100 protein-coding genes and 1 riboswitch (2 of these 101 running past the window's edge) are annotated in these 115,343 nt (G+C 64.3%); of the genes, 50 read left to right on the plus strand and 50 right to left on the minus strand.

The features are described from left to right. The 4 genes from KM031_RS19320 to KM031_RS19335 form a co-directional block, all read left to right on the plus strand. Positions 1 to 319: the 3' portion of a MarR family winged helix-turn-helix transcriptional regulator gene (locus tag KM031_RS19320; protein WP_246567100.1), read on the plus strand. Its footprint begins 128 nt before the window's first position; the window shows 319 of its 447 coding nt (coding positions 129-447); the start codon falls outside the window, past its left edge; it ends in the stop codon at positions 317 to 319. A gap of 172 nt (positions 320 to 491) precedes the next feature. Further along, positions 492 to 1,766, plus strand: coding sequence for an ATP citrate lyase citrate-binding domain-containing protein (locus tag KM031_RS19325; RefSeq protein WP_215505510.1), 1,275 nt, complete (start codon positions 492 to 494; stop codon positions 1,764 to 1,766). 13 nt (positions 1,767 to 1,779) lie between these two features. Beyond that, positions 1,780 to 4,491, plus strand: coding sequence for a hypothetical protein (locus KM031_RS19330; protein ID WP_215505511.1), 2,712 nt, complete (start codon positions 1,780 to 1,782; stop codon positions 4,489 to 4,491). Continuing rightward, entirely contained in the window at positions 4,481 to 4,867 is a 387-nt protein-coding gene (locus tag KM031_RS19335; protein ID WP_215505512.1) for an acyl-CoA thioesterase, read from the plus strand. Before KM031_RS19330 ends, KM031_RS19335 begins: the two co-directional genes overlap by 11 nt. A 7-nt stretch (positions 4,868 to 4,874) precedes the next feature. Here the strand turns inward: KM031_RS19335 and tcuB are convergent, their stop codons facing one another. From tcuB to KM031_RS19365, 6 genes are all read right to left on the minus strand, one after another. Next, complete coding sequence (gene tcuB, locus KM031_RS19340) at positions 4,875 to 5,975, minus strand: tricarballylate utilization 4Fe-4S protein TcuB (protein ID WP_215505513.1); 1,101 nt, start codon at positions 5,973 to 5,975, stop codon at positions 4,875 to 4,877. Next, positions 5,965 to 7,356 carry an FAD-dependent tricarballylate dehydrogenase TcuA gene (gene tcuA / locus KM031_RS19345; protein WP_246567101.1) on the minus strand — a complete coding sequence of 464 codons (1,392 nt, stop codon included), beginning with the start codon at positions 7,354 to 7,356 and terminating at the stop codon, positions 5,965 to 5,967. Before tcuA ends, tcuB begins: the two co-directional genes overlap by 11 nt. After that, positions 7,353 to 8,021 (minus strand): GntR family transcriptional regulator, encoded by a 669-nt coding sequence (locus KM031_RS19350; RefSeq protein WP_215505514.1) that lies wholly within the window; start codon positions 8,019 to 8,021, stop codon positions 7,353 to 7,355. The genes tcuA and KM031_RS19350 overlap by 4 nt, the downstream gene beginning before the upstream one ends. Positions 8,022 to 8,152: 131 nt before the next feature. After that, positions 8,153 to 9,268 carry a 4-oxalomesaconate tautomerase gene (locus KM031_RS19355; RefSeq protein ID WP_215505515.1) on the minus strand — a complete coding sequence of 372 codons (1,116 nt, stop codon included), beginning with the start codon at positions 9,266 to 9,268 and terminating at the stop codon, positions 8,153 to 8,155. Positions 9,269 to 9,331: 63 nt separating this feature from the next. Continuing rightward, positions 9,332 to 11,326: a tripartite tricarboxylate transporter permease gene (locus KM031_RS19360; RefSeq protein ID WP_369694663.1), complete on the minus strand. Its 1,995-nt coding sequence runs from the start codon at positions 11,324 to 11,326 to the stop codon at positions 9,332 to 9,334. 103 nt (positions 11,327 to 11,429) lie between these two features. Next, positions 11,430 to 12,536 (minus strand): Bug family tripartite tricarboxylate transporter substrate binding protein, encoded by a 1,107-nt coding sequence (locus tag KM031_RS19365; protein WP_215505516.1) that lies wholly within the window; start codon positions 12,534 to 12,536, stop codon positions 11,430 to 11,432. 153 nt (positions 12,537 to 12,689) lie between these two features. Between KM031_RS19365 and KM031_RS19370 the strand changes: the two genes are divergently transcribed. The 3 genes from KM031_RS19370 (at position 12,690) to KM031_RS19380 (ending at position 15,874) form a co-directional block, all read left to right on the plus strand. Then, positions 12,690 to 13,355 (plus strand): response regulator transcription factor, encoded by a 666-nt coding sequence (locus KM031_RS19370; RefSeq protein WP_215505517.1) that lies wholly within the window; start codon positions 12,690 to 12,692, stop codon positions 13,353 to 13,355. Beyond that, positions 13,355 to 14,722, plus strand: coding sequence for a sensor histidine kinase (locus tag KM031_RS19375; RefSeq protein ID WP_246567102.1), 1,368 nt, complete (start codon positions 13,355 to 13,357; stop codon positions 14,720 to 14,722). The genes KM031_RS19370 and KM031_RS19375 overlap by 1 nt, the downstream gene beginning before the upstream one ends. 273 nt (positions 14,723 to 14,995) lie before the next feature. Beyond that, positions 14,996 to 15,874: a GNAT family N-acetyltransferase gene (locus tag KM031_RS19380; RefSeq protein WP_260692187.1), complete on the plus strand. Its 879-nt coding sequence runs from the start codon at positions 14,996 to 14,998 to the stop codon at positions 15,872 to 15,874. A 65-nt stretch (positions 15,875 to 15,939) separates the two neighbouring features. Here KM031_RS19380 and KM031_RS19385 read toward each other — a convergent pair whose 3' ends face one another. The 8 genes from KM031_RS19385 to KM031_RS19420 all read right to left on the minus strand — a co-directional run bounded on the left by KM031_RS19385 (position 15,940) and on the right by KM031_RS19420 (position 26,838). After that, positions 15,940 to 17,391 (minus strand): aldehyde dehydrogenase family protein, encoded by a 1,452-nt coding sequence (locus KM031_RS19385; protein WP_215505519.1) that lies wholly within the window; start codon positions 17,389 to 17,391, stop codon positions 15,940 to 15,942. Positions 17,392 to 17,425: 34 nt separating this feature from the next. Next, complete coding sequence (locus tag KM031_RS19390) at positions 17,426 to 18,604, minus strand: alanine racemase (RefSeq protein ID WP_215505520.1); 1,179 nt, start codon at positions 18,602 to 18,604, stop codon at positions 17,426 to 17,428. A 67-nt stretch (positions 18,605 to 18,671) separates the two neighbouring features. Then, positions 18,672 to 19,550: an ABC transporter permease gene (locus KM031_RS19395; protein ID WP_215505521.1), complete on the minus strand. Its 879-nt coding sequence runs from the start codon at positions 19,548 to 19,550 to the stop codon at positions 18,672 to 18,674. Positions 19,551 to 19,582: 32 nt separating this feature from the next. Further along, positions 19,583 to 20,533, minus strand: coding sequence for an ABC transporter permease (locus KM031_RS19400; protein ID WP_215505522.1), 951 nt, complete (start codon positions 20,531 to 20,533; stop codon positions 19,583 to 19,585). 81 nt (positions 20,534 to 20,614) lie between these two features. Further along, entirely contained in the window at positions 20,615 to 22,282 is a 1,668-nt protein-coding gene (locus KM031_RS19405; RefSeq protein ID WP_215505523.1) for a peptide ABC transporter substrate-binding protein, read from the minus strand. 36 nt (positions 22,283 to 22,318) lie between these two features. Then, positions 22,319 to 23,983 (minus strand): ABC transporter ATP-binding protein, encoded by a 1,665-nt coding sequence (locus tag KM031_RS19410; protein WP_215505524.1) that lies wholly within the window; start codon positions 23,981 to 23,983, stop codon positions 22,319 to 22,321. 648 nt (positions 23,984 to 24,631) lie between these two features. Continuing rightward, the gene (locus tag KM031_RS19415) at positions 24,632 to 25,906 is read right to left on the minus strand and encodes an NAD(P)/FAD-dependent oxidoreductase (RefSeq protein ID WP_215505525.1); all 1,275 of its coding nucleotides are present in this window, start codon (positions 25,904 to 25,906) and stop codon (positions 24,632 to 24,634) included. A 65-nt stretch (positions 25,907 to 25,971) separates the two neighbouring features. After that, positions 25,972 to 26,838: a GNAT family N-acetyltransferase gene (locus tag KM031_RS19420; protein ID WP_215505526.1), complete on the minus strand. Its 867-nt coding sequence runs from the start codon at positions 26,836 to 26,838 to the stop codon at positions 25,972 to 25,974. Between the two features lie 256 nt (positions 26,839 to 27,094). Between KM031_RS19420 and KM031_RS19425 the strand changes: the two genes are divergently transcribed. Next, positions 27,095 to 28,033: an ornithine cyclodeaminase family protein gene (locus tag KM031_RS19425; protein WP_215505527.1), complete on the plus strand. Its 939-nt coding sequence runs from the start codon at positions 27,095 to 27,097 to the stop codon at positions 28,031 to 28,033. Between the two features lie 207 nt (positions 28,034 to 28,240). On the opposite strand, the gene KM031_RS19430 is transcribed toward KM031_RS19425, so the two are convergent. Then, the gene (locus KM031_RS19430) at positions 28,241 to 29,551 is read right to left on the minus strand and encodes an NAD(P)/FAD-dependent oxidoreductase (protein ID WP_260692190.1); all 1,311 of its coding nucleotides are present in this window, start codon (positions 29,549 to 29,551) and stop codon (positions 28,241 to 28,243) included. A gap of 246 nt (positions 29,552 to 29,797) precedes the next feature. Continuing rightward, entirely contained in the window at positions 29,798 to 30,463 is a 666-nt protein-coding gene (locus KM031_RS19435) for a haloacid dehalogenase type II (protein ID WP_215505529.1), read from the minus strand. A 204-nt stretch (positions 30,464 to 30,667) separates the two neighbouring features. Between KM031_RS19435 and KM031_RS19440 the strand changes: the two genes are divergently transcribed. Continuing rightward, a complete protein-coding gene (locus tag KM031_RS19440; protein WP_215505530.1) occupies positions 30,668 to 31,039 on the plus strand; it encodes a cupin domain-containing protein in 372 nt (123 codons plus the stop codon). 164 nt (positions 31,040 to 31,203) lie between these two features. On the opposite strand, the gene KM031_RS19445 is transcribed toward KM031_RS19440, so the two are convergent. Continuing rightward, on the minus strand, positions 31,204 to 31,698 hold the full coding sequence (locus KM031_RS19445; RefSeq protein WP_215505531.1) for an Lrp/AsnC family transcriptional regulator: 495 nt from the start codon (positions 31,696 to 31,698) through the stop codon (positions 31,204 to 31,206). Between the two features lie 177 nt (positions 31,699 to 31,875). Between KM031_RS19445 and KM031_RS19450 the strand changes: the two genes are divergently transcribed. Together KM031_RS19450 and KM031_RS19455 are read left to right on the plus strand one after the other, a co-directional pair. After that, positions 31,876 to 33,201 carry an NAD(P)/FAD-dependent oxidoreductase gene (locus tag KM031_RS19450; RefSeq protein WP_215505532.1) on the plus strand — a complete coding sequence of 442 codons (1,326 nt, stop codon included), beginning with the start codon at positions 31,876 to 31,878 and terminating at the stop codon, positions 33,199 to 33,201. Positions 33,202 to 33,279: 78 nt separating this feature from the next. Next, positions 33,280 to 34,716: an NAD-dependent succinate-semialdehyde dehydrogenase gene (locus KM031_RS19455; protein ID WP_215505533.1), complete on the plus strand. Its 1,437-nt coding sequence runs from the start codon at positions 33,280 to 33,282 to the stop codon at positions 34,714 to 34,716. Positions 34,717 to 34,766: 50 nt separating this feature from the next. Here the strand turns inward: KM031_RS19455 and KM031_RS19460 are convergent, their stop codons facing one another. Then, positions 34,767 to 35,657: a LysR family transcriptional regulator gene (locus KM031_RS19460; RefSeq protein ID WP_215505534.1), complete on the minus strand. Its 891-nt coding sequence runs from the start codon at positions 35,655 to 35,657 to the stop codon at positions 34,767 to 34,769. Positions 35,658 to 35,753: 96 nt separating this feature from the next. Here KM031_RS19460 and KM031_RS19465 point away from each other — a divergent pair, with 96 nt between their 5' ends. The 3 genes from KM031_RS19465 to KM031_RS19475 are packed head-to-tail and all read left to right on the plus strand — an operon-like array spanning position 35,754 to position 38,533. Further along, positions 35,754 to 36,866: a four-carbon acid sugar kinase family protein gene (locus KM031_RS19465; RefSeq protein WP_215505535.1), complete on the plus strand. Its 1,113-nt coding sequence runs from the start codon at positions 35,754 to 35,756 to the stop codon at positions 36,864 to 36,866. Beyond that, positions 36,859 to 37,860: a 4-hydroxythreonine-4-phosphate dehydrogenase PdxA gene (gene pdxA, locus KM031_RS19470; RefSeq protein ID WP_215505536.1), complete on the plus strand. Its 1,002-nt coding sequence runs from the start codon at positions 36,859 to 36,861 to the stop codon at positions 37,858 to 37,860. Before KM031_RS19465 ends, pdxA begins: the two co-directional genes overlap by 8 nt. Next, a complete protein-coding gene (locus tag KM031_RS19475; protein ID WP_215505537.1) occupies positions 37,853 to 38,533 on the plus strand; it encodes a beta/alpha barrel domain-containing protein in 681 nt (226 codons plus the stop codon). The genes pdxA and KM031_RS19475 overlap by 8 nt, the downstream gene beginning before the upstream one ends. An 84-nt stretch (positions 38,534 to 38,617) precedes the next feature. Here the strand turns inward: KM031_RS19475 and purU are convergent, their stop codons facing one another. The 5 genes from purU to KM031_RS19500 all read right to left on the minus strand — a co-directional run bounded on the left by purU (position 38,618) and on the right by KM031_RS19500 (position 44,548). After that, positions 38,618 to 39,502: a formyltetrahydrofolate deformylase gene (gene purU / locus KM031_RS19480; RefSeq protein WP_215505538.1), complete on the minus strand. Its 885-nt coding sequence runs from the start codon at positions 39,500 to 39,502 to the stop codon at positions 38,618 to 38,620. A gap of 254 nt (positions 39,503 to 39,756) precedes the next feature. After that, complete coding sequence (locus tag KM031_RS19485; protein WP_215505539.1) at positions 39,757 to 40,863, minus strand: aminomethyl transferase family protein; 1,107 nt, start codon at positions 40,861 to 40,863, stop codon at positions 39,757 to 39,759. A 2-nt stretch (positions 40,864 to 40,865) separates the two neighbouring features. Further along, entirely contained in the window at positions 40,866 to 43,025 is a 2,160-nt protein-coding gene (locus KM031_RS19490) for an oxidoreductase (protein WP_215505540.1), read from the minus strand. Positions 43,026 to 43,105: 80 nt separating this feature from the next. After that, complete coding sequence (locus KM031_RS19495; protein ID WP_215505541.1) at positions 43,106 to 44,044, minus strand: APC family permease; 939 nt, start codon at positions 44,042 to 44,044, stop codon at positions 43,106 to 43,108. Further along, on the minus strand, positions 44,045 to 44,548 hold the full coding sequence (locus KM031_RS19500; protein WP_215505542.1) for an APC family permease: 504 nt from the start codon (positions 44,546 to 44,548) through the stop codon (positions 44,045 to 44,047). 380 nt (positions 44,549 to 44,928) lie between these two features. Here KM031_RS19500 and KM031_RS19505 point away from each other — a divergent pair, with 380 nt between their 5' ends. After that, on the plus strand, positions 44,929 to 45,552 hold the full coding sequence (locus KM031_RS19505) for a TetR/AcrR family transcriptional regulator (protein WP_215505543.1): 624 nt from the start codon (positions 44,929 to 44,931) through the stop codon (positions 45,550 to 45,552). 48 nt (positions 45,553 to 45,600) lie between these two features. Here KM031_RS19505 and KM031_RS19510 read toward each other — a convergent pair whose 3' ends face one another. The 7 genes from KM031_RS19510 to KM031_RS19540 all read right to left on the minus strand — a co-directional run bounded on the left by KM031_RS19510 (position 45,601) and on the right by KM031_RS19540 (position 54,501). Beyond that, a complete protein-coding gene (locus KM031_RS19510) occupies positions 45,601 to 46,017 on the minus strand; it encodes a GNAT family N-acetyltransferase (RefSeq protein WP_215505544.1) in 417 nt (138 codons plus the stop codon). Between the two features lie 108 nt (positions 46,018 to 46,125). Continuing rightward, a complete protein-coding gene (locus tag KM031_RS19515) occupies positions 46,126 to 47,430 on the minus strand; it encodes a sigma-54-dependent transcriptional regulator (RefSeq protein ID WP_215505545.1) in 1,305 nt (434 codons plus the stop codon). A 2-nt stretch (positions 47,431 to 47,432) separates the two neighbouring features. Further along, positions 47,433 to 49,181, minus strand: a complete 1,749-nt coding sequence (locus KM031_RS19520; protein WP_215505546.1) for a sensor histidine kinase — start codon at positions 49,179 to 49,181, stop codon at positions 47,433 to 47,435. Positions 49,182 to 49,201: 20 nt separating this feature from the next. After that, positions 49,202 to 49,573, minus strand: a complete 372-nt coding sequence (locus KM031_RS19525; RefSeq protein WP_215505547.1) for a DUF1850 domain-containing protein — start codon at positions 49,571 to 49,573, stop codon at positions 49,202 to 49,204. Beyond that, entirely contained in the window at positions 49,570 to 51,651 is a 2,082-nt protein-coding gene (locus KM031_RS19530; RefSeq protein WP_215505548.1) for a TRAP transporter permease, read from the minus strand. Before KM031_RS19530 ends, KM031_RS19525 begins: the two co-directional genes overlap by 4 nt. Positions 51,652 to 51,731: 80 nt before the next feature. Continuing rightward, positions 51,732 to 52,679, minus strand: coding sequence for a TAXI family TRAP transporter solute-binding subunit (locus KM031_RS19535; protein ID WP_215505549.1), 948 nt, complete (start codon positions 52,677 to 52,679; stop codon positions 51,732 to 51,734). A 280-nt stretch (positions 52,680 to 52,959) separates the two neighbouring features. Further along, a complete protein-coding gene (locus tag KM031_RS19540) occupies positions 52,960 to 54,501 on the minus strand; it encodes an ATP-binding cassette domain-containing protein (protein ID WP_215505550.1) in 1,542 nt (513 codons plus the stop codon). Positions 54,502 to 54,866: 365 nt separating this feature from the next. Here KM031_RS19540 and KM031_RS19545 point away from each other — a divergent pair, with 365 nt between their 5' ends. From KM031_RS19545 to KM031_RS19560, 4 genes are read left to right on the plus strand one after another with little or no spacing between them, the layout of a single operon-like run. Continuing rightward, positions 54,867 to 56,390 (plus strand): ABC transporter substrate-binding protein, encoded by a 1,524-nt coding sequence (locus KM031_RS19545; RefSeq protein WP_215505551.1) that lies wholly within the window; start codon positions 54,867 to 54,869, stop codon positions 56,388 to 56,390. Between the two features lie 11 nt (positions 56,391 to 56,401). Continuing rightward, positions 56,402 to 57,310, plus strand: coding sequence for an ABC transporter permease (locus KM031_RS19550; RefSeq protein ID WP_215505552.1), 909 nt, complete (start codon positions 56,402 to 56,404; stop codon positions 57,308 to 57,310). Then, complete coding sequence (locus KM031_RS19555; protein ID WP_215505553.1) at positions 57,307 to 58,080, plus strand: ABC transporter permease; 774 nt, start codon at positions 57,307 to 57,309, stop codon at positions 58,078 to 58,080. The genes KM031_RS19550 and KM031_RS19555 overlap by 4 nt, the downstream gene beginning before the upstream one ends. Continuing rightward, a complete protein-coding gene (locus KM031_RS19560) occupies positions 58,077 to 59,474 on the plus strand; it encodes an ABC transporter ATP-binding protein (RefSeq protein ID WP_215505554.1) in 1,398 nt (465 codons plus the stop codon). The genes KM031_RS19555 and KM031_RS19560 overlap by 4 nt, the downstream gene beginning before the upstream one ends. Before the next feature lie 21 nt (positions 59,475 to 59,495). Here the strand turns inward: KM031_RS19560 and argE are convergent, their stop codons facing one another. After that, complete coding sequence (gene argE, locus KM031_RS19565; RefSeq protein ID WP_215505555.1) at positions 59,496 to 60,617, minus strand: acetylornithine deacetylase; 1,122 nt, start codon at positions 60,615 to 60,617, stop codon at positions 59,496 to 59,498. A gap of 277 nt (positions 60,618 to 60,894) precedes the next feature. Here argE and KM031_RS19570 point away from each other — a divergent pair, with 277 nt between their 5' ends. The 4 genes from KM031_RS19570 (at position 60,895) to KM031_RS19585 (ending at position 65,335) form a co-directional block, all read left to right on the plus strand. Further along, on the plus strand, positions 60,895 to 61,926 hold the full coding sequence (locus KM031_RS19570) for a tartrate dehydrogenase (RefSeq protein ID WP_215505556.1): 1,032 nt from the start codon (positions 60,895 to 60,897) through the stop codon (positions 61,924 to 61,926). Between the two features lie 265 nt (positions 61,927 to 62,191). Continuing rightward, positions 62,192 to 63,019 (plus strand): GNAT family N-acetyltransferase, encoded by an 828-nt coding sequence (locus KM031_RS19575; protein ID WP_215505557.1) that lies wholly within the window; start codon positions 62,192 to 62,194, stop codon positions 63,017 to 63,019. A gap of 25 nt (positions 63,020 to 63,044) precedes the next feature. Then, the gene (locus KM031_RS19580; RefSeq protein WP_215505558.1) at positions 63,045 to 64,421 is read left to right on the plus strand and encodes an aspartate aminotransferase family protein; all 1,377 of its coding nucleotides are present in this window, start codon (positions 63,045 to 63,047) and stop codon (positions 64,419 to 64,421) included. Then, positions 64,421 to 65,335, plus strand: coding sequence for a 2-hydroxyacid dehydrogenase (locus KM031_RS19585; RefSeq protein WP_215505559.1), 915 nt, complete (start codon positions 64,421 to 64,423; stop codon positions 65,333 to 65,335). Before KM031_RS19580 ends, KM031_RS19585 begins: the two co-directional genes overlap by 1 nt. 85 nt (positions 65,336 to 65,420) lie before the next feature. Here KM031_RS19585 and KM031_RS19590 read toward each other — a convergent pair whose 3' ends face one another. Continuing rightward, positions 65,421 to 66,995 (minus strand): cryptochrome/photolyase family protein, encoded by a 1,575-nt coding sequence (locus tag KM031_RS19590; RefSeq protein ID WP_215505729.1) that lies wholly within the window; start codon positions 66,993 to 66,995, stop codon positions 65,421 to 65,423. A 79-nt stretch (positions 66,996 to 67,074) separates the two neighbouring features. Beyond that, positions 67,075 to 67,941 (minus strand): LysR family transcriptional regulator, encoded by an 867-nt coding sequence (locus tag KM031_RS19595; RefSeq protein ID WP_215505560.1) that lies wholly within the window; start codon positions 67,939 to 67,941, stop codon positions 67,075 to 67,077. Between the two features lie 192 nt (positions 67,942 to 68,133). Here KM031_RS19595 and bla point away from each other — a divergent pair, with 192 nt between their 5' ends. Further along, positions 68,134 to 68,991 carry a class A beta-lactamase gene (gene bla / locus KM031_RS19600; protein WP_215505561.1) on the plus strand — a complete coding sequence of 286 codons (858 nt, stop codon included), beginning with the start codon at positions 68,134 to 68,136 and terminating at the stop codon, positions 68,989 to 68,991. A 38-nt stretch (positions 68,992 to 69,029) separates the two neighbouring features. Here bla and KM031_RS19605 read toward each other — a convergent pair whose 3' ends face one another. After that, entirely contained in the window at positions 69,030 to 69,959 is a 930-nt protein-coding gene (locus KM031_RS19605) for a LysR family transcriptional regulator (protein WP_215505562.1), read from the minus strand. A gap of 118 nt (positions 69,960 to 70,077) precedes the next feature. Here KM031_RS19605 and KM031_RS19610 point away from each other — a divergent pair, with 118 nt between their 5' ends. From KM031_RS19610 to KM031_RS19640, 7 genes are all read left to right on the plus strand, one after another. Then, positions 70,078 to 71,097, plus strand: coding sequence for a uroporphyrinogen decarboxylase family protein (locus KM031_RS19610; RefSeq protein ID WP_215505563.1), 1,020 nt, complete (start codon positions 70,078 to 70,080; stop codon positions 71,095 to 71,097). 121 nt (positions 71,098 to 71,218) lie between these two features. After that, positions 71,219 to 72,178 (plus strand): tripartite tricarboxylate transporter substrate binding protein, encoded by a 960-nt coding sequence (locus KM031_RS19615; RefSeq protein WP_215505564.1) that lies wholly within the window; start codon positions 71,219 to 71,221, stop codon positions 72,176 to 72,178. Further along, positions 72,169 to 72,642, plus strand: a complete 474-nt coding sequence (locus tag KM031_RS19620) for a tripartite tricarboxylate transporter TctB family protein (RefSeq protein WP_215505565.1) — start codon at positions 72,169 to 72,171, stop codon at positions 72,640 to 72,642. The genes KM031_RS19615 and KM031_RS19620 overlap by 10 nt, the downstream gene beginning before the upstream one ends. After that, a complete protein-coding gene (locus KM031_RS19625) occupies positions 72,639 to 74,135 on the plus strand; it encodes a tripartite tricarboxylate transporter permease (protein WP_215505566.1) in 1,497 nt (498 codons plus the stop codon). The genes KM031_RS19620 and KM031_RS19625 overlap by 4 nt, the downstream gene beginning before the upstream one ends. Before the next feature lie 58 nt (positions 74,136 to 74,193). After that, positions 74,194 to 74,577 carry a Rid family detoxifying hydrolase gene (locus tag KM031_RS19630; RefSeq protein ID WP_215505567.1) on the plus strand — a complete coding sequence of 128 codons (384 nt, stop codon included), beginning with the start codon at positions 74,194 to 74,196 and terminating at the stop codon, positions 74,575 to 74,577. 1 nt (position 74,578) lies between these two features. Then, complete coding sequence (locus tag KM031_RS19635) at positions 74,579 to 75,691, plus strand: PLP-dependent cysteine synthase family protein (RefSeq protein ID WP_281417276.1); 1,113 nt, start codon at positions 74,579 to 74,581, stop codon at positions 75,689 to 75,691. A gap of 10 nt (positions 75,692 to 75,701) precedes the next feature. Then, positions 75,702 to 76,748: an NAD/NADP octopine/nopaline dehydrogenase family protein gene (locus KM031_RS19640; RefSeq protein ID WP_215505568.1), complete on the plus strand. Its 1,047-nt coding sequence runs from the start codon at positions 75,702 to 75,704 to the stop codon at positions 76,746 to 76,748. Here the strand turns inward: KM031_RS19640 and KM031_RS19645 are convergent. Then, on the minus strand, positions 76,745 to 78,001 hold the full coding sequence (locus KM031_RS19645) for a type II toxin-antitoxin system HipA family toxin (protein ID WP_215505569.1): 1,257 nt from the start codon (positions 77,999 to 78,001) through the stop codon (positions 76,745 to 76,747). The genes KM031_RS19640 and KM031_RS19645 overlap by 4 nt on opposite strands. Continuing rightward, positions 77,976 to 78,302 (minus strand): helix-turn-helix domain-containing protein, encoded by a 327-nt coding sequence (locus KM031_RS19650; protein WP_215505570.1) that lies wholly within the window; start codon positions 78,300 to 78,302, stop codon positions 77,976 to 77,978. The genes KM031_RS19645 and KM031_RS19650 overlap by 26 nt, the downstream gene beginning before the upstream one ends. Positions 78,303 to 78,575: 273 nt before the next feature. On the opposite strand from KM031_RS19650, the gene KM031_RS19655 reads away from it, so the two are divergent. From KM031_RS19655 to KM031_RS19670, 4 genes are all read left to right on the plus strand, one after another. Then, a complete protein-coding gene (locus KM031_RS19655; RefSeq protein WP_215505571.1) occupies positions 78,576 to 78,866 on the plus strand; it encodes a ribbon-helix-helix domain-containing protein in 291 nt (96 codons plus the stop codon). Between the two features lie 229 nt (positions 78,867 to 79,095). Beyond that, complete coding sequence (locus tag KM031_RS19660; RefSeq protein WP_215505572.1) at positions 79,096 to 79,587, plus strand: hypothetical protein; 492 nt, start codon at positions 79,096 to 79,098, stop codon at positions 79,585 to 79,587. Between the two features lie 81 nt (positions 79,588 to 79,668). Beyond that, on the plus strand, positions 79,669 to 81,687 hold the full coding sequence (locus tag KM031_RS19665; RefSeq protein WP_215505573.1) for a sigma-54-dependent Fis family transcriptional regulator: 2,019 nt from the start codon (positions 79,669 to 79,671) through the stop codon (positions 81,685 to 81,687). Positions 81,688 to 81,767: 80 nt separating this feature from the next. Then, positions 81,768 to 83,357: an FAD-NAD(P)-binding protein gene (locus tag KM031_RS19670; protein WP_215505574.1), complete on the plus strand. Its 1,590-nt coding sequence runs from the start codon at positions 81,768 to 81,770 to the stop codon at positions 83,355 to 83,357. 6 nt (positions 83,358 to 83,363) lie between these two features. Here the strand turns inward: KM031_RS19670 and KM031_RS19675 are convergent, their stop codons facing one another. Together KM031_RS19675 and KM031_RS19680 are read right to left on the minus strand one after the other, a co-directional pair. After that, entirely contained in the window at positions 83,364 to 84,584 is a 1,221-nt protein-coding gene (locus KM031_RS19675) for a pyridoxal phosphate-dependent aminotransferase (protein WP_215505731.1), read from the minus strand. Between the two features lie 139 nt (positions 84,585 to 84,723). After that, the gene (locus KM031_RS19680; protein ID WP_215505575.1) at positions 84,724 to 85,620 is read right to left on the minus strand and encodes a LysR family transcriptional regulator; all 897 of its coding nucleotides are present in this window, start codon (positions 85,618 to 85,620) and stop codon (positions 84,724 to 84,726) included. A gap of 120 nt (positions 85,621 to 85,740) precedes the next feature. On the opposite strand from KM031_RS19680, the gene KM031_RS19685 reads away from it, so the two are divergent. Then, a complete protein-coding gene (locus tag KM031_RS19685) occupies positions 85,741 to 87,024 on the plus strand; it encodes an NAD(P)/FAD-dependent oxidoreductase (RefSeq protein ID WP_215505576.1) in 1,284 nt (427 codons plus the stop codon). Positions 87,025 to 87,036: 12 nt separating this feature from the next. On the opposite strand, the gene KM031_RS19690 is transcribed toward KM031_RS19685, so the two are convergent. The 7 genes from KM031_RS19690 to KM031_RS19720 form a co-directional block, all read right to left on the minus strand. Further along, entirely contained in the window at positions 87,037 to 87,918 is an 882-nt protein-coding gene (locus KM031_RS19690; RefSeq protein ID WP_215505577.1) for a LysR family transcriptional regulator, read from the minus strand. Between the two features lie 146 nt (positions 87,919 to 88,064). After that, complete coding sequence (locus KM031_RS19695; RefSeq protein WP_215505578.1) at positions 88,065 to 88,676, minus strand: alpha/beta hydrolase; 612 nt, start codon at positions 88,674 to 88,676, stop codon at positions 88,065 to 88,067. A 52-nt stretch (positions 88,677 to 88,728) separates the two neighbouring features. Beyond that, positions 88,729 to 89,661: a VOC family protein gene (locus KM031_RS19700; RefSeq protein WP_215505579.1), complete on the minus strand. Its 933-nt coding sequence runs from the start codon at positions 89,659 to 89,661 to the stop codon at positions 88,729 to 88,731. 197 nt (positions 89,662 to 89,858) lie between these two features. Next, the gene (locus tag KM031_RS19705) at positions 89,859 to 90,122 is read right to left on the minus strand and encodes a hypothetical protein (RefSeq protein ID WP_215505580.1); all 264 of its coding nucleotides are present in this window, start codon (positions 90,120 to 90,122) and stop codon (positions 89,859 to 89,861) included. Positions 90,123 to 90,321: 199 nt separating this feature from the next. Then, positions 90,322 to 91,365, minus strand: coding sequence for a tyrosine-type recombinase/integrase (locus KM031_RS19710; protein ID WP_215505581.1), 1,044 nt, complete (start codon positions 91,363 to 91,365; stop codon positions 90,322 to 90,324). A 66-nt stretch (positions 91,366 to 91,431) separates the two neighbouring features. Next, entirely contained in the window at positions 91,432 to 92,430 is a 999-nt protein-coding gene (locus KM031_RS19715; RefSeq protein ID WP_215505582.1) for a ParB/RepB/Spo0J family partition protein, read from the minus strand. Continuing rightward, complete coding sequence (locus KM031_RS19720) at positions 92,427 to 93,629, minus strand: AAA family ATPase (protein WP_215505583.1); 1,203 nt, start codon at positions 93,627 to 93,629, stop codon at positions 92,427 to 92,429. The genes KM031_RS19715 and KM031_RS19720 overlap by 4 nt, the downstream gene beginning before the upstream one ends. Positions 93,630 to 94,262: 633 nt before the next feature. Here KM031_RS19720 and KM031_RS19725 point away from each other — a divergent pair. Continuing rightward, positions 94,263 to 95,294, plus strand: coding sequence for a replication initiation protein (locus KM031_RS19725; protein WP_215505584.1), 1,032 nt, complete (start codon positions 94,263 to 94,265; stop codon positions 95,292 to 95,294). 112 nt (positions 95,295 to 95,406) lie between these two features. Here KM031_RS19725 and KM031_RS19730 read toward each other — a convergent pair whose 3' ends face one another. Then, positions 95,407 to 97,293: a calcium-binding protein gene (locus tag KM031_RS19730; protein ID WP_215505585.1), complete on the minus strand. Its 1,887-nt coding sequence runs from the start codon at positions 97,291 to 97,293 to the stop codon at positions 95,407 to 95,409. 159 nt (positions 97,294 to 97,452) lie between these two features. Here KM031_RS19730 and KM031_RS19735 point away from each other — a divergent pair, with 159 nt between their 5' ends. Then, complete coding sequence (locus tag KM031_RS19735) at positions 97,453 to 98,148, plus strand: Crp/Fnr family transcriptional regulator (RefSeq protein WP_215505586.1); 696 nt, start codon at positions 97,453 to 97,455, stop codon at positions 98,146 to 98,148. Between the two features lies 1 nt (position 98,149). Beyond that, positions 98,150 to 99,931 carry a CHASE2 domain-containing protein gene (locus KM031_RS19740; protein WP_215505587.1) on the plus strand — a complete coding sequence of 594 codons (1,782 nt, stop codon included), beginning with the start codon at positions 98,150 to 98,152 and terminating at the stop codon, positions 99,929 to 99,931. Here the strand turns inward: KM031_RS19740 and KM031_RS19745 are convergent. The 3 genes from KM031_RS19745 to KM031_RS19755 form a co-directional block, all read right to left on the minus strand. Further along, positions 99,928 to 101,004, minus strand: coding sequence for an FAD-binding oxidoreductase (locus KM031_RS19745; protein WP_215505588.1), 1,077 nt, complete (start codon positions 101,002 to 101,004; stop codon positions 99,928 to 99,930). The genes KM031_RS19740 and KM031_RS19745 overlap by 4 nt on opposite strands. Positions 101,005 to 101,008: 4 nt before the next feature. After that, entirely contained in the window at positions 101,009 to 102,247 is a 1,239-nt protein-coding gene (locus KM031_RS19750; protein WP_215505589.1) for an aromatic ring-hydroxylating oxygenase subunit alpha, read from the minus strand. Positions 102,248 to 102,363: 116 nt separating this feature from the next. After that, a riboswitch (cobalamin riboswitch) is annotated at positions 102,364 to 102,555 on the minus strand. Between the two features lie 92 nt (positions 102,556 to 102,647). Beyond that, positions 102,648 to 103,124, minus strand: a complete 477-nt coding sequence (locus KM031_RS19755; protein WP_215505590.1) for a hypothetical protein — start codon at positions 103,122 to 103,124, stop codon at positions 102,648 to 102,650. 269 nt (positions 103,125 to 103,393) lie between these two features. Between KM031_RS19755 and KM031_RS19760 the strand changes: the two genes are divergently transcribed. From KM031_RS19760 to KM031_RS19775, 4 genes are read left to right on the plus strand one after another with little or no spacing between them, the layout of a single operon-like run. Continuing rightward, the gene (locus tag KM031_RS19760; RefSeq protein ID WP_215505591.1) at positions 103,394 to 104,200 is read left to right on the plus strand and encodes a UDP-2,3-diacylglucosamine diphosphatase; all 807 of its coding nucleotides are present in this window, start codon (positions 103,394 to 103,396) and stop codon (positions 104,198 to 104,200) included. Next, a complete protein-coding gene (locus KM031_RS19765) occupies positions 104,200 to 105,315 on the plus strand; it encodes a ceramide glucosyltransferase (RefSeq protein WP_215505592.1) in 1,116 nt (371 codons plus the stop codon). Before KM031_RS19760 ends, KM031_RS19765 begins: the two co-directional genes overlap by 1 nt. A gap of 9 nt (positions 105,316 to 105,324) precedes the next feature. Then, entirely contained in the window at positions 105,325 to 105,897 is a 573-nt protein-coding gene (locus KM031_RS19770) for a DedA family protein (RefSeq protein WP_215505593.1), read from the plus strand. Further along, complete coding sequence (locus KM031_RS19775; protein WP_215505594.1) at positions 105,894 to 106,571, plus strand: glycosyltransferase family 2 protein; 678 nt, start codon at positions 105,894 to 105,896, stop codon at positions 106,569 to 106,571. Before KM031_RS19770 ends, KM031_RS19775 begins: the two co-directional genes overlap by 4 nt. On the opposite strand, the gene KM031_RS19780 is transcribed toward KM031_RS19775, so the two are convergent. Further along, positions 106,561 to 107,169 carry a FecR family protein gene (locus KM031_RS19780; RefSeq protein ID WP_215505595.1) on the minus strand — a complete coding sequence of 203 codons (609 nt, stop codon included), beginning with the start codon at positions 107,167 to 107,169 and terminating at the stop codon, positions 106,561 to 106,563. The two genes, KM031_RS19775 and KM031_RS19780, sit on opposite strands and share 11 nt — an antisense overlap. A gap of 170 nt (positions 107,170 to 107,339) precedes the next feature. Here KM031_RS19780 and KM031_RS19785 point away from each other — a divergent pair, with 170 nt between their 5' ends. The 7 genes from KM031_RS19785 to KM031_RS19815 all read left to right on the plus strand — a co-directional run. Further along, positions 107,340 to 108,092 (plus strand): sulfite exporter TauE/SafE family protein, encoded by a 753-nt coding sequence (locus KM031_RS19785; RefSeq protein WP_215505596.1) that lies wholly within the window; start codon positions 107,340 to 107,342, stop codon positions 108,090 to 108,092. 287 nt (positions 108,093 to 108,379) lie between these two features. Next, positions 108,380 to 109,942 carry an ABC transporter substrate-binding protein gene (locus KM031_RS19790; RefSeq protein WP_215505597.1) on the plus strand — a complete coding sequence of 521 codons (1,563 nt, stop codon included), beginning with the start codon at positions 108,380 to 108,382 and terminating at the stop codon, positions 109,940 to 109,942. A gap of 70 nt (positions 109,943 to 110,012) precedes the next feature. Continuing rightward, positions 110,013 to 110,984, plus strand: coding sequence for an ABC transporter permease (locus KM031_RS19795; RefSeq protein ID WP_215505598.1), 972 nt, complete (start codon positions 110,013 to 110,015; stop codon positions 110,982 to 110,984). 3 nt (positions 110,985 to 110,987) lie between these two features. Then, positions 110,988 to 111,920: an ABC transporter permease gene (locus tag KM031_RS19800; protein WP_215505599.1), complete on the plus strand. Its 933-nt coding sequence runs from the start codon at positions 110,988 to 110,990 to the stop codon at positions 111,918 to 111,920. Positions 111,921 to 111,923: 3 nt separating this feature from the next. Beyond that, positions 111,924 to 113,126, plus strand: coding sequence for an amidohydrolase family protein (locus tag KM031_RS19805; RefSeq protein WP_246567104.1), 1,203 nt, complete (start codon positions 111,924 to 111,926; stop codon positions 113,124 to 113,126). Then, positions 113,123 to 114,613 carry an amidohydrolase family protein gene (locus KM031_RS19810; protein WP_215505601.1) on the plus strand — a complete coding sequence of 497 codons (1,491 nt, stop codon included), beginning with the start codon at positions 113,123 to 113,125 and terminating at the stop codon, positions 114,611 to 114,613. Before KM031_RS19805 ends, KM031_RS19810 begins: the two co-directional genes overlap by 4 nt. After that, positions 114,610 to 115,343, plus strand: the 5' portion of a protein-coding gene (locus tag KM031_RS19815; RefSeq protein ID WP_215505602.1) for an ABC transporter ATP-binding protein. The gene runs 253 nt beyond the window's last position; 734 of the gene's 987 nt are visible here — the first part of the coding sequence; its start codon is at positions 114,610 to 114,612; its stop codon lies off the right edge, out of view. Before KM031_RS19810 ends, KM031_RS19815 begins: the two co-directional genes overlap by 4 nt.

A 115,343-nucleotide genomic window follows, 5' to 3' on the forward strand; every position in this document is an offset into this window, starting at 1 on the left:
GCGTGTACTGATTTCGCTGTATGAAAGCCAGTATCTGTCGATTTCGGAAATTGCCGAAATGTCGACCATGCGGTTGAACACCACAACCAAGGTGGTGCAGCGCATGATCGGCGACGGCTTGGTGACGACCCGCGTGCGCCCCACCGATGGCCGCGTGACCGAAGCCTGCCTGACCGAAAAGGGCGACCGCCTGCGCGCATTGGCGCTGGTGGAGGCACGCGAGGTCTTTGCGCTCAGCTTCCCCACCGTGTCGGCCAGCGAAAGCGCCGCCCTCAACAGCATTCTGGCCAAGGTTTTCACGCAGATCGACAAGCTGTGACGCCCGGCAGGACGGCTGCCCCCACATAACGATCCCCCGCATCTGATCCTTCGCCAGATGCCGCCGCCTCGGGCGGCTTTCGGCACATGCCCATATTTCCTTGCCCGGTGACAGGTCTCCGACAGGTTCACGCCTTACGTTGCGGCAGCGCAAAGGACAGGGAGGGTATCCGATGCAAGTGACCGGCATGCTGACAGGCGCACGCCTTTTAGCCCATGTGGGCTTTCCAACGTCCGAGGTTCTGGGCCCGGATGCCACCGAAGACCAGATTCAGGCCCTGATTGATCGGCACAAGCTGATCTTCATCAAACCGCTGTTCCGAGGCGGCGTGGGCAAGAAGGGCAAGGCGGGGCTGATTGGCCGCGCGCGCGACCTCAAGACCGCACTGGCCGAGAAGGAACGGCTCTATTTCGCCGAACATCGGCACGGCAATGCGGTTGCCAAGGCCAATGGTGTGACCTTCGAGGCCGGGGTTCCGGCAGAGCATGAGGTCTATTTCGCCATCACTGACAACACCCGCTTTCGGGCGCCGACCATGACGATCACCCATCGCGGCGGCGTGGATATCGAGGAGCTGGACAAGACCGAAATCATCTCGGTGCCCTTTGATGCGCTGACCGGCCTCAAGGCCTTTGTCGTGGCCAATGCCCTGACCGAGATTGGCGCGCCGAAAGAGATCATCTCGCCGCTGGTCCAGCACCTGCCGAAACTGTGGGAGCTGATGCACCATTACGGCATGACGACGCTGGAACTGAACCCGATCCGCATGATGCCGGGCAAGGATGGCCGCCTGACCCCCATAGCCTGCGATTTCAAATGCGGGTTTGACCGCGACGACCCGCGCGTGGGCCGCCTTGGCCTACCCGACTACCTGTTTGCCGCCGACATCTCGGATTTCGAGCAGGAGGTGAACCAGCTGCGCACCCATCAGGGGCAATCGGATGTGTTTGTCATCAATGACAAGGGCACGATCCTCGCGCCGACCTTTGGCGGCGGCGCAAACAGCCTGGTAACCGAGGTTCTGGGCGATGCGGCCATCATCAGTTCCGATTTTGGCGGCAACCCGCCCTATGAAAAGATGAAATCCGTCGCCGCGATCTGCTATCGCCACTTCCTGAAACAGACGAATGTCCTGTTCATCATCGGCGGCAAGTCGAACAACACCGATATTCTGGAGACCTTCCGGGGAATGGGCGACGCGCTGCGCGAGCATTTCGCCAAGCACGGGCCGGTGCCGCTGTATGTGGTGGTGGGGCGCGGCGGCCCGAACCTTGTGCGCGGCATGGGCAATCTGGCCGATACGCTGGACAGCCTTGGCGTGCCCTACCGCTTCTTCGGCTTTGACAGCGCAATTTCCGAAGTCGTCACCCATGCCAAGCGGGTGGACGAATGGATGCGCAGCGGCGGGCGGGACGAGATTGCCCGCACCATGAACATCAGCGCCTGAGGGGGAACGCATCATGTATCGTCAAGGAATTGCGGGCTTCCCGTATTATCTGGGTATCGACAGTCTGGATCAGATCGCCACGCGCGACGACCGGGTTTGCGTGCTGAACATTCTGGGCGGCGAAAGCCGCACCGTGACCCCGGTCAGCCATGCCTTTTCGGGCGGCAGCGTGGTGTTCGGCACCTCGCCGGGCCGGTCGGGGCAAGTGCTGAAAACCGCCATCGGGGACATCCCAGTTTTCAATACCGTGCTGGAGGGGTTGAAGGCGGGCCACCGCTTCAACACCGGCGTGGTCTATCTGCCGCCATCCGGCGTGCGCGATGGTGTGGCCGAACTGATCCGGGTGAACCCCGAGCTGCGCAAGATCGTCATCATCACCGAAAAGATCGCCGTGCATGACGCGCGCGAAATCCGGGCGATGGCGCAGGCGAATGGCATCGACATCGTGGGCGGCAACTGCCTTGGCGTGGCGGATTCCTGGTCGCGTGTCCGCATCGGCGGCGCGCTTGGCGGGGATCACCCCGAGGAATCGCTGCTGAAAGGCTCGATTGCTGTCTTTTCCAACTCGGGCGGTTTCACCACCACCATTGCGCAATATATGGCGACTGCGGGCTGGGGAACCACGACGCTCATCTCCTCGGGCAAGGATGTGTATATCCAATATGCGGCCCGTGACTTTGCACATGGCCTGTCGAATGACCCTCGCTCGCAGGCGGCAGTGCTTTATGTGGAGCCGGGCGGCTATTACGAAAAGGACATCGACTGGACAAAGCCGGTGGTTGCCTGCGTGGTGGGGCGGTGGAAATCCAAGCTGACCCGCGCTGTGGGCCATGCCGGGGCGATGGCCGGATCGGGTGACAGCGCCGAGGACAAGGAACGCTGGTTCATCGAGGCCTTCAGCACGGAGGGTATCTTCACCCCGGCCACGCCTCACGCCTCGGCCAAGGGCGCGCTGGTAACCAACATCGCCGATATTCCTGCCGCGCTGACGGCGGTGATGGCGCTGAACGGGGTGGATACCGATTTCGCGCCGCGTGGCTCGCTGGCGCTGAAGCCGTGGATCGCCAACGATCAGGGCCTGCGCCTGCCGCCCGACATTGCGCTGCCGCTGGTGACGGCACCTGCGCCCTATGCGGGGCAGATCGCGGCCCTGTCCGACCAGATCGGGGCTGTCATCGCGCGGCAGGGCATGAAAGACAAATCCGGTGCCAGCGTCATGGATGGCAAGACGCAGGTGAGCAGCGTGCATGGCCACACGGTGCTGGATCTTGCGCTGCTGCCGCTGAACGCGATGTTCGCCCTGCCACTGGTGCATGAGATCGCCGATGCCCATGACCGTGCCCTGCTGGATATCGCGGTGGCCGCCGAGGTGAATCTGGTGGGCGACCCGATCCTGGTGGCAACGGATGCGGCGCGCGAGGCGGGCAATGCCCCGAACGCCATCATGGCCGTGGCCGCCGGCATCACCGGACCACGCCGGGTGGAACGCGCGCTGGCCTGCGCGCAGGCGTTGATAGAGCTGTTCGCGAAATCGGGCCTGCGCGACGGGCGGGATGTGGGCTTCGACACCTCGGCCATCACGGTTGATGACGACACCCGCCGCCTGTTCCTTGCCACCGAGGACGAGGCGAACGACCCCCGGCCCGAAGCGATGCTGGCCGCAATTGCCGCGCGCGGCGGTCGGTCGGTGTTTCTGACCTTTCTTCAAGGGCTGGGCGGGCGGTTGTCGCGCGATGCAATCCTGGCCGCGATCACCACCACCATCGCCTGGGGTCCGCTGGTGCGCAAAAGGATCAGCCGGCTGACGGCGGAAACCCTGCCCTGGTATCTGCGGCTTTACGGCGTGATGGTGGGGGCCACGATCCCCGGCGAACACCACCAGTCGGGCAGCCTCTGGGGCATTGCGCGGGCCGAACGCTTTCAGAACTGGACGATGGCCGATCTGTGCTGCCTTGCCATGACCGGCAAGAAACCGGGGCCGACCGAGGCGCTCTATATCCAGATCCTGATCGGGTTGCTGATCTCCAACGGGCCGGGCGCGATTTCGGCGCAGGGGGCCAAGGGGGCGGTGGCGGCGGATGGGCCGCAGACGCCGGAACGGGTGCAGATCAACAAGGCGATGATGGGGTTTCTGACCCATTCGGGCTATAGCCACGGCGGCAATGGCTTTGAAGGCATGGCCTTCCTGCTGGACCAGTTCCGCGACAGCGGGCTGACCGACCCGACCAACCCCGCGCATGGCCTTGACCTCAAGGCGATGGCCCGCAAATTCGCGCTGGCCTACAAGGCCGAAAAGCGCAACGCCAAGGATTTGGGGCAAGAGGTGCGGGCGCTGCCAGGCGTTCATCACCCTGTTTTCAAGGGAAAACCCGAAAACTTCGACCCGCGCGAACGATTCATCGCAGGGTTCATGGAGGAACGCGGCGAATACAACGTCTTCCACGAGTTCTACCGCCATCTGGTGCGCGAGATGTTCGACGTGGGTGCCTCGCCCTATGTGTTCTGCGTGAATGTCGATGCCATCATTGCGGCGCTGCTGCTGGCGGTTCTGTGGAAGGACTATCAATCGGGCGCGCTGACCTCGCGCAATCTGGAGACGGCGGCGTTTACGGTGTTCCTGTTCGGGCGCATGATCGGTGCGGCAGCAGAAATCGACGATCACCTGAACCGCGGCCGCAACATGGACACCAGAACCCCCGCCTCGGCCTGTGGCCATGTGCTCTGACCGGCCCGACGGCGAACCCGTCATCCGCACCATCGCCATGCCCGCCGATACGAATCCCTCGGGGGACATCTTTGGCGGTTGGCTGATGGCGCAGATGGACCTTGCGGCAGGCAATCTTGCCGCAAGGATCGAACGGGGCCGCGCCGCTACCATCGCGGTGGAGGGGATGACCTTCCTCAAACCCGTGAAGGTGGGCGACGAGGTCTCGCTTTACGCGGATCTGGTTGCGACCGGGCGCAGCTCGATGCGCATCCATGTCGAGGCCTGGCGACGCAACCGTTATGCCGAGGACAGTGTGAAGGTGACTGACGCCACCTTCACCTTCGTGGCCCTGGATGGCGACGGCAGGCCAAGACCCTTGGCCGCAAGCGCCTGACAGCGCCTCACTCGCCCCCGCTTGCGGGGGCGGGTTTGCCCGCCTCGGCCACCAGTGCGGCCAGCCGGAAGAACCCATGCACCATCTTGGAAAATGGCATCAGCAGAAACAGCACCATCACAGCCGCCAGATGGATCGCTAGCAAGGGGCCGACAAATCCGGTTCCGGTGACGAGGTAAAGCCCAAGGCCGGTCAGCGCCACCGCGCCCAGCAACAGGACAAAAGCCATCTCGCCGCCCCAGACCCGCGCCGCGCCAAGGGCAGGATCGGCCTTCAGCTTCAGCCACCCCAGACCGGCAGCCCCCGCCACCATCATCAGCCCACCCGGCACCCCCAGCAATTTGGGCAGAGACAGCAGGGGATAGGGCGCTTCCCAGCCAAGGATGTAGTGCATCAGTGTGCCGCTGGCGGTAGAGGCAAAGCACAGCAGGAACCCATACATCATCAGCTGATGGAACACCCGGCGGCGGTCGCTGAAACGGTCGCCCTTCTCGAAATTGCACCCCTCGCCATGGCCGCCCGACAGGTTCTTCATCCGTGCAGCAGAACCAAAGGCGTGCAGGACATGCGACAGCCGCACCCGGCCACCGCCCACCTCGCGCCAATAGTCGCGCAGCGACAGCGCAATCAGCGCCAGCGGCAGCACAAAGGCCGGAACAAAGACTGCGACCAGCGTATTGTGCGCCAGATAGGCGTAGAAGCCCGCACCCGTTTCGGGCCGCAGCGCCGTGATCGCCCAGAAGAACCAGGCAAGGATCACCACCAGCAGGCCCACCATCGCCACTCCATGCGACTGGAACAGCCGCGCCAGCGCCTGCGGCCGGGCCAGCCGCTCCCAACTGTCCACCCGCACCTCGGCCAGCACCGCTGGGATATTCAGCGCGAATTCATGCGGTTCGGTATATTGGCAGGCGTAGTAGCAGCCACGGCAATTGTGGCACAGGTTCGCGAGCTGCGTCAGGTCTCCATCGGCAAAGGCCTTTTGCCGGGTCATCGCCGGAAAGACGGAACAGAACCCTTCGCAATAGCGGCAGGCATTGCAGATCTCGATCTGGCGGCGGGCCTCGTCCATAGCGGACAGGGTCGGGAGAGTAAGGTCAAGCGACATGGGCGGCGGCCTCCTTGCCTGCGATGCGTCCGAAGACGGTGCCGATGGTCATGCCAAACCCGGCAAGATAGCCCTGCCCCAGAATCGAGCCGGCCATGATCTCGCCCGCAGCCCAAAGGTTGCGGATCGGGCCTTCGGCGGTGTGAACCTGCGCGCGGGCGTCCACCTTCAACCCCAGATAGGTGAAGGTCACACCGGGGCGCAGCTGGTAGCCATAGAAGGGCGGCGTATCCAGTGGCCGCGCCCAGTTGGTTTTCGGCACCTCCAGCCCTTCGGTGCGCAGCCCGTCCAGCTCGGTCGGGTGGAACGGGCCGGGGCGGCAGGCGGCGTTGAACGTGGTCACGGTGCGGCGCACGGCGGCGGGATCAAGGCCCATCGCAACTGCCACGCCCTCGATGGTGTCGGCCTTCACGGCGGGAAAGACCGAGGGCATGAACAGGTCGATTGATTTCGCGTCGATCAGCGCATAACCCACCTGATCGGGCTGGGCTGCAACCAGACGGCCCCAGATGGCATACCGCTTGGGCCAGACATCCTCGCCCTCGTCATAGAAGCGGTCGCCATCACGGTTCACCACGATGGAAAACGGCACGCAATCCAGCCGGGTGACGATGCCGCCATCATATTTCGGCGCGCGGCCATCAATGGCAACCGCATGGCACTGGGTCGGATCCCCGACACTTTCGGCGCCCTGATCCAACAGATCGCGCAAGACCACGCCACGGTTATAAGGCGTGCCGCGGATCAGGAAGTTGCGCGCCGCAGGCCCCCAGGCCCGGGCCAGCCAGTCAAGATCGGCCTGAAACCCGCCCGAGGCCAGCACAAAGCTGCGCGCCTTTACCGTGACGGGGCGGCCCGCAATCTCGGCCTCCAGATGCGAGATCAGATCGCCATCGCGATGCACATGGGTCACCTGCGCCTCGTAGGCAATCTTCACGCCAAGGTCGGTGGCCGTGTTGTAATAGGCATTCACCAAAGCCTTGCCACCCCCAAGGAAGAACGCATTGGTGCGCGACAGGGACAGCGTGCCCGACAGCGACGGCTGGAACCGCACCCCCTGCGCCATCATCCAGGGCAGGCACTTTTCCGAGGACCGGATCGCCAGCCGTGCCAGCGCCTCGTCGGTCTTGCCCTTGGTGACCAGCATGAGGTCGTGGATGTATTCCTCTTCCTCATAGGCATCGGTCAGCGGGAACATCGGCCCCTTGTGCATACAGCGGAAGTTGCGGGTGTGGCGGCTGTTGCCGCCGCGATAGGCAACCGGCGCGCCCTCAAGGATCAGCACGCTTGCGCCCTGCTGGGCAGCCGTGATGGCGGCGCACAGGGCCGCATTGCCCCCGCCCACAACGGCCAGATCGAAGATCTCGGGCCAGTCTTTCATGGTTCATCCTCCATCGGCAGTTCCCGTCCGCGCATCCCCCGGATGCGGGCCGACAACGCCGCCTCGACGTGGAAACGCATCGCCGCCTCGGCCCCGGCCCCGTCGCGCGCCACAAGCGCCTTCAGCACTGCGGCATGTTCGTCCACGGCGGTTCCGGCCCGGCCCGGATCGGAGAGCGTTGTCGGACCAAGGATCAGCAGCGTCTTTTGCAGCGCGCTCATCGCCTTGATCAGAAAGCGGTTGCGCGCCGCCTCGATCAGGGTGCGGTGGAACACTCGGTTGGCCTCACGCGCATGGGGACCGGCGGGGGCCGCGGCCAGTTCGGCGTTCAGCGCGGCGAGTTCCGCCAGTTCGATGTCAGAGGCCGCCCGCGCTGCCAACCGCGCCGCCGTGCCTTCCAGCACGGCGCGCATCTCATAAAGCTCCACCACCTCGGCATGGTCGAGGCTGCGGATCGTGGCCCCCTGCCGGGGCAGGTGAACCACCAGACCATCCGCCTCAAGCTGGCGGATCGCCTCGCGCACCGGAGTGCGGCTGATGCCCAGCCGTTCGGCCAGATCCGTCTCGCGCAGCCGCGCTCCGGGGGACAGCGTGCCGCTGCGGATGTCTTCCAGCAGGCGGCGATACGCCCCCTGCCCCTGTGGAATTTCGCTCTCGTCAGCCATGAAACGACTCGCCTCCTGTTTTCGTATCCTGACGTATACATTTGGATACAATTTTTGCAACCCGCAATCCGCACTCTGATGGCACCGCGAACGGGTGGGAAAATGGATTGGCTGCCCGGCCCCAAAGCCCGTCACCGGATCGGAGACATCGGCCTTACGTGCCCGCCCCAGACCGCGCCGGGCACCATCACCTCGCCCCGCGCCAGAAGCCGCGCCGTGCGCAAAAGACCCGCCGATTTCAGAGCAAAGCCGTCGGGACCCATCTCATATTCCACCGTCACGTCGATGACGCCGCCGGGATGTTCGATCAGCACCAGCGCAGGCGCGCCTTGCGGCGGATCAAACAACCCCTCGGCCACGGTGCCGGGCGTCAGAACGCAGGAGGCAAGACATTGCGCGCCCGTCACAGCCATGCTCGGATGGCAATTCCACGGCATGAAATAACGCGCGGTGATCGTGCCGCCCGCACGTGGTGGGGCCAACAGGGCGAATTTCGGCGTGACCGATTTCGACACATCCCCCAGACCCATGCGCTGCCCGGCCTCCTGCCGGATCGGCTCCATCCGCGCATAGAAGGCGCGATTGGCGTCCAGCTCTTCGACCGTTTCAAAGCCGGTCAGGCCGAAATCGGCGGCGCGGGCGATGCAGATCGGCATGGCCACATCCATGCAGGTGACCGCGATCCCGTCGATCTCATCGCGCAGATTGCCTGTGGGCAGCAGCGCTCCGGTCACCGATCCCACGACATCCATGAAGTTCAGATAGATCGGCGCGGCGGTGCCCGGCACGCCGTCAATCGCGGCCTCTCCGGCATAATCCACCTGCCCACCCGAGGTGCGCACCACCGCCTCGACCTTGGCACCGGTGTTGACCGACCGGATGCGGACGCGGGTCTGCGCGCCTTGCACGGGGATCAGCCCCATTTCCAGCGCCGCCGGACCGACACCCGACAGGATATTGCCGCAGGTCGGTTTGAAATCCACCAGCCCGTCTGCGACACTGACCTGCGCAAAGAAATAGTCGATGTCGCAATCCGCGCTGTCCGAGCGCGACAGCATGGCCACCTTGGTGGTGACCGCCGCCCCACCGCCGATGCCGTCGATGTTCAGCTGATGCCCCGATCCGACAGCGGCGACCAGAACCCGGGCAAGCGTTGCACGGTCTTCCGGCAGGTCTTCGCGGCGAAAATACGGCCCACGCGAGGTGCCGCCCCGGAAGAAATAAAAGGGAATGGCGGTCTGGGCCATCGTGTTCCTCCTGCATGCAAACAAAAAGGCCTGCGCAGCGATGCGCAGGCCCAAAGGCGCGGTTCAGCGCAGGGGCCAGGGCAGATCGACCACCGATTGCAACAGGCCCGAGGGGAAGTTCAGCGTCAGCAGCCAGGCGGCGGTGATGATGCCCCCCACCGCCCAGGCCGTCAGATGCAGGCTGCGCAACCATGTGGCACCTGCCCGCAACCGCATGAAGGCGAGGAAGAAAACCGCCACGGCCAGCACAAATCCCAGCAGCACGGCCAGCAGGATCAGCGCGGCCATCCAGCCCAGCCCAGCCCAGAGACCGCGCGGCGGCGCAGACCCGGATTGGGTATCAATCAGTTCGGCATCAAAATGGGAATGATGCCCCGGCTTGCCGTGCCACAGCTCCCACAGCAACACCCCCAGCATCACGATGCCCACAACGGTCACCGACAGCGGGAATACCTTGCCGAGGAAATCGTGCTGCAACGAGTCATACAGCGCGATGACCATCACCCCGAAGATCGCAGCCGCAAAACCGATCTGCGGCAGATGGGCGCGGAACTGCGGCACATCGGGCACGTCATCCGTAACCGGCACGACATTGCCATGTTCGTCCACCCGGTTGCGCAGGCCAAAGAACACCGAGGCCAGCGTCATCAAACCGATGATGATCACCCCGGTGCGGGTCAGGAACTCCCACCCATTGAACTGCACCGCCTGATACAGGAAGGTTTCGGCCTGCGGGGCCAGCACATAGCCGATCAGAAGGGCCGGGCGCGACCAGCCGAAGCGCTTCATCAGCACGCCCACCACCCCCAGCGCCAGCAGCGCCAGCAGATCGTTGACCGACCGGGTGGACTGGAAGGCCGCGAAGGCGATCATCACCATCAGGAACGGGGCCATGTATTGGAACGGCACCTTGGTCAGCCCGGAAATCGGACGGGCCAGCGCCACACAGGCCAGCGCGCCGAAGATATTGGCCAGAGCCAGCGACCAGATCATCGTATAGGTCAGGTGCAGATCGGTGGTGACCATCGAGGGGCCGGGTTCGATCCCGATCAGCACCATGCAGCCCAGAAACACCGCCATGGCTCCCGAGCCGGGAATACCGAATAGGATGGTCGGCAGCATCGCCCCGCCGGTCATGGCGTTATTGGCGCTTTCCGGCGCGATCACACCGCGGATATCCCCCTTGCCGAAGTTCGAGGTGTCCTTGGTGGTTTGCACGGCATGGCCATAGGCGATCCAGTCCACCACCGATCCGCCCAGGCCGGGAATGACCCCGACGATGCAGCCGACAGCCGCGCAGCGCAGCGACAGGAACCAGTTGTTGGCCCAGTCACGGATGCCGCGCGTCCAGCCCTTGCCCAGCGGCATTTCGCCCGCAATCGCGCTGTTGGAGCGCATCAGGTCGACGATCTCAGGAATGGCAAAAACGCCCATCCCGACGACGACCAGCGGGATGCCGTCGTAAAGATACTCGATGTCATAGACCAACCGGAATTCGCCCGTGGCCGGCGCGGCCCCGATGGAGCCGATCACAAGGCCCAGACAGCAGGCGGCAATCCCCTTGACCAAACTGCGCCCGGACAGAACCGCCACCATCGACAGACCCAGCAGCGCCAGCATGAACAGTTCCGCCGATCCGAAGGCAAGAATGACCGGACGTGCGATGAAAACGAACCCCGTCAGCACCACAGCGCCAAAGATCCCGCCAAACATCGACGAGATGAAGGCGGTCGACAGCGCGCGTGCAGCCTCGCCCTTCTTGGCCAGAGGAAAACCATCCAGAACCGTTGCCTGGCTTGATGATCCGCCCGGAATTCCCAGAAGGATGGACGAAAACGTGTCCCCCGTCGGCATGATGGCCAGAAGGCCGATCAGCATGGCAAGCGCCGAGACCTGATCCATCCCGTAGATGAACGGGATCAGCAGCGACAATCCGGCGATCCCGCCAAGCGCGGGAAGAACCCCGATGGCCAGCCCGAGCGCGATGCCCAGAAACATGTAACTGAGGTGCTGAAAACTCAGCAACTCGGAAAGGGCAGTGAATAGGGTATCTATCACGGTGGAAACCTCCCGTGTTGGTCGCGCGGTGGCGACAGGTCAGCGATATGTCAGGAATGGGGTGGCGGGCCTCGCTCAGGACGCCCGCCACAGGTGAAACGGATCAGTCTTCGCCGAGCTTGACGCCGTATTCCGAGGCCAGCATCTGCGCGACCTGTGTGCGAAGCTCCGGCGCGATGGTGGTGCCCTTTTCGAACAGTGCCTGCGCCAGCGGGCCAGTCACCTGTTCATAGGTGCCCAGAACCGACTCGGCACTGGCCAGATAATCGGGGTCGGCCTTCATGTCCTCGAAGGCCTTCTGATAGGTTGCCACGATTTCGTCCGGCGTGTCCTTGGGCAGGAACATCATCTTCTGGGCCGGGAAACCGGCAGTAAAGAAGGCGAAATAGGCCTCGTATTCCGGGCCGCTCGGCGCAGAGCCGGTCAGCGTCTGATAGGCCTCAACAAAGGTCGGAAGATCGGGGAAGGTCGGATCGCGCACCACCTCGCCCGCCTCGTTCAGCACACCCCAGCTGAACAGCGGCACCGCCTCTCCGGCCTCGACCAGCGGCTGCACGCTTTTGATATAGGCAGAGGACGTCTGATAGTCGATGTTCACCTCGCCCCGCTCGAACGCCAGACGGCCATCGCCCCGGCCCTTGAAGCCAAACACATGCTGGACATTGAAACCCATCAGTCGGAACCCGAGCAACGGCACGAGGTCTAGCGAGGTCGCGCCCTGGCTGGCATAGACCAGTTCCTTGTCCTTGAGCGCGGCAATATCTTCAGGCCCCTTCAGACCCAGGGACGGGGTGGTATAGACCACGCCACCGGTGGGGCCGGCCATGGCGATCTTCCAGTCCTTGTATTCATAGCGCACGCGCGGATCACCCAGCAGATAGGGAAACTGGGTGGAGCCCGAGGTGCCAAGGATCATCAGCCCATCCGGCTCGGCCCGGGCGGCGAACAGGTTGGTGCCCTTGGTCGATCCGCCGCCGGGCTCGTTCACCACAATCACCGTGGGCTGGCCCGGCAGGTATTTTGCCAGCAGCAGCGCGTTGAACCGCGCCCAGGTGTCAGACCCGCCCCCGGCCGAGAAGGGAATGATCCATTCGATCGTCTTGCCCGAGAAATCCACCTCGGCCGCAGCCTGCCCGGCCATGCCAAGAACCAGCCCGCCTGCGGCAAGCCCAAGCGCCACGCGCCGAGTGATGTTGAATTGGTTTTTCATGCGTTCCTCCCGTAGTGGTTATACCACGCCATGCCGCCCTCCGTTGCAGCGCAGCGTGATGCCCTTCTTGATTTCTCCCCCCAAGAACGGCTTGATGCAGAGCTTAAGGGTGGTTCCTGTCCGAAACCTGTCCTCCTTTCAAAAAGGCATTCCATGCGCGTGATCCTGGTGGAAGACAATCTGAGCCTTGCAAAGGGCATTGAAAACGCCCTGAAAGATCAAGGGCATGCCGTGGATCACCTGGAGGACGGGCTGGATGCCGATGCCTTTCTGTCGCGCCAGACGGCGGATGTGGCGATCATCGACATCAATCTGCCGCGTCTCTGCGGCCTCGAGATCATCCGCAGAATGCGCGCGCGCCGAGATACCATGCCCATTCTGGTCCTGACTGCGCAGGGCAAAACCTCGGATCGGGTTGAAGGTCTGGATGCCGGGGCGGACGACTATCTGGTCAAGCCTTTCGACATGGAAGAACTCGTGGCGCGGCTGCGCGCCCTGTCGCGCCGTCGCCCGCAGGTCGCCCCGACGCGCGAACCCGTCGGGCAGTTGCTTTACGACCGCGAACAGCGGATCGTCCTGCATGCCGACCGCAATCTGGACCTGCCGCGCCGGGAACTGGCGCTGTTCGAACTGCTGCTGGAAAATCGCGGGCGGCTGATCGAAAAAGACCGGATCGCCGATTCCCTCTATGGCACGGGCACACCCGTCGAACCGAATGCGGTCGAACTGCTGGTATCGCGCCTGCGCCGCAAGATCGACGGATCCGGCGTCACGATCCGCACGGCGCGCGGCCTTGGCTATATGCTGGACGAGATCTGATGCTGCGACGCCTGTCGCTGCGGGCACGGCTGTTTCTACTGCTGATCCTGCCGCTTGTCGCCGTGGCGGCGGCGGCATCCTTTGCGCGCTATCAGGCGGCGCATCGCATGTCGGAAGAACTCTATGACAACACGCTTCTGGCGGTGGCCCTGACGATCTCGCGCGATGTGGTGATCTCCGAAGGCGATGTGTTGACAGAACAGCTGCTTGACGAGCTGACAACCGCCTTGGGTGATCCCGTCTATTATCGCATCACCGGACCGGGCGGCAGTTTCGTGACCGGCTATTCCGACCCGCCGGATCTGCCCGATGGTGCGGTGATCGCGGGCGGTGAGCCGGTGTTTTTCGACAGTATCTCGCTGGACCGTCCGGTCCGTGCCGTAGTGCTGCGCGAATTCATCAGCGAACCGCAGTTTGGCGGCTGGGTCACGGTCGAGGTCTGGCAGACTGTCAGCCAGCGCATCGCCCTGTCGCGCGAGTTGGTCACCCAATCCGTCCTGCTGTTGGGATCGGTGATCCTGACCGCCGCCCTGATCCTGTGGTTCGGCATTCAACTGGGCCTGAAGCCGCTTCTGGATCTGCGCGACGCCATCGGCGAGCGCAGTGCCGACGACCTGCGCCCGATCCGCCGCTGGACACCGCCGGAACTGGGGCCGCTCGTCCAGACCACCAATTCGCTGTTTGACCGGCTGGCGCAGGCCTTCGCCTTGCGGGATGGTTTCATTTCGGATGCCGCGCATCAGATGCGCAACCCGGTTGCGGCGATCCAAAGCCAGGCCGAAGCCGCGATCAGCGCCCCGACCGAGGCCGAGCTGCGCGCCCGTGTGGTTGATCTGGCGGAAAGCGCTAGGGCAACAAGTCGGCTGACATCGCAGCTTCTGTCGCTGGAACGCGTGCGCGGCCGCAGCCTCAAGGCCCTGATGCAGCCGGTCGATCTGCCGGCGCTGATCCGCAACCGGATTCGCCCCTTTGCGGAAATACAGTTGCGGCGCGATGTGGATGTCGCCTTCTCGGTTCTAGGGACGCCCCGAATGATCGACTGCGACCCGGTTCTTGTCGAAGAGATGGTGGCCAATCTGCTCGACAATGCCGCCAAATATGCGCTTCACCCAGGCGGACATCTGGATGTGTCGGTGGCATTTCAACCGCGGTCAGTCAGCATGCGGTTTGCCGATGATGGCCCCGGCGTCCCACCAGAGCTGCGCGAGCGGATCTTTGACCGTTTCTTCCGGCTGGATGAAGATCAGTCACGCGGCTGCGGTCTGGGCCTTGCCATCGTCAGCGATGTGGCCCGCGCCCATGATGGAACGGCGCGCTGTTTTTCTGAAAGATCAGGGGCGGTCTTCGAGGTGACGTTTGACCGATGAACGACACCGCAATCGCAGGGGCTGCGTTCGCAAACAAGGCGGCAAGCTACAGGTTGTGGCCGCCGTGAACTCTGCTGTGTTTCGCAAGTGGCATGGCAGCTTTTTAACAGCCTGACAGAGCCGAAGATTGCGAGAATAACAGGCAAACAGCCGAAAATGCTGGCGTTGTTGTGCGAGGCTCGGCAGAAGATCAATGGCGAGGCACAGGCAATCCACGCCCGGACAGCCGCGCAATTGCCCAACGAACAAACCGTGAAGAGTGGATCAATTGACATGCAGCAATCAATGCACTTGAAATCCTTCGAATTGTTCGCCCACGACATCAATGACGTGGATGTCAAACTGCTGCATGCGCTGACAATCGCAGTGCGCTGGCCGCACCGACAGAAGGATTGGGAGTTTCTGCGGCGGGTCGGGCACGGCATCGTTGCCGTGGATGGCATCGGGCGTGTTTTTGGCAGTGCCATGTGGTTTCCCCAAGGCGATGATTTCGCCTCGATCGGTCTGGTGATCACGACGCCGCGCACGCAGGCGCAAGGCGGTGGGCGCTGGCTTATGGCGCAGGTTCTGGAACGCTGCGGCCAGCGCAATCTCGCGCTGAACGCAACCCATGCCGCCTATCCGCTGTATGTTTCGCTTGGTTTTACCAGCGAGGCGGTTGTCTATATGCGGCAGGGCCAGACGCAGCACACCCTGCCGCCGCTGCCAGAGCTGGAGGGAGAGCTGACGGCGCTGACAGGCGACCAGCTGGCCGAGATCGCGGCGCTGGATGCACGTGCCTTCGGCGCCAATCGCGCGCAATTGCTGGCATCCTTGTCGGGCGTTTCGTCGACAGTCGTTTTGTCGCGGGGCGGGAAAATCGCTGGCTATTCCATGTGTCGCGAATTCGGACGCGGCCATCAGATCGGCCCGACGATTGCCCTGAATGAACAGGACGCGGCGCATCTGACCGCAGCCCACCTCAAAGCCCTGCCTGGACGTTTCGCCCGTGTCGATACCCGCGAAAGAGACGGCATGTTTGCCGAATTTCTTGAGAACAGCGGCCTTGCCGTGGCCGAAACGGTGACGACAATGTCGAAGGGCCGCCGGTTTCTGAACCGCGAAGCCAACCAGCCCTGGGTCTATGGGCTGGCCGGTCACGCTGTCGGCTGATTGCGGTTCTGCCGGAACCTGCGACGGATCCTTGCGGATCACGTCGCGAGCCGTCCAAGCGCCAGTCAGAAATAACCGAGCATGGATTTGACTTCCAGATATTCCAGCATCCCCTCAAGCCCGTACTCCCGGCCATTTCCGGATTGCTTGAAGCCGCCAAACGGCGCGTGCGGATTCCAGGCCGGATAGTTGAGATGCACCTGACCCGCATGGATCCGCGATGCGGCATCCTTGACGGCCTGCATATTGCTGCCCTGCACATGCGCACCGAGGCCATAAACCGTGTCATTGGCAATGGTGATCGCCTCTTCCACCGTGTCATAGGGCAGGATGCACAGAACCGGGCCAAAAATCTCTTCCTGCGCAATCCGCATCTGCGTGTGCACGCCCGAGAAAATGGTGGGTTGCACATAAAGGCCCGCCGTCAGGCCGCTGGGTCGGCCCTGCCCGCCGACAAGCAGCTGCGCGCCTTCGGCGATGCCGACCCCGATCATGGTCTGGATGCGGTCAAACTGCGCACGGTTGGCGATTGCGCCATGCGTCGTCTCTTCTGACAGCGGATCACCGACAACGATCTGGCGGGCAGACTGTCTGGCAATCTCCTCGATCTCCGCAAGGCGCACGCGCGGCACGATCATGCGGGTCGGGGCGCTGCACGACTGGCCAAGATTGCGAAAGGCGGCGGCGACACCCAAAGACACCGCCCGCTCCATATCGGCATCGGGCAGGATCAGGTTCGGGGATTTGCCGCCCAGTTCCTGCGCAACCCGCTTCACCGTCGGTGCTGCGGCCTGCGCCACGGCAATCCCCGCGCGGGTCGAGCCGGTGATCGAGATCATGTCGACATCCGGGTGCGCGGCCAGCACCGCCCCCACACCCGCGCCATCGCCCTGCACCAGATTGAAAACCCCGGCAGGGAAACCGGCGTCCTCGATGGCCTCGGCGAACAGCAGCGCATCCAGCGGCGAAAGTTCGCTTGGTTTCAGCACGACGGTACAACCCGCAGCCAGCGCCGGGGCAACCTTCGCGGTGATCTGATAGAGCGGCCAGTTCCACGGCACGATCAGCGCGCAGACGCCAATCGCCTCCCGCGAGACAGCGGTGTGGCCACGCTGTTCGATGAAGGGGAAGGCCGTCAGAACATCGCGAGCGGTCTTCACATGGGCAATCGCCAGCGGCACCTGCGCCGTGCGCGCATAGCCAATCGCCGCCCCCATCTCCAGCGTCAGGCACTGCGCAAACAGCTCGCAGCGCACCTCAAGCAGGGCCTGAAGCCGATCCAGCAGCGCAGCACGGTGGGCCGGTTTGCTGCGGCTCCAGCCGTCAAAGGCCTTGCGCGCGGCCTGAACCGCTGCCTCCACATCACGATTGTCGCCAAGCGGCACCTCGCAAACCGTCTGTTCCGTGGCCGGGTTCACGATGACAGCCTTGCCGGTTCCGTGCGGCGCGACCCATTGGCCATCAATGAAAAACTTGCCCAGACGGTCGTTTCGGGTCAGGTGTTCGAGCGGGGTCATGTGAAAACCTTCATACATCTTGGATCCTTGGGCCTTACCAACCGCGGATACGGTCCCACCGCGCGTCAATCTCGGGGCTGTCGCCGCTGACGACACTGTAGAACTCATGCTGGGATGCCATCGCGCAGGCGTGGTTGGGCAGGATGCGCACGCGGGTGCCCACCGGCAGATCGGGCATGGGTTTGCCGGACCCCGGGCGGACCGTCAGGATGCCGTGTTCTTGGCTGGCCTGCGACACGATCACATCCGCCAGCATATGCCCTTGCAGATCACAGACCACGCCATAGCCCTGATCCACCGCCTGGCTGGCGGTGCCGCGATCCCGCGACAGCGCCATCCAGCCCGCATCAATCAGCACCCAGCCCTTTTCCGGTTTGGTGCCGATGACCGTCGCAAGAACAGAAATGGCGATATCGTCAACCGCGCATACCCCGACCCCATGCTGGACAAGGTCGAAGAACATATAGACCCCGGCCCGCAATTCGGTGACGCCGTCCAGATTTTCGGCAAAATGCGCCGTCGGGGTAGAGCCAAGGCTGACAATCGGGCAGGCATGGCCGTGGCGGCGCAACGTCTCTGCCGCACGCACGGTTGCCGCTCGTTCATTCTCGGCGGCCTGCACCAGTGCCTCGGGCGTGTTCAGCCCGTAGGATTCACCCGCATGGGCCAGAACGCCGACAAGCCTGGCCCCGGCGGCGACAATCCTGTCTGCCACCTCAAGCAGTCTCGGATCCTCCGGCTTCAGCCCGCCACGATGGTCGTCGCAATCCAGCTCGATGAAGACCGAGGGGGTCACGCCGGTGGCGGCGCGCACCTCGGCCAGCGCATCGGCTTGTTCGACGGTATCCAGCAGCAGTTTCAGATCGGCCCCGGTCCGGTGGCAAATCTCCATCGCACGCAGGGCCGATGCAGGGGACAAGCCGACCGCATAGGTCATGTCGCGATAGCCGTGGCTGGCGAAATACGCGGCTTCGGCCAGAGTCGAAACCGTGATCGGGCCGGGCTCGCCGGGGAACACCTGCCGGGCGACATCAATGCTCTTGGCAGTTTTCATATGCGGGCGCAGTACCACGCCAAGCTTTGCGGCCCGCTCTGCAAGCCGCTGGATATTGCGCTCCAGACGGTTCCGGTCCAGCAGCAGCGACGGTGTGATCAGGGCATCAATCGTCTTGGCAGACACGGTTGCAGGCTGGCTGGTTGCCAAATTGGTCATCTTCTCGGTTCCCATGTGATTCCGGTTCCTCGGCATCTAGCCGTTCCCGTGACGGAAGGACGGCGCATCAGACAGTGTCGTTGCGCACATCCAGCGCATCGCGCAGCCCGTCGCCGATGAAGTTGAAGCTCGACACGGCGATGGTGATGGCAGCCCCCGGAATGATCGCAAGCCAGGGCGCATTTGCCAGATATTGCTGTGCGCCGTTCAGCATGTTGCCCCAGCTTGGCAGCGGCGGCTGGATGCCAAAACCAAGGAAGCTGACATAGGCCTCCAGCAGGATGGCGCGGGCGACGGTCAGCGTTGCCGCGACGATGATCGGACCCATCGCATTGGGCAGGATCTCGCGGAACATGATATGGGCGCGGCTGAGGCCCAACATGCGCCCGGCCAGAACGAATTCCCGTTCCTTGAGCGAGCGGACCTCGGCCTCGACGATGCGCGCAACCTCCATCCAGCCGGTCACAGCAATGATGACCGTGATCATCATCGGGCTGGGTTTCAGCGCCGCCGACAGGGCCAGCAGCAGGAAGATCGACGGATAGGACAGAAAGCCGTCCACCGTGCGCATCAGCACCGCATTGATCCAGCCACCGCGATAACCCGCGATCACCCCGACCAGCGTGCCGACAAAGATCGACAGCAGCATTGCAGTGAACCCGACCAGCAGCGAGATGCGCCCGGCCATGAACAGCCGCGCCGCGATGTCCCGCCCCAGCGGATCGGTGCCCAGATAATGCTGGCCGGTCATCGGCGGCGCAAAGCGGGCGCGCAGGTCGATGTAGAGCGAGTCATAGGGCAAGAGATAGGGGCCGATGATACAGGCCAGCGACAGCAGGCTGATCATCACCAGCCCGAGCAGGGCGAGCCGGTGACTCAGGAACCGGCGCATCACACGCGTTTGCCACCAGCGCTGCGTGGTCGGGACTGCGGTAAGAACGGTCATGTCGTTGCCTTCCTCTTTCTGTGGGCCAGGCGTCAGGCCAGACGAATGCGCGGATCGACCAGCGCAACGACGATATCGGCGATAAGATTTCCGGCGATGGTGAGCAGGGCCGAGAACATCAGCAGACCCATCACGACCGGATAGTCGCTGTAGCCCAGGCTATCGAGGAACAGCCGCCCCATGCCGGGCCAGGTGAACACGGTTTCCGTCACCAGCGCGCCGGTCAGGATCGACGGCAGCTGCACACCTGCCAGCGTGATCATCGGCAAAAGCGCGTTGCCGACCACATGCTTCATGATGACCCGCCGTTCGGTGACACCTTTGGCGCGGGCAGTTTTCACGAATTCCTGGCTGATCACATCCAGCGTCGCCCCCCGCATGAAGCGGCTCCAGATCGCGATATGCACCAGCGCCAGCACAGCCGAGGGCATGATAAGGTGATGCAGGTAGTTCAGCACCGACCCATCGCCGATGGTGTACATATTGCCCGCGGGCAACCAGTCGAGCCGCAGCGAAAAGACATAGATCCCGATCAGGCCGAACCAGAAGGTCGGGATCGACAGGGCGACCATGGCCCCGACGGTCGCCAGATAGTCGAAGGCCGAATAGCGGTGCGTCGCCCCCCGAATGCCGATCCATGTGCCGATGGCTATGGCGATGGCCGTCGACGATCCCATCAGCAGGAAGGTCGCAAAGATATGGCGGCCAATCACGCTCGTGACCGGATTGCCGTCCCGGAACGAGGTGCCCCAGTCGCCGTGCAGCAGCCGCCAGGCCCAGTCGAAATACTGAACCCAGATCGGTCGGTTCAGGCCAAGCTGTTCGGCAAGCCGGTTCATGTCATCCTGGGTCATGCCCGGATCGAGCGCATATTGCGCCATCGGCCCGCCGGGAATGAGGTTGAGCACGGTGAAGCCGATGATCGACACAATCACCAGAAGCACGATACTCTGGATGAAACGCTTAAGCAGGAATGCGGGCATGATGTCCTCCGTTCGAGACAGGCTGAGGCGCGGCAGGGATGCCGCCCGCGACCTTGATGGTCACGGGCGGCGACTGTCGGATCAGGCCCAGTACCAGCTTGCCGCCTGCCAGGATTCGGTGCGGGTATTGGCATTGGCGGTAAAGCCCTCGATGCCCGTCTTGATCCCGTAGACCGAGGTATTGGCGAACAGCGGCAGCAGCGGCAGATCCTGCCGGATGATCTCTTGCACCTTGAGATAGATCTCGCGGCGTTTCTCGGTGTCGAAGGTGCGGCTGCCCTCTTCCAGCAGGGCGTCAACCTCGGGGTTGGAGTATTGCGCGTTGTTCGACCCGCTGCCCCCCTTGGCCGCAATCGCGTTGGTGTGGAAGCGGTTGGTCACATCGGGGTCCGACCCGATCAGATAGGTGATGCCGACCATCGCCGAGTCGAATTGCGACTGGGTCCAGAAATCGCCCCACATCACGGCAGAGGGCAGGTTCTCGATCTGCATTTCCACGCCGATCTCGGCGAAGGTCTGCTGGATGAACTGCTGGGCCTGTTCCCGCAGGTGGGCACCCGCCGTGGTGGAGTTCTTGAACGACAGGCGCACGCCATCCTTGGCCCGGATGCCATCGGCCCCCGGCACCCAGCCCGCGTCATCCAGAAGCTGCCGCGCGCGGTCGAGGTTGAATTCATGCTTCGGCAGATCCGGGTTGTAGAAGACGGATTGCGTCGGCATGAAGGTTTCGGTTTCGCGCGGAACACCGTAGTTCAGCGCATCAATGATCGCCCGGCGGTCAATCGCGGCATACAGCGCTTCGCGCACCGCCCGATCCTTGAACTGCGGCTTTTCCTGATTGAGGTAGATCGACTCGACCGAGCCTTTCGGCACCAGCGTCACAACGCGGTCGGCCAGCGTCTGCGCCTCGGCATAGTTGTCGGGCGTGATATAGGCCTGCCCCACGATGTCGATGTCACCGCTGCGGAACTGGGTATACAGCACCGTCATGTCGGGGATGTATTTGAAGATCAGGTTCTCGATATAGGGGCCTTCACCGTAGTAATCGGCGTTGGCAACCAGTTCGAGACGGTCCCCGGCAATGCGCTCACCCCATTTGAAGGCCCCGGTGCCGATCGGTGCCTGATGGAAGGCGCCCGCGTTCGGGTCGGTTTCCTTTTCCAGAATGTGCTTGGGCACGATGAAAGTTTCGGTGAGGAACGAGATATAGGGCGCAAAGGCCTCTTCCATCCGCCAGGTGATCTCGGTCGGCGACACCACGGTGATATCGCGGACCAGCGAATGGCCGGTCGTGCGCCAGGCCCGGAAATCGGGGTTGGTGATCAGTTCCAGCGTGAATTTCACGTCTTCTGCGGTGAAGGCCTCGCCGTCGTGCCAGCGCACATCATCGCGCAGGCGGATGCGCCAGTTCAGCCCGTCCTCCGAGATCCCGCCGTTGGTTTGGTCGGGCACTTCGGCGGCCAGATTGGGCAGAACGACCCCATCGGGGCTGATGCGGAACAGGGCGTCAAACACCGAAAAGATCACGCCGTCATCGGTCTCGATATGCGCCATCAACGGGTGGAACACGGTCGGTTCCTGCGACAGGCCCACGATCATGCGCCCGGTCGGGGCGGAAGGCGGGGTGGCGGCAAAGGCGGGTTTGCCCAGAAGGTTGGTCCCGATCAGACCGACGGCGCCGCCGGCAAGCATCATGTGCAGCGCCGCACGGCGCGAGAGGTTCAACTTTCCTGTGGTGGTCTTGGTCATAGTATAGCTCCCTGAGTAGACCTTTGGTCTTTGTGGTTAAAGTTCGGCCGCCATGGGCTGAAAGCCCTGGGGGCGTTCACCGGGAATGGCGGCAACCAGTTCCCGCGTGTAGGCGGATTGCGGATTGAGAAAGATCTGCGAGGGCGGGCCCTGCTCGACGATCCGGCCTTTCTGCATCACCGCAATCTGGTCGCAGATCTGGCTGGCCACGCGCAGATCGTGGGTGATGAAGATCATCGACACCCCGGTCTCGCGCTGGATCCGATCCAGAAGTTGCAGAATCTGCGCCTGAATCGACACATCGAGCGCCGAAACAGCCTCGTCTGCGATCAGCAGTTTCGGTTTGAACATCAGCGCCCGCGCGATGCCGATCCGCTGGCGCTGACCGCCCGAAAACTCGTGCGGATACCGGTCAAAGGCCCCCGCATCCAGCCCGACGAGATTGAGAAGATCCCGCGCCTCGGTGCGCGCCGTGGCAAAGTCCGCGCCATGGGCGATGGGGCCAACGGTCAGGATGCGGCCAATGGTCATGCGCGGGTTCAGCGAGGCGAAAGGATCCTGAAAGATCAGCTGGATCTTCTGGCGCAGGGCGCGAAAGCCCGCTTCCTGCAAGGGCGCAATATCGGTGCCGTCAAACAGGATACGGCCGCTGTCGGCCTGCATCAGCTTGATCAGAAGCCGCCCCAGCGAGGATTTGCCCGACCCGCTTTCCCCCACCACACCCAGCGTGCGACCGGGTGCCACCTCAAACGAAACCCCGTTCACCGCAGGCACCACGCGCAGGGTGCGCAGCAAGGCACTGCCGCTGCGATAGGTTTTCGCCAGATTTTCGACCTTGATGACGGGTTTCGTATCGGTGGTCGCCATCGGCGTGCGGTCTATGCCGGTCAGATGTGGAACGGCGGCAATCAGGCGGCGGGTATAGGGATGGTCGGGCGATTGCAGCACCTTCTTGGCGCTGCCCTGTTCGACCACCTTGCCTTTTTCCATCACCACCACGCTGTCGGCGATCTCGGCCACGACGCCGAAATCATGGGTGATGAACATCACGCTCATGCCCTTGCGGTGCTGGATCTCGCGGATCAGCTTGAGGATCTGCGCCTGCGTGGTCACGTCCAGGGCCGTCGTCGGCTCGTCTGCGATCAGGATGGTCGGCTCCAGCGCCAGGGCCATCGCAATCATCACCCGCTGGCGCTGGCCGCCCGACAGGCGGAACGGATATTGATGATACATCAGTTCGGGATCGGGCAGACCGACCTCGGTCATCAGCTCGATCGCGCGTTCGCGCCGCGAGGTCGGGTTGCCAATGCCATGCGCCTGCATCGCCTCGTCGATCTGCGCCCCCACCGTCATCAGGGGATTGAGCGCCGAAAGCGGATCCTGAAAGATCATCGACACAACACGCCCGCGCAGGCTGCGCAGCGTCTCGGGGCCCAGACCGATGATCTCGCGCCCCTCCACCTCGATCGAGCCGGCCGTCACCTCGATGACCTTGGGCAGAAGCCCCATGATCGTATTGGCCGTCACCGACTTGCCCGAGCCCGATTCCCCGATCACACAAAGGATCTGGCCGCGCCGCAGTTCAAAGGAGATGTCCTCGACTGCATGCGTCCGCTCCATCCCTTTCGGCAGGCTGATGGTAAGCCCACGAACCGACAGTGCCACGTCGGGCTTGGCTACGGCGTGGATGCTTGCAATCATCGGCTGTTCTTCCTTTCCACGTTGGCGCAGGGCTGCGCACTCGCTCTGGTTATCGGTCGGCTGCGCGCTCATGCCGGAAGCACGGCGCGCCACACGTTGCCTTCTGGTCTGTATGGGCCATCGCGCTGGATCATTTCGGCTGTTTTCCTGCGTGGAAGCGCAGATTCTGCCGCGTCCGATCCCTCTTGAACTGCTGTAAGTTTGCCTCTTCTGCGGCAGGAAGTCTGCCGTAAGCTGGCGGCTTCGCAGCATGAGAGACTGTAGTTGGCGCTGCGTGAGGCACATAATTCTGCCTGGCCCGAGGGGGGTGGAGAGGCTCGGCAAGGCAGGTGTTCTGCGACAAAAAGCGCCCGCGCCAATCTGGTCCGGCCAGCACGGAACAGCGCAGCGTTCCCGCCGCGCAGCGCAGGATCAACTGGTGAAAATCATGTGTTCTGAGGGGTGAAGGGGGTAAAGCCTGACACAGCCGCAGCACCCGCTGCCGAGGGCCGGAGGTCAACTTGCCGAAGGGTCAGAGCGTCTGGCAAAGGCTGTCCCGCCGGGACATTCAGCGCGCCACGCGGCGGGCAATCAGAGGGGGCGGCACCGCCTGTCAAACCGGCGATGCCATGTGCTTGCAGGCCCGATCCGGGCCTGCGCAGGGCCGACTTATCGGACCAGATCCTTGATCCGGTAATAGGCCCCCAGAACCGGCAGAAACCACGGGCGCCCGAAATATCCCGGGATCGCGGGCCAGTTGAAGTCTTTCCACGGGTTCAGATCGGCCTTGCCATCCATGACATCCGCCATGATATGCCCCATCAGCGTCGACATATGGGTGCCGTGGCCACTATAGCCCATGGAATAGTAGATGCCGTTGCGCTCGCCCGCGCGGGGCAGACGGTCCTGCGTCATGTCGACCAGCCCGCCCCAGCAATAGTCGATGCGCGTTCCGGTAAGCTCCGGGTAGACATCGACCATCACCGCTTTCAGGATCTCGCCGCTTTTCTGATCGGATTGCGGGTTGGTGCCCGCAAACCGCGCCCTGCCCCCGAACAGCAACCGGTTGTCGGGGGTCAGCCGCCAGTAAACCACCAGATTGCGCGTATCGACCACCATGCGCCGCGTCGGCATCAGGCGGGCCAGCTGCTCCGGCGACAGCGGTTCGGTCACGATCAGGAAGGCCCCCACCGGCACGATGCGGCGGCGGATCCATCCAAGCGGCCCGACCTGCGAAATGCCGCTGGCCAGCATGACCTGACGGGCGTGGATGGTGCCTTTCGGCGTTTCGACCCGATGGCCGTCGGCGCTTTGGTGCAGCCCGGTCACCGGGGCATGTTCATGGATCTCGGCCCCGGTGCGGGCGGCGGCGGTCGCCAGCCCGCGCACAAAGCGACCGACATGCATGCCCGCGCTTTTGGGGAACAGCAGGCCACCATGGTAACGGTCGGTGCCCACTTCGTCGCGCACCTTGCTGCGGGGCACCATTCGCGTCTCGGGGTCCGGCCCCGCCGCCAGCAGCTCCTGGCTGCGGGCCAGCATGTCATAATGTTCGGGCTTGACCGCCAGTTTCAGCTTGCCGACGCGGGCAAAGCTGCAATCAATCTGCTCTTCCCGCACCAGCCGCTCGACCAGATCAACGCCGGCATCGAAGGTCTTGTAGAGCCTGTCCGCAACGTCCTTGCCGTATTTGCCCGACATGACGGCATAGTTCTGCGCAAAGCCATTGTTGCACATGCCGCCATTGCGACCGGATGCGGCATTGCCGATGGTATCGGCCTCCAGCAGCGCAACCCGCGCGCCCTTGCGGGCCAAGGCCAGCGCCGCCGAGGCCCCGGTCAGGCCACCGCCCACCACGGCCACGTCATAACGGCCCTCAAGCGGCCTGGTCGCGCCTTGGTCGAAGCGCGCCGAGGTATCCAGCCAATAGGATGTCAGTTTCATTGTTTTCCCACCAGAAGTTTGGCTTGCAGGGATGCCATGCAAGTCTGAAGTTCGTCACCTTCGCCTTAGCCGAATGACTGATTGGCCAGCGCATAGATGCGCGCCGCCCCGACGGAAACGGGCCGCTGCCCCTTGACCATCGAGGTCACCTTGCCCACGCAGGCCAGACCAAAGCCTTCCAGAAACGCGCCCAGCCCATGCGCCTCCTGCACGTCGATGCGCACGAATTGCCCTTGCAGCGCCGCAAGTTGCGCGAGGGTCAGGCGGCGGGCGTCCGCGTCGCTTTCGGCGGCGACGGGGCCGATCACATGCCCGCGCCCGAACCTGCGGGCGATAGCATAGCCCGCAACCTCGCCCCCGCGATCAATCACATACACGCTGCCGACTTCGGCAAGCGCCGCAATCATCGGCCCGCGCGGAAGGCCCATGGCGCGGTGGTCAAAGGCCTGGATCGCCGCCAGATCCGCCACACCGGCGCGGCGGATGTCGGGCGGCATGTCCGGCACTGCGGCCATGGCAAGCTGCCCCTGATGCTGGCACACGGTGCCATAGGCGGAAAAGCCATTGCGCCGGTAAAGCGCCAGCCCCTCTTCGGTCGAGTTCAGCAGAACATTGCGGCCATGGGTCCGGTCAAGCAGGGCACCGAACAGCCGCGCACCATGACCCGCGCCCTGCTCTGCCCCGGTCACGATGATCATGCCGACCGAAGCGAAATCCGCCCCATAGGCCCAATACATCGCAGTGCCGATCACTTCGCCTGCACGCTCCAGCGCAAAGCCCGCGCCAACCTCTGCGGCAAATGCCCAGTCTTCAAGACGGTAGGGCCAGCGCATCTCTTGCGACAGGTTCAACGCACCCGGCAGATGACGGCTGTCGAAGGGCGTCAGTACGGCGGGGGCGCTTTTCGTCTCTGTCCTGTTGCCGAGGGTCATGGCCAAACTCTTCCCGCTGATGTGACACCGAACACACGTCTTGCCCAAGGGTGCCGCCAGAACGGCAGTTTTCGCTGCTGTTTCGTCGCATATCTTCGGCTGGATCATTCGTCTTGGCCTGTGACGCAGCACATAAGTTGGCACGCAAAGGGTAAAGAATGAGCCACGTCGTGCCGCACGGCAGCACCCATACCGGATCGGGCGGGCGTCGTTGCCACGGGCGACGATCCTGCCCGCAACAGAAGAAGGGCTTTCCATGATCTATATCAGCGAAGAGCAATCCGCCGCGCTCGTCACACATGAGCTTGCCTATGACGCGGTGTGCCGGGCGCTGGTCGCGGCGGGCTCGCAGCACAGCCGGATCTTTCCCGCGGTTCTGGGCCGCGCCCATCAGGCCGACAATACCTTTTCGGTCAAATCCGGCTCGATGGAGGGGCTGGTCGGCGTCAAGGTCGGCTCGTTCTGGTCGGGCAATCCGGCGCGGGGCCTGCCGCGCCACAATTCGTCCATCATGCTGCTGGATCAGGACACCGGCCGCCTTGCTGCCGTGATCGAGGCGGGCCGGGTCAATGCCTACCGCACCGCCGCCTGCGACGCGGTGGCGGCAGATCATCTGGCGCGCGCGCAATCACGAGTGCTGGCCATTTTCGGGGCGGGCAATCAGGCCACGTTCGAGGTGCAGGCGCTGGCCCGCATCCGGCCGATCGACACCGTGCTGGTGGTCGCCCGGCCCTCGCCGCGCCGCGATGCGTTTATCGCCAATCTGCGCGCCACCGGGCTTGAGGCACGCGCGGCCCTGCCCGAAGAGGCCGTGCGCGCCGCCGATATCGTCGTCACCGCCACGCCGTCGCGCGCGCCGCTGTTCGAGGCTGGCTGGGTACGCCCCGGCACGCATGTGGCCAGCATGGGGTCGGATGCCCCGGGCAAGCAGGAATTGCCGACAGAGCTGTTCGCCCATGCCCGGCTGTTCTGCGATCTGGTGGCGCAATCGGTGCAGATCGGGGATTTCCAGCATATCCGGCCGCAGATCGACTCCGGTGCGCTGATGGTCACGCCGATTGGCGCTGTGATCGAAAAGCAGGCCCCCGCGCGGCGCTCGGACGGCGAGATCACCGTTTTCGACAGTTCCGGCATTTCGTTGCAGGATCTCTGCATGGCCGACGCGCTGATCCGGGCGCAGGCGGCGCAGCACTGACCCCCTTCCCGGCACAGGCCATTGTGGCCCGTGCTTGGGCATGGCTCAGACGGCTTCCTGTCGGTGCTGGCACAGGATGCGTTCCAAATGGTCGGGATCATCGGGCCGACAGCCGCCCGCAGAAGTGCGGCGCGGCGAAACCCGTCCTTAGAACCGCTGGCCTGATCGGCGCACCTGTCAGTGAGACAAGCCGCCCTGCGCACGCCTTCAGCGGCGGGTGCGCCACCAGGCAATCTGATCCTGCACCGCATAGCCCTTGATGATTGCGGGCATGAACCAGGGATTGCCACGATAGAGCGGAACCGCCGCAGGGGGGCGGAAGTCAAAGGCGCTGCGCGCCTGTTCGGCCCGCCCCATCAGCTTGTAGGCCGCGCGCATCCCGACCCAGGGCGCCCAGACCACGCCCGAGCCGCAGAAACCGCTCGCATAAACCAGGCCATCCTTTTCAAAGATGCGCGGGATCATGTCGCGGTTCATCGCCACATTGCCATACCAGCTGTGCGCAAGGCGGACAGCCTCCAGCTCGGGGAAAATCTCGGCCAGACCCGCGCGCAGGCGCAGCGTCGGCGCTGCCGGATCGCCCTGGCGCGAACTGTCGCGCCCGCCCAGCAGGATCCGGGTGCCATCCGGCGATGGGCGGTAATAAAAGCCCAGATGCCGACTCTCGCCCATCATCATCAGCTTCGGCATCAGCCGCGCCATCAGCTCGGGCGCAAGCACCTCGGTCGCGATGATCCGGGCGCGGACCGGCACAAGGCGGCGGCGCAGATAGGGGACAGCGCCATCCGTATAACCATTGGTGCAGACCAGCACCTGCCGCGCCTGAACCACGCCCGCCGGTGTCGTGACGCGAAAGCCATCACCCTCGCGCGTGATCGCCGTCACCGGCGTATTCGCGTGGACTGTGAGGCCGGAGGCCAGCGCCACCCGCAACAGCTCGGCGTGAAGCTTGGCCGGGTGCAGGCCGCCGATGTCCATCCGCACGGTGCCGCCACGGTAGAAATCGGTTCCGATATAGTCACGCTGAGAGGCATGCGGAACGGCATAGGAGTCGACCGCCAGTAGTTTCGCCAGCCGGTCGGCGCTGCGGGCCATCTTGTCATATTGATTGTAGCCGAGCGCGCCCTTGAAATGCCCCACCAGCTTGAAATCGCAATCCAGCCCTTCCGTCCGGATGAATTCATACAGGAATTCACGGGCGGCCTTGCCCTCATACTCGACCGCCAGCGCGCGTTCTTCGCCAAAATGCTTGCTCATCGTGGCGAAGTCGGGCCGGATCGTGCCGCTGGTGACACCGCCATTACGGGACGAGGCCCCCTCGCCGGGATGCATCGCATCAAACGCCGCCACAGACCGCCCTTCACGCGCCAGAACCATGCCCGCCGCCAGACCGGCAAAGCCTGCGCCCAAGATCACGACATCCAGTTTCTTGGCCAGCGGCTGCCGGGGCAGCGGCTTGACTGGGGCAGCTTCCCACCAATACGGGGTGCTTTTATCGGCGACGGTTGATGTATTCACGGGACTGGCTTTCCTTTGCGGCCTTTGGATCGGCAGTGGGGCGGGATGCGCGCGCGATTCTGTCAACAGTCTCGCCGCTCTCTTGCTCGCAGAACTGTTGAAGCTTGGCCTCCGTGCGGCAGGATCCTCTGTAGTCTTCGTCCAGTTTGGCATTTCGCTCTGTCAGGGCGCGGACCTCGGGCCGTCTGACCTTTCGCGCGGCGGCCATCCCGCCCGGCGTGACGGGCGGGATGGCGCGGCAGGGCCTTACAGCCCCAGCGCTGCGGCAAGGCCCGAGATGTCGGGGATCTCGGTATAACCATAGTAGGGATTGGCGGGCTCATGGCCGCGGTTGACCCAGATCTTGTTGGTGATGCCCAGATCATGCGCCGTCATCAGGTCATAGCGGAAGCTGGACGAGACGTGCATGATGTCCTCCGGGCCGCAGCCCAGCGTGTCGAACATATATTCGAAGGCGCGCATGTGCGGCTTGTAGGCCCCCGCGCTTTCGGCGGTCAGCACGTGGGTGATGGGCGCACCCAGCCGCGCGATGTTGTGCGGGATCTGCGCGTTCATCGAATTGGTCAGCGCGACAAGCGGGATGTCCTTGGCAACCTTTGCCAGACCAGCGGGCACATCGGCATGCGGCCCCCAGCCCGGAACTCGGTTGTAGATCTCGGCGGCGACCGCCGGATCAAAAGCGATACCATGGCGCTTGCAGGTCCGCTCCACCGCGTTGTGAACAACCTCGGCATAGGGTTTCCAGGCGCCCAGCACCTCGTCCAGCCGATAGCCGGAGAAGTCACGGATGAAAGCCTCCATCTGTTCGGGCGACAATTGGGCGCTGTAATGGTCGCGGGCAGCCCCGGCCATATTGAAGAAGATCATGGTGCCGTGGCAGTCGAAGGTGACGAATTTCGGGCGGAAGGTCATGGCAGTCTCCTGTGGAAAACGATGACTCACCATCGCCCGTTTCCCGACACAGTCCTTGCTGCCTTTGCCAAGGCAAGCGCAGCAAATTGTGTATCGACAGGCCGTCGCGGCACAGCCTGCCGTCACGCGACTGCATTCGGTGCAGCCCTCCGCAACAGGCGGGGCAATCTGTCCGGGCAAGATCGTCACAAGGAATCGCCAACAATGACCACCATCGTCCCGATCAATCACAACCCCGATTTCACCCCGCGCCCGGGCGTTCCGGCCCCCGAGCGGCTGATCGAAGGCAGCCCGGTGTTCAGCACCTGGGAACATGACGCTACGCCCGCAGGCGACGTGAAATGGGACAAGATCCTGACCGGCGTCTGGGAAGCCACACCAGGCCTGACCCATTCGATGAAGGGCACCACGCTGGAATTCTGCCACATCATCCATGGCAGCGCCGAGATCACCTCGGTGACGGGCGAAAGCTGGACCTTCGGCGCTGGCGACAGCTTCGTGATGAAACCCGGCTTCGTCGGCACCTGGCGCACGATCGAGACGGTCCGCAAGATCTATGTCGTCGCCCAGGAGTGATTGCCGGGCCGACGCCTGAGCTTTGAGATCGAAGATGGGGGCGACAGGGAAACCTGCTCGCCCCCTTTTCCGTTTGGCATGGTCATATCGGACAGACAAGGACAGCGCATGCCCCACAGCGCCGCATATTCTGCTGCACTCGCGGCATCCCGCCGCGCGGACGCTCAGTCCCGATCGGCGAACAGGCGGGTCAGCGGAATGTGTTGCTTGACGAAGGGGGTCTTCAGCACGACGAAGCTGAAATACTTGTCGATCCCGGCATTGCGGTCGATCAGGCCTTCGACCATCGACTGATAGTCGGTGATGCTGGAGGTCACGAACTTGGCCAGATAGTCGTAGCCCCCCGAAATCAGGTGGCATTCCACACAGCTGTCGATTTTCTCCAACGCTTCCTGAAAGCGGGCAAAATCAATCTGCCGGTGGTTCTTGAGCGTGAATTCGGTGAAAACCGTCAGCGTCTCGCCCAGCTGGGCCAGATTGATCTGCGCGGAATAGCCGGTGATATAGCCCGCCTGCTGCAACTTCTTCACCCGCATCAGGCAGGGTGACGGCGAGAGGTTCACCTCATCGGCCAGTTCGACATTGGTAATCCGGCCATTGCGCTGAAGGACCGCCAAAATCCTGATGTCGATCCTGTCAAGTTTGTAGTGACCGGTCATGGTTACATCCTGCAAGAGCGCACAGCCCCAATCCTCTACAGTGAATAGCGCGTGCGCTCTACTCAGATCATTCGAATTCCCTCGGGCATTCAACATAAAATGCTGCGGGCTCCTGATATTTCGAAACATCGCGCAGCGGCGGCCCTATAGGCTTGCGCCAAGACAAAGGAGCCTGTCATGCCCGCCCCGTTGATTGCCATCGAAACATCGAACACGATCCCCGCCGCCGCAGATTGCGTGGTGATCGGCGGCGGTATCGTGGGCGTGTCAGCCGCCTATTGGCTGGCGCGGGCCGGGCAGAAGGTTGTCCTGCTGGAAAAGGGGTCGGTCGGCGCAGAACAATCCAGCCGCAACTGGGGCTGGTGCCGCCAGCAGAACCGCGATGCGCGCGAACTGCCGCTGTCGACCCGCACCCTTGGCCTGTGGGAAGAGATGGCGGCAGATATTGGCGACAGTCTTGGCTTCTCGCGCTGCGGGCTTCTGTATCTGTCCAACTCGGCGCAAGAGATCGAAACCTGGGCCAAATGGGGCCGTTTCGCGCGTGGCGAGGGTGTCGATACCCGGATGCTGACCAGTGCCGAGGCTGCCGAGCGGGGGGCCGCGACCGGGCAAAAGTGGGTCGGTGGGGTCTGGTCGCCTTCCGATGGCACCGCAGACCCTGCGCGCGCCGCGCCGATGATCGCACGCGGCATCGAGAAACATGGCGGCCATGTCGTGCAGAACTGCGCCGCCCGCGGGGTCGAACTTGCGGCAGGCCGAGTTGCAGGGGTGATCACCGAGCGCGGCGTGATCCGAACGCCTGCCGTCGTGGTGGCCGGCGGGGCCTGGGCGGGTAGTTTCCTGAATCAACTGGGCATCCGCTTTCCACAGGCGGCGGTGCGCAGCTCGATCCTGTCGGTGGCACCGGGGGCCACGGGTCTGCCTGCCGCCCTGTATACCTCGGGCGTTGCCATCACCCGGCGCGGCGATGGCGGGCACACGCTGGCCATTTCGGGGCGGGCCTGTCTGGACCCGACACAGAGCGCGCTGGCCGGGCTGCGGCATTTTCTGCCGATGTTCGCCCGGCGCTGGCGGTCACTGCGACCCGGCGGCACGCAGGCCTGGCGCGCCGGGTTTGAAACGCGCGCCCGCTGGGCGCTGGACCAGCCCACCCCGATGGAGCGCGCGCGCATTCTCGACCCGCGCCCTTCGGCCCGGATCATCGCAGAAACGCTGGCCCGGGCGCGGCGGCTGTTGCCACGCCTGCAAGACCTGCCGGTGCAAGCCGCCTGGGCAGGCTATATCGACAGCACGCCCGATGGGGTTCCGGTGATTGATGCCGATATCGGCATTCCCGGCCTTGTGCTGGCGGCAGGGCTGTCAGGCCACGGGTTTGGCATCGGTCCGGGCGTCGGCCATCTGGTGGCCGATCTGATTCTGGGCCGCCCCCCGATTGCCGAGACGAAGGAATATCGGCTGGCCCGCTTTGGCCAGAGCCAATGGGGCAAGGTGGCCGAGTTCTGAGTGCGCCCACACGCAGACCGGCAGCCAACCGATCAAAAAGAGGACTGCGGCGTTTCTGGCCGCTCTGGAGGACACCCAATGAACCTGCAAGATCCCGCCCTGTTCCGCAACGCCGCCCTGATTGACGGCGACTGGATCGGGCGCCCTGACATGGCCGTGACCAACCCTGCCACCGGCGAGGTTCTGGGGCAGTTGCCCGACTGCTCTGCCGATGAAACCCGCTTGGCCATTACCGCCGCCGAGCGAGCGATGGTCGAGTGGCGCAGCCGCACCCATGCGCAGCGGGCCGACATCCTGATGCGCTGGTATCAGCTGATGATCGACAATACCGAGGATCTGGCGCAGATCCTGACCGCCGAACAGGGCAAACCCCTGTCGGAATCGCGCACCGAAGTGGCCTATGGGGCCAGTTTCGTGCGCTGGTTCGCCGAAGAGGCGCGGCGGATCAACGGCAAGATCATCCCCTCGCCGGTGGCCGGGAAAAAGATCTTCGCAATGAAAGAGCCGGTCGGCGTCTGCGCCATCATCACGCCCTGGAACTTCCCCATCGCGATGATCACCCGCAAGGTGGCCCCGGGGCTGGCGGCGGGCTGCACGATGGTGGTGAAGCCCTCGGATTTCACCCCCTATTCGGCGCTCGCCCTTGGGGTATTGGCCGAACGCGCCGGGATCCCGGCTGGCGTGCTGAACATCCTGACCGGCAAACCCGAGGCGATTGGCGCGGCGCTGACCGCAAGCCCGGTGGTCCGCAAGCTCAGCTTCACCGGCTCCACCCGCATCGGGGCGCTGCTGGCCGAACAATGCGCGCCCACGCTGAAACGGCTGAGCCTTGAGCTGGGCGGCAACGCCCCCTTCGTTGTCTTTGACGATGCCGATCTGGAGGCGGCGGTCGAAGGGGCGATGGTGTCAAAGTTCCGCAACGGCGGGCAAACCTGTGTCTGTGCCAACCGGATCATGGTGCAATCGGGCATCCATGATGCCTTTGTCGCCGCGCTGGCCGCGAAGGTGGATGCGCTGACAGTCGGCCCGGGCACCGAACCCGATGTCGCCATCGGCCCGATGATCAACACCGCCGCCATCGACAAGATCAACGCCCATGTGGCCGACGCGCTGGACAAGGGCGCCACCCGCGCCACCCGCGCCCGCAGCCTGCCCGTGCAATATGCCGATCCGGTGGTTCTGGCCGGTGCCCGGCCCGATATGCGGCTGGCGGGCGAGGAGACCTTTGGCCCGGTCGCCCCGATCTTCCGGTTCGAGACCGAAGCAGAGGCGCTGGAACTGGCCAATGGCACGCCCTTCGGGCTGGCAGCCTATTTCTACACGCGCGACATGGCCCGCGCCTTCCGCTTTGGCGAGGCGCTGGAATTCGGCATGGTCGGACTGAATACCGGCGCGCTCAGCCATGAGGTGTCGCCCTTTGGCGGCATGAAAACCTCGGGCCTCGGGCGCGAGGGGGCGCAAGAGGGGATCGAGGAATATCTGGAAACCAAGGCCTTCCATTTCGGCGGTCTGTAAGATCGCCTTGAGCCTCAGGTCATGCCCTGCCACGCGCGGGGCATGATCCGTCAGATCTCGGCAGGGATGCTGCCATCCGCCTCGGCTTGCAGCATCAGCCAGTCGCGCAGCGCCAGAACGCCCGCCGGTTCCGGGCCGGTGACGGGCGCAATCAGGCCGTAATCCGTGCCGTCCGGGTCAAACCCCCATGGCGCGGACAGCCGTTTGCGCACCACATCTTCGCGCACCAGCACCAGCGGGCCCAAGGCCACCCCCAGCCCCCCCAGCGCCGCTTCGATCATCAGGAAATGATGGTCCAGCATGCGGATGCTGCGCGGTTTGGGCGCTTGCGGGTGATCGCGCAGCCAGTTGGGCCAGGCCTCGGGCCGCGTATGGCTGCCAAGCGCTACATAGTCGCCGTCGCGCATGCCCACCGCGCCGCCGGGCAGATGCACCGGCCCGACCCGCTCAGGCATCAATCTCTGCACCTGCCAGTCGGGATGCAGCGGAAAATCCAGCCGTCGAATCGCCAGAGCCACCCGGCTGCGGCCAAAATCCACCGCGCCGCCGCCCGTGGACAAATGCACCTCGATCTCGGGAAAGCGGTCCTGAAACCCTGACAGACGCGGAATCAGCCAGCGCATCGCCAGTGACCGCTCGCATGACAGCAGGATCGGTGCCGGGGCGCTGCGCTGCCGGATGTCACGCAATGCGCTGGAAATCAGATCCAGCGCCTGCGTGGTCGCCCCTGCCAGATGCGCGCCGTCTGCGGTCAGGCGCAGGCCGCGCCCCTCCGGCTCCAGCAGTTCCAGCCGCAGCGCAGCGGCCAGATTGGCCGCCCGGCGGCTGACGGCGCCATGGGTCAGCGCCAGCTCTTCCGCCGCCGCCCGGACCGAGCCGGTCCGCGCAATGGTCTCGAAGGCCCTGAGGTCATCGAGCGAAGGAATTTCGGCCCGTTTCATTGGTGATATTTCATCACGATTAAAGGTCAGGAACTATGCATATTATAAAGTCATGATTGCGTCCATATCACCAATATGACCCAAGCAGACACATATATGACCGGCATCGTCGCAGATGATCTGACCAGCGCCACCGATGCGGCGATGGCGTTTCTGTCGCGCGGCGACCAGCCGCTGATCCAGTGCGGCAGCCACAACATGCCCGAAGGCCGCGTTGTTGCCGTGGATACCGACAGCCGCGCCGCCAGCGAAAGTGCCGCCGCAGAGCGGACGGGCCGCGCCATCCGCGCCTTGGCGCAGCGCCCGATCCTGATGAAAACCGTGGATTCCACCCTGCGCGGCCATGCGCGGGCCGAGATTGCTGCGGCCTTCCATGCCAGCGGTCGCAAGCGCCTTGTCCTCGCCCCGGCCTTCCCGGCTGCGGGGCGGGTGACACGTGACGGGGTGCAACTGGTGCACGGTGTTCCGGTGGATCGCAGCCCCTATGCCAGTGACCCCGTGCATCCCGCCCGCACCGCCCATCTTGCCGATCTGATCGACCCAGCGCTGGGGCAACCGCTGATCCTGCGGCCCGACACGCCTGACACCGGCGAGGCGCGCGTGTTGATCCTGGACGCTGCCACCCAGTCCGACCTGAATCATCAGGTTGCCCGGCTGGCAGATCCTTCCGCGACGCTGTGGGTCGGATCGCCCGGGCTGGCGCTGGCGCTGGCGGCGCTGACCCCGCAGGCCACCCATGGTGCAGGCCCGCCCGCCCCCGCCCGGCGCCTGCTGATCGTGGCGGGCAGCGCCAATCCCATGACCCATGCGCAATGCGACCAGCTTGTCGCAGCGGGCATCCAAATGGGGGCCGATCTGGCCGAGATGCGCGCCGGAACCGGGGCCATCTGCCTTGCGATGCCGCGCGGCTGGATGCCCGAAGCGCCGCTTGCGCAGCTGACAGATCAGGCCGCCGTGGCCTTGGCGCAGGGCACGTTTGACGGGGTGATCGCCACCGGAGGCGAGACGATGGCCGCCATTCTGCAACGGCTTGGCGTCACGGAATTTCATCTGACGCAGGAGCTTGAGCCCGGCTTCCCGGCGGGGCTTGCGCAGATTGCAGGCCGCCCGCTCGTGCTTGCCATGAAGGCGGGCGGCTTTGGCACAGAACAGACGCTCCTGCGGGCCACAGAGGCCCTGACAGGCGGAAAGGAGACTGACCATGACTGATCCTGCGCTTCCCCTTGCTGTCACCATGGGCGACCCGGCGGGGATCGGGCCCGAGCTTGTCGTCAAGATGCACCTGCGGCAGCCGGACAGGCCGCGCTGGCTGGTGCTGGGTGATCTGGGCAGTTTGCAGCGCGCGGCCCGGCTGTTGGACCCGGCTTTGATCCTGCACCCGGTCGCAACGCCGGAACAGGCACAGCCCGGACGCCTGAATGTGCTGGAAACCTCGCATCTGGCAGAGCCGCCGCAGTATGGGCAGGTTTCGGCACAGGCCGGCAAAGCCGCCTATGACGCCATTGCCGCTGCAATCACGCTTGCCCGGGCCGGGCGGGTGTCGGGTATCGTCACCGCGCCGATTCACAAGGAAGCCCTGTCTGCGGCCGGTCTGGCCTATCCCGGCCATACCGAGATCCTCGCCGATCTGGGCGGTGCGGCGCGCGTGGCCATGATGCTGGTCAATGACCAGATCCGCACGGTGTTGGTGACCATTCACTGCTCGCTGTCCGAGGCGATCCGCAGGGCCGATTTTCCGGCGCAGATGGCGGCGATCCGGCTGGCTTGCCAAGGCGCGCAGGCGCTCGGCATCGCCAAGCCGCGCATTGCGGTGGCCGGGCTGAACCCCCATGCGGGCGAAGGCGGGCTGTTCGGCGACGAAGAGATCACCATCATCCGCCCCGCCATTGCCGCCGCCCGCGCCGAAGGCATGGATGTCAGCGGCCCCTGGCCCGGCGATACCATTTTCATGCAGGCGCGACAGGGCCGCTTTGATGTGGTGGTGGCGCAATATCACGATCAGGGGCTGATCCCGGTCAAATATCTGGGCCTCGAAAAGGGTGTGAACATCACGCTGGGCCTGCCCTTCATCCGCACCAGCCCTGACCATGGCACCGCCTTCGATATCGCCGGAACCGGCAAGGCCGATCCGGACAGCATGGAAGCAGCCTTTGACCATGCGCTGCAACTGCAATCCTGCCAGGGAGCGACCCAACATGACTGAACCGCTATCGCGTCCGAATTTCATCTTCATGCTGACCCGGAATGACCGCACCGTGCCCGATGCCGCCACGCATCTGGAAACTGCGCTGGCGGCGGGTGTCCGGCATATCGGCTTCAAGGATGTGGGCTTGCCATTTGACGCGCTGGCACGGCTGACGCAGCGGATCCATGCGGGCGGGGCCACGTCCTATCTGGAAGTGGTCTCACTGGACCGCGACAGCGAAATCGCCTCGGTCAAGGCGGGGGTCGCGCTTGGCGTCAATCATATTCTGGGCGGCATCAACGTGGAGGAGGTGCTGCCGCTGCTGGTCGGCACCGGGATCGGCTATTACCCTTTCCCGGGCCGGGTGCATGGCCATCCCAGCACGCTGCACGGCACCATCGAAGAGATCGCTGCCAGCGCGGCGCGGCTGACGCGGCATTCCGGCGTGTCGGGGCTGGATCTGCTGGCCTGGCGCAACACGGGCGATGTGCCCGCGCTGATAGATGCAGTCTGCAAGGCCTCGGCCAAGCCGGTGATCATCGCAGGCTCGATCGACCGCCCCGAACAGATCGCCACGCTGCGGGCTGCCGGGGCGGCAGGGTTCACGGTTGGCACCGCCGTACTGGATGGTCAGTTCCAATCCGGCGGCACGGCGGTTGCCGAGCAGTTGGACACGATCCTGCGGCTGTAACCGATCAGACCCCTGACCATCACATCCCGGATTGCATGGTCGGGGTATCCGCCCCCCGGCGGGCCAGTCACATATGACCCGCGATCAGCCCATGCGCTCGCTTGCATAGCTTCCGGGCGACGCGGGAAAGACCACCGTCTTGTTGCCGTTCAGGAAAACCCGCCGGTGGATATGCGCATGAATTGCCCGCGCGAGAACCTGGCTTTCAACATCGCGGCCTAGTGAAACATAGTCTTCGGCGCTTTGGCCATGGGTCACACGAATGATGTCCTGTTCGATGATCGGGCCTTCATCAAGGTCGGCAGTCACATAATGCGAGGTCGCGCCGATCAGCTTCACCCCCCGCTCAAATGCCTGCTTGTAGGGATTGGCGCCTTTGAAGCTGGGCAGGAACGAGTGGTGAATGTTGATGATCCGGCCCGACATCGCCTGACACATCTCGTCGGACAGCACCTGCATATAGCGGGCCAGCACAATCAGCTCGGCCCCCGTCTCACGCACGACGCGCATCTGTTCCGCTTCGGCAGCCGCCTTGTTTTCCTTGGTCACCTTGATGCAATGGAACGGGATGTCGTGGTTCACCACAGTCTTCTGATAGTCCATGTGGTTCGAAATCACGGCGACGATATCGACAGGCAGCGCCCCGATCTTCCAGCGATAGAGCAGGTCATTCAGGCAATGGCCAAAACGCGAGACCATGATGATGACCTTCATCCGCGTCGCTTCGTCATGGAATTTTGCAACCATGTCAAAGCTCTGGACTGTCGCGGCAAAGTTCCGTTCCAGCGTATCAAGGATGACGCCCTCTTCCGAGGTGAAGCTCACCCGCATGAAAAATTGGCCGGTGATCAGATCGTCGAATTGCGCGCTGTCGGTGATGTTGCAACCGTTCTCGGCCAGATACCCCGCGATGGCGGCCACAATGCCACGGGTGCTCGGGCAGGTTACAGTCAGGCAGTATTTGGTCATGTCAGACTCCGTCAGAGTGAATTGGCTGGTCCGGCGAAGGCCATGCAGACCTTGTCAGGCAAAGGGATTGGCGAGACCGGCAGAGGATCAGGCAGGGGCCATAAGGCAGACTGCATCATTTCGCCGCAGGCTTTCCCGTCGAGAAGTGCTGCAACCTGCCAGCCCTGTCAATCATTTCGGGCTGGCCCTTGCACAGGCCAGCCCTCGGAGTGATCGGGGCGTTGGCGGAAGTGCCCGACGCCGTGCTGCACGGCCTATCCGCGCGTGCGGCGGCGCTCCGGGTCGTGGACGGGCATGCCAACCACCGTGCCCGCCACCCCGGCGGCGCTGACAGTGGTGCCAGTGGCGGCAAAATCCGGCGTGATCCGGGCCAGCGCCAGCATCTGTCCCTGCAAGGCAGGCGATGGAACGGCCATGCTGATCTGCCCGACAGCGCGCCCGGCCACGGTCAGCTCTGCGCCATCCAGCCCTTCGCTGCCTTCGGGAAAGGCAAGCGAGACGACTGTGCGGGCCGGTTTGGCCTTTGAGGCGATCAACGCCGCCTTGCCCTGAAAGTCTGGCTTGCTCAGATCAACCGCCCAGCCCATGCGACATTCCCATGGGGTCGACTGTTCATCATATTCCAGCCCGCCCATGATGAGCCCGGCTTCGATCCGGGCGGTCATCAGACCCGCCGCCCCGACAGGGCGCAGACCCAGCGGCTGCCCCGCTTCCCTGAGCGCAGACCACAGCCGGGGCGTTGCCGCGGCAGGCAAGAGCAGCTCGTAGCCCAGCTCGCCGGTAAACCCCAACCGGCTGATCTGCATCGGGATGCCCGCAATCGGCGCGTTGGTGAAGAAGGCGTAATAGGGCAAAGCCTGATTGGACAGATCCACCTCGGTCAGCGCTTGCAGCAAGGCGCGGGATTTCGGCCCTTGAACCGAAACCTGCGCACAATCGGCGCGACATTCCCGCACCGTGGCTGTGGGGCCTGCCGCTGCGGTAAGATCCTCACCCAGCCGCGGATTGGCCCCCATCACCATGACCCGCTCCGGCCCGTGGTAAAAAACGGTGCAATCGTCGATCATGTGCCCTTCGGCACTGACCACCACCCCATAGGCCACACGCGCCAGCTTCATCGCCGTGACATCGCGCGAAAACACCCGGTTCACGCAATCGGCGGCCCCCGGCCCGGTGACGTCATATTTCAGCAGCATCGAGAATTCGATCACCGCCACATCCTCGCGGATGGCGCGATATTCCGCTGCCGGATCGCCCCAAGTGACCGGGATGGCAAAGCCAAAGACATCCATCCATTCCACCACGCCCTCGCCATAAAGCGGCGCGAGCGGGGTCGGCTTCAGATTTTCTGGAAGGTTCATGTTCATTTCCCTCTGGCCATCGCCATCGACAGGGTTCTTGCCCCAAGTTGGTAATCGTCTTCCGTTGCCCCGACGAGACGACGCTCGCGGATGAACGGTTGGTGGGTGTCCGGGTCTTCGGTGTCGAATTCCCGCGCCAGTCGCGCCCCCGAGAAGGTGGCCTGCGCGATCATGCCCGGGGTATGGGCGTCACCGATCAGATGGATCGAGGTTATGCCCGCCTCTTTCAGCCGTTCCGGCTGCGCCTGAAGCTGGTCATAGAGGGCGCATTCCGATTTGCGATAGGTCACCATCAGAACGGAATCATAAGGGATTTCAGTTTCTTCGGCGGTCCATTTGTTCACGGATGTCACCTTGCCGCCTTCGACGGAAACGGCGAATTGCAGCGGCAGCAGTTCGACGCCCAGCTCCATCAGCTTCATGTGCACGCGCTGCTCTTCCAGAGTGTAGCGCAGATAGGGGCCGACGCTTTCGTTATGCGTGAGATAAACCACCTCATGGCCCTTCTGGGCGAGGTCGATGGCCACGGCGGAGCCCATGTAATAGGCGTCATGGTCAATCACCACGACCCGCTTGCCTACGGGTTTGCCATCGCGGGCATATTGGTCCGGTGTCACGATTTCCGGTTTCGAGGCATCCGCCCCCCGGATGTAATCATGGATCGGCCCGCTCATCCCCGTGGTGTCCCAGCTGGAGCCGGTCGCAAAGATCACATGCTGCGCGCCGTAGTTCAGAATATCGTCGATGCCGAGTCTGGTATTCAGTTCAATGCCGACATGCGTGTGCAGCGACAGCTGGGTCTTGCGCCAGTCGGTCACCCGTTTCCAGGTGCCGAAGCCCGGCAGTTGTGTCACCCAGTTGAGATGCCCGCCGACAGCCGGTTGCGCATCGACCAGTTGCACCGTCTCGTAGCCGCGCTTGCCCAGAACCATCGCACATTCCAGCCCGGCGGGGCCAGCGCCGATCACCATTACGGCAGGCTCTGCGTTGCGGGTCGGCACGAAGATCTCGGGGTGCCAGCCGCGCCGGTATTCTTCGCCCGCCGTCGTGTTCTGCGTGCACCAGATCGGCGGGCCGCCCTTTTCCCAGCGGCTGACGCAGACATTGCAGCCGATACATTCGCGGATATCCTCGTAGCGGCCTTCCTTGATCTTGTTCGGCAGGAACGGATCAGCAATCGAGGGGCGCGCCATGCCGATGATGTCGCATTGGCCCGAGGTGATCGCCTTGACCATCACATCCGGGTCGGTGAACCGACCGACGTTGATGATCGGTTTCTTGGAAACCTGTTTGGCGTGACGGGTATAGGGGGCTTCGTGGTTGGCCTCGAAAAAGCGCGACGATCCGGCATCCTCGCCCCAGTTCAGCGTGCCGATGTTGATGTCCCAATAATCCACCAGATCATCGAGCAGGGCCACGAACTTCATGCCCTCCTCCTCGGCCCGGATGCCCAGATCGCCATAGCCGAAGGGGGCATCCAGCGTGTCGATCGGGAAGCGGATGCCGATGGCGCAATCCGTGATCTCTTCCCTCAGCATCTGCATCAGTTCAACCGTGAAGCGCGCCCGGTTTTCAAAGTTGCCGCCATATTCGTCGGTGCGTTTGTTGTTCCACGGGTACAGGAAGTAATTCGGCACGGTGGCAAGGCCGCAGAACACCGTGAGCAGATCGAAACCCGCCTCGCGCGCCCGAAGCGCCGCATCCACGTGATCGCGCTGCATCTTGCGGATGTCGCTATGCGACATGGCGCGGGCGCTGGACATGCCCTCCATCTCGTTCGGAATCTGCGAGGGGGCGCGGTTCGGCATCCGGGTTTCGGCATTGAAGCAGAAGCTCGATCCGTGGGTCAGCTCCACCCCGGCCAGACAGCCATGCCGATGCGCTTCGTCTGTCATCAGGCGCAGGTTCTGGATATCGCCCTGATCAATCAGCTTTGATCCGACCCAGGGCATCGAGTCACTGTCCGGCGCCACCATGCAGACCTCGGTAAAGACGGCGGCGAAACCGCCTTGCGCCTTCATTCCCCGGTGCATGGCCTGAAAACCGGGCCGGTCCGACCCCGCGCCATTGCAATGCGGCACCTGCCAGAAGCGGTTGCGCAATGTCTTTGGTCCGATCTGGATCGGTTCAAAAAGGATGTCATGTCTGGGATCACGAGTCATGTGATTGCCTTTCGATCAGGAATTTTGAGGTTTGGGGGGGTGCGGGGGGCGTTAGCTGCGCCGCCCCGTCAAACAGTGGGTCACGCGCGGTTGGCACCCATATTGGCGAACCGCTGCGGATCGGATTTTTCCAGCTTGCCAGCGATGACATAACCTGCCACCCCGAACAGCGGCACAAGGCCCGGCAGGATATACGAGAGCGGCGCAACGGTTCCGGTCGCCGGTCCAAAGCCGATCAGGGTATAGGTCGCCATCGCCGCCAGGATCAGCCCCGACACCAGCGGCGCAAGGAACACGCGCCATGCCGGTTCGGCATCGGGTGCCTTGCGGAAATAGGCCAGGACCGCAAAGGAGGTGATTGCCATCATGGTCAGCACGCCCAGCACGCTAACCTGCGCGATCCAGGTGAAGAGGTTCAGAACAGGATCAAGCCCCATCGCCGCAAAGAAGATCACCACGATGACCGCCAGCACAGTCTGCACGATCGAGCCGACATGCGGGCTTTGATACGTCGCATGGGTGATCCCCATGAAGCCGGGCAACAGGCCTTCCCGCCCCGTGACATAGAAGTAGCGGGCAATGAAATTGTGCATCGCCTGCGCCGACGCAAAGACCGAGCTGACCAGAAGCAGGCCCAACACCATCGCCACGGTGCCACCTGCATACCGCTCCGCCAGGCTGAACAGATAGAATGTCGGATCCGGCAGTGCTGCGATTGCAGGCACCAGCGCATCGACACCCGTGCCGACCACCATGGTCCAGGTCGTGAAAGAGTAGAAAAGCCCGATCAGGAAAATCGCAACAAAGGTGGCCTTGGGCACCGTGCGATCCGCGTCCCGAACCTCTTCCGCATAGATCGCGGTTGCTTCGATGCCGATGAACGACCCGAAGGTGAACAGGATTGCGGCTACGGTTCCACCGCCGACAAAGATCAGGCCGGGGTCCAGAATATTGTAGGTCAGATCCCCCGCCCCGCCCTTGAACAGGATTGCAAAGGCCACGACGAGGCCGATCAGCACCTAAAGCGCCACCAGAACCATCAGGACTTTCGCCGATAGCTCCGCCTCCTTGTAACCCAGAATACCGATCAGGACGGTGGCGATCAGACTCCAGACCCACCAGGGCAGGTTCACACCGAACTGGCCAAACACCCCGGCGGCGGCCCCACCCAGCAGGCCCAGCAGGCCAACCATCATCGCATTGTAGGCCAGCACGGCAATCAGCGCGATGGCGCCCCCGAAACGCCCGCCAAGGGCGCGCGCGCTATAGGCATAGAACGCCCCGGCATTGCGGATCCGCCGCGCCAGCGCGACAAAGCCCAGGGCCCAGATCGCCAGAATGACCGACATGAGGATGAACGTGCCCGGAATGCCCGCACCATTGCCCAGCAGCATGGCAATCGGGATCGCCCCGGCGATTCCGGTCAGCGGCGCGGCCGCCGAAATCACCAGAAATACGAGCAATCCAAGGCCTATCGCGTTTTTCTTGAGGCTATGCGCCTGCGGTGAGTTGGAGTGATCCATGTGCGTTTTCCCTGTTCGCATTTTGTCTTTCTTGACGTCTTTCCCTGTCCCAACTCGTTTGCCGGACCGACATGCCAACAGCGGACGAACCAAGGTTCGCCGGGACATCATCGGATATCTCGGAGGATGGGTATTGAGGGGACTTGGACGCAGGGGCAGCCCCCCGATGACGCCCATCATGTCGCGCGGCCCAAATAAGTCAAGTATTACTTGCGTTTTGGAGGTCCCATCCTATCCTTTGGAAAAGGCTCGCAGACTGCGCACCAGATTGGACGTTTTATTGTCAATATATTCAGATGGTTGCACAGAAGAAGCACCTGCGTTTTCCGGTTTCGCATGGGCAAGAAAGGCGCTAGGGTGCCGTAACAAAGGACGCACAGATGAAACCGGAAGATGTCTTGCTGGTCCGCCCGCAACAGGAACGCGCGCTGGTCAAGTTTCGCAAAATGGTCGAGGCCGGCACCGAGACTCTGGTCGAACTGGGCATTGCAGGTCTGACAACGGATGCCATCGTTGCGCGGGCCGGGGTCAATATCTCGACGTTTTACAAATACTTCCCGAACCGTGAGGCATTTATCTGCTACCTCGGCATCAAATTCATCGAGCAACAGACCGAATCGATCCGCAAGGTGATCGCGTCCATGCCACCGGATGCGCCGCTTGAGCGTGTCATCCCGGCGATGATCGAAAGCTCTGTCGAGGATTGGAGCACCAATCGCGGCGCACGCGCGCTGCAAGGCATCTTCGTGCTGAACCCGGTTCTCTATGCCGAATACAGCCAAAGCAGTCAGGACGTTGCCGAGGCGCTTCGCCCCTTCATGGCCGTCTGGAACATCAAGGGGTCATTCGCCGACTGGCAGCGGATGCATTCGGTTTTCGGCGATTGCGCCATCGTGCTGTTCGACCGGGCCGTCAAGGCAGAACCTGCCGAACAGGCCCGTCTGATTGCGGAACTGAAGGCGCTGGCGGTTGCCTATTTCAAGACAGCCGTTGCGCCATCCTGACCTTTTGTCCCACAGCCGCCGCGCAGGTGATGATCTGGCGGTCGCGGATTATCCGGCCCGGCGCGCCATTCCCAGCGACCGCGGCGCCGTTTCCTGAAAGCCGAATTGCTTGTAAAGTTCCTGCGCCGGAACATCTGCGATCAAGCTGACATAGGCCGAGGGCGGCAGCTTATCCGCCATGAACGCCGTCAAGGCAGCCATGATCGCCTTGCCGAGGCCCCTGCCCTGATGCGCGGGATCGACGGCAATATCAACAACCTGAAAGAAACAGCCGCCATCCCCGACCAGCCGCCCCATGCCGATGGCGGTGCCATCCTGTTCGACAACCACGGCGAAGATCGTTCCCGCCAGCCCTTTCGTCGCGGCCGCCTCTGAAAAGGCACTGAGCCCGGCACGCGACCGCAGGTGAAGATATTCGCTGACGGTCGGGGTGCGGGCGATGGTCTGATAGGCGTCTTTGGTCATGCTGGCATCTCTTTGCGTGATCTGCCGGGCACCCCGGCCAGATCAGGCTATCTTGCCGGGCCTTGGACTTCCAGAGCGCCCCGCTCAATGTCTGGCAGACCACAGGGGTCACTCCACTCGGATGCCATAGCGGTGGATCTTGTCATTCAGGGTCCGACGCGCCATGCCCAGCACCTGCGCCGCACGTTCGGTATTGCCGCGACAGCGTTCCAACGTGCTGCGGATCTCGCGCGCCTCGAAGGCGGCCACGCGCTCGGCCAGTGTTTCCTGCGAAATCGGCGGGGCGGCGGCCAGGTCGGGCTGTTCGATGTCCAGCACGAAGCGCTCGGCAACCGCGCGCAATTCACGCATATTGCCAGGCCAGGGACGGCGCATCAGCCGCTGGCGCAGCGCATAGTCAATGGTTGGAACCGGCCTTGCGGCACGTCGCGCGGCCTCGGCCACGAAATGCGTGAAGATCAACGGGATGTCCTGACCCGTTTCGCGCAGCGGCGGCATCTGGATGCCGCTGCCCGTGATGCGGAAATAGAGCTCGGGGCGGAAGGTTCCGTCCAGCGTCAGGCTGCGCAGATCGGCGCGCGTCAGCGCGATCAGCCGCAAGTCCAAGGGGCGCAGATGATTTTCACCCAGACGCACCACCCCACGCTCTTCCAGCGCGCGCAGGAACTTGCCCTGAACGGCATGGGGCATCGCCTCGATCTCATCCAGAACCAGCGTGCCACCCGTGGCCGCCTCCAGCTTGCCCGGCTTGTCGGCCGCGCCGGGGAAGGCCCCGGCAACATGGCCGAACATCTCGATCTCGAACAGGGCTTCGGGCAGGGCGGCGCAATTGATCACGACGAAGGGCCCGCCGTGCCGCGAGCTGCTGTCATGGATCGCGCGGGCCACAAGCTCTTTGCCGGTGCCGGTTTCACCGGACACCACAATGTCGATGGCCAGCGGCGCAAGGGCGGCAATCCGCGCCCGCAGCGCCTGTATCGCGGCGGACTGGCCCAGCAATGTCGCCTCGGAGCGGCGGGTCAGCTCGTGGCGCAGCCGCGCCACTTCGGCCCGCGTCGCCGCATTGCGCAGCGCCCGTTCGACGACGGCGATCAGATGGGCGCCGTCATAGGGTTTCTCCAGAAAATCCTCGGCCCCCAGCCGCATCGCCCGCACCGCTTGTGGCACATCGCCATGTCCGGTCAGCAGAACCACCGCGAGATCGGGATGACGCGCGCGCAGATGGCCCAGCAGATCCAGCCCGTCCCACCCCGGCATCCGCAGATCCGACAGCACAAGATCCGGCGTCGCAGCACAGGCATAGGCGGATTCGGCCGAGGCAAAGCCCGCCACGGCATAGCCCCGCGCCTGCAACAGATCACACAGCGCAGCCAGATGATCGGCATCATCATCAACGACATGGATCAGGGCCATGCTCAGCGCTCCTCCGGTTTCGGGCGCGGCAGGCGCACGATGGCACAAAGCCCGCCGCCCTCATGCGGATCAAGGTCGATCTGCCCGCCGAATGACGCAATGATTTCCGTGGAAATCGCCAGACCAAGGCCCAGCCCTTCGCTTTTCGACTTGGTGGTGAAGAACGGCTCTGCCACCCGCTCTCGCACCTCCGGGGCAATGCCGGGGCCGTTGTCGGCCACGATGATGCGGGCCTCATCCGGCGACAGCTCAAGGCTGACCTCCACCTGCGCGCCCACCCGTCCTTCCACCGCATCCAACGCATTCACCAGCAGGTTCACCAGAACCTGTTCCAGCCGCACCCGCCCGGCCTGAACCTTGCACGATACCGGGACCGGCAGCAGTTTCGGCATGATCCCTGCCGCCTTTGCCCTTGGGTGAACGACCTCCATCGCCTCTTCGATGACCGACAGCAGATCGACAGGTTCGGTGGCGGTGGCCTCTTTCTGGGCAAAGGATTTCAGTCGTTTGGTGGTGCGCTGCATCCGCCGCACCAGCCCGCGCGCGGTTTCAATCCGGGCTGTCGCCTCGGGCGCAGGGGCCTCGGCCAGCATGACGGCAGTCAGCAAGGTGGCCTCCATCGCGGCAAGCGGCTGGCTGATCTCATGCACGATGGCGGTGGACATGCGGCCCAGGGCGGCCATTTTCTCGCTCTGGATCAGGCTTTCCTGCGCTGCCCGCAATTCGGCCTCGGTCTTGCGCCGCGCCTCGACCTCATGGTTCAGCGCTGCGGTGCGCTCTGCCACCCGGCGCTCCAGCATCGCGGACTGGTGGCGCTCCAGTTCCAGCAGCGCCCGGCGCTGACGCCGGATCTTGGCAAGGCCCAGCCCCATCGCGGCAACCAGCCCACCCAAGGCCGCGCCCAGCCCCGCGATTCCCGCCGCAGGCACAACCGGCGTGGCCGCCAGCACCTGCCAGCCCTGCCCGAAGACCGCAAGACGGCTGGCCGACATGCGGTTGTTCTTGCCCCGGATCAGGCCCAGGGCCCCCTGCATCAGCGGCACCGCCGCGCCGATATCTGCCCCCGAATAGGTTTGCTGCCGGTCCAGCCGCGCCAGCACCTCGCCCGACAAGGATGTGAGCGGGCGGTAAAGCCAGTCTGGATCCGAGGCCAGAAAGATCACGCCATCGGCATCGGTCACGACGGTATCCTGTTCGGCCCGGCTCCAGGTCTCCTGCAGCGGGCTGAGGTCGATCTTGACCACGACAACCCCCTGCGTGCCATCCGACAAGATCACCCGCGCCGACAGAAAGTAGCCGGGCAGTTTGGTCGTGACGCCAATGGCATAAAAGGCCCCGCTGCCCTGCGCCAAGGCATCCTTGAAATAGGGGCGAAAGCTGTAATCCTCGCCGATAAAACTTTCCGGCAGGTTCCAGTTCGAGGCCGCGATGGTGACACCCTCGCGGTTCAGCAGGTAAAGATGCGTCGCCCCCGAGGTCTGCACCAGCGTTTCCAGATAGCTGTTTGCGGCGGTGATCGCGCCCCGGTCCTCCGGTATCTGCAAGGCGGCACGGATGCGCGCATCCTCGCCCGCGACGGCAGGCAGATAGCGGAACCTTTCGATTTCGAGGGTCAGCGCGTGGCGCGACAGGATCAGGCTTTGATCCAGCCGGGTCATCAGCCCGCCAAACGCCATATGCCAGGCCAGCAGGCCGGAAACCAGTGCCGCCAGCACGATGACGGGCCAAACGATCCTTGAACGGCCCGGCATCCGGTCTGGCTCCTTTCCGATCACGGCTCGCAGGGGCGCAGGATCACCGCGCCCCCGGCTGTTTCTCCAATCACCTGGCAGGTTTCGCCTGCACACAGCGTCCACCCTGAGGCTGTCATGCCCGAGGCGGCTATGGCAAGGCTGGAAACCGTCGCCGCCTGCGGGGTCCAGATCAGCCAGCCGTCGATCAGCCGCGCGTCGGGGCCGGGTTCCATCCCGGCCCCCGAGCCTTTGACCGCCGCGCGTTCGAGCCGCAAGCCGCCCTGCACCCGCCGCCAATCCTCGCGCCATTCGGTCTTTTCGACCGAATGGGTCCAGTGCAGGCGGAAGGTGCCATCCGGCGGCAGCGCCAGCGTCAGCGCCCCCGCCATCAGGCAGGAGGCGAGGCTCATGCCGGAACCTTGCGCGCCTGCAACCACACCATGCCGCCGAACACCACGAACAGGCCGAGGCCGATCTCGTCAGTCAGCGGCAATGCGGCGACAAGGCTGAACGCCGCAACCATCGCCAGGCCGCGTTGCCACAGGGCCAGCCGCAGCCCCAACCAGCCGATCACCGCCACACCCCACAGACCCAGCGCGATGATGGCCTTGATCGTGATATAGGCCACGGCGGGCCAATATCCGACCGCCGCCGCCATCGACCCGCCGTCTTGCAGCATCAGCGCGGGTGAATAGACCGCCATGAAGGGCACGACAAAACCCGCCGCCGCGATCTTGACCGCCTCAAGGCTGATCCTCAGGCCGCTTTCCTTGGCGATGGGGGCCGCGGCAAAACAGGCCAGCGCAACCGGCGGCGTCAGATCCGCCAGAATGCCGAAGTAAAACACGAACATATGGCTGACAATCAGCGGCACCCCCAGCGCGAGCAGGGCCGGCCCTGCGATGGAAGAGGTGATGATGTAATTCGGGATCGTGGGGATGCCCATGCCAAGGATCAGGCAGGTGATCATGGTCAGCACCAGCGACAGGAACAACGAGCTTTCGCCCACACCCACGATGAACTGGCCAAAGGTGTTTGCCGCGCCCGTCAGGGTCATCACCCCGATGATGACCCCGACCAGCGCACAGGCGATGCCCACCGGCAGCGCGGTGCGTGCGCCATCCGCCAGACTGTCGCGGCAGATGCCGAGCGTCTCGCGCCCGCCCTTGCTGGCAAGCGCCACCGCCCCGAGGGCCAGCAGTGCCGCGAGGATCACCCAGATCCCCAGCTTGAAGAACGCCGCCGAAATCAGGCCCAGCCCGATCCAGAAGATGATCCGCAGCACCCCCTCGGGCAGGCCCAGCACCGCCGACCCGCCAAGAATCAACAGCACGGTCAGCGCCAGCCCCACGGTGCCCGCATAAAGCGGCGTGAAGCCCGAAAACAGCAGCCAGACCAGAACGCCCAGCGGCAGCAGCAGATACCAGCCCTCGCGCAGCGCCTTGCGGGCCGAGGGCAAGGCCTCGCGCGACAGGCCGCGCAACCCGCGTTTTCCGGCCTCCAGATGCACCATCCAGAACACGCCCAGAAAATACAGGATGGCCGGGATCAGCGCCGCCTTGACGATCTCGATATATTGCACGCCCAGCGTTTCGGCCATGATGAAGGCCACGGCCCCCATCACCGGCGGCATGATCTGCCCGCCCATGCTCGCCGTCGCCTCCACCCCGCCAGCAAAGGCCGGACGATAGCCGAAGCGCTTCATCAGCGGGATGGTAAACTGCCCCGTCGTCACCACATTGGCCACGCCCGACCCCGAGATCGTGCCCATCAACCCCGAGGACAGCACCGCCACCTTGGCAGGCCCGCCGGTCATATGCCCCACAGCCGCCAGCGATACATCGGTGAACAGCCGGATCATCCCGGCCTTTTCCAGAAAGGCGCCAAACAGGATGAACAGGAAGATATAGGTCGAGGACACATAGATCGGGATGCCGTAGATGCCTTCCGTGCCATAGGCCAGATGTTCGACCACCTGCGAAAAGTCATAGCCGCGATGGTTCAGTGGCGACGGCAGGTATTGCCCGAACAGCGCATAGGCCAGAAACAGGCCGGTGATGATCGGCAGGACCGCCCCCATCAGAAGCCAGGCCGCCGCGAACACCGCAACCAGCGCCACCACGCCAAACCAGATGTCGCGCGGCAGCGGATCGCCTGCGCGCAGCAGCAGGTCGGTATAGTCGAAGGTCTGATAAAGCGCGACCGCCACCCCCGCCAATGCCAGCGCAAAGACCGCAGCCCGTGCCATCGGGTTTTGGGTCTTCACCATCGCCAGCAGCGGAAAGCCGAGCGCCATCAGAAAGCCCACATGCAGCGCCCGGGCAATCTGGCTGGGCATGTCGATCAGATGCGCCGCTGTCGCGATCTGGAACAGTGAAAAGACGACGGCCAGCCAGAACAGCGCCCGGCCCATCAGTCCGGACGGAAAACCCTCGCCCAGCGGGTCATGCACGGCATCTGCGGCCGGTGCCATGGTCGTATCGGTCATATCGGATTTTCTCCCCGGTGGATCAAAAGGAGCGGCCACCAAGAGGCCGCCCGCTTTCGCCGCTGTCAATCGGCGCTGGATCAGAGCTTGCCCTGTTCACGATAGAAGCGCTCCGCCCCCGGATGCAGCGGCACCGGCGGGTTCTTGGCCGCCTTATCCAGCGAAATGTCTGCCCCGGCGCTATGCGCGGCCTTCAGCACGTCCAGATTTTCGAAGATCAGCCTGGTCATCTGATAGACGACCTCTTCGGGCACATCCTCGCTGGTCACCAGATAATTGCCCACAGCCACCGTGGCCACATCGCCATCCTGCCCCTGATAGGTGCCTGCCGGGATCGTCGCGGGCATATAGGGCATGCCCATGGCCGTGGCGACCTCAGCCGGGATCGACACGATGCTGATCGCCTGACTGGAGGCCAGATCCTTGATCGCGGCATTGCCAAGCCCCGAGGATTGCAGCGTGGCCTCCAGCTGGCGGTTCTTCATCAACTCGACCGATTCCGCGAAGGGCAGGTATTCGACCTTGGCAAGATCGTCATAGCTGAGCCCCGCCGCCCCCAGAATGGCCCGCGCATTCAGCTCGGTGCCCGATTTGGCCGCACCCACCGACAGGGTCTTGCCCTTCATGTCGGCGATGGTGGTCACGCCCGCTTCCTGCAGGGCGGCAATCTGCACATAATTGGGATAGATCGCCGCGACGATGCGCAGCTTTTTCAGCGGGGTCTTGAAGCCCGCCTCTACGTTGCCTTCCCACGCCAGCGCCAGCGCATCGCCCAGCGTGAAGGCAATCTCGCCCTTGCCCTGTTCGATCAGGTTCAGGTTCTCGACCGAGGCCTTGGTCGCCTGCACCTGCGTGCGCGCCCCTTCGATGCCTTTGCCGTAAATGTCAGACAGCGCCACCCCCAGCGGGTAATACACCCCCGAAGTGCCGCCCGTCAGCACGTTGATGAACTGCTCCGCCTCGGCTTTGGGTGCGCTGATGGCGATTGCACAGGCGAATGCGGTCGCAAGCGTGATGCGAAATGTCATGTGTCCTCCCGAACGTGATCTGTCCCACCTCCTCGTGGGCGCCTTTGATCGATGGGCAAAAGGCGGAAATGCGTCAATCTTGCTTGGCCTGCCGTCCCAAGTTTCACGGCAGGCTTTCGCCAGACGCGAAGCGAAGTTCCGCCAGACCTCCTTCAGGGCATTGAAAAATATGGCTGTTTTGATCCGGCCCCTGCGGCAGGGGTGGCAAGGCTCAGGCCCGACGCTTGCGCATCCTCCGTCACATCCCGACCAATCGGATCGCACGACAGAGCGTGGCAAATCATCCCCCCCGATCCCCCCCGAGGTGTCCCCCGTTCATCAGCCGATCAAAGACCGGATCCGCCTCGGCCACCTCGACCAACCGGCCCTTTTCGACTGACCAGATGCGCGTGGCCACCGCCCGGACAAAGGCGCGGTCATGGCTGATCAACAGGCAGGCAGCCCCCGGCCGGGTCAGTTCGGCTTGCAACATCTCTTGCCCCTCGATGTCGAGATGGTTGGTCGGCTCGTCCAGAATGTAGAAGTTCGGGCGCGCCAGCCGCAACAGCAGCATCGCCAGCCGCGCCCGCTGCCCGCCCGACAGCCGCAGAAGCGGCGCCGTCTGCGCATCAATAGCTATCCCGGCCCCGGCCAGCGCGCTGCGCGCCAGCTGGTCAGTCAGGTCACTGCTCTGCTTCACCGCATCCCACGGCGTTGCAAAACATGCCAGTTGCGACAGCGCCTGATCGGAATATCCAAGGATCAGGCTGGCCGCGCCCCGGATTGCAGGGTCGCCGCCATCCAAGGCCGCGCGCAGCCGTTGGGCCAGCACAGTCTTGCCGGTGCCATTCGCGCCAAGCACTGCGATCCGGTCGCCCTTTTCGATCCAGAACTTGCCTGTGCGGAACAGCGCCCGCCCCGTCGGCGTGGCAAGCGTGGTGTCGCCAATCGTCATCAGCGCCTTGGCGTGACTGTCGCTGTTGCCGAGGCGGATCACCCCCGCAGAGGCCTCGTGATGCGCGGGGCGGGCCTCGTCTTCCAGCCGGTCGGCCCGGTCGATCAGCTGTTTCGTTTTGACCAGCAGCAGATCGGAGCCGGAATTGACGCCGATATTCTTCAGCTTGACCGCCTGCTGCCGCAGCGCCTTGACCCTGCGCATGTCATTGTCGAACTGCCGGTCGCGGGCAGCGTCAGCCTCGTCCAACGCCAGCCGTGCACGCGCATAGGGCAGGGCAAAATCCGCGCTGTCTTTCGGGCGCAGAAACAACGAGCGCCGACAGGCAGCATCCAGAAAGGCGCGGTCGTGGCTGGCCACCAGAACCGCGCAATCCCGCGGCAAGGCGGCAAGGAACCGCTCCAGCACCGCGATCCGCCCAAGATCGAGGTGGTTTGTCGGCTCATCCAGCAGCAAGACATCCGGTTCCACAATCCCGGCGCGGGCCAGCAGCATGACACGCTGCCAACCGCCAGAAAGGTCTGCAACCCGCCTGCCCCGCATCGCGGGATCGACCTCCAGATCATCAAGGATGATATCGACCCGCCAGCTTTCGGTCTCGGCTGTCTCCGGGTCCAGCGCGTCCAGAACGGCCGCATGAAGGGTGAGCGACAGCAGATGGTCCGGCACCTCTTGCGGGGCAAGGCTGGCAACAAGGCCGCGCGCACGGGTGACGGTGCCCGCCGTCGCCGCCTCCACCCCTGTCAGGATGCGCAGCAGCGAGGATTTGCCGCGCCCATTGGCCGCGATCAAACCGATGCGGTCGCCTTTGGCGATGGTCAGGGTCAGGCCCGCAAACAGCGATGCGCCACGGGTCAGCGACAGGTCTTTGACGGCAATCAGGGTCATGGAAGTCTCATCAGATCAGGCAGGCGTGCAAGAACACGCCGGAGAAGGCTGACGATGAGACGAATTTGGTCCCGGTCAGCCCCGCGAGGTCAGGCGCGGGGCAAAGACAGGACCACAGTTGCGGTTGTGGAAGCACTGATGCAGCATCGGCTTCCTCCCTCCGGTTAGATCCGATTGGCCAAGGTTACGGGGCAAGACGCGATTTGGCAATGGCGGCCTGCGGCGGCCCTCGCATTTTGGCATAGCGTGGCCGCAGGTTCCCGGCACCAGCCGCACCTGTCCCCGCCGATCACGACGATCCTGTCTTGCAGTCAGAAATCTCTGTCGCTAAATGAGCGTTATTTTATAACGTAACGGATATCTTCATGCGTCGTTCCATCGCCACCCTGCTGCTGACGGGCGCCCTGATCCCGCAGGCCGCGCTTGCAGATACCGCCGCTTTGGATGTTGCCGCGCCGTTTGAAATCAAGGGCGCGGACCCCGTATTGTCGGGCGACATTTTCCTGAAGATGGATGTGATGGAAACGCTGGTGAATGCCGATACCAGCGGTGCCCTGCTGCCGGGTCTGGCCGATGGCTGGACCGTATCGGCGGACAAGCTGGTCTGGAAGTTCCATATCCGGCAGGGGATGCAGTTCCATGACGGCAGCGCGCTGACCGCCGAGGCGGCCGCCTTTGCGCTGAATCGCTCCAAGGCCAAGGAAGGCATTCTCGCCAAGGCACCGATCAACGCCATCACCGCCGAAGGCACGGATGTGGTCATCACCCTGTCGGAACCCTTTGCCGCCCTGCCCGCCTTTCTGGCCGAATACCGCACCGGCATTCTTGCCCCCTCGGCCTATGCTGCCGATGGTTCCGTCACTGCGGTGATCGGCACCGGCGCATTCCGGGTGACCAAGCTGGAGCCACCGATGACGCTGGAGGCGCAACGGTTTGACGCCTATTGGGGCGGAGCGGCCAAAGTGCCCGCCGTGCATTACACCAGCGCCACCCGCGCCGAGACCCGGGCGCTGATGGCCGAGGCCGGGGATGCCGAACTGGTGGTGAACCTTGATCCTGCCTCGGTCACGCGGCTGCAATCAGTGGCGGGTGTCGCGGTGCACTCTGTGGCGATGCCGCGTGTCCTGCTGCTGAAGCTGAACACCGCCCTGCCGTTTTTCGACACGGTGGAAGAACGGCAGGCGCTGTCGCTGGCCATCGACCGGGCCGGGCTGGCGCAGGCCGTGCTGCGCTATCCGGCGGCGGCCAGCCAGTTGCTGCCGCCCGCCGTGGGCGGCTGGCACAATGCCGACCTGCCACCGCTGGACCATGACCCCGAGGCCGCCAAAGCGGCCTTTGCCGCCGCAGGCTGGCTGCCCGGTGCCGATGGTATTCTGGAAAAGGACGGCCAGCGTTTTACGGTGGAACTGCTCACCTATCCCGACCGGGCCGAACTGCCGCTGACCGCCGCCGTGCTGGAGCAACTGTTCCGCGAGGTGGGCATTGCCGTCACGATCAACGCGACCAATTCGTCCGAGATTCCGGCCAAACACGCGGCGGGCACGCTGCAAATGGCGCTGTTTGCCCGCAATTTCGGGCTGGTGCCCGATCCCGTCGGCACCTTCATGCAGGATTATGCGCCGGGGGGCGACTGGGGCGCGATGGGCTGGGAGAATGACGCTTTCACCGCCGCCGTGCGCAAAATGGCCGCCGAGGGCGGATCTGACGCAGAAAAATCCGCGCTTGCCGCCACGTTGCAGGCCGAACTGCCGGTGCTGCCGATTGCGTGGTATCAGCAGACCGCCGCCGTCTCGCACAGCGTCAAGGGCATCGTCATCGACCCCTATGAGCGCACCTATGGCCTGAAATCGGCGGAGTTTGCCGAATTAAACCGGCTCTGCACGCCATAGCCTTCCGCCTGATGCAGGCGGCGGGCGTGGCGCTTGTCGTCGGCGTGATGTCATTTCTGATGATGCAGGCGATGCCGGGTGACATGGCGTATCGGATCGCAGCGGCGCGCTATGGCTATGATCTGGTCAGCGCCGATCTTGCCGATGCCGTGCGCCGCGAACTGGGGCTGGAGGCGGGGCCTGTGGTGCAATTCCTGCACTGGATGGCCGATCTGGCGCGGTTCGATCTGGGCCGTTCGCTCGTTTCTGGCCAGCCGGTCTGGGACGAGATCGCGCATCAGATGGGGGCGAGCCTGCAACTGGCGGCGGTGGCACTTGGCCTGTCGCTGCTGATCGGGCCGCCTCTGGGGATCTATGCCGGCTTGCACGCGGGCGGCCTCTTTGACCGGATGCTGCTGGTGGTGGCGGCGGGGTTTCGGGCGGTGCCGCAATTTCTGCTGGGGCTGGTGCTGATCGTGGTGCTGGCGGTGCAACTGCGGCTGCTGCCTTCGGCGGGCCATGGCAGCCCGGCGCATCTGATCCTGCCCGCCCTGACCCTTGCCCTCGGCCTTGCTGCCGCCTCGGCCCGGATCACACGCGATGCGATGGCGGGCGTGGCCACCAGCCCGTTCTATGCCTTTGCCCGCGCCAAGGGCCTGAGCGATGGCCAGATCCTGCGGCGTCACGGCTTGCGCAACATCGGCGCGCCGGTCGTCACCTATCTGGGGCTGCAATTCGTGCTGCTGGCCGAAGGCGTGGTGGTGGTTGAAACGATTTTCGGCTGGCCGGGCATCGGCCATGCGCTGATCCATGCGGTGTTTCACCGCGATGTGCCGATGGTGCAGGGCACGGCCCTGGTGATGGGCCTCGGGTTTGTGGTGCTGAACGCGCTGGTCGATCTGATCGCCCGCCGCATCGACCCGCGCGAGGTGCAGGCATGACGCTTTCCCGTTTTGGCTGGGCCATGCTGGCGCTTTTGCTGGCCTTTGCCCTGCTGGCCCCGCTGGTAGATCCGGTCGGGCCATTCAAACAATCGCTGTTGAAGGCGCTTTCGGGGGCCGATGCGGCGGCGCCCTTTGGCTATGACCATCTGGGCCGGTCGATCTTTGCGCGTCTGGCCCATGCGTTGCGGCTGTCGCTGATGCTGGCCTTTGCCGCCACCGCCACGGCGGCGCTGATCGGCATCGCGCTCGGCGCGCTGGCAAGCTGGCGCGGCGGCTGGATCGACCGCGCGCTGTGCTTGCTGGCCGATAGCGTGCTGGCGCTGCCTGCACTGCTGATGATCCTGATGATGGGCGTGATCCTGCCCGCCACAGCGCTGGCCTTCTGGGCCGGTCTGGCGGCGGTGCAATGGATCGAGTTCTTCCGCCTGACCCGCGCCGCCGCGCGCAGCCATCTGGCCAGCCCGGCGGTCGAAGCGGCAACCCTGCAAGGATTTGGCCCGCTCTGGATCTTTCGCCGCATCCTCTGGCCCGAGATCGGGCCGATGCTGCGCACCGCCATGGCCTTTGGCGTGGCAAATGCCATTGCCGCCATCGCGGCGCTTGGATTTGTCAGCGTCGGCATGCGCGCGCCCACACCCGAACTGGGGCTGATGATGGTTGAACTGCTGCCCAGCTGGCGCGAGGCGCCCTTTGCCCTGCTGCAACCCGTGCTGGCCTGCTTCCTGCTGCTCTTGTCCCTGAACCTGATTGCCGGAGCCCGCAAATGACCCTGCTGAGCGCGACAGACATCACCGTGCGGGCCGGGGCAGAGTGTCTGGTGGATCCAGTCTCCATTTCTTTGCCCAAGGGCGAGGCCGTCACCATTCTGGGCGAAAGCGGATCGGGCAAAAGCCTGTTGGCTCAGGCCATCCTCGGCACCCTGCCCAAGGGGCTGGTGGCCTCCGGGCGGTTGCAGGTGGGCGAGGATCGCTTCGATCCGGCAAAGCCGCAGGGCAGCCGCCCGCTCTGGGGCCGCCGCATCGCGGTTTTGCCGCAAGAGCCGTGGCTGGCGCTGGACCCGCTGATGCGCGGCATGGCGCAGGTGGCCGAAAGCCATGAGCTGGTCGCGGGGGCCGCCAATCCAAGCGAGCGCGCGGCAAGAGACCTTGACCGGTTGGGGTTGGGCACGGCACAAGACCGCTTTCCCTGGCAATTGTCGGGGGGCATGGCGCAACGCCTCGCCTTCGCCGCCGCCCGCGCGGGCGGGGGCCGGATCACCGTGGCGGATGAACCGACCAAAGGGCTGGACGCCGATCGGCGCGATGATGTGCTGGCGCTGTTGCGGCAGAGTCTGGCCGAGGGCGGCCTGCTGACCATCACCCACGATCTGACGCTGGCCGCCGGTCTGGGCGGTGAAATTCTGGTGATGCAGGGCGGCAGTGTGGTGGAGCGTGGCCCGGCGGCCCGGGTGTTTGCCGCACCCGAACATCCCTATACCCGTGCCTTGCTCGCCGCTGACCCCGCGCATTGGCCCGCCCGCAAACCGGCGGCCCCTACTACCGATCTGCTGCGCGCGGCGCGTCTGACCGTGGCGCGCAATGGCCGCCGCCTGTTTCAGCCGATGGATTTTACCCTGTCGCGCGGGCAGATTCTGGGCATTTCCGGCCCCTCCGGCTGTGGCAAATCAAGCCTTGGCAATGCGCTTCTGGGGCTTTTGCCGCATCAGGGCGACCTCTGGCGTGACCCGGCAATCCCGCGCCTGCGCTTTCAGAAGCTCTGGCAAGACCCACCCGCCGCCTTCCCGGCCCGCATCACGCTGGCACAGGGGCTGGAGGATCTGATCTTGCGCCATGGGATCGCGCCTGCCCGCATTGCCCTGCTGCTGAACCGCCTCAATCTGTCGGCAGACATCCTGGACCGGCTGCCCTCGGCGGTGTCGGGCGGTGAATTGCAGCGCATCGCGTTGCTGCGCGCCCTGCTGCTTGATCCCGTGATGCTGTTCGCGGACGAGCCGACCTCGCGCCTTGATCCGGTGACGCAGGCCGAAACCATCCGCCTGATGACCGAGATCGCCGAGGAGCGGCACATGGCGATTGTTCTGGTCAGCCACGATCAATCGCTGCTGCGCGCCACCTGCGACCGGGTCATCACCTTGGACCACGATCAGGCCACAGCGGCCTGAGGATGGCGGTGGGCGGCGGGGTCAGCCCGCCGCTGTCTGCCCCAGCCTGCGCAGCAGGGCGCAACATTCCGTCAGCTCTGCCACCGTCACATATTCATCCGGCCGATGTGCCCGGCTGATCGAGCCCGGGCCGCAGATGATCGACGGCACGCCCGCCGCGTGAAACAGCCCCGCCTCGGTGCCATAACTTACCGATTGCAGCGCCGGTTTGCCGGTCAACCGTTCCATCAGATCGGCCAGCGCCCGATCCTCGGGCGGCGGCAGCGCGGGGTAACTGCTCAGCTCGCGATGCGACACGCGCACCCCCTCAAGCTGCGCAAGCCGCGCCAGAACCTGCGCCGTAATGTCCTGCGGTGCCTGCCCCGGCACCGAGCGCACCTCCATCTGGATGGCACAGCGGTCCGGGATGATGTTCACCGCAGCCCCGCCCTGCACCACGCCCGCCACCACGGTGGAACAGGGCGGCGAGAACCGCGCGTCAAACGGGCCTTCGGCGGCCAGCCGCGCCGCCAGATCGCGGATGAACAGCAGCAGTTCCGCCGCCGGATAGATCGCGTTCACCCCCAGATCGGGCTGCGAGCTATGCGCGGCCTGCCCTTCGATCCGCAGTTCCACCGCCTGCTTGCCCTTGTGCGACAGCACCGGGACCATGTCCGATGGTTCACCCACGATACAGCCCAGCGGCGGCGCACAAAGATCGGGCAGACGCGCGATCATATGCCCCACGCCACGACAGCCGATTTCCTCATCATAGGAAAACGCCAGATGGATCGGACGGCGAAGGCCCATCGCCTGAAACTCCGGCACCATGGCAAGCATACAGGCCAGATAGCCCTTCATGTCAGTGGCCCCACGCCCGTAAAGCCGCCCGCCCTCGGCCCGCAGCCGGAACGGATCGCTGCTCCAGATCTGCCCCTCGGTCGGCACCACATCCATATGGCCAGACAGCACATAACCAGGCACATCGCGCGGACCGAGGGTGGCGAACAGGTTCACCCGGTCGCCCTCTGGCCCCGGCAGCACCGCACATTCGACCCCCAGCCGCGCCAGATGATCCCGGATGCAGGCGGCCATCCGCGCGTTGGAGGCACCGGGCAGATCGGCAATGGCAACGAGATCTGAAAGGATGGCTTCGGGCGTCATGGCAGGCTCCTGTGGGCTTTGGCCCATCATCCCGATCTGGTCAGGCAGATTGTGCCGAACCGCGCGCCCGGCCCACAATTCCCTGCCGCGATGCGGCGCCGCTCAGACAAAAGGCTCGAAGGCGGGGCGGCCCGACCACCTTACCCGCCACAGGGAATTGTGCAGCGGCCCGAACAATCAGAATAATCCACTGCGCGGCCCCGGCCCCCGATGCAATCTGCGGAGGCCCTGCCGCTATGCTGACCGCAAAATATGCTGATCCATCTGTGAGGTAGACATGACCTATCGTATCGCCCTGATCCCCGGAGATGGCATTGGCCTTCCCGTCACCGAAGCCGCCCTTCAGGTGGCACAGAAGGCCGCGCCCGGCCTGCTCGACTGTGTCACCTTTCCGTGGTCCTGCGAACATTATCTGCAAACCGGGCGCATGATGCCCGAAGACGGCATCGACACCCTGCGCGGGTTTGATGCGATTTTTCTGGGCGCAGTGGGCTGGCCCGCCAAAGTGCCGGATTCGGTGTCGCTGCACGGGCTTTTGCTGCCGATCCGCAAGGCGTTTGTCCAATATGCCAATATCCGCCCGCACCGGCTTTTGCCCGGCGTGGAAGGCCCGCTGCGCAAGCAGGGTTTTGACATCCTGTGCATCCGCGAAAATACCGAAGGCGAATATTCCGGTGCCGGGGGCCGCGTGCATGTGGGCACGCCGGATGAGGTGGCGGTGGAAACCTCGATCTTCACCCGAGTGGGCGTGGAGCGCATCCTGCGCTTTGGCTTTGAACAGGCGCGCAAGCGGCGGGGCAAGCTGGCGTCGGTGACAAAATCGAATGCGCAGAAATATTCGATGGTGTTCTGGGATGAACTGACCCATCAGATCGCCGCCGACTACCCGGATGTCGAGGTCAGCCATTACCATGTCGACGCAATCTGCGCCCGGATGGTGATGGCCCCGGAAACACTGGATGTTGTGGTAGCCTCCAACCTGTTCGGCGATATCCTGACCGATCTGGGCGCGGCCATTCAGGGCGGGCTGGGCTTTGCCGCCTCGGCCAATATCAACCCCACCCGCAGCGCGCCGTCGATGTTTGAACCCGTGCATGGATCGGCCCCCGATATCGCACATCTGGGCGTGGCAAACCCGATTGCCGCGATCTGGTCTGCCGCGATGATGCTGGATCATCTGGGCGCGGCGGATGCGGCGGCGCGGATCATGGCGGCGGTCGAGGCAACCACCGCGCAGGGCATCGGCACCGTGCCGGGGCAGGATCGGACAGAGGTGATCACAGCCGCCGTTCTGGCCGCGCTGGACTGAACGCACCGCCAGCCCGCCCGACACACGCCCCGCTGCCCGGCACATCCTGCCGGGCAGCGGGGCAAAGTTTTTGATGACCCTCCGCAATTCCGGTGCCGCGATTCTGGCGGGGCGGCTGGGGAGCAGTGCCGGACGCGCGTGGCACATCCTGCGGTCAGCCGGGGGCGGAACGGCGGAAGATTGTGCCGCAGCAGGTTCTGCCGAAGCACTTGCGTCGCAACAGCGCCTAATCTGGCAGCATGTTTGAAAGTTCCGCAGGACCGAGATGACCGACACCCTCACCTTCGCCCCGTTTTCCGCCACCCATCTGGACGGTGCGCTGCGCCTGTCGCGCGAGGCTGTCTGGCCCCATCGGAGAGAGGACTGGCGGCTGCTGCACCAGATCAGCCATGGTGTTGTGGCCTTGGCCGGGGATCTGGTGGTGGGCACGGCGCTGGCCACGCCCTTTGGCGCGGTGGGCATGGCCAATATGATCATCGTCGATGCCAGGATCCGCGGACGCGGCCTTGGGCGCAGCCTGATGGAGCGGATGATGGCCGGGATTGATGTGCCCGAATGGCGGCTCGTGGCGACCGAAGATGGCTTGCCGCTGTATGAAAAGCTGGGGTTCCGGGAAACGGGGCGGGTGTTGCAGCATCAGGGCACGGTCGGGCCCCATGCAATGCCCGATGGCGTGGATTGGGCGGATGCCGCCGATCTGCCCGCCATCGTGGCACTGGACCGGCAGGCGAACGGGGCGGACCGCAGCAGCCTGCTCACCTTGCTGATGGCCGAAGGCCGGATTGCGGTGCTTCGCGCGGGATCCGCGCTGACGGGCTATGCCGCGCTGCGCGCCTTTGGCCGAGGAGAGGTGGTGGGGCCGGTCATCACCCGCGATGCCGCGCAGGCACAACGGCTGCTGTCCTTCTTCTTTGCCCAACGCAGCGGCAGCTTTCTGCGCGTTGATACAACGGCGGCGACGGGGCTTTCGCCCTGGCTGACCGCGCAGGGGCTGGCCCATGTCGGCGGTGGCGTTGCCATGCGGCGCGGCGATGCGGCGGCCCCCTCCCCCTCTGCCACCGTCTTTGCGCTGGCCGCACAGGCGCTCGGCTGACCCCTTTTCCCCCGGAGACTGACACATGCTTGCCAATTCCCTGATCGAACTTGACCGCGCCCATCTGGTTCACCCTGTCGCCTCATGGCGCGGGCATGAAAAGGCCGGGGTGCGGATGCTGACCTCGGCCAAAGGCGCCACGGTCACCGATGCCGCTGGCCAGACGCTGATCGACGGCTTTGCCGGGCTGTGGTGCGTGAATGCCGGCTACGGGCAAGACAGCGTGATCGAGGCTGCCACCCGGCAGCTGCGCGATCTGCCCTATGCCACCGGCTATTTCGGGTTGGGGTCGGAACCGCCGATCCGGCTGGCGGCGCGGCTGGCCGACCATGCGCCGGGCGATCTGGACCATGTCTATTTCACCCTTGGCGGATCGGATGCCGTCGACAGCACCGTGCGCTTTGCCCGGTATTACTGGAACGCGCGGGGACTGCCGCAGAAGGATCAGTTCCTCTCGCTGGAGCAGGGCTATCACGGGTCGTCCACCGTGGGGGCGGGGCTGACGGCGCTGCCGGTGTTCCACGCAGGCTTCGGCCTGCCGATGGACTGGCAGCACAAGATCCCGTCGCATTACACCTATCGCAACCCGGCGGGCAGTAATCCCGCGGCGGTCACCGCGGCGTCGGTGGCGCAGCTGCGCGCCAAGGTGGCCGAGGTCGGCGGGCCGGACCGGGTCGCGGCCTTCTATGCAGAGCCGATCCAGGGGTCGGGCGGCGTGCTGGTGCCGCCTGCGGGCTGGATGAAGGCGATGCGCGATGTCTGCACCGAGCTGGACATCCTGTTCATCGCGGATGAGGTCATCACCGGCTTTGGCCGCACCGGGCCGATGTTTGCCTGCACCGAAGACGGCATCGTGCCGGACATGCTGACCTGCGCCAAGGGGCTGACCTCGGGCTATGTGCCGATGGGGGCGGTGATCCTGTCGGACCGGATGTATCAGGTGATTGCGGATCATGCGGGGGCGGCGGCCATCGGCCATGGCTTCACCTATTCGGCGCATCCGGTCAGCGCGGCGGTGGGGCTGGCGGTGCTGGACCTGTATGAAGGCGGACTGCTGGACAACGGGCGCCGGATGGGCGCGCGGCTGCAAGCAGGGCTGGCAGGGCTGGCCGATCATCCGCTGGTCGGCGATGTGCGCGGGCGCGGCATGCTGGCGGCGGTGGAACTTGTCACCGACAAGGCGCTGAAGACGCCGCTGCCCGCCGCCGCCCTGCCCGCACAGCGCATCTTTGATCGCGCCTGGAACAACGGGCTGGTAATCCGCGCCTTTGGCAATGGCGTGCTGGGCTATGCGCCGCCGCTGTGCTGCACCGAGGCAGAGATCGACGCGATTGTGGAGCGCACACGGATGACACTGGACCAGACGCTGGAAGATGCCGATGTGCGGGCGGCGCTGCGCTGATGGCCGTTCTGTATCTCTCCGATTCCCTGCGCGGTGCGGTGTTTCAGACGGCCTTTGCTGCCGCCCTGCCCGACATGCCCTTCCATATCGGGCAGGCGCCCGATCCGCTGGCGGTGCGCTATCTGGTGACATGGACAGTGCCCGAGGATCTGGCGGCGCGCTTTCCCAATCTGCGGCTGATCATCTCGGTCGGGGCCGGTGTGGATCAGTTCGATCTGGCGGCCCTGCCGCCCGAGGTGGGGGTGGTGCGGATGCTGGAGCCGGGCATTCCGCAGCAGATGCAGGAGTATATCACCCTCGCCACACTGGCGCTGCACCGCGATCTGCCTGCCTATCTGGGCCAGCAGCGCGCGGGGCTGTGGCAGGCCGGAAAGAACCTGCCCGCCGCCGAGCGGCGCGTGGGGGTGATGGGTCTGGGGCAGCTGGGTCAGGCCGCGCTGACGGCGCTTCAACCTTTCGGCTTTCCGCTGGCCGGGTGGAGCCGCAGCGCGCGACAGATCGACGGGGTGGAGTGTTTCACCGATCTGGCGGCGTTTCTGGCCCGCACCGATCTGCTGATCTGCCTGTTGCCGCTGACGGCGGAAACCGAGGGCATGTTGAACGCCGATCTGTTTGCCAAATTGCCGCGCGGCGCGCGGCTGGTCCATGCCGGGCGCGGCAAACACCTGGATCATGTGGCGCTGCTGGAGGCGCTGGACTCGGGCCAGATTTCTGCCGCCGTGCTGGATGTGACCGCGCCAGAGCCATTACCTGCCGATCATCCGCTCTGGGCGCATCCGCGCGTGATCCTGACGCCGCATATCGCTTGCCAGACGCGGGCGGTCGATGGTGCGCGGCATGTCATCGCCGCCATCAGCGCCGATCTGGCAGGGCAGCCGGTGCCGGGGCAGATTGACCGCAGCCGCGGTTACTGAGGCCATTCCGCAGCAAAGCAATCTGCCCGTCACCCGGCCATCATGCTCGAGCACGGTGCCGGTGGCAGCCACGCCTGCCCTGATGTTACCAGCCGTCATCCAGCCGCAGCTGTGCAGGCGGCGACCAGCCCGCCTGCCCCGCCAGAAACTGCGCCGAAGCGTGGATGATGGCCTGCCTCTGGTCTGCGGGCATCTTCGCCAGGGTCCGATAAGGCAAGGCCATGCGTGGGTTGCGAGCCAAGGTGGCCTCGTTCTCGATCAGGAAATTCCAGTAGAGATAATTGAAGGGGCAGGCGCGTGCGCCGAGCTTTTGCTTTGGATCAAAGGCGCAGCCGGGGCAGTAATCCGACATGCGGTTTATATAAGCGCCCGAGGCCGCATAGGGCTTTGACCCCAGCCGCCCGCCATCCGCGTGCATCACCATGCCATGCACATTCGGCAATTCCACCCATTCAAAGGCATCGGCATAGACGGCCAGATACCAGTCCTCGATCTGCGCAGGGGCAACCCCGGCCAGCAGCGCAAAATTGCCGGTGATCATCAGCCGCTGGATGTGATGGGCATAGGCGGTGCGGCGGGTGGTGCCAATACACTCCGCCATGCAGCGCATCGGCGTGTCACCCGTCCAATAGAAGCCGGGCAAATCACGCTGGGCATTCAGGTGGTTGCTCTGCGCATAGGCGGGCATTTCGGTCCAGTAGATGCCACGCACGAATTCGCGCCAGCCCAGGATCTGACGGATGAACCCCTCGGCAGCATTGATCGGCACAGCGCCCGCCTGAAACGCGGCTTCGGCACGGGCGCAGACCTCGCGTGCGGTCAGCAGCCCGCAGTTCAGATAGGGCGAGATCAGGCTGTGGAACAGGAAGTCCTCGCCCGCCTTCATCGCATCCTGATAGTCTCCAAAACGCGGCAGGCAGGTGGCGATGAAGTGATCCAGCGCCTGAAGCGCCGCATCGCGGGTCACGGCCCAGCCAAATGGCTCCAGATCGCCAAAATGGTGCCCGAACCGCGCTGCCACCAGATCCAGCACGCTGCGGGTGAGGGCGTCCGGGGCAAACCGCAGCCGCGCAGGCGGACGCAGGCCGCGCGGCAAGGGTTTGCGATTGTCGGCATCAAAGTTCCATTGCCCGCCCTGCGGCACCTGCCCCTGCATCAGGATCCCGGTGCGGCGGCGTATCTGGCGGTAGAAGAACTCCATCCGTCCGGTCTTGCGGGCCTTGGTCAGGGCGGCAAAGTCGCCCCGCGTACAAAAGAATCTGTCATCGGCTCGGATCTCCACCGGCAGCGACAGGGCGTCGGCCCAGCCCTGCATCATCTGCCACACCCGCCATTCGCCGGGTTCGGTGAGCACGATGCCCGAGGGCGCATGGCGGGCAACGGCGCGGGCCAGTTCGCCGCCAAAGCTGTGGCTGTTCGCAGGATCGTCCAAGAGGACGTAATCGACCGTGATCCCCTCGGCGCGCAGCGTTTCGGCAAAATGGCGCATCGCCGACAGAAGGAAGGCAATCTTCTGCTTGTGATGCGGCACATACTGCGCCTCTGCAGCCACCTCGACCATCAGCACCACATCCTGCGCCGGATCGAGGTCGGTCAATGAGGCAAGGCCCCGTGTCAGCTGATCGCCCAGAACAAGGCGCAAGTGCCGCGTCTTTGGCATGTTCATTCCCCCGTCCTTGCCGGTTGTCCCGTCAGAGCGGCAATCTGGCCCGAGCCTGCGGCACATCAAGGGCAGCGGGCTATCCGCCCTCGGCGCGCAACCAGTCGCGGAACATGCGCATACCGACGCTGGGCGGCTTTGCGCGCGGCCAGGTCAGCCAATAGCGGCCCGCCTGCACTTCGGTGGCAAAGGGGCGGCACAGCTGCCCCGCAGCCATCTGCCGGGCAAACATCGGCACCGGCAACAGCGCAACGCCCAAGCCCGCCGCCGCAAGATCCGCCATCGCGATGGAGGAATCGAGGATCGGCCCCTGCACATCCGGGCACGCCGCCCCCGCTGCCGCAAACCAGCGCGGCCATTCATCGGCGCGGTAAGACCGCAACAGCGGCAGCCGCGCCAGATCTTCGGGCCGGTGCAGATTCTGCGCCAGCGCGGGGCTGCACAGCGGGCTCATCGGTGCGGCAATGCCCGGCATGGCCTCCAGCCCCGGCCAATTGCCCTCGCCAAAGCGGATGGCCATGTGCAGCCCCTCTTTGGCGATGTCGATGCGGTTGTTGTTGGTGAACACCCGCAGACTGATGCCCGGATGGCTGGCCTGAAACCCCGGCAGCCGTTCGATCAGCCAGCCGACGGCGAAGGTGGTCACAACGCCCAGATGCAGCGTTTCCTGATAGCGCCCGTCGCGCATCCGGTCCAGCAAGGCGCCGATTTCATCAAGGTTGCGGGTCAGCACCGGATGCAGCGCCGCCCCCTCATCCGTCAGCATCAACCCGGTCGAGGCGCGGGTGAACAGGGTCAGACCCAGCAGATCCTCAAGCCGCTGGATCTGCTGGCTGACAGCGGCCTGGGTCACGCGCAACTCGATGGCAGCGCGGGTAAAGCTGCCCTGACGGGCCGCCACTTCAAAGGCGCGCAGGCCGTTCAACGGAAGGTCGGGGCGATCCATGATCATAACTTCATATTATAGGATGGGTAAATATTTGTCGTTTGCGGGCCTGTTTTACAAGCTGTAAATGGTCGAGGCGGGCAAAGACGCCCAAGATCAAACCACAATCATAAGATTTTCTGCCGCCCTGCCTTGCAGGGCCGGACGGCCCGCGCATGTCCGGGCGGCAGGAAACGGAGACAAGAGGCCAAGATGCAGATCCTTCTTTCCCTTCCGTTTATGGCAGCGCTGGCACTGGCGCTGCCGCTACAGGCAGAAACCGTGACCGAGGCCGCCATGGCCGTTGAAGCCGACCTGGGCGGCCGCGTCGGCACGCTGCTGCGCGCGCCGGGGGCAGCACCGCTTGCCGCATGGCAGGCGGATGACCGTTTTCCGCTGTCCAGCACCTTCAAGGCCCCGCTCTGCGGCGCGGTGCTGGCGCGTGTGGATGCGGGCAGCGAACAGATGGACCGCGTGATCCCCTACACCGCGCAGGATCTGGTCAGCCATTCGCCCGTCACCGAAACGCGCGCGGGCAAGGGGATGCGCGTGGCCGATCTCTGTGCCGCGACCATCACGCTCAGCGACAATACCGCCGCCAACCTGCTGCTGGACACGGTGGGCGGTCCCGAAGGGTTCACCGGATTCCTGCGTTCCATCGGTGATATGACCACCCGGCTGGATCGCCAGGAAACCGCGCCGAACGAAGCTCTGCCCAAGGACCAGCGCGACACGACCACGCCGCGCGCGATGACCGACACGCTGGAGGCGCTGCTGTTCTCGGGCATCCTCAGCACCGAGTCCCGCACGCAACTGGAAAGCTGGATGCAGCAGGATCAGGTCGCAGGCGCGCTGATCCGCGCCAGCCTGCCCGAAGGCTGGACCATCGCCGACAAGACCGGCGCGGGCGGGCACGGCGCGCGCTCCATCGTGGCCGTGATCCGCACGCCGGACGGCACGCCCTGGCTCGCGGCCATCTATCTGGCCGACAACAGTGCAGACATGGACAGCCGCAACCGCGCCATCGCCCGGATCGGGGCGGCAATGGTGGAGGAGATCCGCGCGAACTGACCCGCGCCGGATGCGCGGCAGACCCAGCCCGACCGGCATCAGCCGGGCAACAGCAACCTGCCGCGCATCTGATTGCGTTCCACCACCGTCTGCACCAAGCCGCGAAAGACATCTTTCACGGCGCGGGCAGACAGCGAAAGCTCTGAAAATTCGTGCCAGACGAAAGACAGCGTGCGTTCGATGCCTGGGTTGACGATGCGCGAGGCAACCAGAAGCCCGGCCTCGATTTCCATGGCGAAGGCCGAATAGGGCACAACCGTATAGGCGGCTCCGCTCAGCGCGATGCTGCGGAACACCGACAGCGAGTCCTGCTCCACCACCACATTGAGCCGATGGCCGATGCGGGCGGCAGTATGTTCCAGTTCAATGCGCAGCTGGTTCTTGCGGCCCCCCATCACCAAGGGCACGCTCTGAAGCGCGGCAAAGTCGATCACCTCGCCCGCGCCCTCTGGCCGGTTGCGCCCGACAAGATACAGATCCTGCGCCAGCACGGGTTCCGAGGCGGCACCGACAAGGGTCGAGACATTGGGCAGCAAGCCGAAATCCACCTGCCGCGAGGTAACGAGCGTATCGCTTTCGACGCGCAGCAGATCAAGGATCACAAGCTTGATCTGCGGATGCGCCTGCCGCACCGCCCAATAAAGCTGCCCCGCCAGCAGGGGCGCCGCCGAGGCGGCCAGCACCACGCGCACCTCGCCCGTCAGGCTGGAGGAGGCATTCACCGTTTCTTCGCGCACCTGATCGACATGCCGGAACAGCGACAGCGCGCCCTCATAAAGCCGCGCGCCCGCCTCGGTCAGGGTAACACCCTTGGTGCTGCGCTCCAGCAAGGGCAGACCCAGTTCCTGCTCCAGCATACGGATATGCGCCGAGAAGGCGGGCTGCGCCAGACGGACATTGCGGGCGGCGGCCGAGATGCTGCCACTGCGCGCGGCCTCGATGAAGTATCTCAGATGGTCCAGCCGCATGGCGATGCCTATCGTGGTTTCGTATGGATACTATCGTGAAGTAATATTTTCGCGATACCTTTTTGTAAACTATTCTTGATGCAAGGCAGACTCTGCCACAGCAGCAAGGCGAACACAGATGCAATACAGCGCAGCGATCCGCAGCATTTTTGGCACCAAACCCGGCGCGGCCCCGCTGTTTTCGTTCTGGAGCCATTTTCCCGACGCCGATCTTGACGCCGAGGCGCTGGCCGAAGCGACGGTGGCCTTCCAGCGCCGGTTTGATCTGGATTTTGTCAAGACCGCGCCCAACGGCATGTATGCCGTCGAAGATCTGGGCGTGCGGGTCGATTTTTCCGAGGTGCCGCGCGGCGGCGTCGCCACGGTGGTGGAAACCCCCTATGACGCGCCGGAGGCCTGGGCCCGGCTGCCGGAACCCGATCTGACGCGCGGCGCGCTGGCCCGCGAATTGCACGCGCTGCGGCTGATGCGGGCGGCCATGCCCGGCGTGCCGATTGTCTTTACCGTGTTCAGCCCGATGACCATCGCGGCCAAGCTGAGCCGTGGCAGGATCCACGCGCAAATCGCAGCGCGCGTGTCGATCGACGCGGTGCATATCGCGCTGGACCGGATCGCGCGCAGTGTCAGCGCGCTGTCACAGGCGGCCCTTGCTGCCGGGGCGGATGGGGTGTTTTTCGCACATCAGGATACCGGGCGGCATCTGCTGTCTTACGATGATTTCTGCGAATTCGTGGCCCCCTATGACATCGAGGCGCTGATCGGCGCGCAGCAGGGCCGCTTCAACATCCTGCATGTGCATGGCGAACAGATCCGCTTTCGCGCGATTCAGGATTATCCGGTGCACGCCCTCAACTGGCACAATTGGGAAACCCGGCCCAGCACCGCCGCAGGGATGCTGACATCGGGCAAATGTATCGTGGGCGGGGTGGATCGCTGGTCCATCACGCAAAACGATGTGCCCGCCGTGCAGCGGCAAATTCTGGAAACCATTCGCGCGGTGCGCGGGCATGGCGATCTCATCATTGCGCCAAGCTGCGCCATCCGCGCCGGATTTTCCGAGCAGACCATGCATGCCGTGCGCGATTTCGTCCGGGGACTGGGCGAAACCGGCACCGCGCAAAACGAAGCGGCCGCGTGACCGGCCCTGATGCCGGTGCCGTGACCAACTCCACAGACCCTGATACCGTGGCGCCCAATGATCACGGAAGGCCGGGCTGCCTGCCGCCAAGAAAGATCAAACCCGACAGCAAGAGGATCAGATGAAAACCACAAACCTGCTTCTTGGTTTTGCCCTTGCGGCAACCATCGGCCAGCCCGCACTGGCAGACTATCCCGAAAAGCCCATCGAGATGATCGTGGCCTTCGCCCCCGGCGGCGGCACCGATGTGGCCGCGCGCTCCATCGCCATGTTCATGGAAAAGCATCTGGGCAATGGTGCCTCGATTGCCGTCATCAACAAGCCGGGGGCGGGTGGCGAAATCGGCTGGACCGCCCTGTCGACCGCCGAACCCGATGGGTATACCATCGGCATGATCAACCCGCCTTCGTTCGTGGCGCTGGCGGTCGAGGGCAAGGCGAAATACACGATGGATGATTTTCAAACCATCGGGAACATCGTGCTGGATCCCGGAATTCTGGTTGTCGGCAAGGACAGCCCCTATGAGACGCTGCCCGCGCTGGTCGAGGCCTCGAAAGCAGCACCTGGGGCCATCGTGGTCGGCACTTCGGGGGCGGCGGGGTCTTCCGAACATATCGGCATCCTGAACCTGAACCGCTCGGCGGGCACCAGCTTCACCCCGGCCTTCTTCGGTTCCACAGCGCCGGTGCGGCAGGCCCTGCTGGGCGGCCATATCCCGGCAGCGACGATGAACCTGTCGGAAGCGCTGCCGCTGGTGCGCAGCGGCGACATCCGCCTGCTGGGCGTCATGTCGCCCGAACGGTCGGCCTATCTGCCGGATGCGCCAACCTTCAAGGAACAGGGGTTCGACCTGATCGTGACCGCCTCGCGCGGGCTGGCTGCCCCGGCAGGCACCCCGCCCGAAATGGTCGAAAAGCTGCAAATGGCGCTGAAGGCCGCGATGGAAGACCCCGAATATCTGAAAACCGCGCAAGAGGCGGAAATCCCGCTGGCCTATCTGGATGCGCCCTCCTACCGCGCGCTGATTGACCGCATCACCGACGAGCTGGCCGAAACCTGGAAGGTGACCCCGTGGCGCTGAGTTCCTCCCCCTCCCGGCGCCAGGGAGAGCTGGGCTTTGCGACGGTGCTTCTTGCCGTCGCGGGCCTGTGCTTCATCAAGGCCGCCGCCTATCCGGGTGCCAGCGGCACCTATCCGAAAGTGCTGTCGATCCTGCTGGGCATAGGGGCCTTGCTGGCAATTCTGCGGGCGCTGCGCCAGACGGATGCCGAAAGTCACGTGCCGCTTGTCACCAATCCGGGGCGCTGTCTGCTCGGCTTTGCGGCACTGGCGATCTATGTCGGGGCCATTGACCTGTTGGGTTATATCCTGCCGAGCTTTGCGCTGGTGCTGCTGCTGCCCCTGCTGCTTGGCTACCGCGATCTGCGCATGACACTGCTGTCAGCGGCGGGCGGGCTGAGCTTCATCCTGCTGGTTTTTGCCGTTATCCTTGAACGCCCGCTGCCTGCGGATCTGTTCGACCCGGTGCTGGAGATGCTGCGATGATCGACGCCCTTCTGAGCGCATTGCCCCATGTGATGGATCCCGCCAACCTGTTTGCCGTTCTGCTGGGCACGGTTGCCGGTCTTCTGGTGGGCGCACTGCCGGGATTGACGGTGACCACGGGCCTTGCCGTGCTGATCCCGCTGACCTTCGGCATGGATCCGCTGTTTGCCCTTGGCATGATGGCGGGCATGTATAACGGCGGCAGTTATGGTGGCGCGATCCCGGCCATTCTGCTGCGGGTGCCCGGCACGCCCGCCTCGGTCGCCACGCTGCTGGATGGTTACGAGATGACCAAACAGGGCAAGGCCGCCTATGCGCTTCAGGTCGCGGTGGTGTCGGGTGTCATCGGATCGGCCCTGTCGGCGGTGTCGCTGATCGTGTTTGCGCCCTGGCTGGTGAAGGTCAGCCTGATGTTCGGACCTGCCGAATATTTCTGGGTGGCCCTTCTCGGCCTTGCCACAGTTGCCTCGCTGCTGGGCGACGACTTCCTGAAAGGCCTGATGGCGGCCATTCTCGGCCTGCTGATCGGCACCATGGGCACCGATCTGGCGACCGGCACCGAACGCTACACCTTTGGCCGGCTGGAGTTTGCCGACGGTCTGGATATCGTGGTGCTGCTGACCGCGCTGTTCGCCATCCCGCCGGTGATCCAGATGATCGAGACGGCAAGCCATCAGGGCATGCCCAAGGAATTGCTGAACCTGCGTAAGCAAGGGTCGGTTCTGCGCGAGTGGCGGCGTTATCTGCCGGTCTGGTCGCGGTCGTCGGTCATCGGCATCATCATCGGCATCCTGCCGGGCGCGGGTGGTTCGATGTCCTGTTATCTGGCCTATAACGATGCCAAGCGCCGCTCGTCCGAGCCGGAGACCTTTGGCAAGGGCAATCCCGAAGGCGTCGCCGCCTCGGAATGTGGCAATGGTGCCGATAACGCGGCCTCGCTGATCCCGGCCCTGTCGCTGGGCATCCCCGGATCCGGTGTGGCGGCGGTCATTCTTGGCGGGTTGCTGGTGCATGGCCTGCGCCCCGGGCCGCAGCTGTTCACCGAACATCCCGATGTGGTCTATGGCTTCATGCTCCAGATGCTGCTGTCGGCCTTCCTGCTGGTGCTGGTGGGTGGATTGGCGGCGACGCGGATCTTTGGTCAGGCCCTGCGCCTGCCGCATGTGGTGCTTGCCCCCCTGATCCTGCTGTTCGTCGCCATCGGCGTCTATGCTGTGAACAATGCGATGTTCGACCTCTATCTGCTGCTGGGCATCGGCGTCTTCGCCTATGTGATGGAACGGCTGGATTACCCCAGCGCCCCGATCATTCTGGGTGTCATCCTTGGCCCGATTGCCGAAAGCCAGTTGTCCCTTGCCCTGACGATTTCGGGCGGCCATCCGCTCGCGCTGGTCTCCTCGCCCATGTCGATCATCGTCGTGGCATTGACAGTGTTCATCCTGAGTGTGCCCCTGTGGGGCATGTGGAAGGCGCGCCGCGTGACGGCAGGCTGACCAAGGGCGGGGGCGGCGATGCCCCCGCGCATCCACCCCTTATCGAAAGACCCAAAGCATGACCCCGATCTCTACCAACGCCGCCCCGGCTGCCATTGGCCCCTATTCGCAGGCCATCGCCATCAACGGCCTGCTTTTCGTGTCGGGGCAATTGCCGATCGACCCGGCGACCGGCGCCTTTCCCTCGGACGATCCGGTCGATCAGATGCGCCAATGCCTGAAAAACATCGCCGCGATTGCCACGGCGGCGGGCACGGATCTGCACCGCACCGTCAAGACCACGGTGCTTGTGCGCGACCTGTCGCGCTTTGCCGAGATCAACGCCGCCTATGCCGAGGCGTTTGTGGCCCCCTACCCCGCCCGCGCGACCTTTGAAGTCTCTGCCTTGCCCAAAGGCGCGCAGATCGAGGTTGATGCCGTCATTGCCCTGCCCGGAGCCTGACATGATGCCGGATCACTGTTTCACCGAATGTCTGCCCTCTGGCGCAAACCCGATCCGCGACTGGGGCCGCCACGCGATCGAGCTGTTGTTGGGTGATGCCCGCCGCTCGGCCGATACCCACATGATCAAGCCCGTGTTCAAGGGCCTGCCGGGGATCTCCATCTATTTCAAGGATGAAAGCACACATCCCACCGGCAGCCTGAAACACCGGCTGGCGCGCTCGTTGTTCCTCTATGGCATCTGCAATGGCCGCATCGGACCCGAGACGACGCTGGTCGAGGCTTCGTCCGGCTCCACCGCCGTGTCCGAGGCCTATTTCGCACATCTGCTGGGGCTGAAATTCATTGCCGTCATGCCCCGGTCCACCAGCCATCAGAAGGTCGCGGCAATCCAGCAATTCGGCGGGCAATGCCATTTCGTCGATCACGCGGGCGAGGTGTATGCCGTGGCCGAACATCTGGCGCGCGCGGCGGGCGGGCATTATCTGGACCAGTTCACCAATGCCGAACGCGCAACCGACTGGCGCGGCAACAACAACATCGCGCAAAGCATGTTCGACCAGATGCAGGCCGAAGCCGAACCCGTGCCGGATTGGGTGGTGATGAGCGCGGGCACCGGCGGCACCTCTGCCACCATCGGGCGGTATATCCGCTATCGCAATCTGGAAACCCGGCTTTGCGTCGTGGATGTGGAAGGCTCGGCCTTCTATGACGCCTGGCGCAGCGGCGACATGGGTGCAACCGCGCCGGGCAGCCGGATTGAGGGCATCGGGCGGCCCCGGGTGGAGCCGTCCTTTATCCCCGGTGTGATTGATCACATGATCCGCGTACCGGATGCGGCCTCCATCGCGGCGGCGCGTGTCTTGTCGGAACGGCTGTTCCGCCGGGTGGGCGGATCTTCGGGGACCAATTTCTATGGTGTTCTGTCGATCGCCGCACAGATGCGGCGCGAAGGGCGGGCGGGCGCGCTTGTCACGCTGATCTGCGACAGCGGCGACCGGTATGGCGCCACCTATTTCAACGATGACTGGCTGGCGCAGCAAAAGATCGACATTGCCCCCTGGCGCGCCCAGATCGAGGATTTCCTGGATCACGGCCGCACCTTGCCGGTCTGACGGAGGCAACATGCGTGTTCTGATCCTCGGCGCGGGCGGTGTGGCCTGCGCCATGGCCACGCTGTTGCATCAGGCCGGTCATCAGCCGGTGCTCTGGTCGCCTTCGGGCCGGGGCACTGCCGATCTTTTGCAGCAGGATTTGCTGGCGCGCGGCGCGCTTGAAACCCGGTTCCGGGTGCAGGTGGCCTCTGATCTGGCCGCAGCCTTGCGTGAAGCGCAGGCCGTGGTGCTGGCCTTGCCCGCGAACGGGCATCGCCGGGTGATGGATCTGGCGCTGCCGCATCTGGAGGCCGGGCATACGATCATCGTCAGCGCGCAATTGTCGCTGGGGGCGGCCTATCTGCATCAGGCACTGGTGCGGCGCGGGGTCGAGGCCACGGTGATCGGCTGGGGCACGACGGTGGTGATGGGCCGCCGCACCGGCCCGGCCGAGGTGCAGATCGGCGGCATCCGCCCGGCTGTGCCGATGGCGGTGCTGCCAGAGGTGCAGGGCGCGCAAGGCCTTGCCCTGTGCCGCAGCCTGTTTGGCGCCCGCTTTCAACTGGCAGCAGGCCTGCTGGACATCGCGCTTGGCAACCTCAACCCGCCGGTACATCTGGCCAATGCGCTGTGCAATCTGACGCGGATCGAACGCGGCGAGGTCTGGGCGAATTACGATGGCCTGACCCCCGCCGTCGCGCGGCTGATCGAGGCGCTGGACCTTGAACGGATCGCGGTGGCCCGCGCCTTTGGCTGTGCGGCGCGCACGGTGCAGGACCATTTCCGCATGACCTTTGATCTGCCACACGGGCTGTCCTTGGCCGAGATGGCGGCGCAGGTTCACCAGCGGCGCAAGGGGCCGCCCGGCCCGACATCGCTGACCACCCGCTTCATCACCGAAGACGTGCCCTTTGGCATCGTGGAAATTATCGCGCTGGCAAACCATGCCGCCGTGGCAGTGCCGCTGCATGAGGCGGGCCTGCGCATGATCAATGCGCTGTGCGGCCAGACCTTCGAGCAGATGAACGATCTGCTGTCGGAGGGGTTGATCACGGCTTTGGTGGCGGCGCGGCGTTAACCCGCGCCACACTCGGCCAGGATTGGCAGCATCAGCGTGATATGCCTGTCAATCCGCGCCAGCACCGCCGCAGGAATGGCGGCGCGTTCCGGCAGATGCCACCATTCCGCATTCACCCGCGCCGCCGTTGCGGCGACGGCGGCCAGCACGGCAGGCTCCGGCAGTCTGGCGCGATTGGCAAAGGCCTTCCAGCGCGAGGGTGTCAGTGCCTTGAACGACCGCTCACCGCCCAAAGTCAGCGCCATGCCATCCGCCGGAAGATAGGGCACGGTCGACAGCATGTCATAGATCGGTGACAGCGCGGGCGGCCCGTCGCCCTCGGGATAGATCAGCGACCAGTTCTTCAGGTGCATGTCGCCATTGCCCGTCACGGCGCAGAGCGCGAGCCTGCGCACGAAATCCAGCGCCGCCGCAGGCGATACCGCCATGGTCAGCGCGGCGGCAATGTCGTGATAGGCCGCGCCGTCATATTTGCGCGAGGGATACAGGCCGAACACCTGCGCAAAATCCTCGATATGCCGCCGCCGCCCGCCCTGCCCCCGGTCGAAGCGTTTCACCAGCAAGACCTTGCCATCTGACAGGGTATCGAATTCTTCGGGGATGCCTTCGAAATCGGCCTTGTCGACCAGTTCCCGCGCAGGCACATCCATGCCAAGCGCCGCCGCCAGTGCCAGATTGGCATATTCATTTTCCGCCACGCCGGGGAAGGTGAGCGAGGGGAATTTGGCGATATACTGGCCCTGCCCATCCTCCAGCGGCAGGGTCAGCCCACCGCCCTTTCCGGTATTTTTCATCACCGAAAGCTTCATCTGCACCCCCGCAAGCGAGAAGCGCAGCCTGGGGGGCTGTGGGGCCTGTGCAGACGCCACGGCCCGCGCACCCTCAGTTGGCACAACCCGCACCGCCCCCGGAAGATCGGCCCCCAGCGCCGCCAGCAGATCGAAATCATTGCCAGGGCGCACCGAGGCCGCGTGGTGTTTTTCCATCGCCTCGCGGAGTTTCTCCTCGGGCAGCAGGTTGGCGAAAAACGCGGGCAATGCGCCTGCCAGCGGCCTTGGATCCCTGCGCAATCCACCTGTTGCGGCCCGCAAGGACAGGCTCAGAACCGGCGTGCCCCCCGTTGCGCGATAGGCCGGATCAAGGCTGAATGCGTTGAAATCGCCCGGCGTTCTGACGATCGTGCCAATCTTGCAGGCGTTCAGATAGACATCCAGCGACTGAACCCTGTCAGCGGCGTGAGAAACCGGGGCCATGATCCTCCTCCTCGGGCTGAGGGGCGAAGGCGGGCAGATCATTCGCATCCTGCGGCTGCAACAGCGACTGAACCGCAGGCATCAGGGCCTGAGGGATCAGCATCAGTTCCAGCCCCAGCGCCCGCGCGATATTCAGCAGCGTGGTCATGCGCGCGGCGGCGGCCCCGGTTTCAATGTCCCGATACCTTGGCCGCGACAGCCCTGCCAAATCCGCCACCTGCTCTTGCGTCAGGCCGACAGAGAGCCGCGCCTGCCGCAGCAGCGCGCCGATGTGTTGCAAGGCTTCGGGTCTGGCGGTCACAAAGATACCTTTACGATTTATGCGGCCAATAAATGATACGTTAAGGTATCAATTTTCAGGAAAAAGTCAATCAATGATCTGCTTACAGATCTTTTTGAAGATAATGATGCGTAAACGGATCATATCAGGCCCCAAGGCCCTGCTCCTTCCGATCAACAATGCAGAGCAAAACCTGACAGAGCATGTGGCGTGCCAACGGCGGGAAGGCTGTGACAAACCGCCACAGCTGATCCTATCATGCCGCGCAGCCCCATGCGTGAAAGGAACAGGCGGATGTGCCGTATCCTCGCCAGTGAAGACCCGTCACATCACGAAAGCCATACCCGATCCGTGCGGCTGAACGGGCAAAGCACCTCGATCCGGCTGGAACGCGCATTCTGGCAGATCCTCGACCGGATCGCCGAGGATGAGGGCGCATCGACGCCGCAAGTGCTGTCACAATTGCACAGCGAGGTGCTGGAGCTGCGCGGCGAGGTGCGCAATTTCACCTCGCTGCTCCGCTGCGCGTGTTTGCGCTGGCAAGGGGCCGAGCGCAGCGGAAGAACCGGCATGGTAGTAGCGTGATACCACCCCGGCGGCAGGTTCGGCGGCTAGTCTGCGCCGTGGAATCACTGGCTGGCGCCCACCGGGCCAGTATCAACGCGCCAAAAGAAAACTCCATGACAGACAGGATGGAATACATGTAAACTTGACGACAAGGCGACAGCACAAAGACAAAAAACGACCGGGCGGCGGGATCGGGGAGGATCGCAAGGCCACGGGAGACGACATCAGGACATCGGGGAGGATGACCATGGTCGACATCATTTCGAAACGCGACGGCCCGCGCCGCGAAGACGCCGCCGCCCGCCGCATGATCGAAGCCAATCGCGGCACCATCACGCATCTGGCAGACCGGCTGACCCAAGGCGGCTATAGCGCCAGCAAAGCCGCCAAGGCCGCCGCGCAGCAAGCCCCGCAGGCAGACGGCAAGATGATCCACGATCTGTCCCCCGCCGGACGGGCCAGCGTTGGATCAGGGGTTGCCCGCGTCAAGGTCAGCCTCAATGACCGGGTTGTGGCCTATGATGACGGATCGGGGCGGCAATTGCATCTGCTCGGCCAGATCCGCCGTCAGGACGGGTTTCGTTATTTCGCACTGGCCACCGTGGAAAACGGCTTTCTGAGCGGTCTGCCGCCAGAGGTTCTGGCCCCGCTTGCCGAACTGGATGGCCAGATCATTGATGCCGCCTGCCCCGAAACGCTGCTGTCCGCCGAAATCGCAACGCGCCTCGGTTATGCCTGACGCCCCGGTGGCGGCGCAGGGCAGCGGGATTTGGAATGCCAGACTGGGCCTGTGGCCCTCCAGCCAGAATGGATGCCTCGGATGACTGAAGCAACCACCGGATTTTCACCGCCCGCCGGGTTGCCCGATACCTGGTTCGATCAGCGCATGACGATGCGCGCCTGGGAAGACCTGCTGACCTACCGCGATCTTGAGCGCACCCGCAGTGCCGGGGTGCGCAGCGAGATTCTGGAATCCTGGTGCCGCAGCCTTGAACTCGGGATTGACGCGCTGGCCGATTTTGCGCCGCTGGATCACGCGGATGAACGGCTGACACAGGCGCGCGAAGAAAATGCCGCCCTGCGCAGCGCGGCCCGCCTGCCCTTTGCCAAGATCGGTGCGCTGCTGAGCGAGGCAGACGCGCTGCTGATCCTCACCGATGCCAAGGGCATGATTCTGGACCAGATCGGCGATTGCCGGACTCAGGATGCGGCGCAGGCCATCCACCTCATTCAAGGCTGCGCCTGGGACGAGGCGATGATCGGCACCAATGGCATCGGCACCGCACTGCGCACCGGGCAGCCGGTGGTGGTGCATGGGTCCGAACATTTCTGCCAGGGCATCAAGGGCTGGACCTGTGCCGCCGCCCCGATCCGCGACCCGTTCGACCAGCGTGTTCTGGGCGCGGTCGATCTGTCCGGCCCGCCGGGCATTTTTCGCCCCCATAACGTGGCCCTTGTGGCAGCCGTGGCGCGGGAGATCGAAGTGGCGCTGGCCGAACGGCAAGAGATGGAGCGGGTGCGCCTGCTGGAAGCCTTTCTGGATACCGGGGCCAGCCGCAGCAAAACCGATGGCGTGGTGATCCTCGACCGGATCGGGCGGGTGATCTATCATCGGCAAAGCCCGGCGCGGCGTGGCTGTGATCTGGCGCTGGGGCGGCAGTTGATCGCCCTGTCCGATGCGATGAGCGATGGCGACATTGCCAAGGCGCTGCCGCCGCCGCTGCGGGCCAGTGGCGTGAACCGGCTGATGCTGGATGGCGCCTTCAGCGGTGCGGCGCTGATCCTGCCATCGAACCCGCGCGCCGCCTTGTCCGCTGCTCCCGTGGCCCCCACGGCCCCGGTGCGCATCGCCCCGCGCGCAGGCACCGAAGAAGAAGCCTTGCTGATGATCGGCACCGCGCCGAAATATCTGGAGGCGATGGACCTCGCGCGCCGCGCCGCCGCGGCGGGTGCGCCGGTGTTGATACAGGGCGAAACCGGCGCGGGCAAAGAGCTGTTCGCCCGGCTGGTTCACGCGGGCAGTGGCCGCAAATCCGGCGCGCCTTTCGTGACGGTGAATTGCGGCGCGATCTCTGTCGATCTGTTCGGGTCAGAGCTGTTCGGCCATGTGGCCGGGGCGTTCACCGGCGCGGCGCGGGATGGCAAACCCGGCAAGTTCGAGCTGGCAGACGGTGGGGTGCTCTGCCTTGATGAAATCGGGGAAATGCCGCTGGAATTGCAACCCTATCTGCTGCGGGTGCTGGAACAGCGGGCGATCTACCGTGTGGGCTGTGCCAAGCGCAGGCCGGTGGATGTGCAACTGGTGGCAATGACCAACCGCGATCTGGGGCTTGAGGTGGAAACCGGGCGCTTCCGCCGCGATCTGTTTTACCGCATCGGCACGGTCACCATCGACGTGCCGCCCCTGCGCGAACGCGGCTGCGACATTCCGGTTCTGGCTACGCATTTCAACCAGCGGGTCGCGGCCCGGCTGGGCCGCCCGCCGCTGACGCTGGACGATGCGGTGATGGAGCAGCTTCTGGCCTATCGCTGGCCCGGCAATGTGCGCGAATTGCGCAATCTGTTCGAGCGGCTGCACCTGATGTCGGTGGACGGGCAGGTGACGCTGGAAGATCTGCCGCGCAATATGCAGACCCTGCCAGAGCCCCCCGCCGTCCCGGCAAAAGCCGTGATCGAACCGGATCCGGTCAGCCTGACGGATATGGAATGTCAGGCAATCCGCCGCGCTTTGGTCAGCGAGGCCGGCAATATGACACGGGTCGCCGCCGCTTTGGGCATCTCGCGCCCGACGCTGTATCGCAAACTGAAGCTTTACGGCATCCGTCGCACCTATGAATAGCGGCGGTCGGGAACCGATCCGACGCTGAGGTCATTCACCCATCGCCGCAGAGACAACGGCGCAACGGGCATGGTGGTTTTATGGCGACGACACTCGCGGTGGTGGGCACAGGCCCGACTGGCATCTATGCCTTCCGCAGCCTGATCCGCCACAGCACGCCTTTGGTGATCTGGCTGTTTGAAAAGGGCGAAAAAGCCGGGATCGGCATGCCCTATTCCCCCGAAACCGCCAGCAAGGCCATGCTGGCCAATATTGCCAGCATCGAAATCCCGCCTGTCGTCACCCCCTATCTCGACTGGTTGCAAGATCTGCCGCAGGCGCGGCTGTCGTCTTATGGGCTTGCAGTGGACGAGCTGGATGACCGGCAATTCACCCCCCGGCTTCTGCTGGGCGAATATTTCCGCGACCAGTTGATGACATTGGTCGATCATGCCCGCGCAGCAGGGCACCAGATCGAGATCCGCGAGAAAACCGAAATTACCGATCTTGTCGCGCAAGAGGGCAAGGTGATCCTGCACAGCGCGAACGGGCCGCTGACCCAGCGCTTCAACCGGGTGATTGTGGCGACAGGCCATGTCTTTCCCGAAGCCGAAGAGGCGAGCCGCACCTATTTTCCCAGCCCATGGTCCGGCCTGATCGACGCCGAGATTCCGGCGGCGCGGGTGGGGATCATGGGCACCTCGCTCAGTTCGATTGATGCGGCGATGGCGGTGGCAAACCAGCATGGCCGCTTTCACCGCAAGGGCGAGGATCTGACCTTCAAGACCGATGCCGATGGGTTGAAAATCACGCTCATGTCCTGGACCGGGGTTTTGCCCGAGGCGGATTTTTATTGCCCCCTGCCCTATCTGCCGCTGCAAGAGATGACGGATGCGGCGCTGGCCCGATGCCTGTCTGCGCCCCGGCCCTATGACGCGATCTTTGATCTGTTCCGCGCCGAAATCCTGCAGGCCGATCCGGCCTATGCCACGCGGATCGGCATTGCCAAGCTGACCGCAGACAGCTTTCCCGATGCCTATTTCGCCGAACGCGAAGCGCAGGATCCGTTCCGCTGGGCCCGCAAGAACTTGGCCGAGGTGGAATATAACAAGGCGCATGAAATCACGGTGCCCTGGCGCTATGCCATCCTGAGGATGCATGAAAAGATCGACGCGGTTGTGGCCGATCTGCCCGAGGATGATCGGGAGCGGTTCGATACGGGCCTGAAAAAGGTGTTCGTCGACAATTACGCCGCCGTGCCGTCAGAATCGATCCGCCGGTTGCTGGCCTTGCGGGATGCGGGCGTGCTGGAGGTTCTGGCGCTTGGTGACCCCTATGATCTGGATCGCACGGGCGAGAAAACGGTGATCCGGGCCAAGGGCAAGACCCTTGTCTTTGACATCTTCATAGATGCGCGTGGGCAAAAGCCGCTGACCACCGAAGATCTGCCCTTCCCGCATCTGCGCGACGCGCTGCTGGAGGCCGGGCAGGAGATCCCCGAGGTGGATGATGCCTATCAACTGATCGGGGCCGAGGATTTTGCCGGACGCATCTCGTTTGGGGCCCTGCCCTATCTGATGCACGACAAGCCTTTTGTGCAGGGCATCACCGCCTGCGCCGAGATTGGCACCGCCATGGCGCGCGAGATCCGGCAGGATGCCGCGCGCCGCAAGCGCCGCCGCTGGGCCTAGACTGGCTCAGCGCAGCGCGGCGCAGGCCTCGGCGATCCGGGTGCAGGCGCGCTGCAACTCGGCCATCGAAGTGGCATAGGAAATGCGGAAATAGGGGGCCAGACCGAAGGCCGATCCCGGCACCACCGCCACATCGCGTGCCGTCAGCAGATACCGCGCGAAATCGGCATCCGTTGCGATCACGCTGCCATCGGGCGCGGTCTTGCCGATCGCCCCGGCACAGCTGGCAAAGGTGTAGAAGGCCCCTTCGGGCATCCGGCAGCTGAGGCCGGGAATGGCATTCAGCGCGCCCACCACATAGTCGCGCCGCGTCTGAAAATCCGCGCAACGCTCTGCCACGATGCCTTGCGGCCCGGTCAGCGCCGCCAAAGCCGCCGCCTGACTGACCGAGGACGGGCACGACGTCGACTGGCTTTGCACCACGGCCATCGCCTGAATCAGCGCGCGCGGCCCGCCTGCATAACCGATCCGCCAGCCGGTCATCGCATAGGCCTTGGAGACGCCATTCACCGTCAGCACCCGGTCCCGCAGGGTCGGTTCCAGCGCTGCCGGTGTCACGAACGCAAAATCGCCATAGACGATCTTTTCATACATATCATCGACCATCAGCCAGACATGGCGATGGCGCAGCAAGACATCCAGCAGCGGGCGGTAATCGGCGGCGCTGTAAGCCGCACCCGACGGGTTGGAGGGCGAGTTCAGCATGACCCAGCGGGTTTTGGGGGTGATGGCCGCCTCAAGCGCCGCTGCCGTCAGTCGGAACCCGTCTGCCTCGGCGCAGGGGATCAGCACCGGCGTGCCGCCCGCAATTTCGACGATGTCGGAATAGGACACCCAATAGGGCGTCGGGATGATCACCTCGTCACCGGGGTTCAGCGTGGCCATCATCGCATTATACAGCACCTGTTTTGCGCCGGTGCTGACGGTGATTTCATCCAGCGCGAAATCCAGCCCGTTGTCGGTGCGGAATTTGTCACGGATCGCCTGTTTGAGCTGGGGGGTGCCATCCAGTGCGGTGTATTTGGTTTCCCCTGCCCGGATCGCGGCAATCGCCGCCTCCTTGATATGGTCGGGCGTGTCGAAATCCGGCTCTCCGGCGCCCAGCACGATCACATCCCGGCCCTGCCGTTTCAGCGCATTGGCCATGCCGGTGATCTGAAGAATGGTCGACACCCCGATGGAGCTGATCCGCGTGGCGGGATGGAACGGGGCGGCGGTATCTTGCATGGGTCTGACCTCGGCTGTGGGGGTGATCGCCCCGGCCTCATTCGCCAGACGCATCACCGCCCCACAAAGGCACCAGTCATTTCAGCATTTCAACCGATTTATAGGCATTGATTCATTCCTTATGGGAATGGTGAAGCACTCAGCGGTCTGGCGCGGTTTCCGCAAGGATCCAGTCACGGAACGCCACCAGCGGCGGGTGGCTGGCGCGATCAAGCGGCCAGCACAGATGATAAGCCTCGCTATTCTGCATCGGCAGATCCAGCGCCGGCACCAGCTTGCCCGCCGCGAGTTCCTCGGCAATCAGAAAGGCCGGGATCAGCGCCACCCCCAGCCCGGCAATCGCGGCCTGCGCCAGGGTGGCGAACTGATCGAACAACATGCCATGCACCCCCTCAGCATCCGCCTGATAGAGCCGCAGCCAGCGCTCCCACGCATCGGGGCGCGTGGTCAGGTGCAGCAGGGGGGCCGCCCGGATATCCGCGGCCTCGGCAAAGCCGTATTGGTCGCGCAGCATCGGGGCACAGACCGGCAGCACAGTTTCGGGGCGCAGCAAGGCCATGCCGGTGCCCGGCCAGTCCTGCTGACCAAAGTGGATCGCGGCATCAATCGCCTCGTGCCGGAAATCGAAGGCGCTGATCCGGGTGATCAGGTTGATGGTGACGCCCGGATAAGACGACAGAAAGCGCGGCAGGCGCGGGGCCAGCCAGCGGGTGCCGAAGGTCGGCAGGATGGCCAGTGTCAGCGTGCCGCCCATCGGATTGGCCCGCAGATTGAGCGAGGCCGCCGAAATCTTGTAAAGCGCTTCGCGGATTTCGCGCGCATAGGCCTCGCCGCCGAAGGTCAGGCGGATGGTCTGCCGTTCGCGGTGAAACAGCGCCACGCCCAATTGTTCCTCCAGCGCCTTGATCTGCCGCGAGACGGCACTTTGTGTCAGCGACAGTTCCGCCGCCGCCGCCGTCACCGATCCGGTGCGCGCAGCAGCCTCGAAAGCCGCCAGCAGGGGCAGCGAGGGCAGGAAACGGCGGGGCGCGCGCATGATATTCCGATTGTGAATGAGGTGTTGAGCAAAAGTCGCTTCTCTTGCGGCGATGTTCAAGCCAGAACTGCGCAAACCGCCCTGCCCCACCCCCACCCTGCCCCACCAAGGACACGTCCCATGCTCAACGATCCCCGCTCTCATGGCCTGTGGGAACTGACCGCCCCCGATGCCCCGGCCACGCGGCCGTTGCAGGGCGATGTTCAGGCCGATGTCGTGGTGATTGGCGCGGGCTATACCGGCCTTTCCACCGCGCTGCATCTGGCAGAGCGCGGCCTGTCGGTTGTGCTGCTGGAAGCGGTGGCTCCGGGCTTTGGCGGCGCGGGGCGCAATGTCGGTCTGGTCAATGCCGGCATGTGGGTGATGCCTGAAGCCCTGTGCGCCACCCTGGGCGAGGCCTTGGGCAACCGGTTGATCGACACGCTGGGCGATGGGCCGCGTCAGGTGTTCGAGGTGATCGACCGCCACGGCATCGCCTGCGAGGTGGAGCGGCAAGGCACCCTGCATCTGGCCTGGGGGCAAAAGGGGCTGGCCGATATCACCGAACGCGCCCGGCAGTGGCAAAAGCGTGGCGCGCCAGTGCATCTGCTGGATGCAGCGGAAACCGCCCGCAAGGTGGGCAGCAACGCCTATAGCGGCGCGCTGCTCGATCTGCGCGCGGGCACGATTCAGCCGCTGGCCTATGCGCGCGGGCTGGCCCATGCGGCGCTGCGTCAGGGGGTGCAACTGTTCACCGAAAGCCCGGTGACGACGCTGCGCCGCGATGGCAGCCACTGGCAGGCCATCACACGCGCCGGGTCGGTGCGGGCCAACTGGGTGGTGATGGGCACAGATGCCTATACCACGCATCTGTTTCCGGCGATCCGGCAGCAACAGGTGTTCCTGCCCTATTTCAACCTTGCCACCGAACCGCTGTCCCCGGCGCTGCAGGCCCGGATCCTGCCCGAACGGCAAGGCTGCTGGGACACGCGCGAGATCCTGTCCTCTTACCGTTTTGATCAGCGCGGGCGGCTGGTGTTCGGCTCGGTCGGCGCGCTGCGGCGCGGTGGGGCGGCGGTGCATCGCAACTGGGCCAAGCGCGAGATGCGCAAGCTCTGGCGCGATCTGGGGCCGATCCGGTTTGAAGCCGAATGGTATGGCCAGATCGGCATGACGGCGGACAATCTGCCCCGCTTTCATCAGCTGGATCAGAACATTGTCACCATCTGCGGTTATAACGGGCGCGGCATTGCGCCGGGCACGGTGTTCGGCCGCCTGCTGGCCGCCCATGTCGCGGGCGAGATGCGCGCGGAAGACATGCCCTTGCCGGTTTCGGCCCCGAAGCCGATCAGCGCCCTGCCCCTGCGCGAGGCCTATTATGAATTCGGCGCGCAGATTGCGCATCTGGCCGGTGCGCGGTTCTGACCCCGCGCCACCTCAGCTCAGCTGCAACCCGCCCATGAAATCGAGGAAGGCGCGCAGGGCGGCGGTCATGTTCTTGCGCGTCGGGTAGACCAGATTGACCGGCACATCCGGCAGGCTGTAGTCGGCCAGCACCGGCACGAGCTGCCCGCTGCGTAGCTCTTCCTCGATCAGGAATTCCGGCATGAAGGCCAGGCCCTTGCCCGCCACGGCGGTGGCCCGGATGATGTCACCGTTATTGGCGGAAAAGCTGGGATGGATCTTCTGATAGGTGATCTCGTTGCCGATCTGGAACGGCCAGGTGCCACTGCCGCGCATATTGGTATAGTGCAGGCAGCGATGCGCGGCCAGTTCAGCGGGTTTCAACGGCACGCCATGCTGCGCCAGATACGCCGGTGCGGCAACGATATGGATGCGCGCGCCATGCAGCCGCCGCACCACCAGACTGGAATCGTCGAGATCGCCGATGCGGATGGCCGCGTCGAAACCATCCCCGATCAGATCAGAGCATTTGTCATCCAGCACCGCCTCCAGCTGCACATCGGGATAGTCTTCCATGAACTGCACGATATGCGGTTGCAGCACCTTCATCGTATAGGCGATGGGCGAGCCGATCTTCAGCGGGCCTGCAATATGGCTTGAGGTGCTGCGCACCGCCTCGTTGGCCTGCTCCAACTTGTCCAACACATCCTTGACCTTGGTGTAATATTCCACGCCAAGCGCCGTGGGCCGCACCGAGCGGGTGGAGCGGGTCAGAAGCCGCGCCCCAAGGCTGGTTTCCAGATCCGCTATGTATTTGCTGGACATGCTTTTCGAGATGCCCATGCGGCGCGCGGCAGCGGCAAAACTGCCTTCGTCGACGATGTGAAGATAGGTCTGAAGGATGGTCGTATCCACGGGGTGGCTCCGGGTCTTGGGCGCAGCACGGACTGGCTGGTCCATGGGGATACACCCCAAGGCCAGCGATTTGCCAGTAACATTCTGGTATGTCAGGCTTCCCCAGCAGCACAGGGGATCTGGCCGGACCGATCAAAAGCGGCGCATCAGCCCTTGGCCTGAAGGAATTGCGCAATCCGGCTCAGTTCCTCGGGGCGCACCTCATGCCCACCGTCATGCAGCGCCAGATCGGTCTGGCTGCCCTGTGCGGTGAAATAATCGGCCAGCGCCTTAGTCAGCGGCAAGGGGCAGATCGGGTCGCGCTTGCCCGCCGTGATCAATACGGCGGTCTTTGCAAGCCCCGCAGCAGGCTCCGGCGTCCAGGGGATCAGCGGGTGCATCAGCACCACCCGGTCAAACAGACCGGCGGCCCCAAACAGCACCGAGGCCAGAATATTCGCGCCATTGGAATAGCCAAGGCCATAAACCGGCGCTGTGGGATGCGCCGCAGAATGCGCGCGGATGAAGGCGGTCATCTGCACGCTGCGCCGGGCCAGATCCGCCATATCATAGACGCCCTCCCCCGTGCGGCGGAAAAAGCGGTTGGCCCCATGTTCCGAGACATCGCCCCGCGGCGCAATGATGCCCGCCTGCGGCAGCATCTGGTCGATCAGGCCGAAAAACTGATGCTCGTCTCCGCCGGTGCCGTGAAAGGCAAACACCAGAGGCGCATCGCCCACCGGGGCTTTTGCCAGATGCAGATAGCTGGACAGTGCCATGTCAGGCTCCTTTTCTGTGGAAGGCGGCACCCGCCTGCGCGGGTGCCAAAGCTCAATCGACAATCGGCGTCAGCACACGTTCAATCTGCCCGCGCAGATGTTCGTGCTGTTTGGGCAGCTTCAACGCCTCGCCCAGATGCGCCGTGTCTTCATCGCGATCAAAGCCCGGCTCGTTGGTGGCAACCTCGAACAGAACCCCACCCGATGTGCGGAAGTAGATCGCATGGAAATAGTCGCGGTCGATGACCGGGGTCACGTTATAGCCGGTGTCCATCAGCGCCTTGCGCACCTCCAGCTGGGCCGCACGATTTTCTACCGCAAAGGCCACATGATGCACCGAACCTGCGCCTTGCCGGGCAGGCGCAGCACCGGGCAGCACCTCAAGGTCGATCACATCGGCCCCATTGCCGCCCTTGACCGCAAAGCGCGTTACATCGCCCTGCCGGTCCTGCGCCTCATAGCCCATGAAACCCAGCAACTCCGCCATGGCCCCGCCATCGCGCAACCGCATGCTCACGCCGTGAAAGCCATGCACGCCCTCGGCCTGCGGCACCGGGCCACCATCAAAGGCGGGGCGGCTGTCGCCCTCCACCTCGGACAACACAAAGCCCTCGCCATCCGGCCCATGGAAGCGCAAACGTTTCTGGCCAAAAGCTTCATGCGCCGACAGCCCGCTGACGCCATGATTGCCCAGCCGGTCTGCCCAATAGGGCAAGCTGCCTTTGGGCACCGAAAACACGGTCTCCGCCACCTCGCCCGCCCCACGGCGGCCTTTCACGATGTGCGGAAACGGGAAATAGGTCATCACAGAGCCGGGCGCGCCGGTCTCGTCGCCGTAATAGAGGTGATACACATCCGGCGCATCGAAGTTCACCGTTTTCTTCACCCGGCGCAGGCCGAGGGTTTTGGTGAAGAAGCTGTTGTTCTCCTGCGCATCCGCCGCCATCGACGTCACATGGTGCAGGCCTTTGATCTGGCTGAGCATGGGGTGTTCCTTGCAATGGGGCGCTTTGCCCCGGTCCGTTTCGCTTGCAAGGAAGATGGGCTGCCTGAGCCCGAAACAGAATAATCATAATGTGGCATTGTTTATTTCACACAGTACAATAATCGAGCGGTGCCGCAGAAATCATAAAGGCGCCCGCGTGATGCGGGCGCCTGTGGGGCCTTGCGGCCAGAACGCGATCAGCGGTTGCCGCGTGCGTCATCAACGATGCCCGAGGACGGGAATTTGGACACGGTCACGACATCATCGGCAGCTTTGCCCATGCGCGACAGCTCTTTGGTCGAATTCACGGCAGAGGCTTTGACCTCGACTGGGGTGCCTTGGGTGTTTGCAGCGGTCACACCGGCAAAATCGGGACGCTCGCGGCCGCTTTCAAAGCTGGCAGCATTGGCAACACCGGCCACAAGCACAAGGGCGGTAACGGCAGTGGTAAAAAGTTTCATGGTCGTCTCCTGTCTAGGGTTCAGACGCTCGCTGCGTCTTGTGACATGGAGATAGTCGGCTGGGTTGGCCGTGATTAGACCGTCTTTGTCGCATTCTCAGTTCGATGAGGGCGCATATTGTCGGTTTCGTGATCGTCCCGTGAATATCGCATAGAGATATGACACAGGTATGACAGCGGCGCAGATAATGCCTGTCACCTCACCCCAACAGATCGGTTGCCGGATTGTCCGAAATCTCGACATCCGCATAATAGCGTTGCGCCTGTATGGCCGAACGGTGCAGCGACAGCTGCATCGCTGCCGCCAGCGGTGCCCCGTCCAGCGCGGCCTGCGTCAGAAAGCCCGCGCGCAGCCCATGCGCGGTGGCGTAATCGGCGGGCAGACCCGCGAGTTGCAGCCGGTGTCGCAGGATCACCCGCATCGCATCGGGGGCCAGCCTGCGCGGCAAGACCCGCCCTGCCCGGCTGATTGGCCGGAACAGCGGCCCTTCCTCAATTTGTGTCGCCTGAATCCAGCCGATCAAGGCGCGTGCTGCGCGACCCTTGAGGGGCAGACGTGGGGCGGCGCTGCGGTCAGTTGTCTTGGTGTCCAGCAAGCGCAACCAGATCACACCTTTCGCATCAAATTCGCCCAGCTCGATGTCTTCACGATACAGCGCCACCACTTCGCTCCGCCGCCGCCCGCCCGATGCAAAGGCAAGGCTGAGCATCGCCCGATCCCGCAGCCCGCGCAGGCTGTCGTCACAGCTTGCCAGCACCTGCTCCAGTACGGCACGGGTGATCGGGCGCGGCGACTTTGGCACTCGCGGACGCGCCACGGCCCGGCGCGCCTTGATCCGCGCCTGCGCCACCAGCGGAGCCTCGAACGGCGAGGCGAGGTTTTTCATCCGGTGAAAGGCGCGCCAGCTGGCGATACGCCGGTCCAGCGTGGCGGCTGCCGGGCAATCAAGGCTGCGGCGCAAACCTGCGGCCATCAGCGCCTCGGCGGTCTGCCGCGCCGGGTTGGCCGCACCGCCCGCCAGATCAACCGAATGATCGAGGATGAAGCGCAGCGCCACCCGCTCGCTTTCCGGCCACACCAGCGGCGCATCAAAGGCGGCTGCCTTCCAAGCGGTAATATAGGCCAGATCCCGCTCCCACGCGCGGAGCGTATTGGCAGGGGTGCCACGCCGATACAGTTCGGTCAGCGCAGCCTCGTCCTCGGCGGCCAATGTGGTGGGCAACAGTCCAGCCGGCCCCATCATGGCATCCCCCTGCCCAAGGGACATCCAATTGATCTGCCTATGGTTTTCAGAATTGCCAATTGGCAATTACCGCTTCTGATACTGCGCGGCAAGAAACGCATCCAAAGCCGCGCGCAGGGCCGCCTCTGGCATGGATTCCTTGAATTCCAGCAGAACCTTCCCAGCCCTGCGCCGCATCTCCAGCCCCGGCGCCTTGGGATCGGGGCGGAACATGGTGCTGCTGCGTGCCGGCCGCGGGCCCTCTGCCGCAGCCTTAAGCCGGGCAACCACCGTGGGCGCCAGCACCGGCGCAATCTTGCCCTGACGCGCCAGCGCCTGTTCCCCCGCCAGCTTTGCCGCCGCCGCAAGAACCGCACCCGCCGTAGCGTCATCACTCAGCAACGGGCGCAGGGTCCGGGCGTGCAATTCGCGCAGATCGCGGATCGACGCAAAGGCCGCCACAATCGCGGGCGGCAGTTCGGCCAGTTTGAGGTAGCGCGACAACCACGCTTCCGAAACCTCCAGCCGCTCGGCCATCGCCTTTTGACTGCCGCCGTAATAGTGATCCAGCGCCCCGGCATAATCGCGCGCCCGCTCCAGATCCGAAATATCCTCGCGGTCGCGGTTTTCCAGATCGGCCAGGCGGAAGGCCTCTTCATCCGTCAGATCACGCACTTCGATCAGATAGCGGAACTGCGGATAGTTATGCGCCTTGAGCCAGGTGACGGCGAAATGCCGCCGCGCGCCGCAGATCACCTCATATTCCGCGCCGTCCTGCCGCGCAGGTGCGCCCGCGGGCAGACGCCGCACGACCGCCGGAAACTCCTGCCGCCCCTGCGCCCGCATCGACGAGATCAGGTCATCGCAGTTTTCCGGCGTCAGCTCGGCATAGGCGCGGTTGTGGCGCGCCCACATCACGCAGACCTCCGGTTCGACCCAGCGCAGCAGCTTCTCCTCCCGCTCGCCGCTTTCTGCCAAAGCGTTGGAGCGTTTCAGAAACCGCGCCCCGCCCCGGTCATCGCTGATCGGTTTGGCGTCGATGCCTTTCAGCACATCGTCAAAAATCGCGTCATGGCGTTTGCTCACAGCAGGCCCTCCTTGCGCAATGCCTTGTGATGGCTGGGCCAGCACTTGCGGATCAAAAGCTCCACCTCGCGGCCCACGGCATCCAGATAGGCCCGGCAGCGGCGATGGGTTTCGGTGCGGGTCGCGGCCCCGGTCAGTTCGTAAACCGTGGCCAGATTGGCGGTTGCATTGTCGATTTCCGCGCTGTCCTTCAGCACGGCCTGAAGCATGTCCTGCGGGAATACCGCATCCATCATGCGTTTGATCGCGAGATGCGCCGATTTCTGATCGTTCATCTTGGAGGCCAGGATCTTGACGAAATGATAGCTGCGTTCGCCGCCATGCCGCGCCAGTTCTGCCGACGTGGTTTCCAGCATCTTGAGGAAATGGGCGGTAGAGCCGAAATCAATGTTGTTCGGGGGTGCCGGGATCAGCAGCGCATTGGCGGCCCGCAGCACCGACAGCGACAACATGCCCAAGGCTGGCGGCGGATCCAACAGGATGATGTCGAACTGATCCTCGATTGTCTGAATACCCTCGCGCAGGCGATCCAGAATGAACGCCGGTTCGCGCGCCATGCGCGCGGCAAACTCATATTCGGCATCATAGAGACCAAGGTTGGCCGGAATGATCGCGATGCCCGGCCAATAGGTGGCGCGCAGCGCGTAATGCAGGGTTTTCGGCCCACCATAGCGGAAGAATGGATAGAGCGTTTCTTCGTCTTCGTCGATGTCGACATCCGGGTTCAGGCCGAATGTCGCGGTGGTGCTGGCCTGGCTGTCACAGTCGATCACGCAGACGCGGTAGCCCTTCAGCGCGAAATACTGTGCCAGATGGCACACGGTGGTCGATTTGCCGACACCGCCCTTGAAGTTCTGCACCGCCAGAACCAGAGCCGGATCTTCTGGCGCGCGATGCGGCAAGGTGCCGAAGGTTTCGCGCATCCGGTTCACATCGGCCAAGGTATAACCAAGCCTGCGGCTGGTTTCGCCATCCTTCTCGGGTTCGGGCAAGCGGCCATCCGCCTCCGCATCCCGGATCGCCTTGTCGGTGCGGCCAGCCATTTCGGCGGCGGTGCGCACATTGAAGCGCAGATCCAGTTCCTTTTGTGTGCCGGGGGCAAAGACACGCTCGCGTAGCCGTTCAATAACGGTGGAAGCGCGGCGGCTGAGATTGGTAAGCTCGTCCAAAGAGACGAGTGGCAAAGCGGGGGTGTTCATCTGAAGCTCCGGCGGAGATCGCTGCGGGAATCATGGCGCATGATGGTGATAAGGTAAAGTTCGGAATTCGTGGGGTATGGCCTGGAAAACGGGAAGTATGGCCCCTGATGCTGCCTGAGTGGTTTTTGGGGGCATCTTGCGGGATTGTGCAACATGCGGCTGCCGTGACGAGCCATTGCCACCCAATTTGTAAGCGAGTTCCGAAGGCGTGACAGTGGGAGGTCGCACAAATCCACAAAACTCAAATCAGAAAAACCGATCTTGGGTTCAGATTCTTATCTGTTCACAGTTCATCAGCGCTAGAGCCGTGTTTTTAATAGAAGAACAGCTCCTTTCCCTTACAGAGCGGGATGGCTTTGCTTACGAAGCGGGTGCAAAGCCTTACGTTGCGGGGCGGCGAAGCTTACGATTCGGGATGCGGGCGAAAGCTTACTTCTTGGGAAGGGTCGCCAAATCGCGAATCGGCGGAAAAATTTCCCTTTAACCTCAACGCCTTGCGAATCGCATATTGCCTCCCCACCGATTCTATCCTTACGTTTTGGGCGCAACACCCGGGATCCGCGCCAGATCGCTTGATCGCTTACGTCCCTTGCGATACAAATGTAAGGCACCCAGGGTAGGACTTTCGCGCAGATGGTGGACAAGACATACCGCACGATTGACGCGCGGCCAAATGCAGAAAGTCTGGTGAAACCGGGGGAACTGGTGGATCTGGTCGAAGTGACGCCGCTCACGCTCAATGACCGGCGCATCTACAACCTGCTGCTGGAAAATGCCTGGGAGGCCATCGACAAGCCGGTGACCCATGTCATCGCTAAGGCAGCGTTGCGGGGATCGCACAATTCCAATGACCGCGTCGGGGAAAGCCTTGAACGGCTGATGTCGGCCATCGTGCGGGTGGCGGTGATCTGGGATGGGGAACCGGCGATCGAACGGGTGCAGCTTCTGGGTGGCAATCTGGAAAGCGCCCGCGGCGACGGGTTGGTGGAATATGAAATCCCGGCCCGGCTGCGCAAGATCATTGGCAACTCGGCGGTTTTTGCCCGGCTTCAGCGCGAGGTCATGTTTGCGCTGTCGTCGAAATATGCGCTGACCCTGTATGAGATGGTGCAGAAGCGCGGCAATCTGCGCTGGAAAGCGTCGGAGAAATTCACCATCGAGGCGCTGCGCTCCATCCTCGGGGTACCCAAAGGCAAGCTCACCACCTGGTCGAACCTGAAGCTGCGGGCGCTGGATCCGGCGGTCCGCGAGGTTTCGGTTCTGTCTGATTACATCGTGGAGATTGACGCAATCAAGACGGGCCGGGCGGTCACCCATGCCGAGTTGCGCTGGTGGCGCAAGGATGGCGATGCGACCGGGGCCGCGGATCGGGAGCTGCAATTCTCGAAGGTGGGCCGTCGTCAGCGCGTTGCCGCAAAGACCGAGCCGGTCGCCGCGCCCCCATCTGCGCCGCCGCTGCGCGCCCGCCCGGCCTGGCTCGACAGCCGGGGTGCCGCCCTGCGCACCGAAACCTATGAAACCGCCCGCCTGCGCTTTCCCGGCTATGACATCTATTTCGTCGAGGGCGAATGGCGGTCCTGGGCCAGTGGCAAGCCCCCGGCCGAGGATGCAGACCGCGCCTTTCTGGCGTTCTTCCGCAAGTTTGCCGAGGCAAATCCGCTGTAATTGCCAATTGGCAATTCGGCCTTTACCTTGAAATCCAAAGACTTCGGCGCTTGCCAGACAAAAACGCCCCCGGCACCTTTCAGGTCCGGGGGCGCAACAGAACGGCAGCAGATCAGAACACAAAATCCGCCGACGTGAGGGTCAGGCTTCCGTTCAGCGAGATCACCACATCTGCAATATTATCTGCATCGGTATGTGCCTCAATGAAGGTTGTTCCGTTCTGCACAAAGCTGCGCACGGTGCCCGCCCCGCTGCCGAACTGCACGAAGCTGAAGGCCTGATCCCCGGCAATGGCGCTGTTGGCGTCGATCAGCGACAGGTCGATATCGTCAATGCCAACCGCGAAATCGGCGATGCGATCAAAGCCGCCTGGCACGTTGACGGAATCGGCGGTGCTGACGAAGACGAAATCATCGGCCCCGGCCTCGCCCGTCATCACATCGGCCCCGCTGCCGCCGATCACCGTATCGTCACCCGTGCCGCCGCGCATCAGATCGGCCTCGGCCCCACCTTCAAGCCGGTCATTTTCGGTGCCGCCGTTCATCGTGTCGGTGCCATTGCCGCCGATCAACACATCCGCCCCGGCATCGCCGTTGAGCACGTCATTGCCATCATCGCCCGACAGCAGATCGTCCTGCGTGCCGCCCGAGAGCGTATCGTTCTCGCTGCCGCCTGACAGCGTGTCATTCTCGGACCCGCCATCCAGCAGATCGGCCCCACCTTCGCCCGACAGTCGGTCTGCGCCAACCTCGCCAAACAGGCGGTCTGCATCGAGCCCGGTGCCGCCGGTCAGCACATCATTGCCGGTGCCCCCGCGCAGGCTGTCGATGCCGCTGCCGCCGTCCATCGTGTCATTGCCATCGCCGCCGCTCAGGGTGTCATTGCCCTCGCGCCCAGCGATCCGATCCGAGCCGTTGGCTCCGTTCAGGGTGTTTGCGAAGGTATCGCCGCTGATCGCATCGGCGTTGGAGGTGCCGCTGACCGTCTCGAACCCGGTAAAGCGCGTGCTGCCAAAGGTACCTGCCGCCATGTCGATGGTGTTGAAGCTGCCAAAGATCTGGAACCGCTGGCTCAGCCCGGCAAAATCCACTGTGTCGGTGCCAAAGCCGCCGCGCAGCGTATCGATGCCGGTATCGGCAAACACCGTGTCATTGCCGTTGCCACCATCCACGAAGTCATTGCCTGCACCGCCGCGCAGCTGATCGTTGTCATCGCCGCCTTGCACCTCGTCGTTTTCGCTGCCGCCATCCATCGTGTCATTGCCGCTGCCGCCGAACAGCCGGTCGGCCCCGGCATCGCCAAACAGCTGATCGGATTCGGTGCCGCCATCCAGCAGATCGGCATCTGCGCCGCCGCGCAGCGTATCGGTGCCGGACGACCCGATCAGGGTGTCAAAGCCGATGCCGCCCAACAAGCTGTCATTGTTGCTGCCGCCGTCCACCCGGTCCGATCCGTCGCCGCCGTCCATCGTGTCATGGCCGGTGGAGCCGCTCAGAACGTCATTGCCACCCAGGCCCGCCATCACATCATTGCCGCCGAGGCCGTTCATCACATTCGCAACGCCATTGCCGGTCAGCGTGTCCGAGAAGGCGCTGCCGGTCAGGTTTTCAACATTGCGGATGATATCGCCGGCAGCATGGCCGCCGAACTGTGCGGTGGTGCGCGACAGGCTGACATTCACCCCTGCGGTGGAGGATTGATAGGTCACCAGATCGGTGCCGGTGCCGCCATCCAGCGTATCGCTGCCTTCGCCGCCATGGATGGTGTCATTGCCGGCATCGCCAAAGATCTGGTCATTGCCCGATCCGACAAAGGCGGTGGCCAGATCAAAGATCACGTCATTGTCGTCGCCGCCAGATACGGTGTCATTGCCGCCATGGGCGTAGATCGTGTCATTGCCATTCAGCCCGGCGATATTGTCACCAAAGACCGAGGTGCTGCCGTCGGTCACTTCAAAATCGGAATTGCGGGTGCCGTCGCGGCGGAAAAGGGATACCATTGCAGTGCTCCTGTGGAATGTTGCGGCAGCCGGAAGTGGCTGCGTAGACCCACCATGGGCTGTCAGCGGCGCGTGCGCTGTTCCCGGTGGAACAGGGTTGCGGCGCGGCGCGGTTGCGCGCAGGTTGAGGCCGTATTCGCCATGCGGAGATGGATCACCATGCAGACCCCGCGCCCGGCCTTCTGGCGCTCGTTCGATCTGTTTGCCGGGCTGTCGGCCGAGGTGCTGGCGCGGCTGTCGGCCATTGCCGTGCGGCGCGACTGGCAGGCGGGCGAGGTGCTGTTTCAGCGCGGCGATCCCGGCACGCATATGGTGGCGCTGGCCGAGGGCAGGGTGAAGCTGACCCTGCTGACCCCACAGGGGCGCGAGTTGATCCTGCGCCATGCGGAAGGCGGCGATACTCTGGGCGAGTTTGCCCTGATGGATGGTGAACCCCGCTCTGCGGCGGCAACGGCGGTTGCGCCCACGCTGGGCTGGCTGCTGGATGGCCGCCGCTTTGCCGCATTGGCCGAAAGCGATCCGGCTGTGGGCATCGCTGCCGCCCGTTATTTCTGCCGCCGCTTGCGCGAAACAACAGATCAGCTGGAAAGCATCGCGCTTTATCAGCTGGAGGCGCGGCTGGCGCGGTTTTTCCTGTTTACGTTACGTCAGCTTCATGGGGCAGAGGTGCCGCCGCAGGCGGTGTTGCGGCTGGAAATCTCGCAGGGGGAACTGGCGTCGGTGCTGGGGGCCAGCCGCCCCAAGGTCAACCGTGCGTTGCAGGCGCTGCTGGAAATGGCGGCGCTGCGGCGCGAGGGTGATGCGTTCCTGTGTGATGTCAGCCGCCTCGCCGCTGCCGCCGATCCGGTGGCGTAAGATGCAGCGACAGGGCGGCGCAATCGCGGTTCTTGGGCTGAGCCTGCTGCTGGCGGCGCTGTTTCTGGCGCAACCTGCCGGGCTGGTCCGGTGGCAGGAGGCGGTGTTTGATCGCCTGATCCGGGCGCTGCCGCGAGGGGCGGTTGCGGATCCGGTGGTCGTGGTGGATATCGGCGCGCTGGATGAGGCGGGCCGCCCCTGGGACCGTGTGGCGACGGCGCGGTTGATGGTCCGTGTCGCGCAGGCACAGCCGAAGGTGGTTGGCGTCGATATGGTGTTTTCGGGTGCCTGCGACGATCCGGCCAATGCGGCGCTGGCCCATGCCTTCGCCCAAGCGCCCACCGTGCTGGGGTTTCTGCTGACGGATGCGCCAACGCCGCCCTTGCCCGGCTCCAACCTCGCGGTGGCAGAGGGCGCAGCGCTCTGGCCTGCTGCGGGGGCCGAGGGCCCCTGTGCGGCCTTTGCGGCGGCGGCGGCAGGCGTCGCTTCGGTCGCGTTACCCGGCGATGCGGATGCACGGGTGCGGCGCTTGCCGGTGGGCGTCGTGGTGGCTGGTGTCGCCTATCCGTCCTTGCCGGTCGAAGTGGCGCGCCGCGCGGCAGGTTTTGGGCCAGCCCTGGCCGGGCCAGATTGGCTGCGGCTTGGGCCGCAGATGTTTCCGGCAGAGGCGGGCAGCTTGCGCTTTGTGCCGACGGGGCCGGAGGTCTGGGCCGCGCGCCGTGTGGCCGCCGAGGATGTTCTAACCGGGGCAGGGGTGCGCCTGTCGGGCGCGGTGGTGTTGATCGGCTCCGGCCTGCCGCAACGGGGCGGGTTGCGGCCCACGGCAGCGAGTCCGGTTGCCCCCTCGGTGCAGATCACCGCCGATCTGATCGAGGGGCTGCAAGCGGGCAGGGTTCCCCAGCGCCCCGATTTCAGCCCGATGCTGGAGGCGGGGTTTGTGCTGCTGGCCGGATTTCTGGGTCTTGGTCTGATGCGGCGCAGCACGCCGGGCAGAGGAGCTGCCGCAGGGATGGCGGCGGTGGTGCTCTGGGGGGCTGTCGGCGCCATCGCTTACATATCGGGTGGCTGGTTGCTCGATCCGCTGGGCCCGGCGCTGGCCACAGCCGCGGTGCTGCTGCTGGCGCTGCTGGGCAAGGCGGTGACGGCGGCGCGGGCAGAACGCGCCTTGCGCCTGCGCATGGGGCAGGTCTTGCCGCCCGCCTTGGTTAGCCGCATTGCGGCACAGCCCGCCCTGATGCGGCTGGAAGGCGAAGCGCGCGAGGTGACGGCGCTGTTCACCGATATCGAGGGCTTCAGCCTTGCCACCCGGGCGCTGGGGCCGCGTGATCTGGTGGCGGCGCTCGATGCCTATTTTACCCTCACCTGTGCCATCGTGCTGAAACATGGCGGCATGGTCGACAAGCTGGTGGGGGATTCGATCCATGCGCTGTTCAACGCGCCGCTGGATCAGCCGGACCATGCAGAGGCGGCGCTGGCCTGCGCGGCAGAGCTGATCACCGCGACCGAGGCGTTCCGGGCAGGGCAGGGGGGCTTTGGCCGCACAAGGATCGGTATTGAAACCGGGCAGGCGGTGCTGGGCGATGTAGGGTTTGGCGGCAAGATTGATTACACCGCGCATGGCGATGCGGTGAACCTTGCGGCGCGGCTGCAAGACGCGAACAAAAGCTTCGGCACCCAGATCTGCATCGGGCCGGGCACGGCGGCGCGTGTTGGCAATCTCCGCCCCTTGGGCGAGACGGAGATCCGGTCTTTCGGGCGGCTGGCGTTATTTACGCTGCCTTAAACCTCGACGGCGATCTGCCCCATCGGATGCGAACAGCAGGCGAGGATATAACCTTCGGCAATGTCATCATCCGAAATGCCGCCATTGTGCACCATATGCACCTCGCCTGCGGTTTTCTTCACCTTGCAGGTGCCGCACAGGCCAAAGGTGCAGCCCGAAGGAATGTTGAGGCCGGACCGTTTCGCCACCGCCAGCACGGTATCGGTTTCGCCGCAGGCCACAGTCAGCCCCGAGGCGCTGAAGGTGATCTCGGCCTTGGCACCTTCTTCGGGCGACACATCGTTGATCACCGGGGCCTCGGCCTCGGTCGACACCGGCGCGCCAAAGCTTTCCTGATGGTAATGCGCCATGTCGAAGCCGATGGAGGTCAGCATTTCGCGCACCCCCTGCATGAACGGCTCCGGCCCGCAGCAGAACACCTCGCGGTCCAGATAATCGGGGGCCATCAGCCCCAGCATGATCTGGCTCAGACGGCCCTTGTAGCCGGGCCAGGCGCGGAAGGCATCGGTCTCTTCCACGGTAAAGCGCAGCTGCAATCCGGGCACGCGGTTGGCAAACTGTTCCAGCCGTTCCCGAAAGATGATTTCCGACGGGCGTTTGGCGGCATGCACGAACACGATGTCGGGCATTTCGCCCGAATCCCAGGCCCAGGTCGTCATCGACATCATCGGCGTGATGCCCGATCCGGCCGAGATGAACAGGTATTTTTTCGCCGGGGCGCGGTGAAAGCTGAAAATCCCGGCAGGGCCAAAGGCCTTGATCTTCATGCCGGGTTTCAGGTTGTCCAGCATCCAGCGCGTGCCGATCGAAGTGACCTGCGCCTTGACGGTGATCGAGATCGACAGCGGGCGCGAGGGCGACGATGAGATCGTATAGGTGCGCTGCACATTGCCGCCGGGCACAGGAATGTCGAGCGTGATGAACTGCCCCGGCTGATAGTCGAACCACGCGCCCGAGGGCGCGCGGAAGGTGAAGGTGGCGGTATCATCGGTCTCCGGCACCACCATGGCACATTCCAGCAGCTCGCTGTCATTCCATGGCGCGGCAGACCAGTTCATGCGGTTCTTGCCCATGCGCTTACTCCGCCGCCAAGGCGGGCTTGGGGGCCAGCCGTTTGCTCATCACGTTGCAATACCAGTCGACGAACTGGATCACGCCCTCTTCCTGAATGGTGGAATAGGGGCCGGGCTCATAGGCGGGCGACAGGATGCCTTTCTGGTTTTCTTCCACCACCTGACGGTCCTCGTCATTGGTGTTCAGCCAGACGCGGGTCAGCGTTTCCAGATCATAATCCACGCCTTCCACCGCATCCTTGTGCACCAGCCATTTGGTGGTGACCTCGGTTTCGGTGGGCGAAATCGGCAGGATGCGGAACACGATGGCATGATCACCAAGGAAATGGTTCCAAGTGTTGGGATAATGGAAGAACAGCAGGCTGCCCGCATCATTGAATGGCATTGCACCCATGCGTTTGGCCACGGCGGCCTTGGTCGACATGGTATAGCTTTCGGCGTTGTTCAGCAGCGGGATCCGGGCCAGACGCCATTGCATGTCGGGGTGGTTCACAAAGCGCGACGGCAGACCGGCCGCTTCGCAGCGTTTCCAGTGATCCAGAATGTCGGGGCTGGCGGAATCCGGGCCTTCCATCGCCGTCATGCGCGGATTGTCGGAATAGGTGCGGCACAGCGAGGGGTGCGAACCGCCACAATGGTAGCATTCGCGGTTGTTCTCGATTACCAGCTTCCAGTTGCCGTTTTCCACGATGGTCGACGAAAACGCGACCTTGGCATCCTTCAGCCCCGAGGGGGCGAGATAGGACATCAGCTTGGGCGCCAGATCGCTGATCGGCGGCGGCACTTCGGCCAGACAAATGAACACCATGCCGCCCAGATCGACGCAATGCACCTTTTTCAGCCCATGCGCGGCGGGATCAAACCCTTCCTGCATGTCACGCGCATAAAGCAGCTTGCCGTCCAGATCATAGGTCCACTGGTGATAGGGGCAGACAAGCTTCGGCGTGGAGCCGGTTTCCTTGGCGCAGAGCCGCTGGCCGCGATGGCGGCACACGTTGTGAAAGGCGCGGATCATGCCATCATTGCCGCGCGTGATGACCAGCGGATAGGCCCCCACTTGCAGCGTGGCAAAGGCCCCCGCCTTGGGCAACTCGCACGAAGGCACGGCAAACAGCCATTCCCGATAGAACACATTCTCAAGGTCCAGGGCATAGACGCCCGGATCACAATAGAGGGCTTGCTCCAACGCATAGTCGGGGCGACGCGCAGCAAGGCGCGAGAGGGTCTCGGATTGGCTCAGCATTTGGCACCTCGCTAGGCCCTGCGCCTCCCCGCGCCGGACCGGATCATTCAGTTGCGAGGGGTTGGTGCGGTGCGTCCTGCCTCCTCGCAGGGCCAGCACAGCAAACCCGCCCCCGGCGGTTACGTTCCTGCAAGGCTGGTTTCCGGGCTGGGGGAGCGGGCTTTCCACCCACGCGCGACGCCTTCCCAAGGGACCCCTCAGTGGCTTTCGTCGCGCTCTCCCGTTACCGTTGCGGGGGCAGCGCCGGCTTTGCACCGGCTTCCCAATTCTCCGCTGTTTCCAGCGGCACCTTGCCAGCCAGAACTATCCTGAAAGCGACGGGCACCATGTGCGGATTGCGACATTGCGGCATCCAAAACCGGACAGCGATGCAGATGCCGGGGCGGCGGAATTTGCCGGGTCAGGCGCGGGCAGGCGGTGCGAGCCGTGCCAACTCTGCCGCAGCGTCAATCAGCGGCCCCACCGGGCGGGAATCACACAGCATCACCGCATGGGCGATGGCCTGTCCGGGCTGCGCGCGGCGGGTGTGATGCAGCACATGCAACAGCAGCTGTTCGGGCTTGGTCAGCACGGCGGCGCAGCCTGCGCAGAACGGGTTGGAATAGCGGAACCCGTCCGACCGCGAAATCGCCATGACATGCACCATCTGCACGACGGCGGCGCAGATCCTGTCGCCCTGGATCGGGCCGAACTGCACCCGCGCGGCATCTTGCGGCTCCATCACCAGGGGCGGCAGGTTCTGCGCCATCTGGGCGAAGACAAGCCGCATCACATCCAGGCATTGCCGTTCGAACAGATCAAAGACGGCATCGCTCAGCAGCGATTCGCTGGGGCCGGGTGTGCCGCAGCGGCGGGTCTGGCGGGTGGAATATGTCATGTCTGGCCTCGCGCAAAGGGCACCGCGCCGCAGCCGAGGGAGGGGGCGCGCGGTGCCGAGTGTATGAATCTGCCTCGGTCCTTCGGCTTCTGTGGCCGCCTGTCGACACTGGGTGATAATTTCTTACTAAAACAGTATGGAATGTCAAGTGCCGGAATACACGACCCGTTGCCGGGCGTCAGTTTCGCGGCATTGCAGCATCACAGTCACAAAACCGTGGCATGGCGATGCGACACAGGGTCGACCGCAGCCTTCTGTGAGCTTTGCCCATGCCCCGTCCCGCAGCCCCCCGGCATCACCGCAGCCTGTTTCTGTCTGACCTGCATCTGGGGGCGCTTGGCTGCCGCGCCGATCTGATCCGCGACTTTCTGGAAGCGAACAGTGCCGATACCATCTATCTGGTGGGCGACATCCTCGACATCTGGCATCCGCTGACGCTGACCTGGGGCCCGGCGCAGGACCGCATCATCGCCCTGTTGCGCCAGCGCGCGGCTGAAGGGGCGCGGCTGGTCTATCTGATCGGCAATCACGATGCGCCGCTGCGCGGGCCGCAGACGGCCCCGGCGGCGCAGGATCTGCCCGCCGAACTGGCCGAGGCGGTGACGCATCTTGCCGCCGATGGGCGACGTTATCTGGTGCTGCATGGCGATATCTGTGACGCGCGACTGTTGCGCTGGCACATCTGCACCCGTATCGGCAGCCGCATCGACGGGCTGCTGCGCGCGGCGGATCGCGGGCTGCGCCGGGTGCGGCGCAATCTGCGCCCCGAAGACCGCAGCCCGGTCGAATGGCTGCTGACCGCGCTGAATACGGTGCTCTATGCGGGCAAGGCGCATGAGCGGCGCTTGATCGCGCTGGCGCGGGGCAATGGCCATGATGGTGTCATCTGCGGCCATTTCCATGTGGCGGCGCTGCATGGCGACCATGGGCTGATCTATGCCAATTGCGGCGATTGGGTGGATAGTTTCACAGCGATTGCCGAAGACGCCGAAGGGCGCCTGTCGGTGCTGGGCGGGCGCGAAGCTCTGCGGCAGGCCGCAGCCCAGCCCGATCTTCTGGCCGAGGGGGCGGCATAATGCTGGCGCTGGTTCTTGGCGGCGTTGCGGTGCTGATGCTGCTGGCCCATCTGCTGACCGTCTGGCTGGCGTTGCCCCGGTCTGCGAAGCCATCGTCGCATACACCATTGACCCCGATCCTGCTGCTGCGCCCGGTGTGCGGGCTGGACCGTTTCGATCCCGAAACGCTGGCCTCGACGTTCCGGCAGGATCACCCCGACCATGAGGTGATCTTCTGTGCGGCGCGGGCGGATGATCCTGCGGTGCCGGTGGTGCGCGGCCTGATCGCGGCGCATCCGCAGGTGCGCGCCTGTCTGATGATCGGAGAAACGCGGATCAGCGGCAACCCGAAGCTGAACAATCTGGTCAAAGGCTGGCAGGCGCGGGATACCGCATGGGTCGCCATGGCCGACAGCAATCTGCTGCTGCCGCCGGATTACCTGCGCCAATTGGCGCAGACGTGGCACGAGGATCGTGGACAGGGCGCGTGCGGGCTGGTCACCTCGCCTGCCGTGGGCATCCGCCCCGATGGCCTGTGGGGCGCGCTGGAATGTGCCTTTCTGAACACCAATCAGGCCCGCTTGCAACTGGCGGCGGATCGGCTTGGCGTTGGTTTTGCGCAGGGCAAAACGCTGTTCTGGCACCGCGACCAATTGGAGATGGCAGGTGGCTTGCCCGCCCTTGGCCGCAATCTTGCCGAAGATGTTGCGGCCACCAAGGCCGTGCGCGGCTTGGGCCTGCGGGTGCGGCTGACGGCGCGCCCCTTTGCCCAACCCATCGGTGTGCGCGGCTTCGCGCAGGTCTGGGCGCGGCAATTGCGCTGGTCCAAGGTGCGGCGTGACGGTTTCCCGGGCCTGTTCGCGCTGGAGCCGCTCAACGGTGCGCTGATCCCGGCCTTGGCGCTGGTGTCGGCGCTGGCCCTGGCGGATCTGCCGCTGTGGCCCGCGCTGGTCTATCTGGCGGTCTGGTATGGGGCCGAGGCGCTGCTGGCGCGGGCGCAGGGCTGGCCGATGGGGGGGCGTGATCTGCTCGCCTTGCCGCTGCGCGATGCGCTGATGCCGGTGATCTGGGCGGCCACCTTTCGCAGCCGGGGGTTTGAATGGCGCGGCACCGCCCTTGCCCCGCAGGCAGAATGAGCGGCGCATATGTTCACCCCTGACGCCGCGACCCAATTGATCAGCACCTATGGCCTGTGGATCCTCGCGCCCGCAGCGGTGCTGGAAGGGCCCATCGTCACGGTCGTGGCGGCATGGCTGGCCCAGATCGGGCTGCTGGATCTGCGGGCGGTGCTGATCATGGTGGTTGTGGCGGATCTGATCGGCGATGTGCTGCTTTATGCGCTGGGGCGGGGGCTGTTGCCTGCATTGCCGGATCGTCTGCGCGCCCGGCTGGGGTTGGGGCAGGCGCGTCTGGAACGGCTGGCCACGCATTTCAGCAATCATGGCGCGTCGTCGCTGATCCTCGGCAAGCTGACCCATACGGCGGGCGCTGTCGTGCTGGTGGCCGCTGGCATGGCGCGGATGCGCTTTGTCCCCTTCCTTCTGTGGAACACGGCGGCGACGCTGCCCAAATCGCTGGTCTTTGCCGCCCTGGGCTGGAGCCTTGGCGACGCCCATGCCCGGATCGAGGACTGGATCGCCAATGCCTCGCTTCTGCTGCTGTTGGCGATTGTGCCGGTGGTTCTGGTCTGGCTGTGGCGGCGGCGGGTGGTATCATGACGGCGCGCCTGTCCTGCATCGTTCCGGCCTATAACGAGGCGGCGCGTATCGGCGCGGTGCTGGCGGTGTTGGCCCCTCATCCGTTGCTGGCCGAGGTGATCGTGGTAGATGATGGCTCGTCGGACGGCACGGCAGATATGGCGATGCGCCATCCGGTGCGGGTGATCCGGCTGCCGGGCAACCGCGGCAAGACGGCAGCCTTGGCGGTGGGGCTGGCGGCGGCGCAGCACGATGCCGTCATGCTGATCGACAGCGACCTGAGCGGGCTGACGGCGGCGGATGTCACCGCGCTGGCCGCGCCTGTGCTGTCGGGGCAGGCCGATGCCACGATCAGCCTGCGTGGCAATGCGCCGGGCCTGTGGCGCTGGATCGGGCTGGATTACATCTCGGGCGAGCGGGTGTTTTCACGCGCTCTGCTGGCAGGGCAGGGGGAGGTGCTGCGCCGCCTGCCGAAATTCGGCTTCGAAGTGTTTCTGAACGCGATCTGGATCCGGCAGCGGCTTCGGCTTGCCGTGGTGCGCTGGCCGGGGGTGTCGAGCCCCAGCAAGGCGCAGAAGCGCGGCGTGCTGGCGGGGCTCTGGGCCGATGCCGCCATGCTGGCCGATATGGTCCGCACCATCGGCCTGCCCACGGCGCTGCAACAGATCCTCCGGATGCGCGGCGTCAGGGTGTAAGGCCCAGCCCGGCAAAGGCTTCGGCAATGCGGGCCTCACCCCAGCGGGCAACGGCAGAGGGCGCGGCCCCGGCGCTGGCGATATCCACACCCTCGCCCGCCAGCAGCGTGCGGCTGGCCCCGGCGGCTTGCACCACGACGCGCCCGCGTGCCACGAACACGCCGTAAGTGCCCCGGCTTGGCCCGGCAAAAAACCGGGTGCCGCGCACGCCGATCTGCGCAAAGGCGCTTTGCACGGTCAGATCCAGCGGGGGCAGATCATCGGGGCGGTCAAAGACCACGGCCCCGCCGATGCTGATGACGCCGCCCAGATCGGCGGTAAAGCGATCAATGGTGAACTGCGCATCGGGGCCAAGATGGATCTGGGTCTGCGTGAACAGCTCAAGCGTCGCAAGGCTGTCTGCTGCCGTCGCCACCATATCGCCCTCGGTCAGCGGATCGTCGGGGTGCAGGGGATAAGCACCGCCTGTGCGGGTCAGGGTGGCGGTGCCGGTCAGGCTGCGCGTGGTGCCGATCGGCTCTGCCGCCCAGAGCCTGCGCGGCAAGACCGACAGGGCAGGGCTGGCAAGCAGCAGGCGGCGCGTCAGGGCAATGGGCATGGCAACCCCCTTTGATGATCTGCGCCGACCCTATCAGCTGTCGGAGCGGCTGCGAAGTGTCTCAGGGAACAGTCCGGATCGACAGTTTTGTCGACAATATGTGCGCGTGGCCTTTCCAACCGCAGCCCCAAGTAGTTTAACCAGTGTCGGACCAGACCGGATAGACAGCGATGTTCCTTGATACCGCCCTGCTGATCGTGGCCGCCTTCGGGGCGGGTGTGCTGAATACCATTGCAGGGGGCGGCACGTTTCTGACCTTTCCGGCCTTGGTCTTTACCGGCGTTCCGCCGGTGATTGCCAATGCCACCAGCTCGGTTGCGGTGTTTCCGGGCTATCTTGGCGGGGCCATCGGGTTCCGGCAGGAACTGGCGCAGATGAACCGAGCGCAGCTGCTGCGCCTGTCAGCCATCACGCTGGCCGGGGGGCTGTGTGGGGCGCTTTTGCTGATGATCTCTTCCAATGCGGCCTTTTCGGTTGTGGTGCCGTTCCTGCTGCTGGGGGCGACGCTGGCCTTTCTGTTCGGAGATCAGATCCGCAGCTTTGCCGCCGCGCACAGCCGGGGCGTGACGCCGCAAGGGGCGGTGGGCCTGTTCGCGGTCAGCCTCTATGGCGGCTATTTCAACGGCGGGCTGGGCATCCTGCTGCTGGCGCTGTTCTCGCTCTGGGGGATGAGCAATATCCACCAGATGAACGGGCTGAAAAGCGGGCTGTCCTTCCTGCTGACGGCGATTTCGGTGGTGGTCTTTGCTGCCGCCGGGCTGGTGAGCTGGCCACAGGCCATCGTGATGATGCTGGCCTCGACGGCGGGGGGGTACCTTGGCGCGCCACTGGCACGGCGGTTGCCGAAAGCGGTGATCCGCGCGATTGTCGGGCTGATCGGCTTTGGCATGACAGCGGTGTTCACCGCGCGTCTGTTCGCCTGATCGCCCCTCCCGCCGCTGCCTGACCATCTGGTCGAATCTGCATACAAGGCGCATGATGACTTTTGCGGGGTCATCATGTTTTCAGGGGCAGCAAAATTTGCGCAATATGCCAGTTGCTTAGGCGGAATTATTGCTGTCGAAAATATTGTCGACAAAATTATTGACAAAATGGTCCGCAATTCTGACAGTGGAGACAGGACGACAGGCACAGTGCCGCCCCGTCCGCCATCTGCCCGCAAGTTCCGGCATCAGACCGGGAGGAGGCGGGCCTACAACAGGGATCGACCATGACCTTCAAAACCACCCTGCTTGCCGGCGTCGCCCTCGCCTGCCTCGCCACTGCCGGATCGGCACAAACCCTGCGCTGGGGGGCCGCGCGCGACATCAATTCGCTGGACCCGTATTCCTACGGCTCCACCTTCACCATCAGCTTTCTGAACCATGTTTACGAAGGGCTGGTGCGCTACAATTCCAATCTGGAAATCGAACCGGCGCTGGCGACGGAATGGGAAGTGCTGCCCAACAACATCTGGCGCTTCAAGCTGCGTCAGGGCGTGAAATTCCATGATGGCGCGGATTTCACGGCGGATGACGTGGTCACCTCGCTGGCCCGCGTCAGCCATGCCGACAGCCCGCTGAAGGGCAACCTGCCCGCCTATAAATCCGCCACCAAGGTGGATGATTACACGGTCGACATCGAACTGGTCGGCACCTATCCCCTGCTGCTCAATGACCTGACCAACATCCACATGTTCGATGCGGGCTGGCTGAAAGAGCACAATGCCGAAGTCCCGACCGATGTGGCCAAGAAGGTGGAAGGCTATCCGACCTTCAACGCCAATGGCACCGGGCCGTTCAGCGTGGAAAGCCGCGTGCCGGACAGCAAGACCATCCTCGCCGTCAATGACGGCTGGTGGGATACGCCGCAGCACAATCTGAAGCGCATCGAATTCACCCCCATCGCCTCCGAGGCGACGCGGGTTGCGGCGCTGCTGTCGGGCGAGATCGACTTTACCGAAAAGGCCCCGGTGCAGGATCTGCCGCGCCTCGCCGCCGCACCGAATGTCAAGGTGATGGAAGGCAACGAGCTGCGCACCATCATGTTCGGCTTCAATTTTCAGGACAAGCTGCACAATGGCGAGCCGAACCTGTTCAAGGACAAGAAGATGCGCGAGGCCGTCGGGCTTGCCATCGACCTGAACCTGATCCGCGACAAGGTGATGCGCGGCAAGTCGCGGGTGACCGGCACCATGGTTGCCCCGGCGATCCCCGGCTATGATGCGGCCCTGGATACCCCGCCGGTCTATGATCCGGAAAAAGCGGCGGCGATGATCAAGGAACTGGGCGCAGAGGGTTATGCCTTCGAGATCATGTGCTCCAATGACCTCTGGGTGAACGAAGAGGAAATCTGCAACGCGCTGGTGTCGATGCTGACCCGCGTCGGCCTTGCCCCGCGCCTGAACATCGCGCCGAACGCCGTGCAGCAGGTCAAGCTGACCAATGGCGAAGCCGATATGTTCGCCTTCGGCTGGGCCAACGAGCCGATGCTCGACAGCTATTCGATCCTGCTGCAAACCTTCCAGACCAAATCCGACAATGCCGGGGTGTTCAACTGGGGCGGCTGGTCCTATCCTGAAATGGACAAGCTGATCATTGCGGCCTCGACCGAGCTGGACCGCGAAAAGCGTCTGGCGATGCAAAGCGCCGCGCTGAAGATCGTGAAGGACGAGTCGATCATGCTGCCCTTCCACCAGCAGCCGATGGCCTGGGCCACGTCTGACAAGGTGGAAAGCGTCGTGCAGCTTTCGGACAACAAGGGTCGTCACTGGCTGACCCGCATGGCCGAGTGATCGCGCCGGTTTGATCCCTTGCCCGGCGCAACATCGCGCCGGGCCTCCTCATCCACAGGGAGCCAGTAACGTGATTGTTTTCCTTATCAAACGGCTGGCCAACGCGGCGCTTGTCATGCTTGTCGTGGCGCTGATGGCCTTCATGATCTTCCGCTTTGTCGGGGATCCCATTCAGCTCATGGTGAACGAGCAGACAACGCAGGTCGAACGCGATGCGCTGCGCGAGCGGCTTGGCCTGAACGAGTCAGTGGTGATGCAATACCTGCGCTTCGTCGGCAATGCGGTGCAGGGCGATTTCGGGATTTCCTATCGCAACCAGCAAGAGGTGATGAGCCTGATTGCCGAACGCTTTCCGGCCACCATCGAACTGGTGCTGATGGCCACGATCATCTCGCTGGTGGTGGGGGTGCCCTTCGGTGTGATCACCGCGATCCACCGGGGCAAATGGTATTCCGAAGGTTTGCAGTTCCTGTCGATCATCGGCGTGTCGCTGCCCAGTTTCGTGATCGGCATTCTGCTGATCCTGGTGTTCTCGGTCATTCTCAATATTGCACCGGCCTTTGGTCGTGGCGAGGTTGTCAGCATCGGCTGGTGGACCACGGGCCTGCTGACGCCATCGGGGCGGGCCGCGCTGATCCTGCCCTCCATCGCGCTTTCCTTCTATCAGATCACGCTGGTGATGCGGCTGGTGCGCGCCGAGATGCTTGAAGTGCTGCGCTCGGATTTCATCAAATTCGCCCGCGCCCGTGGCGTGCCCGCATGGCGGGTGCATTACAGCCATGCGCTGCGCAACTGCCTGATGCCGGTGGTCACGATGACCGCAATGAACATCGGGGCGCTGATCGCCTTCGCGCTGATCACCGAAACCGTGTTCCAATGGCCGGGCATGGGGCTGCTGTTCATCCAGGCGGTGACCTTTGTCGATATCCCGGTGATGGCGGCCTATCTCTGCATCGTCTCTTTCATCTTTGTCGCGCTGAACACGCTGGTGGACATCACCTATGCGCTGATCGACCCGCGCCTGCGCAATGCCAAGGCCTGAGCCATGACAGTCAACCTCAAATCTCCCGGAGTTCTGGCCCGTCTGCGCCAGAGCGACCTCTGGTGGTCTTTCACCCATCAGCGCAGTGCGGTCTTTGCCGCCGTGCTGCTGACGGTGCTGATCGTCAGCGCCTTCACCGCACCGCTGTATGCGCCGCAGAATCCGTTTGATCCGGCCCAGCTGGAACTGTGGAATGCCGAAATTCCGCCGATCTGGCTGGAGGGCGGGCAATGGCCCTATCTTCTGGGCACCGATACCCAGGGGCGCGATATCCTGTCGGCCATCCTCTATGGCTCGCGCATCTCGATCCTGATCGGCATCGCCTCGGTGGTATTCGCGCTGGTGATCGGCATCGGCACCGGGCTGGTCGCGGGCTATTATGGCGGTTTCGTCGAAAACGCGCTGATGCGGGTGGGCGACATCCTGCTGTCGATCCCCACCATCCTGATCGCCATTCTGGTCAGCGCCATCGTGCGGGAACTGCTGCCGCCCAGCCTGCGCGAAATCGGTGCCGGAGCGGTGCTGGTGCTGGCCATCGTGCTGAGCGGCTGGGTGCAATATGCCCGCACCGTGCGCGCACAGACGGCGGTGGAACGGCGCAAGGAATATGTGCAGGCGGCGCAGCTGCTCAAGGTGCCTGCGCGGCGCATCATGTTCAGCCATATCCTGCCCAACACGCTGACCCCCATCCTGGTTGCGGCCACGCTGAACTTCGGCATGGCGATCCTGACCGAGGCGACGCTGTCTTTCCTCGGGATCGGGATGCCGCCCAGTCAGCCCAGCCTCGGCACGCTGATCCGCCTTGGCAACCAGTTCCTGTTCTCTGGCATGTGGTGGATCGTGCTGTTCCCCGTGCTGCAACTCTGCCTGCTCGTCGTGTCCGTCAACCTGTTGGGTGACTGGCTGCGCGACGCGCTGAACCCGAAATTGAGGTAAGTGATGACTGACCTTCTGATCCGCAATATCCGTCCGATGGCGGGCGACGCAGCTGACCTGTTGATCCGTGCCGGGCGTATCGTGGCAATGGGCCAGAACCTTGCTGCCGAAGGTGTCGCAGTGGAGGACGGGCAGGGCGCGATTGCCATTCCGTCGCTGACCGATGCGCATACCCATCTGGACAAGACGACCTGGGGCATGGGCTGGTATGCCGGTCGCAAGGGCGGCGCGTTGCAGGCCCTGATCGACAACGAACGCAACGAACGGATCCCGCTGGGCCTTGATGTGCATCGCCAGTCGATGCGCCACGCCCTGCAACTGATTGCCAATGGCACCGGCCAGATCCGCAGCCATGTCGATGTGGACCATGATCACAAGCTGACCCTGCTTGAAGGCAAGCTGCGCACCCGCGCGGCCTTGCAGGGGGCGGTGGATATCCAGATCGTTGCTTTCCCGCAATCCGGCCTGATGATCCGCCCCGGCGTCTATGAGCTGCTGGACGAGGCGCTGGCCATGGGGGCCGATGTCGTTGGCGGGCTGGATCCGTCGTCGATGGACCGCGATCCGAAAGCCTCGCTTGATGCGATTTTCCGGCTGGCCGAAAAGCACGGCAAGCCGATCGACATCCATCTGCACGAATATGGCGAGCTGGGGGCCTTCACGCTGGAGGAGATCATCATCCGCACCCGCGCACATGGCATGCAGGGCAAGGTGGGCGTGTCGCATTGCTTCTGCCTCGGGATGCCCGATCCGCACCGGGTTGGCCCCTTGATGGATCAGGTCGCGCGTGAAGATATCCGCATCTTCACCACCGGCCATCCCTCTGCCGAAGTGCCGTCGTTGCAGGACATGCGCGCGGCGGGGATCAAGGTGGGGCTGGGCTGCGACGGCATCCGCGACACCTGGGGTCCGTGGGGCCAGCCCGACATGCTGCACCGCGCTCGGATCGTCGGCATGAAGAACCGGATGCGCCGCGATGACGAGCTGGAGCTGCTGCTGGACGCCGCCTCGCGCGGCGGGGCCGAGGCGATGGGGATGGACGCACAGGGGCTGGCCCTCGGTGCCGTGGCCGACCTGACGCTGGTGGCGGGCGAAACTCTGGCCCATGCGGTTGTCGAAGAGGCACCGCGTCCGCTGGTGGTCAAGGGCGGGCGTGTCGTGGCCCGCAACGGCGCGCTGGCCCTGCCGGGGATCACCATGCCATGAGCGCGTTTCGTGACCTGACGCTGGGCGCCGCCGCGCCCGGCCGTACTGCCCTGACCGCCGATTGGGTGCTGGGCCATGCGGCGGGTGGCCATTGCCTGATCCCGAATGGCGAAGTGGTGTTCGAGGCGGGGCGCATCCTGCATGTCGGCCAACGGTTCGAGGGCGAGGTGGCCCGGCGAATCAGCCTTGGCTGCGCGCTGATCTCGCCCGGCCTGATCGACCTTGATGCCCTGTCGGATCTCGATACCACGGTGCTGAGCATCGACCATGGCCCCGGCTGGGCAAAGGGCCGGGTCTGGCCGCGCTCTTATGTCGAGCGTGGCCCCTATGAGATGTATGCGCCGGAAGAGTTGGCCTTCCAGAAACGCTATGCTTTTGCGCAGCTTTTGCGGAACGGCATCACCACCGCTGCCCCCATCGCCTCGCTGTTCTACCGGGAATGGGGCGAGACGGCAGCCGAATTCACCGCAGCGGCCGAGGCTGCGGGCGAGATGGGGCTGCGGGTCTATCTGTCGCCCGCCTATCGTGCGGGCGGCATGGTGCTGGAAGGGCCGGGCCAGATGGTGCCGGTGTTCGACGAGCCGCGCGGCATGGCGGGGCTGGACGAGGCCATCGCCTTCGTCACTGCGCAGGAGGGCCGCTTCGGCGGACTGGTGCGCGGTATGCTGGCCCCCGACCGGGTGGAAACCTGCACCGCGCCGCTGCTGCGCCGCACGCTGGACGCGGCACAGGATCTGGATTGCCGGGTGCGCCTGCACATGGCGCAGGGCGCGATGGAGGTGCAGACGGTTCAGGCGCTGCACGGCACCACCGCGCCGGACTGGCTGGCGCGGGAAGGGCTGCTGAACGACCGCATCCTTGCGCCGCATGCCACCAATGCGACCGACACCGATCTGGCCCATTACGCCGCCCATGGGGTAAGCGTGGTGCATTGCCCGCTGGTCTCAGGCCGGGGCGGGTCGATCCTGCGGTCGTTTGGCCGCCTGCGGGCGCAGGGCATCAATATCGCCATGGGTACCGATACCGCGCCCGCCGATATGCTGCTCAACCTGCTGACCGGGCTGATGACGGCCCGCATCGCCGATATTGACGCGCCGCATCAGCGCAGCGCCGATTTCTGGGATGCCGCCACGCTGGGTGGGGCCCGCGCGCTGGGGCGGGACGACATCGGGTGCCTGAAACCCGGAGCCCGCGCCGATATTGCGGTGTTCCGGCTGGATGATGCGATGATGACCCCGGCGATTGACCCGATCACCACGCTTGTCACCGGCGGCTCTGGCAAGGTGACGCAAGCCACCTTTGTCGACGGTCGGCTGTCGATGTGCGAAGGCCGTGTGGCCGGGATCGACCTTGCTGAAGCCCAGGCCCGCGCGCAGGCGCAGTTTGACGGGCTGCTGGCAAAATACCCCGAACGCAGCTGGCAGCATCGGCCCGTGGCCGAGCTGTTTCCCCCAAGCTATCCCGTCCGACAGGAGGCGACCCCATGACCGGCACACCCATGCTTGATGTCCGCGCATTGCGGGTGGAATTTCCGGGCCGGCACGGCACGGTGACGGCGCTTGCCGATGTCAGCCTGACCATTCAACCTGGTGAAATTCTGGGGGTGGTGGGCGAATCCGGGGCTGGCAAATCCATGACCGGGCTTGCCGTGCAGGGCCTGCTGGAACCGCCGGGCCATGTGGCGGGCGGCGAGGTCTGGCTGAATGGCCGCCGCATCGACACGCTGAGCGACCGCGAGATGGAAAAGGTGCGCGGGCGCGAGATCGGGGCGATTTTTCAGGATCCGCTGACCTCGCTCAACCCGCTGTTTTCGGTGGGCAAGCAGTTGATCGAGACGATCCGCCTGCACCTGCCGCTGTCCCGCGCCGAGGCGCGGCAACGCGCTATCGCCCTGCTGACCGAGGTGGGTATTCCCGGCCCGGAAGAGCGGGTTGACCATTTCCCGCACCAGTTTTCCGGCGGGATGCGGCAGCGTGTGGTGATTGCCCTTGCGCTGGCCGCGCGGCCCAAGCTGATCATTGCGGATGAACCGACCACGGCGCTGGACGTGTCGATTCAGGCGCAGATCACCTCGCTGCTGCGCCGGTTGTGCAAGGAAAACGGCACGGCAGTGATGCTTGTCACCCATGACATGGGGGTGATTGCCGAAACGGCGGATCGGGTGGCGGTGATGTATGCCGGGCGGCTGGTCGAGATCGGCCCGGTGGCCGAGGTCAT

It is taken from the genome of Gemmobacter fulvus (assembly GCF_018798885.1).
In the GTDB taxonomy this organism is placed as follows: domain Bacteria; phylum Pseudomonadota; class Alphaproteobacteria; order Rhodobacterales; family Rhodobacteraceae; genus Gemmobacter; species Gemmobacter fulvus.

Coding starts and splice junctions, on each gene's coding strand:
- KM031_RS19325 (WP_215505510.1), top strand. CDS start 492: ATGCAAGTGACCGGCATGCTGACAGGCGCACGCCTTTTAGCCCATGTG.
- KM031_RS19330 (WP_215505511.1), top strand. CDS start 1,780: ATGTATCGTCAAGGAATTGCGGGCTTCCCGTATTATCTGGGTATCGAC.
- KM031_RS19335 (WP_215505512.1), top strand. CDS start 4,481: ATGTGCTCTGACCGGCCCGACGGCGAACCCGTCATCCGCACCATCGCC.
- tcuB (WP_215505513.1), bottom strand. CDS start 5,975: ATGTCGCTTGACCTTACTCTCCCGACCCTGTCCGCTATGGACGAGGCC.
- tcuA (WP_246567101.1), bottom strand. CDS start 7,356: ATGAAAGACTGGCCCGAGATCTTCGATCTGGCCGTTGTGGGCGGGGGC.
- KM031_RS19350 (WP_215505514.1), bottom strand. CDS start 8,021: ATGGCTGACGAGAGCGAAATTCCACAGGGGCAGGGGGCGTATCGCCGC.
- KM031_RS19355 (WP_215505515.1), bottom strand. CDS start 9,268: ATGGCCCAGACCGCCATTCCCTTTTATTTCTTCCGGGGCGGCACCTCG.
- KM031_RS19365 (WP_215505516.1), bottom strand. CDS start 12,536: ATGAAAAACCAATTCAACATCACTCGGCGCGTGGCGCTTGGGCTTGCC.
- KM031_RS19370 (WP_215505517.1), top strand. CDS start 12,690: ATGCGCGTGATCCTGGTGGAAGACAATCTGAGCCTTGCAAAGGGCATT.
- KM031_RS19375 (WP_246567102.1), top strand. CDS start 13,355: ATGCTGCGACGCCTGTCGCTGCGGGCACGGCTGTTTCTACTGCTGATC.
- KM031_RS19380 (WP_260692187.1), top strand. CDS start 14,996: ATGCAGCAATCAATGCACTTGAAATCCTTCGAATTGTTCGCCCACGAC.
- KM031_RS19385 (WP_215505519.1), bottom strand. CDS start 17,391: ATGACCCCGCTCGAACACCTGACCCGAAACGACCGTCTGGGCAAGTTT.
- KM031_RS19390 (WP_215505520.1), bottom strand. CDS start 18,604: ATGACCAATTTGGCAACCAGCCAGCCTGCAACCGTGTCTGCCAAGACG.
- KM031_RS19395 (WP_215505521.1), bottom strand. CDS start 19,550: ATGACCGTTCTTACCGCAGTCCCGACCACGCAGCGCTGGTGGCAAACG.
- KM031_RS19400 (WP_215505522.1), bottom strand. CDS start 20,533: ATGCCCGCATTCCTGCTTAAGCGTTTCATCCAGAGTATCGTGCTTCTG.
- KM031_RS19405 (WP_215505523.1), bottom strand. CDS start 22,282: ATGACCAAGACCACCACAGGAAAGTTGAACCTCTCGCGCCGTGCGGCG.
- KM031_RS19410 (WP_215505524.1), bottom strand. CDS start 23,983: ATGATTGCAAGCATCCACGCCGTAGCCAAGCCCGACGTGGCACTGTCG.
- KM031_RS19415 (WP_215505525.1), bottom strand. CDS start 25,906: ATGAAACTGACATCCTATTGGCTGGATACCTCGGCGCGCTTCGACCAA.
- KM031_RS19420 (WP_215505526.1), bottom strand. CDS start 26,838: ATGACCCTCGGCAACAGGACAGAGACGAAAAGCGCCCCCGCCGTACTG.
- KM031_RS19425 (WP_215505527.1), top strand. CDS start 27,095: ATGATCTATATCAGCGAAGAGCAATCCGCCGCGCTCGTCACACATGAG.
- KM031_RS19435 (WP_215505529.1), bottom strand. CDS start 30,463: ATGACCTTCCGCCCGAAATTCGTCACCTTCGACTGCCACGGCACCATG.
- KM031_RS19440 (WP_215505530.1), top strand. CDS start 30,668: ATGACCACCATCGTCCCGATCAATCACAACCCCGATTTCACCCCGCGC.
- KM031_RS19445 (WP_215505531.1), bottom strand. CDS start 31,698: ATGACCGGTCACTACAAACTTGACAGGATCGACATCAGGATTTTGGCG.
- KM031_RS19450 (WP_215505532.1), top strand. CDS start 31,876: ATGCCCGCCCCGTTGATTGCCATCGAAACATCGAACACGATCCCCGCC.
- KM031_RS19455 (WP_215505533.1), top strand. CDS start 33,280: ATGAACCTGCAAGATCCCGCCCTGTTCCGCAACGCCGCCCTGATTGAC.
- KM031_RS19460 (WP_215505534.1), bottom strand. CDS start 35,657: ATGAAACGGGCCGAAATTCCTTCGCTCGATGACCTCAGGGCCTTCGAG.
- KM031_RS19465 (WP_215505535.1), top strand. CDS start 35,754: ATGACCGGCATCGTCGCAGATGATCTGACCAGCGCCACCGATGCGGCG.
- pdxA (WP_215505536.1), top strand. CDS start 36,859: ATGACTGATCCTGCGCTTCCCCTTGCTGTCACCATGGGCGACCCGGCG.
- KM031_RS19475 (WP_215505537.1), top strand. CDS start 37,853: ATGACTGAACCGCTATCGCGTCCGAATTTCATCTTCATGCTGACCCGG.
- purU (WP_215505538.1), bottom strand. CDS start 39,502: ATGACCAAATACTGCCTGACTGTAACCTGCCCGAGCACCCGTGGCATT.
- KM031_RS19485 (WP_215505539.1), bottom strand. CDS start 40,863: ATGAACCTTCCAGAAAATCTGAAGCCGACCCCGCTCGCGCCGCTTTAT.
- KM031_RS19490 (WP_215505540.1), bottom strand. CDS start 43,025: ATGACTCGTGATCCCAGACATGACATCCTTTTTGAACCGATCCAGATC.
- KM031_RS19500 (WP_215505542.1), bottom strand. CDS start 44,548: ATGGATCACTCCAACTCACCGCAGGCGCATAGCCTCAAGAAAAACGCG.
- KM031_RS19505 (WP_215505543.1), top strand. CDS start 44,929: ATGAAACCGGAAGATGTCTTGCTGGTCCGCCCGCAACAGGAACGCGCG.
- KM031_RS19510 (WP_215505544.1), bottom strand. CDS start 46,017: ATGACCAAAGACGCCTATCAGACCATCGCCCGCACCCCGACCGTCAGC.
- KM031_RS19515 (WP_215505545.1), bottom strand. CDS start 47,430: ATGGCCCTGATCCATGTCGTTGATGATGATGCCGATCATCTGGCTGCG.
- KM031_RS19520 (WP_215505546.1), bottom strand. CDS start 49,181: ATGCCGGGCCGTTCAAGGATCGTTTGGCCCGTCATCGTGCTGGCGGCA.
- KM031_RS19525 (WP_215505547.1), bottom strand. CDS start 49,573: ATGAGCCTCGCCTCCTGCCTGATGGCGGGGGCGCTGACGCTGGCGCTG.
- KM031_RS19530 (WP_215505548.1), bottom strand. CDS start 51,651: ATGACCGATACGACCATGGCACCGGCCGCAGATGCCGTGCATGACCCG.
- KM031_RS19535 (WP_215505549.1), bottom strand. CDS start 52,679: ATGACATTTCGCATCACGCTTGCGACCGCATTCGCCTGTGCAATCGCC.
- KM031_RS19540 (WP_215505550.1), bottom strand. CDS start 54,501: ATGACCCTGATTGCCGTCAAAGACCTGTCGCTGACCCGTGGCGCATCG.
- KM031_RS19545 (WP_215505551.1), top strand. CDS start 54,867: ATGCGTCGTTCCATCGCCACCCTGCTGCTGACGGGCGCCCTGATCCCG.
- KM031_RS19550 (WP_215505552.1), top strand. CDS start 56,402: ATGCAGGCGGCGGGCGTGGCGCTTGTCGTCGGCGTGATGTCATTTCTG.
- KM031_RS19555 (WP_215505553.1), top strand. CDS start 57,307: ATGACGCTTTCCCGTTTTGGCTGGGCCATGCTGGCGCTTTTGCTGGCC.
- KM031_RS19560 (WP_215505554.1), top strand. CDS start 58,077: ATGACCCTGCTGAGCGCGACAGACATCACCGTGCGGGCCGGGGCAGAG.
- argE (WP_215505555.1), bottom strand. CDS start 60,617: ATGACGCCCGAAGCCATCCTTTCAGATCTCGTTGCCATTGCCGATCTG.
- KM031_RS19570 (WP_215505556.1), top strand. CDS start 60,895: ATGACCTATCGTATCGCCCTGATCCCCGGAGATGGCATTGGCCTTCCC.
- KM031_RS19575 (WP_215505557.1), top strand. CDS start 62,192: ATGACCGACACCCTCACCTTCGCCCCGTTTTCCGCCACCCATCTGGAC.
- KM031_RS19580 (WP_215505558.1), top strand. CDS start 63,045: ATGCTTGCCAATTCCCTGATCGAACTTGACCGCGCCCATCTGGTTCAC.
- KM031_RS19585 (WP_215505559.1), top strand. CDS start 64,421: ATGGCCGTTCTGTATCTCTCCGATTCCCTGCGCGGTGCGGTGTTTCAG.
- KM031_RS19590 (WP_215505729.1), bottom strand. CDS start 66,995: ATGCCAAAGACGCGGCACTTGCGCCTTGTTCTGGGCGATCAGCTGACA.
- KM031_RS19595 (WP_215505560.1), bottom strand. CDS start 67,941: ATGGATCGCCCCGACCTTCCGTTGAACGGCCTGCGCGCCTTTGAAGTG.
- bla (WP_215505561.1), top strand. CDS start 68,134: ATGCAGATCCTTCTTTCCCTTCCGTTTATGGCAGCGCTGGCACTGGCG.
- KM031_RS19605 (WP_215505562.1), bottom strand. CDS start 69,959: ATGCGGCTGGACCATCTGAGATACTTCATCGAGGCCGCGCGCAGTGGC.
- KM031_RS19610 (WP_215505563.1), top strand. CDS start 70,078: ATGCAATACAGCGCAGCGATCCGCAGCATTTTTGGCACCAAACCCGGC.
- KM031_RS19615 (WP_215505564.1), top strand. CDS start 71,219: ATGAAAACCACAAACCTGCTTCTTGGTTTTGCCCTTGCGGCAACCATC.
- KM031_RS19625 (WP_215505566.1), top strand. CDS start 72,639: ATGATCGACGCCCTTCTGAGCGCATTGCCCCATGTGATGGATCCCGCC.
- KM031_RS19630 (WP_215505567.1), top strand. CDS start 74,194: ATGACCCCGATCTCTACCAACGCCGCCCCGGCTGCCATTGGCCCCTAT.
- KM031_RS19635 (WP_281417276.1), top strand. CDS start 74,579: ATGATGCCGGATCACTGTTTCACCGAATGTCTGCCCTCTGGCGCAAAC.
- KM031_RS19640 (WP_215505568.1), top strand. CDS start 75,702: ATGCGTGTTCTGATCCTCGGCGCGGGCGGTGTGGCCTGCGCCATGGCC.
- KM031_RS19645 (WP_215505569.1), bottom strand. CDS start 78,001: ATGGCCCCGGTTTCTCACGCCGCTGACAGGGTTCAGTCGCTGGATGTC.
- KM031_RS19655 (WP_215505571.1), top strand. CDS start 78,576: ATGTGCCGTATCCTCGCCAGTGAAGACCCGTCACATCACGAAAGCCAT.
- KM031_RS19660 (WP_215505572.1), top strand. CDS start 79,096: ATGGTCGACATCATTTCGAAACGCGACGGCCCGCGCCGCGAAGACGCC.
- KM031_RS19665 (WP_215505573.1), top strand. CDS start 79,669: ATGACTGAAGCAACCACCGGATTTTCACCGCCCGCCGGGTTGCCCGAT.
- KM031_RS19670 (WP_215505574.1), top strand. CDS start 81,768: ATGGCGACGACACTCGCGGTGGTGGGCACAGGCCCGACTGGCATCTAT.
- KM031_RS19675 (WP_215505731.1), bottom strand. CDS start 84,584: ATGCAAGATACCGCCGCCCCGTTCCATCCCGCCACGCGGATCAGCTCC.
- KM031_RS19680 (WP_215505575.1), bottom strand. CDS start 85,620: ATGCGCGCGCCCCGCCGTTTCCTGCCCTCGCTGCCCCTGCTGGCGGCT.
- KM031_RS19685 (WP_215505576.1), top strand. CDS start 85,741: ATGCTCAACGATCCCCGCTCTCATGGCCTGTGGGAACTGACCGCCCCC.
- KM031_RS19695 (WP_215505578.1), bottom strand. CDS start 88,676: ATGGCACTGTCCAGCTATCTGCATCTGGCAAAAGCCCCGGTGGGCGAT.
- KM031_RS19700 (WP_215505579.1), bottom strand. CDS start 89,661: ATGCTCAGCCAGATCAAAGGCCTGCACCATGTGACGTCGATGGCGGCG.
- KM031_RS19705 (WP_215505580.1), bottom strand. CDS start 90,122: ATGAAACTTTTTACCACTGCCGTTACCGCCCTTGTGCTTGTGGCCGGT.
- KM031_RS19710 (WP_215505581.1), bottom strand. CDS start 91,365: ATGATGGGGCCGGCTGGACTGTTGCCCACCACATTGGCCGCCGAGGAC.
- KM031_RS19720 (WP_215505583.1), bottom strand. CDS start 93,629: ATGAACACCCCCGCTTTGCCACTCGTCTCTTTGGACGAGCTTACCAAT.
- KM031_RS19725 (WP_215505584.1), top strand. CDS start 94,263: ATGGTGGACAAGACATACCGCACGATTGACGCGCGGCCAAATGCAGAA.
- KM031_RS19730 (WP_215505585.1), bottom strand. CDS start 97,293: ATGGTATCCCTTTTCCGCCGCGACGGCACCCGCAATTCCGATTTTGAA.
- KM031_RS19735 (WP_215505586.1), top strand. CDS start 97,453: ATGCAGACCCCGCGCCCGGCCTTCTGGCGCTCGTTCGATCTGTTTGCC.
- KM031_RS19740 (WP_215505587.1), top strand. CDS start 98,150: ATGCAGCGACAGGGCGGCGCAATCGCGGTTCTTGGGCTGAGCCTGCTG.
- KM031_RS19745 (WP_215505588.1), bottom strand. CDS start 101,004: ATGGGCAAGAACCGCATGAACTGGTCTGCCGCGCCATGGAATGACAGC.
- KM031_RS19750 (WP_215505589.1), bottom strand. CDS start 102,247: ATGCTGAGCCAATCCGAGACCCTCTCGCGCCTTGCTGCGCGTCGCCCC.
- KM031_RS19755 (WP_215505590.1), bottom strand. CDS start 103,124: ATGACATATTCCACCCGCCAGACCCGCCGCTGCGGCACACCCGGCCCC.
- KM031_RS19760 (WP_215505591.1), top strand. CDS start 103,394: ATGCCCCGTCCCGCAGCCCCCCGGCATCACCGCAGCCTGTTTCTGTCT.
- KM031_RS19765 (WP_215505592.1), top strand. CDS start 104,200: ATGCTGGCGCTGGTTCTTGGCGGCGTTGCGGTGCTGATGCTGCTGGCC.
- KM031_RS19770 (WP_215505593.1), top strand. CDS start 105,325: ATGTTCACCCCTGACGCCGCGACCCAATTGATCAGCACCTATGGCCTG.
- KM031_RS19775 (WP_215505594.1), top strand. CDS start 105,894: ATGACGGCGCGCCTGTCCTGCATCGTTCCGGCCTATAACGAGGCGGCG.
- KM031_RS19780 (WP_215505595.1), bottom strand. CDS start 107,169: ATGCCCATTGCCCTGACGCGCCGCCTGCTGCTTGCCAGCCCTGCCCTG.
- KM031_RS19785 (WP_215505596.1), top strand. CDS start 107,340: ATGTTCCTTGATACCGCCCTGCTGATCGTGGCCGCCTTCGGGGCGGGT.
- KM031_RS19790 (WP_215505597.1), top strand. CDS start 108,380: ATGACCTTCAAAACCACCCTGCTTGCCGGCGTCGCCCTCGCCTGCCTC.
- KM031_RS19800 (WP_215505599.1), top strand. CDS start 110,988: ATGACAGTCAACCTCAAATCTCCCGGAGTTCTGGCCCGTCTGCGCCAG.
- KM031_RS19805 (WP_246567104.1), top strand. CDS start 111,924: ATGACTGACCTTCTGATCCGCAATATCCGTCCGATGGCGGGCGACGCA.
- KM031_RS19810 (WP_215505601.1), top strand. CDS start 113,123: ATGAGCGCGTTTCGTGACCTGACGCTGGGCGCCGCCGCGCCCGGCCGT.